Origin of the sequence: Mesorhizobium sp. KR1-2 (assembly GCF_040045035.1) — a bacterium.
Lineage (GTDB): Bacteria > Pseudomonadota > Alphaproteobacteria > Rhizobiales > Rhizobiaceae > Pseudaminobacter.
On the sequence record NZ_JBDZDS010000010.1, the window covers coordinates 54,622 to 166,889 of the forward strand.

Sequence of the window (112,268 nt, forward strand, 5' to 3'; positions counted from 1 at the left end):
GCAGGTATATTATGAAACGGCCGGCATCTCCTTCCAGGCCACAGACAATATTCGAATCGCCCACAACCTGATCGAAAATGCCGCGCAGTTCGGTATCGGCGGTGGCTCTGTGTGGGGACCACAAGACGCAGTCCATGACGCGGTAATCGAACATAATGTGATCCGCAATGCCAATCAGCGTACGGCAGATGGCGGTGCCATCAAGCTGATGGGCGAGCAGGCCTCCCCTCTGAATAGCACCGTCCGCGAAAACCTCATTACCGGAACGGGGCAGCTGATGAACAGGGCCGACGGAACGTTCTTTCCCCCTGGATACGAGAATATCGATGAATGGCCGTCTCCCATCAGTTGGGCGATCTATACCGACGGTAAGGCGAGTGGGGTGCACATCGAAGGAAATGCTCTTTTCGGCAACATATCGGCGATCGGCATCAATGGCGGCTGGAGCAACCTCGTGACACGGAATATCATCGCGCACGGATCGGGTGTGGTTTTTCGCGTCGACGATGGCACGGGCAAGGGATGGCGCCCTGAATGGGCGCGCCCCAATCGCATTGAGGAAAATGTCGTATCGGTCGACAGTGACAGGGGCATTGTCGCCTACGTCAACGCTCCCGATCATGGGCTTGGATACGTCCATTTTGCGCACAATCGCTACAGCGGCAACCTGAACGACAGGAGCTTCCGATTAAATCCGGGGATTGTGCCGTGGAACAGCGATGGTAGCCTGAGCGATCTTCAGAATGCCGGCGTCGACACAGATAGCATCATCGTCGTCCCGAACGGCGAAAGATAATGCTGGTGGCCACAAGGTCTGTCGCGGTAAGGGTTTTGAACGCGTTCTAACCTGACCCTGTCAAATGCCAGATTGTCAGGCCAAAATAGCCCATGAAAGCGATGAGCATGAGAGCATCATGACGGGGGCTGTTCTGCCGCAATCGCGCCATTCCGAGGCACAAGAGAAGCAGGACCGGTATTTCCGCGTAGCGCTGCCAACTGAACTTTTGTGCTGCTTGAGCTGCAAAGTAGCAGGCGAACAAAGACAGTTCCGGGCTTAGTCCGTATCCATCTCTCCATCCGCGCCGCCAATAGGCAAAGGCCACGACCATTCCCAATGACAGACATGGCAGAGTCAACAGGGGGCGACCATAGATTGTCGGCAGGTGTTCGGCCGCTCTCCAGACGACTGAATAAGGCCTGGGGCCACCAGACTCCGGGACAAGCAGCCATAGGATGAGAGCAATCGCTCCGATGATCAGGATCTCGCGTGCCCGGGCGCGTATGTCGCCTGCGAGATCTTCCTTTCGGAGGAATAGCCAGCCGAAGGCGCCGAGAAGCGCCATTCCATGCAAGAGCGGTCCAAGCGAGAATCCGGTGTGCATCTCTTGCCACTCCGGAGGCGCCAGTCCGCCCCAATGTAGCACGAGTGCAGAGGCAACCAACAAGGACGGTCCCAACGTCAGCAAGCCCTGACCGACCATCCGCCAGGTGAAAATTCGAGGCCAATGCTGGATCACGTCCATGAGTCCGAAAGCGCCGGCCGCACTCAGGAAGCTTTGCCGCGCGATTGTGGAGGCTGCGGCGGCAAGACCGAATGCTATCGGCTTTCGCGGAGAGACGGCGAGTGAATAGGCCATTGCGAAAAGTCCGAGCATGGAGAGGCTTTCGGTCACCGGATGCAAAGCGGGAGTCCAGAAGTAACTCGACGAGACAAGGGGGCAGCCGATCACTAGAGTCCGCAACGCAGAAGCGCCGCTGGATCGCAATGCCCCATAAAAAAAAAGAAGTGCAATTGCCGCCAGGAAGGCGGGGCCGCACGTGGACTGCCAGCTGCTCTGATCGAGCGCTTCGGCCCCGGTTAGCTGTGCAAGGATTGCCATCAACCAGTGAAATCCAGGACCGGTCGCCGACCAAGCGGGATAGGTCCACTGAACACCCCACTCTATGAACCAGTTGACCTGGGGTAAGTGATACAGTTCTGCGTCGAGGGCGCCCCATTGTCTCGGGTTGAGATCGGACGATAGTCCAGCTACCAGTGCCGCATAGGCAACGAGGAGAGCTGGAACGACATATCTGTCACGGTTCAGCCAGAAGGTTCTCATGGCGCACCCAGGTCTAGCGCCACACGGAAGCCGACGTCGGGCCTGCGTGCGCCAGGCGTCAGCCTATAACGTGCGCTCGCCCGAGCAAACCCTGGAGGAAGCAAGTAGGACCCGCCTCGCAACACGCGCACCCTGCAATCCGCCGGTTCTTGCGCGGAGCCGTCCCGCGGCGCATGATCATAGTTGCCGTAGCAATCCTGAGTCCACTCCCACACATTGCCGTAGAGGTCGTAGAAGCCTTCGGGTGTCGGTTTGAACCTGCGCACGGGCGCGACAAATTCGAATGTATCTGGACCTTTGACCGCGGGGCGGCAGCAGTCCTCGTCGCCAAAGTTGCCAAAAGCGCGATCGGGATCATTGCCCCACCAGAAACGCGATTGCGTGCCCGCGCGGGCAATCCGCTCCCACTCTGCTTCGGAGAGCAAACGGTAGTGGCGGCCGGTCTGCACGCTCAACCATGCGGCATAGGACTGCGCGTCGCGCCATGACACACCAGTCACCGGATAGTCATCGCCTTGCGCCTTGATAAGCGGAGCCCGACAGGCCCCCGAGCGAACACATGCATCATATTGTTGGGCCGTGACCTCGGTTTGCGCGGCAGAGAACGATCTCATGTCAATACTGCGGTCGCTTCGCTCGTCGGGGACCGCCTCGTCATCGTGATCGCCGCCCATTTCGAAGGTGCCAGCCGGCACTGTGATCATATCCGGAAACGGCTCAAATGAACCAGCCGTCGAATGGCTGGGCGCAAGCGTTAAAAGCCCCAATAAAAGCCATCCCGCTGAGCACAAAGTATTACTCCGTCGCCAACAAAAACAAAGTTCACTGTCGCTAGATTGTAGAACGCTCCGCCTTTGCTATGCGAATGCTACAATAGGGGGCTTCAGATCACCTCTTTTTGGCGGGGACTAGTCCTAAATGACGGATTTACGTATGCGCAACCGCTTATGACAGCACTGGGCGCGATCGCGTGCTGGAGCGTCTGGCAACGGATGCATGGCTGGACGATCCGAACACCGGCGGCAGCGCTACCGAAGAACGGCGCATCGCGTTTTTCCAGACCCAGTTCGATGCGGGCAGCCGGGTTATCGCGCCATGGTATCCATGGTCGGTTCGTCCAGATGACGTATCGAGCGCCGCACGGGAACTGGTCGAGGCGGATGCCCGGCAAATGAACCGTGCGCTGATCGAGGAGGAGATCGGGCGCGAGAACGCCATGATCCGGTTCATGCTGCGCTGCCTGCGCCGGGCGACGACACTTGTGCTGACCGCGCATGAGATGAGCGTGGAAATCTGCAGGCACGGTCGCATGACCAGAAGCCACCAGGCCGTTCTTGCCGGCGCCGCGGCAGATCGGCCGACGCTTTATGAAGCGGTGCGCGCGGCGCGCGATGGTGACTTCAATCCTTCCGTTCTGTTTCCAAGCCTCTTGAGCTATCACGACATGCTGGAGCTTGCCCGGCTGGTCGGGAGGCGCAGTTGCGGCCATGACGTCTGGCTCGATGGGGGCCTGGTCAAGGAGATGAAGCGGGTGATTGCGATCCGCGACGAATTCGACGCATGCTTCTGCGTGAGCCCGAGGCGTTCCCGTTCGATGAGCAGGGAGCTGCGCTGGTCATCACGCAGACGGCCTAGCAACTGCATTCGAAAGCCGGCAATCGGCGGCGCGATTGCCGCAGGCAGCGCCATCACCGTGACAGGAAGAGCCGGCAGCGCAGCTGCGTAGCTAAATCCTGGCGCTGCGGTGCTACGTGACGGAAGCCGATCGAGCCATGCCCGGGTTTCGGTATTTGTTCCCGAACCTTTCTGGCCATCACGCATGGATCGAGCCGCTTCTGGGGGAAGGAATTGGCCGCTTTTCTTGGAGTGTAGATACGCCCGATGCTTCCGATCCGGAAAAGCTTGATCAGCGGCGTCAGGACCGATACCGGCTTCCGGGTCGGGTGAAGCGTGTTTCGCTCGTAGCGCCAGTCGATGACGTCCGCGATCGGCAACAGCGGCATCTGGACTTGGCCCTTTGCCAGAAGGTAGGCTTGTTCGTGGTGATAGCTGAGGAAGCGTTTCGCCGACGGGTAGCGTTTCCTGAACACCACATGCCCGACCGGGCGGAAGCCCGCGGCCCTCCAGGCCACGAGGAATTTGTCGGCCTGGTTCCAGCCGTAGAAGCTGACACAGAAGCCGCCGCTCTTGAGGATGCGGTACGCTTCGGCGAAGGCCAGCGCCAGCCAGCGGGCGTTGTCGTCGTTCCTCACGGTCTGCCCGTCCCGCGAGCGGTAGCCGGTAATGTATGGGGGGGCGGTCAGGATCATGTCGACCGAGCCGGTTTCCATCCGGCCCATCACGTCGATCCAGTCGCCGTGGATAACGGTGTCGGCGGTAACAGGGTGGATGCTGGTGTTGGTGGCGGTGGTCATTTTTCTCTCCTGTTGTTCGGGTTCGTCCCTCGGGACGCGCAGGAGAAGGGCCGGACGCAAAAGGCGCCCTGTCACCGATAAGGGGTACGGCTTGCCCGTTGACCGGGCGGCGCGTTCGGCCAGACACGACAAAGAGACCGGGGGCGAAGCCAGAGACAGGACGGGAAAAGACCTCGATCACCGACATGCTACGTTGCCGATATTCGTCACTGGATGAACATGCGAAAATAGAGGCTTGCGGCTGCTGGAAATCGGCGTCTGCATTTTGGTGTCCGCTCCTGTTTTCTCGTTTCGCCACAGGAACGCGGGCCGCTCGGGGACGGTGAGGAAAACGTCCGCACCGGTCGGCGGCTGCTCCCGAAAGCGTAGGTCGCTGGCTGGTGCGGGCAGATTTCTGTCATGTCAAAACGGGTGTCGGCCGGCGACTCTTCAAGCCGCAGCGGTCGCAGGACTTCATGCGCGGTAGCCGGCGCACGAGAAAGCAGCGGAAAAAAAACGGGCGGCAGCGCGTGCCGTCGACGTATCCGCATGCCAGAAACCACACCGCTGGGGCCATGCTCGCCGTGCCGGTCAGCAGCGCCGGCGCCAGCGTGACGAGCGTCAATCCGGCAGACAGGCCGAAAGCGATCTGTCATTGCCCGACCAGCGAAAGCAGCTCGATATGCTGGTCGTCGATCACCTCTCCCGCGACCTGTTCACCACCGAGCGGCTGAGCGAAATGCGCGCCTCGTTGTCCAAGCGGCGTGCCAGCCGCGCCGCCGAGGTCGGCTGGCGTATCGCCACATTGCAACGCGAAGCTGCCGACGCCGAAGACAAGCTGAAGCGGCTCTACAAAATGGTCGAGGACGGTGTTGCCGATATGGACGATCTGCTGAAGGAGCGCATCGGCGCCCTCAAGCTCGAACGTGAACGAGCGCAGGCGGCGCTGGACCGCATCGGGGCGACGAATGTTCCCGCGTCCACAATACCGGCGGAAGTCATCGAACGGTTCGGCCGCGCGATGCGCGAAAATATCGCCACGGGCGAGGTTCCGTTCCGCAAGGCCTATCTGCGTTCGGTCGTCGATTGCATCGCAGTGGACGACGATGTCATCCGGATCACGGGCGACAAGACGAGGCTCGAACAGGCAATCGGCGGCAAAAGCTTTGCCACGTCCGGTGTTCGCAATTTTGCACAGAAGTGGTACGCCCAAGGGGAATCGAACCCCTGTTACCGCCGTGAAAGGGCGGTGTCCTGACCGCTAGACGATGGGCGCGCGGTGGAGATGGGCGCCTTATAGTCGGGCAATCGGTGGGGGGCAACCCGTCAAATCCCATTTACGCGACTGCCTGCAGGAAAGGACTTTCTTTCTCAGTATAGCGGCATGCTTGGGATGGAATTGGAAGTATAAGCTGGGGGATGGTCTGGTACGCCCAAGGGGAATCGAACCCCTGTTACCGCCGTGAAAGGGCGGTGTCCTGACCGCTAGACGATGGGCGCGGGAGACGAGGCGGGTTATAGTCAGGCAGTTCGCCTTGGGCAACCCATCAAAACCCATTTATGCAAATTTTTTTCGACCCTATTTCCGACGGCTGCAGCGCCAGTTCCAGTCGCGCTCGGGGCCGACGTCCACATGTACGGAATCCGTATGGCAATAGGTGCCTACACCGCCGCGGCCGGGCATGGAGCGGACGTAATTGGCCAATTCCCACTTGCTCACGCCAGTGATCTGGATGTCGGCGGCGGCGCAATACATGTGCAGGGAGTTCTTGGCGCCCCGCGAGCGAGCGTTGTGACTCGGGCTGCGATAGCCGGAGGTCACGACGATCTTGCCGCCGTAGTGCTGCTCGATGGCCTTGAGAACACGCACCAGCGAAGGCTTCAGGCAGGCGACGTCCACATTCTCGGTCTGGCGCAGGAGGCCATTCGGGGCGAGTCGGGCCATGCCGGCGGCCGACGCGAGCTGCACCGGCCCGCCGTCCTCCTCTTCGTGGAGGTCGACGTCGCTGTCGTCGTCGATGCCTGATTTGCGGGTGATTTCGAAAAGCGCGGTCTGGCGCACGCCGGGAAGAGCCGATTCGCCGGTTACGGACGCGAGCGATACAGGCTTTTGACCTGATTCGGCCGAAGCGATCTGGATGATCGGCTTCGCGTCCTGCTCTTCGGCAGTGTCGATGAGGGGTTTCGCGGCCGGCGCCGCAGCCGCTACGAGCGGCTTGACGGGGCCGGATGGAGCCCCTCGTCCCGACGTCGCCGGCGCTGCCGGCGAGCGGGCAGAGGAGGAGCCGAAGAGGGAAGCGAAGAAGCCCTTCTTTGGAGGAGGTGCTTTGGCCGGTTCGACCGCAATCGTCTCGGCAGGCGTTTCGACTGCGGCGGCCACCTGTTCGGGCTCGGCTTCGGGTTGCACGGGAGCGGCGGCGATGTCGGTCTGCGGCTCGGCAGGTTTGGCGAGCGGCACGGACGCCTGCGCCGCTGCTTGTTCGGCTGCCTGGGCGGCAGCGGCCGCCGCGGCAAGCCGTTCGGCTTCCGCCTCGGCTTCGACGGCCTGCTGCAAGGAGATGGTGCCGGTCGCCGGCTTCGCCGTCGGCAGATAGGCCACGACGACAGGCAGTTCCTTGTCGTTCTCGTCCATCACCGTGGCCGGCAGAGCGGCCGCAACCGCTGTTGCCTCTGCGCCGGCTGGCATGGCGTTTTCGGCGATCTGCGGCGCGTTGATCTCGACGGCGGTCGTGCCTTCCGCGACCGCGTCGGCGGCCTGGGCCTGAGCCGTTGCGGGCGCGTTGAAGCCGGGTGCGCTGAAGTCGAGATTCGGATCGGTGGTCGAGGTGCAGGAGGCGAGGAGAGCAGAACAGAGCGCCGCCAAAACTGCACGGCCTTCTCGTTTCGCGAAACGCGTGCCTGCTGCAGTCAAACCGGTCCCCTTTTTATCCTTTTTGGCGCCGCTACGCTTGGGCAAGGCATTCAAATTCAATGCGGGGCGACCACATTTTGGGTCGCCGGAATTCAAAAACCGACGAATCTGCAGCCCCGAAGTGAAATCGGCTAGGGCTGAAATGAGGCAAGAAGGTGTTTGCCTGCCATCATTTCGCCCGCTTTTGGGTCACGGTCAATTCACCGCGCATTACAATATGTTACACGCGTACCCTGACATAGGTCCCCGGCGCGTCGCCGAGAATCTGGGTGTTCGTGCCGGGCACTCGCGCCGGCACCTGCCGGTCGTCCTTCTCGGTCACCCACTTTTGCCAGTGCGGCCACCAGGAACCGCGGTTTTCCGCGGCTTTGGCGACCCACTCGTCGAAGTCTCCGACCGGTTTTCCGTTGGTCCAATATTGGTATTTGTTCTGCGCTGGCGGGTTTACGACGCCGGCGATGTGGCCCGATCCGGCCATCACGTAATCGACCGGCCCGCCGAAGTACTGGCAGCCCAGAAACACCGATCGAGCCGGCGCGATGTGATCCTCGCGGGCCGCGAGATTGTAGACGGGAATGGTAATGTCGCTCAGCGAGATGGTGTGGCCGGCCAGTTCCATGCGGCCCTGGGAGAGGTTGTTCTCCAGATAGCAGTTGCGCAGATAGAACGAGTGGTTGGCCGCGCTCATGCGCGTCGAATCCGCGTTCCAGTAGAGCAGGTCGAAGGGCAGGGGCTCCTTGCCGCGTATGTAGTTGTTGATGACATAAGGCCAGATCAGGTCGCCCGACCGCAGCATATTGAAGGCGGTGGCCATCTTGTTGCCTTCCAGATAGCCCTTTCCGCGCATCGCGTGCTCGAGCGCGGCGACCTGGTCCTCGTCGACGAAGACCTTCAGGTCGCCCGCATAGGTGAAGTCGACCTGGGTGGTGAAGAAGGTCACCGACCTGATGCGCTCGTCGCCTTCCTGCGCCAGTAGCGACAGCGCCGCCGCCAGCAGCGTGCCGCCGACGCAATAGCCGATCGCGTTGACCTCGCGCTCGCCCGTTGCGGCCTCCACCGTGTCGAGGCCGTATTGCAGGCCCTCGCGGATATAGGCTTCCCAGCCCTTCAGCCCGTGCCGTTCGTCCGGATTGATCCAGGAGATGACGAACACGGTGTGGCCCTGCTCGACGGCCCAGCGGATGAAGGATTTCTGCGGGTTGAGGTCGAGGATGTAGAACTTGTTGATCCAGGGCGGGCAGATCAGCAGCGGCCGCTTCAGCACCGTATCGGTCGAAGGCTCGTACTGGATGATCTCGGCGACGTCGCTGCGCCCGACCACCTTGCCCGGCGTCATCGCCAGGTTACGGCCGATCTCGAATTGCGAATGGTCGGACTGCCGCAGCTTCAGGTGGCCGCGGCCGGCCTGGATGTCCTCGGCCAGCATTTTCATGCCGCGCACTAGGTTCTCGCCGTTGCTGGCCACGGTTTCGCGGAACAGTTCCGGGTTGGTGAGGATGAAGTTGGATGGCGAAATCGCGGCGGAGATTTGCTTTACGTAGAATTCGGCCTTGTGGCGCGTGCGCTCATCCAGCCCGTCGGCGTGCTCGACCAGGTCGTTCGCCCAGCGCGTGGTGACCAGATAGACCTGCTTCAGGAAGTCGAAGAAGGCATTGCGGCCCCATTCGGGATCCAGGAAGCGTTTGTCGCTCTTGTCGGCTGCGACGACGCTTTCGTCTGCGGCCTGTTCACCGGCGTTCATGCGCTGGATCGCGTTCGACCACACATTCATGTATCCCGAAAACAGCCGGGTCTGCGCCTCCAGCGCCCGCGAGGGGTCGGAGAGCCAGTATTCGGTGAGCCTGGAGAACGTCTTGACCATGTCGGCCATGGGTTCGGCGACGCTGTCGCGGATTTCGCCGCGCTCGCGTGGCTCGGCCCATGCGGAGGCGGCCTTGCCGGCCTGCTCCACCATGCGGGCGAGATTGAGCGCGAAGCGTTCCGGATCCTTGACGAGGTATTGCTCGATGGATGAGGTGTGGTCGCTATCTGTCTTGCCCGAATCGGCCGTCTTCGACATGGTTCGCGCTTGTCCTCCCGTGGCTTTATATTACCATAATATAGTGTGATGCCCGAACGGGTCCAACAACACCGATGTCGACCTGTAGTAGAGCCGCAGAGGAAATAATATGACAGGGCATGCTTGCGTAGGCATTTTTTCCCGTTTGCGGCCGGGGCTTTTCGGCGCGGCCCTGGGCATGTCGCTGATCCAGCTTTCCGGATGCACCACCGCCAACGTGGAAGAAGTGGTGCCGACGGCCCCGCCGTCCGGCCTGCCTTCGGGACAGGCCAGGGTAACCGGGACGTTTCCCAATCTGAACATCGCACCGACGGTGGCGGCTCCCCAGCTCAGCGATGCGGAAAAGGACGCCAAGCTGACCGAACTGAGGGCGGCGCAATCGTCGCAAACCGCTGTCGGCGAGGCCATAGCGGCTCCCGATGACCAGGCGCTCCTCAAGAAGCTCGCCACCACCCACGACAAGAAGACTTTGTCCGAGATCGAGGGCAAATGACACCCTCGACCGGCTCCCGGATTGGGTATATATCGCGGCTCACGAATTGATCGCCACTCGCTGGAACCGACATGGAAGAGTTTCACAAGGTTCGTCGACTTCCACCTTACGTCTTCGAACAGGTTAACCGGCTGAAGGCCAGCGCCCGCGCCAGCGGGGCTGACATTATTGATCTGGGCATGGGCAATCCCGATTTGCCGACGCCGCAATCCATCGTCGACAAGCTGTGCGAAGTGGTGCGCGATCCGCGTACGCATCGTTATTCCTCGTCGCGCGGCATTCCCGGCCTGCGCCGCGCCCAGGCCAGTTACTATGCCCGCCGCTTTGGCGTGAAGCTCGACCCTGACACTCAGGTCATCGCCACGCTTGGCTCGAAGGAAGGCTTCGCCAACATGGCGCAGGCCATCACCGCGCCGGGCGACGTGGTGCTGTGCCCGAACCCGACCTATCCGATCCACGCCTTCGGTTTCATCATGTCGGGGGGCGTCATCCGCTCGCTGCAGGCCGAGCCCGACGACCGCTTCATCCCGGCGCTGGAGCGGGGCATGCGCCACTCCATTCCCAAGCCGCTGGCGCTGATCCTCAACTATCCGTCGAACCCGACTGCGCTGGTCGCCTCGCTCGACTTCTACAAGGACGTGGTCGCCTTCGCCCGGAAGCACGAGATCATCATCCTTTCCGACCTCGCCTATGCGGAGATCTATTTCGACGGGCCGCCGCCGCCTTCTGTGCTGGAAGTGCCGGGCGCGATGGACGTGACGGTCGAGTTCACCTCCATGTCGAAGACCTTCTCCATGCCGGGCTGGCGCATGGGCTTTGCCGTGGGCAACGAACGCCTGATCGCGGCGCTGACGCGGGTGAAGTCCTATCTCGACTACGGCGCCTTCACGCCGATCCAGGTGGCGGCAACCGCCGCCCTCAACGGCGATGGCTCCGACATCGCCGAGGTGCGCGAGATCTACCACAAGCGCCGCGACGTGATGGTCGAGACCTTCGGCCGCGCCGGATGGAACATTCCGGCCCCGGCCGCGACGATGTTCGCCTGGGCGCCGATCCCGGAGCCGTACCGGCACCTCGGCTCGCTGGAATTCTCCAAGCTTCTGATCGAGAAGGCGGATGTGGCCGTCGCGCCGGGCATCGGCTTCGGCGAATATGGCGACGACCATGTGCGCATCGCGCTGGTCGAGAACGAACACCGCATCCGGCAGGCGGCGCGCAACATCAAGCGCTTCCTCGGCTCGGACGGCGACAAGGCGGGCAATGTGGTGCCTTTAACGGCGCGGCGCTGAACGACTTCCAAATACATACCAAACATTCAAGGGGACGTAGCGGGACATGGCCGAAGCTTTGCGTATTGGAATAGCCGGGCTCGGCACTGTCGGCGCGTCCGTGGTGCGCGTACTGGCCGATAAGGCCGCCGAACTCACCCGCCAGTGCGGGCGCCCGATTGTCGTTTCGGCCGTGTCGGCGCGCAACAAGGCGCGCGATCGCGGCGTGGATCTCGGTTCGGCCACCTGGTTCGACGACCCGGTCGAACTGGCCAAGACGGCCGACATCGACGTCTTCGTCGAACTGATCGGTGGCGATGATGGCCCGGCACTGGCCTGCGTAAAGGCGGCACTCGAGGCCGGTCGCCACGTGGTGACCGCCAACAAGGCGCTGCTGTCGAAGCACGGCGTGGCGCTGGCCGAGATCGCCGAGAAGAAGGGCGTACTGCTCAACTACGAGGCGGCGGTTGCCGGCGGCATACCGATCATCAAGACCATGCGCGAGGCCATGGCCGGTAACAGCGTTTCGCGCGTGTTCGGCATCCTCAACGGCACCTGCAATTACATCCTTACCCGCATGGAGGCCGAGGGCCTGTCCTTCGACGACTGCCTGAAGGAGGCCCAGCGCCTCGGTTACGCCGAAGCCGACCCGACCTTCGACATCGAAGGCCATGACACCGCCCACAAGCTGTCGATCCTGACCAGCCTTGCATTCGGCTGCAAGATTTCGGCCGACAGCATCTATCTGGAAGGCATCAGCAACATCACCCAGGCCGACATCCGCGCGGCCGGTGAGCTCGGCTATCGCATCAAGCTGCTCGGCGTGGCCGTGCAGACCGAGAGCGGCATCGAGCAGCGCGTTCACCCGACCATGGTGCCGACCTCCTCGGTCATCGCGCAGGTACATGGCGTGACCAATGCGGTCGCCGTCGAGACTGACATTCTGGGCGAGCTGCTTCTGTCCGGCCCCGGCGCCGGCGGCAATGCCACGGCCTCGGCCGTCGTGGGCGACATCGCCGACATCGCCAAGAGCCGGCCGGGCTTCCAGCACGGCCCGGTCTTCGGCCGCCCGGCCAAGGAGCTGAAGCCCTACAAGAAGGCGCAGATGCGCAGCCACGCCGGCGGCTATTTCATCCGGCTCACCGTGCACGATCGCGTCGGCGTGTTCGCCGCGGTGGCCAAGCGCATGGCCGACAACGACATTTCGCTGGAATCGATCGTCCAGCATGGTTCGAGCGCCGAGGGCGACAGCAGCAAGACCGTCATCCTCGTCACCCATGAGACGACCGAGGCGGCGGTGCGCAAGGCCGTGGAAGGCATCACCAAGGACGGCCATCTGATCGACAAGCCGCAGGTCATCCGCATCGAGCGCGCTGACTAAGGCCGGCGGTCAGGGCCAGTTTTTCCGATTCCAAAGCGGCGTGGCCCCATCGGTCCGCGCCGCTTTTCTCGTTTGACCTATGCTCCTGCGCCGGCCCTTACTCACTTCGGCCAAGGATCGGCTTCGCTGCCCACACCTTAATCGATTGAGGTTTCGCCAGGTTGCAACAAGTGCGCTTGGCGGGTCTTGCTGTTGTCATGTCACTTTGACACAAGGGTCGCAGGAGCCGTCGATGACGGCGTAACCATCAGAATTCACGGGAATACTCAGCAATGGCGAAAAGAGACGCAGCCGGCCTCGACCGTATCCTCACCATGGAACTCGTGCGCGTGACAGAGCGCGCTGCCGTGGCAGCTGCAAGGCTGCGCGGGCGCGGTGACGAGAAGGCGGCGGACCAGGTCGCGGTCGACGCCATGCGCGCCGAGCTGAACCGCCTCGCCATCAAGGGCACCGTCGTCATCGGCGAGGGTGAGCGCGACGAAGCCCCGATGCTGTACATCGGCGAGGAGGTCGGTCTCGGCGAGGGCCCCGAGGTCGACATCGCGCTCGACCCGCTGGAAGGCACCACCATCTGCGCCAAGAACCTGCCCAACGCGCTCGCCGTCATCGCGATCGCCGAGAAGGGCAGCCTGCTGTTCGCGCCCGACGTCTACATGGACAAGATCGCGGTCGGCCCCGGCTATGCCGATGGCGTCATCGACATCGACGCCTCGCCGGAAGACAACATCCGCAGCCTCGCCAAGGCCAAGGGCGTGCCGGTGACCGAAGTCACTGCTTGCATCCTCGACCGCCCGCGCCACGCCAAGCTGATCGATGCCGTGCGCGGCACCGGTGCCGCCATCCGCCTCATCGGCGACGGCGACGTTGCCGGCGTCATCCACACCACCGATCCCGATGAAACCGGCATCGACATCTATATGGGTACCGGCGGCGCGCCGGAGGGCGTTCTGGCTGCGGCGGCGCTTCGCTGCACCGGCGGCCAGATGCAGGGCCGCCTGCTGCTCGACACGCCCGAGAAGGTCGCGCGCGCGGCCAAGATGGGCATCTCCGACCCCAACAAGGTCTATCGTATCGAGGAAATGGCGCGTGGCGACGTGCTGTTTGCCGCCACCGGCGTCACCGACGGCAACATGCTGGCCGGCGTGAAGTTCGGCCGCAACTTCATCACCACCGACACGATCGTGCTGCGCTCGTCCTCGCGCACCGTGCGCTCGATCAAGGCCCGCCACCAGGATCTGGAGAAGTTCCAGTAATTCCCGGCGGACTTTCCACGGCTTCGATGCCGCAGCCTGTTTGGCTTTGCCGCGCGATCCCTTATCCTGCATTCAGTGATGAGGGATCGGCGGGGGCATGACGACCGAAAAGCGTTTCTTTCTGGGCGTCAGGCGCTCCGCGACCGGGCTTTCCTGGGAGCACAGGCTCAACGAGCGCCAGGAGATGACGGCGCTCGCCATCGCCCAGGGGCACGGCGTGCCCGACATCGTGGCGCGCGTGCTGGCCGGACGGGGCGTCGGGGCCGAGGAAACCGCACGCTTTCTGGACCCGACCATCCGCGACCTGCTACCGGACCCGGCAACCTTCACCGACATGGAAAAGGCCGCCGAGCGTATCGCCGCCGCCATCGCGCGCCGCGAGCGCGTAGCGATCTTTGGCGACTATGACGTCGACGGTGCTTCATCCTCCGCGCTGCTGAAGCGCTTTCTGACGCATTATGGCGTCGAGTCTGAAATCTACATTCCCGACCGCATCTTCGAGGGCTACGGCCCGAACCCGGATGCCATGCGCGAACTGGTGTCGCGCGGCGCGCGCCTGATTGTCACCGTCGATTGCGGCACCAACAGCGCGGCGGCAATCGAGGCTGCGCGCGAAGCCGGTGCCGATGTCGTCGTGCTCGACCACCATCAGGTCGGCGGGGCGCTGCCAGACACAGCCGTCGCCATCGTCAACCCTAACCGCGAGGACGACCTGTCGGGCCAGGGGCATCTGTGTGCTGCCGGCGTGGTCTTCCTGGCGCTGGTGCAGACGGCCAAGGTGCTGCGCAAACAGCGCCCGGACCTACCGCAGGCCGACCTTCTGTCGATGCTCGACCTGGTGGCGCTCGCCACGGTCTGCGACGTGGTGCCGCTCATCGGCGTCAATCGCGCCTTCGTGGTGAAAGGCCTCGTTGCCATCCGCCAGCAGCGCAATGTCGGGCTTGGTGCGCTGGCGCGCGTCTCGCGCATCGGCGAGCCGATCAATAGTTTTCACCTGGCGTTCCTCATCGGTCCACGCATCAATGCCGGCGGCCGCATCGGCGATGCCGCGCTCGGCAGCAAGCTGCTTGCCACTGACGATCCCGTCGAGGCCGGCAAGATAGCCGAAACGCTCGACCGGCTGAACCAGGAGCGGCAGGCGATGGAGCAGGAGATGCTGGCCGAGGCGCGCGCCGAGGCCGATGCGGAACTCCTTGGCGGGCAGGGGCCCGCTGTCATCGTCACCGCCAGCCCGAAATGGCATCCGGGCATCGTGGGCCTGCTCGCTTCGCGATTGAAGGACCATGCGCGGCGGCCGGCTTTCGCTATCGCCTTCAACCCCAACGGTGTCGGCACCGGCTCAGGCCGTTCCGTGCCGGGCTTCGACCTCGGGCGGCTGGTGCGCGAGGCGCATGAGCGCGGCCTGATCGTCAAGGGCGGTGGCCACGCCATGGCAGCCGGCATCACCGTCGAGCGCGAAAAGCTTGGCGCGCTGCGAGCCTTCTTCGAGGAGCGCGCCGCAGCCGACGTCTTCCGCCTGCAAAGCGAGGAAAGCCTGCCCATCGACGCCGCGCTCGCAGCCGACGGCGCCACCACCAATCTGCTCGACACGCTCGAGCGCGCCGGCCCCTTCGGCTCGGGCCATGTCGCGCCGGTCTTCGTGCTGCCGCGCCACAAGCTCGTCGATGCGCGGCTGGTGGGCACGTCCCACATCCGAGCGGATTTGCGCTCGGACGGCGGCGGGCGCATTCAGGCCATCGCCTTCCGCGCAGCGGATACGGCCTTGGGGGATTTCCTGTTCAAGAGCCGCGGCGGCACGGTGCACCTCGCCGGCTCGCTGTCGTCGAACTATTGGAACGGGAACAGAAGCGTGCAATTCCGCATCATCGATGCAGCACTAGCCTGATCAGGCGAGAACCGTCTGCAACCGCGCCAGTTCGCCGAGTTGCGCCTGTGTGGCTTCATAGCCCAACCGGATCGCCTCGTCGGCGCGATGGAATTCCGACAGGCCGATATGGCCGAGCTTCGGCTGCAACGAAAGGTCCGGCGGATCGCCCGCAAGCCGAGCCCGCGAGATGCGGTCCTGGATGATGTTGAAGGCCTCGACCATCACGCCGGTGATGCCGAGCCGGCTCTCGCGCGAATAGGCATTGAGCTGGCGGGAGCCGCCGGCGGGCGCGTCGTTTTCGACCACAAGTTCGCCGGCGCTGTGCTTGATCACGGCTGCGCGGCCGAACAGGTCGTAATGAAGGTTCACCGCCACCACCAGCCGCTGCTCATAGGCGCGGCAGACCGAAACCGGCACGGGATTGACCAGCGCGCCATCGACCAGGATGCGCTTGTTGGCAAGCACCGGCTCGAACACGCCGGGCAGGGCGTATGAGGCGCGCATCGCCGTGATCAGCGAGCCGCTCGACAGCCAGATCTCATGGCCTGTGCGGATCTCGGAAGCAACACAGACGAAGGGTTTCGGCAGGTCCTCGAAGCGCAGGCCGGAAAGATGTTCCTGCATGCGCGCAGTCAGCTTCATGCCGCCCAGCAGCCCGCTGCCGCCGAGGCGGAAGTCGAGCAGGCCGAAGATTCGCCGCTTGGTCAGATTGCGGGCAAAATCCTCCAGCTCGTCCATCTTGCCGGCCAGATAGCACCCGCCGACCAGCGCGCCGATGGAGGTGCCCGCGATCATGTCGATCTCGATGCCGGCCTCGTCCAGCGCGCGCAGCACGCCGATATGAGCCCAGCCGCGCGCCGCGCCGCCGCCAAGAGCGAGTGAAATTCCGGATTTCTTTGCTGGTTGCGCGTCCGACAGGCCGCCGGAAGAGGCGGGACCGTTGGCTTCCCCTACATCAGGCCTGCTGCGCAATGACGCCCATTCGAGCATCGCGACAATCTCCATGTCCCCGCGTCATGTTAGGTGCGGGTCGTATCGAAAGAATGAATCTTTCCCGGCCGTCAGACCAACGCTCATTATGTGGCGCCAGGATATGTCCTTTTCACGTCGAAAAGCGGTTCGCTGCCGTCGCCGGCCAGGACGGCCATGCCGTCCCTGCGTTCCACTTTCCGATAAAAGCAAGAACGCCGGCCGGTGTGGCAAGTTGCATCGTGGCCGGACACATTTACGCGCAGCCACACGGCATCCTGGTCGCAATCGGTGCGCATCTCGACCACGTGCTGGAAATTGCCCGAGGTCTCGCCTTTCTTCCAGAGCGATTTGCGCGAGCGCGACCAGTAATGCGCAATGCCGGTCTCGATGGTGAGCGCCAGCGCCTCGGCGTTCATATGCGCCACCATCAAGAGGATGCCGTCGCTAGCGTCCGTCACCACGGCCGTCACGAGGCCGTTGGCATCGAAGCGCGGCGTAAAGGCGGCGCCCTCTTCGAGCGCCTTCTTGTCGGTGGAAGTTTTGTGGAATTCAAGCGCGGTCATCGCCGGCTCCCTGTCTCGCGAAGCCGGCGGTAAGCCGCCCGGCTTACTTGCTGCCGTGGCGCACCATGGTCATGAAGCGCAGCTGTTCTTCGGGGCTGTCCTTGAACACCCCGGTGAAGGTCGAGGTCAGCGTGGTGGAACCCTGCTTGCGGATGCCGCGCATGGCCATGCACATATGCTCGGCCTCGATCATCACGGCCACGCCGCGCGGATTGAGCACGTCCTGGATGACGTTGGCGATCTGCGCCGTCATGGCCTCCTGCGTCTGCAGGCGGTGGGCGAAGATGTCGACCACGCGGGCGATCTTGGAGAGACCCACCACCCTGCCGTCCGGCAAGTAGCCGACATGGGCACGGCCGATGATCGGCACCATGTGGTGTTCGCAGTGCGAGTGGAACTCGATATCCCGGACCAGCACGAGGTCGTCGTAGCCGGCCACTTCCTCGAAGGTGCGGCCGAGCTCTTCGGCCGGGCACATGTCGTAGCCGTTGAACATCTCGAGAAACGACTTGGCGACGCGTTTAGGCGTGTCGACCAGGCCTTCGCGATCCGGATTGTCGCCAGTCCAGCGCAGCAGTGTTCGCACCGCCGCCTCGACTTCGGCCTGGTCTGGCCTGTCAGTCGCCGGCTTTTCGAGGTATTCGGATTTCGGCATCAATTTCTTGATCACGGCGTCCATGAAAGGTGTCTCCCGTAGTCCCACTCAGAGGAGGGACGAGTTGAACGGACCACAGCCTTTAACGGGATGTCGGAGAGTCCGGCCCGAAAGCGGCGTGACGGATGACCGACGGAGCAGGGCGCTGCCTTGCCGTTGTCGGATCACAAGCATTATATAAGGGCTTGGGCCGTGAATGAAAGATGCCGAAACGGCACAGGCTGTTTCCGAAACGGCGACGGGTTGGAAAATCATGATCGATGACGTCTACAATGCGAAAATTCTTGGCTTTGCCGGGAATATCGCACGAATCGGCCGGCTTGAGCACCCCGATGCGACCGCAACCGCGCATTCAAAATTGTGCGGCTCGACGGTGACCGTCGATCTCAAGATGGAGGATGGCATCGTCACCGACTTCGCCCATGACGTGAAGGCCTGCGCGCTTGGCCAGGCATCGTCCTCGATCATGGCTGCCAATGTGGTGGGCGCCAGCGCCGACGAGCTGCGCGATGTGCGCGAGACCATGCTGAAGATGCTCAAGGAAAACGGGCCGCCGCCGCAAGGCCGATTCGCCGACCTGAAATATCTGGAGCCGGTGCGCGACTACAAGGCGCGCCACGCCTCGACCATGCTGACCTTCGACGCTGTCGTCGACTGCATCGGCCAGATCGAGAGGAAGCACGCTGAGGCGGCTGCCTGAAGGCGATCCCGCGTTTGGATAGACATGCGCCGGCCCATTTCGAGCCGGCGCTTTCGTTTCAGGCAATCAGCTCGCGCACCATTGGCACCACCTTGGTGCCGTAGAGCTCGATCGAGCGCATCATCTTCTCGTGCGGCAGCGGGCCGGACGAATATTTCATCTGGAAGCGCGAGATCCCGAGCGCCTTGATCGTCGCGGCGATCTTACGCGCCACCGTCTCCGGCGAGCCGACATAGAGCGAGCCGAGATCGGCTTCGGAGTTGAACACGGTCTGCGTGGTCGGCGGCCAGCCGCGCTCGGCGCCGATGCGGTCGTGCATCTTCTTGTAGTGCGGCCACAATTCCTCGCGCGCCTGCTCGTCGGTGTCCGCGACATAGCCCGGCGAATGCACGCCGATCGGCTGCCTTTCGCCGCCGAGCTGGTCGATAGCCCGGTAATAGAGGTCGACAAAGGGGCGGAAACGCTTCGGATCGCCGCCGATGATGGCAAGCATCAGTGGCAGGTTGTAGCGCGCCGCGCGCACCACCGATTCGGGGCTGCCGCCCACGCCGATCCAGGTCCTGAGCGATCCGGATTCCGTCGGCGGGTAGACGCGCTGGTCGTGCAGCGGAGGCCGCGTAGAGCCCTGCCAGCTGACAGGGCCGCCCTTCAGCAGTCCCGCGAACAGGTCGAGCTTCTCGGTGAACAGCGTCTCGTAGTCGTTGAGCCGGAAGCCGAACAACGGGAAGGATTCGGTGAAGGAGCCGCGCCCCAGGATCACCTCGGCCCGCCCGTTAGACAGGGCGTCGACCGTCGAAAAGCGCTGGAAGACGCGGATCGGATCGTCCGAACTCAGCACCGTGACGGCCGAGCCGAGCTTGATGCGCTCCGTGCGCGCGGCGATCGCCGCCAGCACGGTTTCGGGCGTCGATACGGCGAAATCGTCGCGGTGATGTTCGCCCACGCCGATGAAGTCGATGCCAAGCTGGTCCGCTAGCACAGCCTCGTCCACGACGTTGCGGATGACCTTGGCTTGCGGCAGCAACTGTCCGTCGGTGCCGGCGGTGACGTCGCCGAACGTATCGAGGCCGAATTCCATTCTGTCCGACATGATGTCCCTCTGGATTGGGTGCCGATGATTGACCGGCAACGAGGATTATCGCAATCGCCCGACAGTCCGCAGGGGCAGCAGATTGCCCGGAGATTATGGCGATTGGTTTCGATGAACCAGATAAGCAGCTTGGTGCACGCTTCACATTCGCCGGACCGAGCACGGACTGTTCACGCTAGGTTGACGACCTTGCGGAAACGCTCGGCCGGCAGCGACATATTCACCAAACCGTTGCGAAATCACGCAACGCGAGCCATGTACAAGTGCATGGTTTTTTTATTGGGGCAAAGCGGACAATGAGCAGCGGTCTGGGCGAAGATCGCTCCTGCGGTCATCGGCACGATGAGCAGGTTGGCCGCAGAATCGCGGCCGTCTCCCGAGGGCGCAACTGGTCCGGCCCCTGGCGCAAGACGCCGGGGCGCTTGCTAGGGGTGTCGCTGGTACGGTTTTACCAGCTCACGCTGTCCGGCTTTGTCGGCAATTCGTGTCGGCATCTGCCGACCTGCTCGGAATACGCCTATGAGGCCATCGCCCGCCACGGGCTGTGGGCCGGAGGCTGGATGGGGCTTTTCAGGGTCATGCGCTGCGGCCCGTGGGGCACCCACGGCATCGACCGGGTGCCCGAGACGTTGCAGCGGCGCTATCGCTGGTACACGCCCTGGCGCTACTGGCACATCGGGAAAATGCCGCGGCAGCAGCATTCCTGAAGCATTGCGCTTTACGGTTCGGAAAACTCACCCTAAAAGACGCCTGCTGCCGGACGCATCCGGCTTTCAACCACCCGCGCTCGTTTGCGGGACTGGATAGGAGAAGAGCTTTGCTGAATTCCATTTCCCTTACATTTCCCGATGGTTCCGTCCGCGAATACGACGCGGCGATGACCGGCATGGGCCTGGCCGAGTCGATCTCGAAGTCGCTCGCCAAGAAGGCCGTGGCCTACAGCATCGACGGCGTGCTGCGCGATCTTTCCGACCCGCTCGGCAAGTCCGGCAAGATCGAGATCGTCACCCGTGACAGTCCGCATGCGCTGGAGCTGATCCGCCACGACGCCGCCCACGTGCTGGCCGAGGCCGTGCAGGAACTTTGGCCCGGAACCCAGGTCACCATCGGCCCGGTGATCGAGAACGGTTTCTATTACGACTTTGCGCGCAACGAACCCTTCACCCCGGAGGATTTTCCCGCCATCGAAAAGAAGATGCGCGAGATCATCGCCCGCAACAAGCCCTTCACCAAGGAGGTCTGGGACCGTGAGAAGGCCAGGCAGGTGTTCCGCGACAAGGGCGAGGCCTACAAGGTCGAGCTGATCGACGCGATCCCCGAGGATCAGGACCTCAAGATCTACTCGCAGGGCGAGTGGTTCGACCTGTGCCGCGGCCCGCACATGGCCTCCACCGGCCAGGTCGGCAACGCCTTCAAGCTGATGAAGGTGGCCGGCGCGTATTGGCGCGGCGACGCCAACAACCCGATGCTGACGCGCATCTACGGCACCGCCTGGGCAGACCAGGCGCAGCTCGACCAGTATCTCCACATGCTGGAAGAGGCCGAAAAGCGCGATCACCGTCGCCTCGGCCGCGAAATGGATCTCTTCCACTTCCAGGAAGAAGGTCCGGGCGTGGTCTTCTGGCACGCCAAGGGCTGGAAGATGTTCCAGAACCTCGTGTCCTACATGCGCCGCCGGCTCGACCAGCAGGGCTACCAGGAAGTCAACGCACCGCAGGTGCTCGACAAGAGCCTGTGGGAGACTTCGGGCCACTGGGGCTGGTATCGCGACGCCATGTTCAAGGTCACGGTCGCCGGTGATGACACCGACGACGACCGCGTCTTCGCGCTCAAGCCCATGAACTGCCCCGGCCACGTGCAGATCTTCAAGCATGGATTGAAGTCCTACCGCGATCTGCCGATCAAGCTTGCCGAATTCGGCAACGTCCATCGCTACGAGCCGTCCGGCGCGCTGCATGGGCTGATGCGCGTGCGCGGCTTCACGCAGGACGATGCGCACATCTTCTGCACCGAGGAACAACTCGCCGCCGAGTGCCTGCGCATCAACGACCTGATCCTGTCGACCTATGCCGATTTCGGCTTCGACGAGATCAGCGTGAAGCTCTCGACGCGACCGGACAAGCGCGTTGGCTCCGACGAGGCGTGGGATCATGCCGAGGAGATCATGGGCAATGTGCTGAAAACCATCGAGGCGCAGTCTGGCAACCGCATCAAGACGTCGATCAATCCGGGCGAGGGCGCCTTCTACGGACCCAAGTTCGAATACGTACTGCGCGATGCCATCGGCCGCGAATGGCAGTGCGGCACCACGCAGGTCGACTTCAATCTGCCGGAACGCTTCGGCGCCTTCTACATCGGCAACGATTCGGAGAAGAAGCAGCCGGTGATGATCCACCGCGCCATCTGCGGCTCGATGGAACGCTTCCTCGGCATCCTGATCGAGAACTATGCGGGCCACTTCCCGCTGTGGTTCGCGCCGCTGCAGGTGGTGGTGGCGACGATCACTTCGGACGCCGACGAATATGCGCAATCCGTGGTGAAGCGCCTCAAGGCGGCCGGCCTGTCGGCCGAGGCCGACCTGCGCAACGAGAAGATCAACTACAAGGTCCGCGAGCATTCGCTGGCCAAGGTTCCGGTCATTCTCGTCTGCGGCAAGCGCGAGGCGGAGGAGGCGACGGTCAACGTTCGCCGGCTCGGCTCGCGCGACCAGCACTCGATGACCCTCGACGAGGCGATCGAATCGCTCGCCTTCGAGGCCATCACGCCGGATCGCAAGCGCGCCATGCAGAGCTGACGCTCTCGCGCCATTTGGCCTAAGGCCTTGGCGGAAAGTTGAAAGGGCGGGGCGCTGGGCGCCCCGCCCTTTCATTTGCGTGTCACACGCCGCGGATATCGCTGGCGCATGTTGGCCAGACGCAAAAAACACCCCCTGTTTCCTGAGCTCTCCTATGCGAATGCGGGGCAGCCGCGTCTGACGCGGTGGTTTATCCGCTCGGTCGAGGGCCTTTCGGGCCGCGACCGCTATGCGGCGCTCTATGACATCTGGCGGCGCGAAATCGCGCCGAGCCACGACCGGATCTTCGGGCGCATGCTCGACCTCATCAAGGTCGAGGTGCGCAGCCGGGATTGCTGGCCGCCGCAGCAACTGCCCCAGACGCCGCTGGTCATAGTCTCCAATCATCCCTTCGGCATCGGCGATGGCATCGCGGTGCTGTCGCTTGCCGAACAACTCGGCCGGCCGTTCCGGGTCATGATCCATGCCGATCTCCTGAAGATCTCGGAAATGGAGCCCTACGCGCTGCCGATCGATTTTTCCGAGGCGAAAGAGGCGGTGAAGCACAACATGGCGGTCCGCCATGAGGCGCTGCGCCTGCTGAAGGAAGGCGTCACTATCGTGATCTTCCCGGCAGGCGGCGTCGCTACGGCGCCGAAGGGTTTCGGCAAGGCCGAGGACCTGCCCTGGAAGGTCTTTGCTGCGCGGCTTGTGCAGGAGGCGAAGGCCTCGGTCATCCCGCTGTATTTTTCAGGGCAGAACGGGCGACTGTTTCAGCTCGTCAGCCGTCCGATGAACCTGCTGGACAGCGAAAAGCGCGTCGCCCGTTTCGTCGGCAGGCTGTCGCTGACGCTGCGTACTTCGCTGCTGATCCGCGAATTCGCCCGGCTGTCTGGCAAGGCGATCGATGTCCGCATCGGCCGCGCGATGTCCTGGGAAGAGCTGGAACCGCTTCGCGACCGCAAGGCGCTGATCCAGAACCTGCACAAGACCGTGTTCGACATGGCGCCGCCGAAACCGCAACAGCGCGGCATCCGGCCGAAATTGCAGCGCCCGCAAAAGCAGGCTGCGGCCTAGATTATCCCCTAATCCGCGCCGTCGTTCGGATCGGTGGCGCTCGCCTCGTTGGCGAGTACTTCGACGTCCTGATTGCGGCCGCCGACGACGGTGAAGTCGCGCTGGTAGATGCGGTCGCGGTTCTTGGCGACGATGGTGTAGTCGCCCTCCGACAGCACCATGGAGGCGAAGGCGCCGACGCTTTCGCGCACCGGGTCGCCGGAATTGGTCAGCACCGACCATGAGGTGTCGGCCAGCGCCTCGCCGCCTTCCTCGCGCACCAGCTTCAGCGTCACTTCGGCAGCGTGGTGCTCCACGGTGGCCTCCGTCAGCTTGCCGGCCTCCACGCGAATGTCGGAGCGGATCACGGCGTTGACCGAGCCGTAGGTGGACACGACGTGATAGACGCCCGCGTTGAGCCGCACGATGGTGTTGGGGCTGACATCGGGAATGATCAGCGCGCGGTCGCCGTCTGCGCCCGCCTGCGCCTCGTAGATCGAGAACCGAAGCTTGTCGGAGGGGATGCGCACGCCGCCGGCCAGCACCGCGTCGAGCTTCAGGCCGCCCGCGTCCAGCACCACGTTCTCGTGCTTGGGCTGGGCGCCGACGGTGATTCGCTTGGTCGCACCGGCCCGGCCGAAGGAGGCGTGGACCAGATAGCTGCCCGGCGCGAGATGAAACAGGCTGGTGCCGCCTTCTGCAGAGGCCACCAGCGGCAGCTTGCCGTCGGGGCCGGGTTCGGGCCGGAACACGCGCCAGACCAGGCCGCGATTGATCTCGGCGCTGTGATCGGTCAGCTTCGCGGCCAGCGTCACCTCGCCGCCCGTCTGCTGGGCAGGTTGTCTGCTGCTATGAGGCATCGAATAGCCGGAAATGTCCGGCAATCTCAGGTCGCGCAATGGGATCCGATCTTCGGCCGAACTCGCCAGCGGCCACAGTGCGAACACTGAGGCACCGGCAATGAAAGCCAAATGTTTGAAGAATCCCGCCAACATGCCTTGTTTGAACCGGAATGCGGTGGCAATTTCAAGGCACTTTCTAGGGCCATCCCAGCGCTCGTCCCACAGCAGCCAGAGCCGCCGGCGCCTTCGCCAGGCCGCGCTTCAGCCAGAGACAATCAGGAGAATACCCGTCGTGAGCTCACCGATCATTGAATTCATGCTGGCCAGAAGCTCTGCCCCCATCCCGGAGCTGCGCGAGCCCGCGCCCAGCGACGCCGAGATCGAGACCATGATCACCATCGCCTCGCGCGTGCCAGACCACGGGCGGCTGGAGCCGTGGCGCTTCATCCTCTATCGCGGCGAGGCGCGCCATCGCATCGGCGAACAGCTCGCCGCCCTTGCCGAGCAGCGCGAGGGCCCGCTGACCGAGGGACGTCGCAACCAGGAACTGGCGCGATTCTCCCGCGCCCCGCTGGTCATCGGCGTCGTCTCGAGCCCCAAGGAAAACATCAAGATCCCGCAGTGGGAGATGTTCTTGTCCGGCGGCGCGGCGGCCATGAACCTGATCGTCGCCGCCAACGGTCTCGGCTACAAGACCAACTGGATCACCAACTGGTACTCCGATGTCGAGGACGGTCGCCGCATCCTCGGGCTCGCCCCGCATGAGCGCGTCGTCGGCTTCGTCCACATCGGCTCGTTCGAGGGCAGCGTGCCCGAACGCCCGCGCCCGGAGGTCGGCAAGCTCTACAGCGAGTACTCCGGTCCGTGGGAGGGGTAAGGGCAGACTGACGATCGAACGGACTGTCGTCACAGCTTCGAGCCCCGTTGCCGCCATTGGACGGGGTAGGTATCCAGACGCTTGTCCGCGCAAGCGTCTGCCGTCGCTAGACGGGAGGATTCGCATGCGCATGTTTCAGGTTGATGCTTTTACAGATCGTCTATTCGCTGGAAATCCTGCCGCGGTCCTCGTGCTGGATGATTGGCTCCCGGACGATTTGATGCTGTCCATCGCGCAGGAGAACAATCTTGCCGAAACCGCTTTCGTCAAGGCCAGAGCGGACGGAGCCTGGGATCTACGGTGGTTCGCCCCTGCGCATGAGGTCGATTTCTGCGGACATGCCACTCTTGCAACAGCGCATGTGCTGTTGACGCAGACCGAGGCCGAAGCGCCGCTCGTGTTTCATACGCGCGTGGGGGAGTTGAGGGTTTCGAAGGTTGCACATGGCTATCGGCTGGATCTGCCCCGCCTGGCACCGGAGCCACTGGAGGCGCTTCCGGCGGAAGTCGCAGGTATTTTCCACGAGCCACCCGTTCACATCTTCTGTAACTTCGAGAATATCTTTGTCGATCTCGGCAGTGCGGATGCGGTGCGCCGGTTCATCCCCGAACTAGCCGCGATTGCCCGCCTCGGGCATGTCGGACTTGTCGTGACAGGACAGGAGGCCAGTGGTCAACGAGCGGACTTCGTATCACGCTACTTTGCGCCCGGTGCCGGGATTCCCGAGGATCCTGTCACAGGCTCGATCCATGCCACGCTGGTCCCCTACTGGTCCGAGCGGTTGAGGCGAAGCAAGCTGATGGCGTTTCAGGCATCCTCCCGGGGAGGATGGCTTGAGTGCGAACTGACTGAAGAGCGAGTCTTCCTGATTGGAAATGCCGTAACCTTCATGGAAGCTGCGATTTTTCTCCCCGACAACGCAGCGGGGATAGAAACGTCCTAGCAACGTCCGCTCTGTCCGCCTGTTTCCGGGCAAGCCGCGGTCAAGTGCGGGCAAGAATCCCCGCCGACTTTGCGCGTGCCAGCAGCCGCTCCGCGCGGCGCAGATGCGGCCGGTCGTACATCTGGCCCTCCAGCGCTACGACGCCCGGATTTCCGGCCTCGTGAAAAGCTTCGACCACGGCCTTCGCATGCGCGACCGCCTCGGGCGAGGGTGTGAAGGCCTCGTTGATGACCGGCACCTGCGCGGGATGGATCGCCATCTTGCCGGTGAAGCCGTCGCGCTCGGCCTCCTCGCATTCTCGGCGAAACCCCTCCATGTCGCGGAAGTTCGGGAACACCGTGTCGATCGCCGCGACTTCCGCGGCGGCCGCCGCCAGGAGCGTCATGGTGCGGGCGAGGCGGAAGACGTCCGTGTAGACGCCGCGTTCGTCCCGCGTCGCGCGCGCGCCGATTGCCGCCGAAAGGTCTTCCGCGCCCCAGGTCAGGCCGGCGAGGCGTGGGCTGGCGCCCGCATAGCTCGCCGCCGCCAGAACGCCCGCCGCGGTCTCGGTGATGATGGGCAGGATCGCGATGCTGCCATCCGGCAACCCGTTCTCAGCCTCGTGCACGCGCAGCTTCACCGCCAGACGCTGCACGTCCGCGCCGCCGTTCGACTTCGGCAGCATGATGCCGGCGGGCATTGCCGGAACCAGGGCGGCAAGATCGTCGTCGGTGAGGCCGGTCGACAGGTCGTTGACGCGGACATAGACGGCCGGACCGTCCCGTCCCAGCCGGGCGCGCAGGAAATCTGCGGCCGTGGCGCGCGCGGCCGCCTTGTTCTGCGCCGAAACCGAGTCCTCGAGGTCTACGATCACCACGTCGGCTTCGGACGAAAATCCCTTCTCCAGCTTCCTTTCCGAATCGCCGGGAACGAAAAGCAGCGAGCGCATCAGGCGGAAACCGTCTTCTTCTTCATCATCGCCTGGCGAATGCACTTGGCCACCAGAACCCCGTTCTGGTTGTAGGCGCGGTGCTCGAACTCGACGATGCCGCGGTCGGGCTTGGACTTCGAGTCGCGCACCGAAAGAACCTCCGTCTCGACGCGAATCGTATCGCCATGGAAAACCGGGTTGGGAAACACCGTCTCGGTCATTCCGAGATTGGCGATGGTGGTGCCGAGCGTCATGTCGTGGACGGAGATGCCGATCATCAGCCCCAGCGTGAACAGCGAGTTGACCAGGGGCTTGCCCCACTCGCTCTTGGCGGCAAAGTCGAAATCGATGTGCAGGGGCTGCGGATTGAGAGTCATCACCGAGAACAGCATGTTGTCGCTCTCGGTAACGGTCTTGGTCAGGGCATGATGCACGACCTGGCCGACGACGAATTCTTCCAAATACAGCCCGGCCATGACCTTCTCCCTTGTTTTCGTTGCTATTTGATAGTCGCGGCCACCGAAGCCGGCAAGCAGGTTAACAGGTATGGTTAACTGTTCGTAAGCCATTTTTCCCTAGCGTTCGGACTCAGGGGGCGCCGGAATTGCCGGCGAGAAATGGATCGTCGGATGGTTGTCGGGCACTTCCTGAAATGGTTGGACACGGCTCGAGTCGCCGAGCGTGCTGCTGCCGCGGCCGCACTGGCAAGGGCCTACGTGCAGAACGAGTTGCCGTTCGAGGACCGCTGCGCGGCCGAAGCGGCGCTGACGCTTCTGCTTGACGATCCTTCTGCCAAGGTGCGGCTTGCCATGGCCGAGGCGCTCTCGATGAGCCGACATGCGCCGATGCAGGTGGTGAGCGTGCTGGCCAGCGATCAGCCGGAAGTGGCGGGCGTGGTGCTTGCCCGTTCGCCGCTGCTGACGGATGCCGACCTGATCGACCGAGTCGCCTGCGGCCTCCCGGCCACGCAGAAGCTGATCGCCGACCGGCCGCTGGTATCCATGGCGGTTTCCGCCGCGATCGCGGAAGTCGGCGAACCCGAGGCCTGTGCGGCGCTACTCGCCAACAGCGGTGCCGACATAGCGTCCCTCAGTTTCCGTCGCATGGCCGAGCGCCACGGCGACCTTGCGCTGGTGCGCGAGGCGCTGATCGCCGATCCGCGCCTGCCGTCCGACTGCCGCCACGTGCTGCTGGTCAAGGTCGGCGAGGCTCTGAAGCGTGCGCCGCTGGTGGCCGCGCTGATGGGGGCCTCGCGTGCCGAGCGCGTCATGCGCGAAGCCTGCATCAAGGCCTCCTTGACGCTCATCGACGGCACGCGCGCCGAGGAGCACGCGGCGCTGGTAGAGCATCTGCGCCTGCGCGGCGATCTAACTTCGGGTTTCCTGGTCCGCACCATCGCCTACGGCAAGGTCGATTTCTTCGGCGCGGCGCTGGTTGCGCTGACCGGCCAGGCCGAATCGAGGGTGCGTTCGCTGCTCGCAGGCGGCAAGGACGTGGCGCTCACGGCGCTGTTCCGCAGTGCCGGGCTGTCGGCGGCCACGCATGGCGTCATTCTTACCGCGCTGAAGGTCTGGCGCGAGGTTGCCAATGGCAAGCGCCTCGCCGGCGCGCAGGAGGTGAGCTGGCTGATGCTGCAGCAGCTTGGCGACACGTCCGCCGAGCGCGATCTGGCTGGCCTGCTCAAGTCCCTCCATGTCGAGGCGCTGCGCGACAATGCGCGACGACACGCCCTGGCCATCGCCGCGGCCTGAGCGGGGTTCAGGTCGGCATTTTCCCGAAAAACACCGGATAGTCGTCCAGGGCTGCCGCGATCACGCGCAGCGACGCGGCGGCTTGCAGGGTTTCCGCGTCGGCGCGGCGCGCAGCCATGTCGGCCGCGTTCTGGCGGATGGTTTCGGCCAGCGCGGTCATCGATTTCTTGCCCGTCGGGGACAGCAGGACGTCCCGCGCGAACCGCCGCAGGAATGCCGAAATGTAGTCGCTGTCGGCTTGCGACAGCTTTCCGCCGCGCTGCAGCGTGCGCAGGCGCAGGATTTCCAGGCCGGCCGTCACGCTGGCCACGCTGCCGCCGAGCAGCGCCTTGCCGGTTTCGCCCAGGCGTTGGGCATAGGGCAGCAGCTGGTTGATCCGGTCGTAAGCCAGGCTTTCGAAAGCCGAGCGGCGCGGGATGCGCTCATGCAGGCAGACACGGGCGAGGTCTTCGTGCATCGCCTTCACCAGGCGTGCCGCGAAGACATGCGGGCGCGCGGGCAGCACCACCGCGAACACGCCCATCGCAAGCAGGATGCCGACCAGTATGGAGGCCGTGCTGCCGAGGAAGGCGTGAGGCGCGTAGACCATGGTCTGCTGCGGGTTGAGGAAGGCGAGGAAATTGATGGCGAAGGCGGTGGCGATGCCCACGAAGTGCTTGTTGGCCATGGCCAGCGCGCCCACCACCAGCACCGGCACCACGAACAGCATGAACCAGCCGAAGCCGGGCAGGGCGGGCAGCGCCATCTGGCCAACCACGAAAGCGAAGGGGACGGCGAGAAGCGTGCCCTTGAAGAACTCCCATGAGGTCTCCAGCGGCGCGGGCCGGGAGGCGAACAGGCTGGATACGACCGCCACGATGATGGCCACGCCGGCGACGTCGGACCACTGCGTGGCCATCCAGAAGGCGATCACCAGCGTGGTCGCCACGGCAGCGCGAACGGCGTTGCGCCAAGCCGCCTCGTAGTCGCGGTGCACCACGAGTGCGGGCTGCTGTGCGTCACGGTGCCGGCGGGCGGCAGCCGTCGGTTCGCGTACGGCGTCGAGGCCGTGCAGCGTCTCCTTCAGAGAATCGGCGAACTCTGCCGCCAGCGTCAGCCGCGCGGCGGTGCCGACCTTGTCGTCGCCTTCCGCCACTCCGGCTACTGGCCGTCGCGCCTGCTCGGCGATCGTGTCGAGCCGCGCGACCCACGGCGACGTATCGTCCAGCGCTTCCACGCCAGCGGCGGAGAGGTCTGCCAACGCCGACTTCAGTTCGTTGCGCACCGGCATCAGGGCCACGTTCTGAGGGGCTGCGTGGCCGTGCAGCATGCGAGTCGTCGACAGCGCTGACAGGAAGTGACCGATCGTGCGGCGCACCGGATGGCCGCGGGTGGCCAGGCTCGGCGCCTCCAGCCGCGCATAGGCGCGCATCTCGGCAAGTATCTGCGTCTCGGCCACCAGCTTGCGGTGCAGCGTTTCCAGCCTGCGCTCGTCGCCGCCAGTGAAGGCGGCGTGGGCATAGGCGGCGAGATCGATGATGCCGCGCGAGAGCCGCTGGATGATGGCGTCGCGCGCAAGCTGCGGCAGGATGAGGCGGCTGGCGATGCCGGCGCAGACGATGCCGAGCATGATTTCCGAGCAGCGCGCGACCGTGAGCTCGACGGCGAGGTGGGCGTGGCCGAAGGCCGGCATGGCGATGATCGCCGCCGTGTAGCCCGCAAGGGCCGCGCCATACGCCTCCGGATTGCGCAGCAGCGAGGCGGCGAAAGTGCACAGCCCGATCCAGATCGCCAGCACGGCAACGAACAGCCACGGGCTGGCGCCGACGGCAGCGGTGATCGCCAGCGCGGCAAGCGCGCCGACAAGGGTGCCGAGAAGGCGGAAAAAGCCCTTCGCCAGCACCATGCCGGCAACCGGCTGCGAGACGATGAACACCGTCATCACCGCCCATTGCGGCTGCTCGAGCCGCAATGCGTAGGCGATGGACAGCGCGATCAACCCGGCCGCGGTGGTGCGGATGGCGAAGACCCAGTCGGCGCGCGTCGGCCGGGCAAGACCCCTGTAGGGTCTCAGAAGGCGCCGCAGGCCGGGCCTGTTCATGCTCTTGCCCGCCTAGAAGCCGCTCGCGTCAGATGTCCAGTTCCTGCGCGTATTCGGCGCGGTCCTGGATGAAGCGGAAGCGCGCTTCCGGCTTGGTGCCCATCAGCGCTTCGACCGAGGATTTCGTCGTTTCCTCGTCTTCCACGATGTCGACGCGCAGCAGCGTGCGCTTCTTCGGGTCCATCGTGGTTTCCTTGAGCTGCGAGGCCATCATCTCGCCCAGGCCCTTGAAGCGGCCGATCTCGATCTTGCCGCGGCCGGTGAACTCGGTGCGCAGCAGCTCGTCCTTGTGGGCGTCGTCGCGCGCATAGGCGGTCTTTCCGCCCTGGCTGATGCGGTAGAGCGGCGGCACGGCCATGTAGAGATGCCCGCCGCGGATGAGCTGCGGCATCTCCTGGTAGAAGAAGGTGATGAGCAGCGAGGCGATGTGCGCCCCATCCACGTCCGCGTCGGTCATGATGATCACGCGGTCGTAGCGCAGGTCTTCCTCGCGGTATTTCGAGCGCGTGCCGCAGCCCAGCGCCTGGATCAGGTCGCCGATCAGCTGGTTGGAAGCCAGCTTGTCGTTGCCCGCGCTGGCGACGTTGAGGATCTTTCCGCGTAGCGGCAGGATCGCCTGCATGGAGCGGTCGCGCGCCTGCTTGGCCGAGCCGCCGGCCGAGTCACCCTCGACGATGAAGATTTCCGCCCCCGCCGCCGCGTTCTGCGTGCAGTCGGCCAGCTTGCCCGGCAGGCGCAGCTTGCGCACCGCACTCTTGCGCGACACTTCCTTTTCCTGGCGGCGGCGCAGGCGCTCGTCGGCGCGCGCGATCACCCATTCCAGAAGCTTGGTGGCTTCCTGCGGGTTGTCGGCCAGCCAATGGTCGAACGGGTCGCGCACGGCGGTTTCGACCAGCCGCTGGGCCTCGATGGTGGCCAGCTTGTCCTTGGTCTGGCCGACGAATTCCGGCTCGCGGATGAACACCGACAGCATGCCGGCGGCCGAGATCATCACGTCTTCGCTGGTGATGGCCGAGCCGCGCTTGTTGCCGACCAGTTCGGCATAGGCCTTGAGGCCGCGCGTCAGCACGTTGCGAAAGCCGGTCTCATGCGTGCCGCCATCGCCGGTCGGGATGGTGTTGCAGTAGGAGTTGAGGAAGCCGTCGCCACCAAACCAGGTGACTGCCCATTCCATCGAGCCGTGACCGCTCTGGCGCTCGCTCTTGCCGGCGAAGATTTCGCGTGTGACCTGCATCTCCCCGTTGAGTGAGGCGGCGAGATAGTCTTTCAGGCCGCCGGGGAAGTGCAAGGTCGCCTTGGCCGGCGTCTCGTCGTTCTCCTTGATCAGAAGCGGATCGCAGCTCCAGCGGATCTCGACGCCGCCGAACAGATAGGCCTTCGAGCGCGTCATGCGGTAGAGCCGCGCCGGCTCGAACTTGGCGTTCCCGAAGATCTCGGCATCCGGATGGAAACGGGTCCTGGTGCCGCGGCGATTGTGCACGTCGCCGAGGTGCTCCAATTCGCCAAGCGGCTTGCCGCGCGAAAAACGCTGCCGGTAAAGCTGCCGGCCGCGCGCCACCTCGACCTCGAGATGGTCGGAAAGCGCGTTGACCACGGAGACGCCGACGCCGTGCAGGCCGCCCGAGGTCTCATAGACCTTGGAGTCGAACTTGCCGCCGGAATGCAGCGTCGTGAGAATGACTTCGAGTGCCGGCTTCTTGAATTTCGGATGCGGGTCGACAGGGATGCCGCGCCCGTTGTCGGTCACGGTCAGGAAGCCGTCAGCGCCGAGTTCCACCTCGATGAAAGTGGCGTGGCCAGCCACTGCTTCGTCCATCGAGTTGTCGATGACTTCTGCAAAGAGGTGGTGCAGCGCCTTTTCGTCGGTGCCGCCAATATACATGCCCGGCCGCCGGCGCACCGGCTCCAGTCCTTCCAGGACCTCGATGTCGGCTGCGCTATAGCTTTCGCAGCCGTCCTTGGGCGGCTGCGGCGCACGCTTGGCGGCGGCCTGCACCAGCGGATCCGCCGGGCGCGAGGTGGGGAGCGGAGACTGCGGCTGCTTGCCGAGATTGCCGAAAAGGTCGTTGCTGTCGTCCATAGGGCGTACGGATTTCCAGTGATTCGAATTGGTTGCGATACTGCCACGCTTTGTGCCGCGTGCGACAGGGTTCCCGTTCCGTTCGTAGGGAAATCGCCGCTTTTCTATAGGGCGCTGGCCCGGCCGGCTCAATAGCCGGCGCGGATTTCTTAGCGGAAAAGCTTGATCGGCTTCCGCCGCTGCCGTCACGCAGCCTTTTCGACACCGTTGCGGAAATCCGCGACCATGCCCAGGATGAAAAGCGCGAGCGCCGGAAGCCACAGGCCCTGCAGGCCGATGATCGGATAACTCAGCGCACCGCAGATCGCGCCTGCCATCAGGCCGAGCCAGAGCAGCAGATAGGGGGTCCATCCCCACCGGTCTCCGCCGGCCAGTGCCGTGCCAAGCCGCTGCCCGAATTTCACGAGGGTTCCGGTCATGTAGGTTACGCCGACGCTGACCTCTCCATCACGCACGAAGCACGTGTTCATGGCACCCATGGCGATCGGCGTGAGTAGAATCGCGACGCGGCCGAAACCGAGCAAGGAAAGCAAGGCCGCGGCCGCCAGAAGTACCGCAATGCCGAAGGCCACGTGATTGCTGCTGAGCCAGCCGAAGCGGTGCCTGAACACGGTGCTCAGCACCACTCCGCCCACGAACAGGATGACCAGGCCCAAAGGGATGAGCGCATCCGGCAGGCGGTCGGACAATCCAACCGCCAGGCGGGTCGAATTGCCGGTCATGAACGAGACGAAGAAGCCGCCGAGGTGGATGAAACCCAGCGCGTCCACGAACCCCGCGACGAAGGCCATGGAAGTGGCGACAACACGAAATCGGTTGGAAAGCCTGATCATATGGCAAAAAGAAAAGCGGCGATGCGTATCCGCACCGCCGCCGTTCGGATGCGTCTACTCAGCTGCGTTGATGTAGTCCGTCACCGGCGGGCAGGAGCACACCAGATTGCGGTCGCCGCCGACATTGTCAATGCGGGAAACCGGCGGCCAGTACTTTGCCGCGGTTTCGGCATTGCCGGCCGGGTAGGCGGCATCGAGCCGCGAGTAGGGGTGCTTCCACTCGCCTGCCAGCGCTTCGGCCGCCGTGTGCGGGGCGTTGACCAACGGGTTGTCCTCGCGCGGCCACTCGCCCTTCGCCACCTTCTCGGCCTCGCCGGCAATCGCGATCATCGCTTCGCAGAAGCGGTCGACCTCGTGCTTGGGCTCGGACTCGGTCGGCTCGACCATCAGCGTCCCGGCCACCGGCCACGACATGGTCGGGGCATGGAAGCCGTAGTCGATCAGGCGCTTGGCCACGTCCTCGACGCTGATGCCGGCGCTGTCCTTCAGCACGCGGGTGTCGAGGATGCACTCATGCGCCACGCGGCCGTTGCGGCCCTTGAACAGCACCGGGAAGTGCGGCTCGAGCCTTGCGGCGATGTAGTTGGCGCTGAGGATCGCCGTCTCGGTCGCGTGCTTCAGGCCCGCCGCACCCATCATGCGGATATACATCCAGGTGATGGGCAGGATCGACGCGCTTCCGAAGGGTGCTGCCGAAACCGCATGCACCGAACCTTCGGCGACATGGCCGGGCAGGTAGGGTTTCAGGTGAGCCTTGACGCCGATCGGGCCGACGCCGGGGCCGCCGCCGCCATGCGGGATGCAGAAGGTCTTGTGCAGGTTCATGTGGCAGACGTCTGCGCCGATGTCGCCCGGGCGTGCCAGCCCGACCAGCGCGTTGAGGTTGGCGCCGTCGAGATAGACCTGCCCGCCATTGTCATGGATGACCGCGCAGATGTCGCGGATGCCTTCCTCGAACACGCCATGCGTCGAGGGGTAGGTGATCATCAGCGCCGCAAGGTTTTGGGCGTGCTGGGCAGCCTTGGCCTTGAGGTCGTCCACGTCGACATTGCCGTCCTCGTTGCAGCGCACCACAACCACGTTCATGCCGGCCATGGCCGCGCTGGCGGGGTTGGTGCCGTGCGCCGAAGACGGGATGAGGCAGATGTTGCGGTGATGGTCACCGCGCGACTGGTGATAGTGGCGGATTGCCAAGAGGCCGGCATATTCGCCCTGGCTGCCGGCATTCGGCTGCAGCGACACGGCGTCGAAGCCGGTGATCTCGGAAAGCCACTTGTCGAGATCGTCGATCATCTCGCGATAGCCGGTGGAGTGCGCGGCCGGCGCGAAGGGATGCAGATTGGCGACCGACGGCCAGCTCACCGGCATCATCTCGGCGGCGGCGTTGAGCTTCATGGTGCAGGAGCCGAGCGGGATCATCGCGCGGTCGAGCGCCAGGTCCTTGTCGGCGAGCCGGCGCAGGAAGCGCATCATGTCCGTCTCGGAGCGGTTCTCATGGAAGACCGGCTGGGTGAGGAAACCGTTGCCGCGCGGATTGGCCGGCACGGCCACCTTGTCGGCGGCGGCGGGCGTTGCGCCGAATAGCGCGGCGAGCGCCGCAAGGTCGGCTTCCGTCGAGGTTTCGTCGAAGGTCGCGGAGACGCGGTTGTCGTCGATGACGCGCAGCAGGCGGCCATCCTTCTCGGCAGCCGCGGCGATGTCCTTCGCCTTGCCCTTGGTCACGACCGTCACCGTGTCGAAGCGGCGAGCGCCCGCAACCTCGACGCCAGCAGCCTTCAGGCCCTGCGCCAGTCGTTCGGCCAGTGCCTGCACCTGCGACGCAATGAACTGCAGGCCCTGCGGGCCGTGCCAGATGGCATAGGAAGCAGCCATGTTGGCTAGCAGCGCCTGCGCCGTGCAGATGTTGGAGGTCGCCTTGTCGCGGCGGATATGCTGCTCGCGCGTCTGCAGCGCCAGGCGGTAGGCAGGGCGACCGTCGGCATCGACCGACTGGCCGACGAGGCGGCCCGGCATCAGGCGGGTGAGAGCGTCGGAAACGGCGCAATAGGCGGCGTGCGGACCGCCGAAGCCCATCGGAACGCCGAAGCGCTGCATGGGACCGCAAGCGATGTCGGCGCCGAGCTTGGCCGGAGCTTCCGAAATGGTGAGCGCCAGCGGATCGGCGACGAAGATGACGATCGCGCCGGCCGCCTTGGCCTTTGCGATGGTCTCGGCATGGAAGCCATAGACGCCCAGCGTGTCGGGCCAGGAGACGATGAGAGCGGCGGTGTTTTCGCCGATCTCGCTTGCGCCGATGGTGATGCCGAGCGGCTCGGCGCGCGTCTTCACCACGTCGAGCGTCTGCGGGTGCAGTTCACCCGCCAGAACGACTTCGGTGCGCTTTTCGCGGTGATGGCGGAAGGCGATGCCCATCGCCTCGGCCACGGCGGTGGCCTCGTCCAGCAGCGAAGCGGAAGCGACCGGCAGGCCGGTCAGCTCCGTCACCAGCGTCTGGAAGTGGAACAGCAGCTCCAGGCGGCCCTGGCTGATCTCGGACTGGTAGGGCGTATAAGCCGTGTACCAGGCCGGGTTCTCGAAAAGATTTCGCTGAATGACCGGGGGCACCCGACACCCGTGATAACCGGCGCCGATAAAGCTCTTCAGCACCGTGTTCTTCGCCATCTTGGCCGATAGTTCTGCCAGCGCGTCCGCCTCGCTGGCGGGGGCGGGCAGGTTCAGCGCGCGGTCGAGCCGGATTGACTTCGGCACGGCCTGCGAGATCAGCGTCTCGACCGAGGGTACGCCGAGCACGGCCAACATGGCGCGCGCATCGGCCGTGTTCGGCCCGACATGGCGCGTCTCAAAGGGGTAGGGGGCGGTGGTCATTCAGTCACCTCTTCCTTATCCAATAAGGGCTTTATAGCCTGCCTCGTCGAGCAGGCCGGCGAGCTGGCCTTCGTCGGCCAGCTTCATCTTCCACAGCCAGCCGTCGCCGGTGGCCGCCGAGTTGACCAGCGCCGGGTCGGACGACAGCGCTGCATTGGCTTCAATGATCTCGCCGTCGACCGGCGCATAGACGTCGGAAGCCGCTTTCACGGATTCGACGACCACGGCCACGTCGCCCTTGGCGATCTTGCGGCCGCTCTCCGGCAGTTCCACGAACACGAGGTCGCCGAGCTGTTCCTGTGCATAGTCGGTAATGCCGACGGTCGCGACGCCGCCCTCGACGCGGATCCATTCGTGGTCGTCGGTGAAGTAGGTGGTTGCCATGAGGAATTTATCCTTTGCGATAGCGATGCTGCGTGAAAGGTAGTGGGTGGATATCGACGGGCACCTTGGTGCCGCGAACGTCGGCGAAAAATCTTGTCTCCGACTTGGCCAGCGCCGCCGACACGTAGCCCATGGCCACCGGCGCGCCGACCGAAGGCCCGAAGCCACCGGAGGTGATGCGCCCGGCCGGGTTGCCGGCCTCGTCGAAGAGGTTTGCGCCGGCGCGCACCGGCTGGCGGCCCTGCGGCTTCAGGCCGACGCGCTTTTCGGCCGCGCCCTTCTCGATCGCCGCGCGCAGCGCCTCGGCGCCGACGAACTGGCCGTTGGCGCGAACGTCCTTGGAAACGGCCCACATCAGCCCGGCGTCGACCGGATTGGTCTCGGGCGTGATGTCCTGGCCGTGCAGGCACAGGCCGGCCTCCAGCCGCAGGCTGTCGCGGGCGGCGAGGCCCACCCACATGACGCGGTCGTCGGAAAGAAGCGTCTCAAGCAGCTTGCGCGCGTCGGCTTCCGGCAGGCCGATCTCAAACCCGTCCTCGCCGGTGTAGCCCGAGCGGCTCATGAACCAGTCCTTGCGCGGCTCGAAGCCGTGCATAAACACGAGTTCGCCGGTTTCGACGCCGGCGCGCGAAAGGGCGGCCCAGGCCTCCGGGCCCTGGATCGCGAGGAATATTCGGTCGAGCGGGTTGATGGTGCAGTCGAGGCCCTTGGCCAGTTCGCGCAGATGCGCCTCGTCGAGGGCCGCGTTGCCGGCGTTGGCCACGACCATGAAGCGGTCGGCGCCGAGCCGGGTAATGATCAGGTCGTCGATGATGCCGGCCTGATCGTTGAGCAGGAAGGTGTATTTCGACTGGCGCTCTGCGAGCGCCGCGGCGTCGAGCGGGCAGGCCTTGGACAGAAGCGCGGCCGCATCCGATCCGGAAACCTCGATGAGCTTCATGTGCGAGATGTCGAACAGGCCGACATGCTCGCGCGTGTGCTGGTGCTCGGCCATCACGCCGGGCGTATAGGTAAGGGGCATCGACCAGCCGGCGAAGGCGCCAAAGCGCGCTCCGGCAGCTCGATGCAAATCCTCGAGGGGAAGGTTTTTGGTGTTGGCGCCCGTCATGACATCTCCAGAGTCGCACGTATGCAGCCGCTGCGGCGGCCAATCCGTGCCCCTCTGTCTGAAGCCTGAGAGACTCGCGCAACCGGAACTCTGTCGGCGACGCTTACACCTTCGGCGCGGGAGCTTAGTCCCGACTTTCCAGAGTGTCTTTCCCGTTGACGGTTCTTTTGCCTGAGAGATTTCGGGCGATTTCCCCTTCGGCGACAGCTTTCGCTGTTCTCTCCCGCAAACAGGTAGGGTCCGTTTCCGAACCCTCGACGACTCATAGCTAGACCATGGCGGACAGTTTGTCACGTCCCGGCACGCGATTTTGATCTCGCGGGACAGGCGGCCCGAGAAAAAATGATGTCGTCGAGGGCGCGGCCTCTAGTGCGCGGCGAGGCGTTCCATGTCGTTCTGCAGCCGGCGGATCAGATGGCCAGTCTGGGCATGGAGATTGCGAAGCTTGTCGAGCTGGGCGCCAAGCGCTTCCAGCGTTTCGTCGTCGCCGTCATCGTCCTTGTCGGCCGGCGCGGCGCCGATGCCATGCAGCACCCAGCAGGGGCTGACGCCGAGAAGGCCGGCAAGCATGTTGAGACGATGGGCACCTGGCTGTGCGCGGTCGCATTCCCAGGCGTTGATGGTGGATGTTCTTACGCCGAGCCGCTGTGCGAGTTGCTTGATGCTCATTCCGCTGGCTTCGCGTGCCCTGGAAAGGCGGCCGCCAATCGTGTCGAAGTCCGGCGTTTCGTCGTAAATGTTCGTGGTGTCGGACACCCGATCTGCCTCCTGTGGTTTGCTGGTTTGTCCCGCTCGCAAAGCGGAGCGCGGGTCGCCAAGGATGGGGCAGGGAAGCGGGCGAGGCAAGCTTTTTTCCAGTAAAATCCTGTAAATGCCTGTATTTAGGGGGAGTTTCTCAGGCCTGTCAGATGCCGCCGTACCAGTCGTAGCCACGGTCTTCCCAATAGCCGCCACGACCGTCGCCTATATCCTCAAAACTGGAGACCAGCTCGATCCCGCGCAGATATTTGGGCATCTTGTAGCCCAGCTGGCGCTCGACCCTCACACGCAGCGGGGCGCCGTTCGCGACCGGCAGCGGGCCACCGTTCAAGCCATAGGCGAGGATCGTCTGCGGGTGCCGTGCGTCGATCATGTCGATCGAGCCGTAATATTTGATCGGCCCGTCCTCATCCTCTTCGATCGTGTCCAGGCAATAGAACATTGCGTAGCGTGCCTGCGGCTTCACCTTGGCCTCGTCCAGCACCAGCGACAGCGGTACGCCGGTCCATTTGGCGATGCAGCTCCAGCCCTCGACGCAGTCGTGCCGGGTGATCTGGGTGCGGGAGGGCATCGCCACCAACTGTTCGCGCGAGAGCGACAGCGGCTTCTCGACCAGGCCCGTCACCTCCAGCCGCCAATCGGCGAAATTGTTGGCGAGCAAGCCCTTGTAGGTGTCGTCGTTGGGCGACGTCACGCCGTTGGGACGCTGCGGCTGGCGGATATCGGCCTCGGTATATTCCTGCGCCAGGGAATCGCGGCCGCCCAGCAGGCGCTGCACGCGGTAGGTCAGGTCGTTGGCGCGCTCCAGCAAATGGCGCACCCTGTTGTCGGTGTCTGAAACCGAATCGAAGGCATCGCAGCCGGAAAGCGCGATCCCGGAGGCGCCGAGCGCGGCGGCGCTCAGGAAGCGGCGGCGGTTGATGCGAAAGCCTGCCATGTCAGACCTCCTTGTCGCCGGCGGGCGGGTCGGTCCTATACCACCCTGTAATCACCGATCTCAGCTCGTTGATGGGCCCTGCGAGCAGAATCATCAGCATGTGGACGATGAAGAAGAGAACCAGCAGCAGCATGACGGTGAAGTGGATGGTGCGCGCGGTCTGCCGCCCACCCAGCATGTCGGTCAGGAACGGAATCACCGTATCCATGCTCGGCGACATGGCGAGCCCGGTCAGGATCATCAGCGGCAAGAGGATGAATAGCACTATCGCATAGGTCAGCTTCTGCAGCGTGTTGTAGCGCGGGCTATGGTGGAACCGCAGCCGGGCGTGGGCGGCGATGTCGGTGGGCAGGTTCTTCAGGTCCGCGACCCGCGGCGCCAGGTCGCGTCGTATATGGCCGTTGACGATGCTGGCGAGGAGCCAGATCAGCAGCGTGCCGGAGAGCACCCAGGCGAAGAAGAAATGGATCACCCGGCCGGTGGCGAGATCCTGATAGGAGGGGATGGTTGCCCAGGCCGGGAAGGCGCGGGGCTGCGGGTCGTCCTTCGGGCCGGACAGTCCCAGCACCCCGGTCGTGTCGAGGCGGTGTCCGAAAATGTCGGTATAGCCCTTTGGCCCTTCCGGCGTGTTCTCGGCGGTAAATCTCAACACCGAGTTGTCGAAGCCGAAGCCGGACTGCTCGCCGATGTAGAGCGCCGGATGTGCGTTGAAGATCTGAAGGCCGCTAAGCACCAGGAAAAACAACGCAATGGCCCATAGCCAATGCGTGAGGCGGGTCCAGGCGGACATACGGTATATCAGGGTACCGGTACTGACCGGTGCCGGCTCCGCGCTCGGCGGCGAACCCGTGAATGCCGCGCTCTCCATCCGTCTGGACCTCTGGGCGCTCGGACCCCCGACACGCCATGGTACGGCTATGCTACTGCCAAGCAGCGGAGATGGACAGTCACGGGTTGCGTCGCGACAATGACAATGTCGCGACGGGGGCGTTACCCGGCGAGCCTTTCGGCGTGCCAGCGCAGGTGGTCGTCCATGAAGGTCGAGATGAAGAAATACGAATGGTCGTAGCCTTCGCGCATATTGAGCGTCAGCGGAATTTCCGCCGCCTTGCAAGCCTCGTCCAGCAGCCAGGGCCGCAGGCCGTCTTCGAGGAAGCCGTCGGCTGATCCCTGGTCGACCAGGAATTCTGGGAAGCGCTTGCCGTCTTCAATCAGGGCGACGGCGTCATAGGGGCGCCATGCGGTCTCGTCGGTGCCGAGGTACTTTTCAAGGGCCGGTTTGGACCAGCCGGCGACCATAGGCCGGGTGATCGGGGCATAGGCGGAGCAGCTCTTGAAGCGTTCCGGGTTTTTCAGCGCGATGGTGAGCGCGCCGTGGCCGCCCATGGAGTGGCCGAAGATCGCCTGGCGCGTCATATCGGCGGGAAATTCCTTCGCAATGAGGGCTGGCAACTCTTCGGTGATGTAGGAATACATGCGGTAGTTGGTCGAGAACGGCGCCTGCGTGGCGTCGAGATAGAATCCGGCGCCGCAGCCGAACTGCCAGTTGTCCTTCTCGTCCGGAACGCTTTCGCCGCGCGGGCTGGTGTCGGGGCACACCACGATCAGGCCGAGTCCGGCGGCGAGGCGACGGTATTCGCCCTTGTCCATGACGTTCTGGTGCGTGCAGGTCAGGCCGGACAGGTACCAGACCACCGGGCAGGGGCCGTCCTTGGCCTGCGGCGGCACGAAGACGGCGAAGGTCATGTCGCAGGCGCAGGCCTCGGACGCGTGTGAATAGACGCCCTGGACGCCGCCATGGGACTTCGCGGTGGAAATGGTTCTCATGAAATAGGCTCGATCAGTTCGGTTGGTATGTTGAGGGTGCCGGCAAGCGCCGCCAGGCGCCTGTCGGCGGTGATGAGCGTCTCGCGCCGTTCTTGCGCCAGGGCGAGATAGAGGCAGTCGTAGACCGAATGGCGTATTCTCAAAGCCAGGGTCATGGCTTGCGGAAGCAATCCGACGTCGGAAACAAGTTCGGTGAGGGATACCTGAAGGACGTCGATGCTTTCGAGGCATCTTTCAGCCGGCAGCTCACCGCCTCGAGCCCGTTTGCAGAGGACATTGGCGGTTTCTACCAGAAGGAACGTTGGTGCTATGAGGCCCGGCAGAGCCCGAAATGGATCCGCGGCCGCGCTGAACTCGGTATCTACGAACCAGTGGCTGGCAACGCTGGCATCAATGATCATTGCCCAGCCCAGGCAATTCTCTCCCGAGATTGTCTTCACGATCCGAACGGATTTCATCGATGATCTGCTGACCGGACACGCGCTTGGCACTCGCCCGAATTGCTTCCATTCGGCGAATGATCTCTTCCCGACTGGGCTTCGCCTTTTCGGCCAGCGCTTCTCGGGCGAGCTGCTCGGTCGACTTTCCGGCGATTTTCGCCCGCTCCTTCAGCCGCGAAAGCACCTCGTCGGGAATATTCCTGATAATCATGCTGCCCATGGACTTTCTCCCGTTGATATCACCATGATATCAACGTTACCCAGGCGCGCAAGGCGAGGCGTCAGCTCGCCAGCGACACGACGAGGTTGACGGCGGCCGCGACGATCACGGTGTTGTAGAAGAACGAGATGATCGAATGAACTATCGCGGTCGTGCGCATGATCGTCGTGGTGACGCCGGTATCGGAGGTCTGCGCTGTCATGCCGATCACGACGGAGAAGTAGAGAAAATCCCATCCGCAGGGGCGCTCGGTTCCTGGGAAATCGAGGCCTCCCACCGGCTTCCTGCCGCGCTTGTCGCTCGATTCTGTGGCCTTGTCGCCCTTCCAGTAGAGGTTGGCGTAGTGCAGCGCGGCCATGCAGTGGATGGTGAACCAGCCGAGCGGCAGTGAGAGCATGGAAAATGCGAGCCAGTATGGATGCGGAATCTGTTTCGCATTCATCAGCACGAAGAGCGAGCCGATTGCGACGCACACCACCGCGAAATTGACCAGGAAGATGATCCAGACCGGTTCGTCCGCTTCCTGGGCGCGGCGGCTCAGGAAATCGGGCGTCAGGCGGGGCATCTGTCGCAACACGAGGGCGATGTAGGAGATGAAATAGACATTCGCCCCGATCGAATAGGCGAGGGGATGCTTCAGCACCAGCGCGACGACAAACGCGATCACCCCGGCGGCAGCGCTGCACAAGAAGATTACGTGGCGGCCGAAAGGCTTCATGTCATGTCCCCCGCGCCGACTGGAGCGCTCGCCGCGCCATCTGGTCGAGCGCTCCAAGAAAGCGCGAGCGGTCCTGCGGCGTGAAAGACGCATTGTAGCCCTTGCTCTCGCCGGTTTCGCGCAGATGCTGCTTCAGGTCGCGCATGGCCACCGCCATGCCGATCGTCTCGGGCGTGAAGGGTTTGCCGGTTACGCCCAGCACATGCGCGCCCAGCGCCACGGCGCGCGCGGCCAATGGAATATCGGCCGTTACGACGATGTCGTTGGGGCGCGCATGCTCGACGATCCAGTCGTCGGCCGCATCCGCGCCCTTGGAAACGACGACATGGCGCACCATCGGGTCGCGCGAGGGCCGCAGGCCCCCGTTGGACACGAAGGTGACCACCAGCCCCAGCCGGTCCGCGACCTTCTCGGCTTCCGCCTTCACCGGGCAGGCGTCGGCGTCGACATAGATGATCGGGTCCGGCATGGCGCTGTTTCGGCTCAGTAGACCACCACCGAGCGGATCGACTTGCCCTGGTTCATCAGATCAAAACCCTTGTTGATGTCTTCCAGCGGCATGGTGTGGGTGATCATCGGATCGATCTGGATCTTGCCCTCCATGTACCAGTCGACGATCTTCGGCACGTCGGTGCGGCCGCGCGCGCCGCCGAAGGCGGTGCCCTTCCAAGTGCGGCCGGTGACCAGCTGGAACGGCCGCGTCGATATCTCCTGGCCGGCGCCGGCGACGCCGATGATGATCGATTCACCCCAGCCGCGATGCGCCGATTCGAGCGCCTGGCGCATGACCTTGACGTTGCCGGTGCAGTCGAAGGTGTAGTCGGCGCCGCCGATCTGGTCGGCGCCGCGCTTGGTCATGTTGACCAGATAGGGCACGATATCGCCGTCGACTTCGGTCGGGTTGACGAAATGGGTCATGCCGAAGCGCTCGCCCCACGCCTTCTTCTCGTTGTTGAGGTCGACGCCGATGATCATGTCGGCGCCGGCCAGGCGCAGGCCCTGGATGACGTTGAGGCCGATGCCACCGAGGCCGAAGACGATCGCCGTCGCGCCGATCTCGACCTTGGCGGTGTTGATGACGGCGCCGATGCCGGTGGTGACGCCGCAGCCGATGTAGCAGATCTTGTCGAATGGCGCGTCGGGGTTGACCTTGGCCAGCGCGATCTCGGGCAGCACGGTGAAGTTGGAGAAGGTCGAGCAACCCATGTAGTGGAAGATCTTGTCCTTGCCGATCGAGAAGCGGCTGCTGCCGTCGGGCATCAGGCCCTGGCCCTGGGTCGAGCGGATGGCGGTGCACAGGTTGGTCTTGCGGCTGAGGCAGGACGGGCAGGTGCGGCACTCCGGCGTGTAGAGCGGGATGACGTGGTCGCCCTTCTTGAGCGAGGTGACGCCCTTGCCGACGTCGACGACGACGCCGGCGCCCTCATGGCCGAGGATGGCCGGGAAGATGCCCTCCGGGTCGGCGCCCGAGAGGGTGAATTCGTCGGTGTGGCAGATGCCGGTCGCCTTGATCTCGACCAGAACCTCGCCCTCGCGCGGGCCCTCGAGATCAATCTCCATGATCTCCAGCGGCTTTCCGGCGGCAACGGCAACGGCGGCACGCGTCTTCATAATGATTGTAACTCCCTCGAAATGCGAAAAAAATTCGGCGCCAAACTTTCAGGTTTCGGCTGCCTTATCAAGCTCCCGGCGGGCGAGACGAATTGTCCGTCTCATTGCCATGGCAGGGCCACCATCTACATTATCAATTCGATAATGGTAGCTAACCTCCTCCTTGCCACGGTTTTCGACGTGGTCACCTTCCTGGTGCACGCGGCAGGATTGATCACGCTCACCCACATGGTTTCGTTTCTTCTGGCCCATCCGATACTGAACGGGAAGCAGGGCGAGACGGTCGTCGCCATGGCCTTGCTGGCCTTGGGGCTGTTCATTCTGGTGGCCGTGGAAATCGCGATATGGGCGGCTGGAATGCGCCTAGTCGGCGCGTTCCAGGATTTCGATACGGCCTTCTACTTTTCGGCATCCACCTTCGCGACCATCGGCTTCAACGATGTGGCGCCAGCCAAGGCATGGCGTCTGCTTTCCTCGCTTGAGGGGGTGACGGGCCTTCTGATCGTGGGCTGGACGGCGGCCTATCTCGTCACCTCCGGCGTGCGCTTCGGGCCCTTTGAGCGCGACAAGCACTTCTGACAACCTGCCGTTTGCGGCAACGGTCCCCCGCGACGATGAATCCGGCACTTGAGGCGTTGCCGGATAGCCCATAGAACTGGACCTTCCGGCAAGGGAAGACGTCTGCATGTTCAAGAAGATACTCATCGCCAATCGAGGCGAGATCGCCTGCCGCGTCATCAAGACCGCCCGCCGCATGGGCATCGCCACGGTCGCGGTCTATTCGGATGCCGACCGCGACGCGGTCCATGTCGAAATGGCCGACGAGGCGGTGCATATCGGCCCGGCGCCGGCGGCGCAGAGCTATCTGGTGGCGGAGAAGATCATCGAGGCCTGCAAGGCGACCGGCGCCGAGGCCGTGCATCCCGGCTACGGCTTCCTGTCCGAGCGCGCGTCCTTCTGCGAAGCGCTGGAAAAGGAAGGCATCGTCTTCATCGGCCCGAAACCCGAGGCCATCCGCGCCATGGGCGACAAGATCGAATCGAAGAAATTCGCCAATCACGCCAAGGTCAGCACCGTTCCGGGCTATCTGGGCGTGATCGAGAACGCCGACCATGCCGAGCGGATCGCCGGCGAGATCGGCTATCCGGTGATGATCAAGGCCTCCGCCGGCGGCGGCGGCAAGGGCATGCGCATCGCCTGGGACAAGACGGAGGTGCGCGACGGTTTTGAGCGCGCCCGCTCCGAGGCCAAAAGCTCCTTCGGTGACGACCGCCTCTTCATCGAAAAGTTCATCGTCGATCCGCGTCACATCGAAATCCAGGTGCTCGCCGACGCTCATGGCAACGCCATCTATCTTGGCGAGCGCGAATGCTCGATCCAGCGCCGCAACCAGAAGGTCGTCGAGGAGGCTCCGTCGCCCTTCCTGGACGAAAAGACGCGGCGCGCCATGGGCGAGCAGGCCGTCGCGCTGTCGAAGGCCGTGAACTACCAGAGCGCCGGCACGGTGGAGTTCATCGTAGACCGCGACCGCAATTTCTATTTCCTCGAAATGAACACCCGCCTGCAGGTGGAGCATCCGGTGACGGAACTCGTCACCGGCGTGGATCTCGTCGAGCAGATGATCCGCGTCGCCGCCGGCGAGAAGCTGGCGATCCGGCAGCAAGACGTCAAACTGAACGGCTGGGCCGTCGAAAGCCGGCTCTACGCCGAGGACCCGTATCGCAACTTCCTGCCGTCGATCGGCCGGCTCTCCCGCTACCTTCCACCGAAAGAAGGAAAGTTCGGCGACGTCGTCGTGCGCAACGACACGGGCGTGACGGAAGGCTCCGAGATCTCGATGTTTTACGACCCAATGATCGCAAAACTCTGCACCTGGGCGCCGACCCGGCTCGAAGCCATCGACGCCATGTCGGAAGCGCTGGACGAATTCGTGGTCGACGGCATTGAGCACAACATCCCGTTCCTCTCGGCTCTGATGCAGCATCCGCGGTGGCGTGAGGGCCGGCTTTCGACTGGCTTCATCGCCGAGGAATATCCGGACGGCTTTGCGCCGATGAAGCCGAACGACGACGAAAAGGCCGTGCTCGCCGCCGTCGCGACCGTGATCGAGCTTTTGCGGCGCGACCGTCTCGACCGGCTGACCGGCCGCCTGGCGCCGCATTCTGGCGTGTTGAAGCCCGACTGGGTGGTGCGTCTGGATGACGAGCATATCCCCGTTTCCATCGGCGAGGGCATGGTCTCGATCCCGATGGAAATCGACCTCTCTGTCGCCGGCGGCAAGCTGCTCACGGTCGTTTCCGCTTGGCGCCCCGGCGAGCCGGTATGGAGCGGAACCGTGGGCGGGCGTGTCGTCTCCGCCCAGATCAGGCCGCTCGTCAACGGCGTCCGAATAGACTGGCGGGGGCTGTCGGTGTCCGCGCACACCATGCTGCCGCGAACGGCCGCCCTCGACAAGCTGATGCCGGTCAAGGTCGCGCCCGACACGTCGAAGCTTCTGCTGTGCCCGATGCCGGGCCTTGTCGTCTCGATCGCCGTTTCAGAGGGTCAGGAGGTCAAGGCCGGCGAGACGCTGGCCGTGGTCGAGGCGATGAAGATGGAAAACGTGCTTCGCGCCGACCGCGACCTGACCGTGGACAAGATCAACGCCAAGCCGGGTGACAGCCTGGCGGTGGACGCGGTGATCATGGAGTTTGCATGAGGGAGCGCCGCGCCTGAGTTCGGCCCGGCGCGGAAAACCTCAACTCGACCGAACCGCGCTGACCTCGACATTGTCGATCAGCCGCGTGTCGCCGAGCCACGCTGCGACCAGCAGGCGGGCAGGGCGGTCGAGACGGTTCAGCGGGGACAGATCATCCGCGCCCCGCAATTCCAGATATTCGACCTCACGGAAGCCTGCGGCCAGAATGGCACCTTTCGCTTCTTCCAATGTCGGGGCAACCGGATCACCCGAACTCAGGCGCTCGGCGGTTGCGAACAGAATCTGCGGCAGCTTCGAGGCAACGACACGCTCCGCTTCTGACAGCCGGACATTGCGCGACGACATTGCCAGCCCGTCGGCCTCGCGCACGGTCGGGCAGCCGATGACCTCTATCGGGATGTCGAGATCGCGCGCCATGCGCTTGACGACGTGAAGCTGCTGATAGTCCTTCTCGCCGAACAGGGCGACATCGGCTCCGGTTTGGAGGAAAAGCTTTGCAACGACCGTAGCCATGCCATCGAAATGGCCCTGCCGGAATGCGCCGCACAAGCCTTCGCTGACGCCGCTTACCGAAACCGTGGTGGCAAAACCTTCGGAATAGATCTCTTCGGCATTGGGCGCGTAGAGCACATGCGCACCGACGGGACCGAGCTTCGCCGCATCCTCTCTTTCTGTGCGTGGATAGGCGGCAAGATCGGCCGCGCTGTTGAACTGTTTTGGGTTGACGAACAGGGTGACGATCACCCGATCCGCCTTGGCGAGCGCTGCGCGCACGAGGCTCAGATGCCCTTCGTGCAGCGCGCCCATGGTCGGCACGACCGCCACTTTCGCGCCTTCTCGGCGCCATCCGGCGACCGTCGCCCGAAGCTCGGCCAAGGTGCGGACGATCGGCACGCTCATTTGGTGTCTCCCTTGGGAGCCGCCTTCGGGGTCTCACCGAATACATGTTCCTCGGCTGGGAAGCGTCGTGCCCGCACATCCGCCGCATAAGCCTCGATTGCCGAAGACGCCTCCGCGCCCAGCTCGGCATAGCGCTTGACGAATTTCGGCCGGAAGTCGGTGAACATGCCCAGCATGTCGTCGGCCACGAGCACCTGTCCGTCGCAGGCGGCCGAGGCGCCGATACCGATCGTGGGGATGGCGATCTCTTCGGTGATCCGGCGTGCGAGCGCCTCCGGCACTTTTTCAAGCACGACCGCGAATGCACCGGCATCCGCAACCGCCCTGGCGTCGGCCAAAACCCTGTCGCGGTCCTTTCCGCGTCCTTGCACGGTGTAGCCGCCGAAGGTGTTGACGCCCTGAGGGGTCAGGCCGACATGGGCCATGACCGGAATGCCGCGCCCGGTCAGGAAACGGATCGTCTCCGCCATCGTCTCGCCGCCTTCGAGCTTGACCGCCCCGCAGCCGGTTTCTGCCATCATGCGGGAGGCATTGCGGAACGCCTGCTCGGGGCTTTCCTCATAGAAGCCGAAGGGCAGGTCCACGACCATAAGCGCATGTTCCAGCCCGCGCCGCACGGCCTTGCCGTGCATGATCATCATGTCGAGCGTCACGCCAAGGGTGGACGGCAGGCCGTGCAGAACCATGCCAACACTGTCGCCAACCAAGGCGATGTCGCAATGCGTATCGACGAGCCGCGCCATCGGCGTGGTATAGGCAGTCAGGCAGACCAGCGGCGTCCCGCCCTTGGCGGCAACCACCTGCCGGGGCGTCACCGCGCGTGCTTGTCCGGTTGCGCTCATGCCTTCTCCTTCCCTGGCCCAGTTCCGGGCGACCAGTGGCATATTTTTGTGCAATTGCGAAGGGAAATGGTGCGTCTGCGAACGACAGTCGGTCGCATGAATGCCACGGGAAAAAATTCAGGGCGGGAACAGATTCGATGCCGCATTGAACCACCTTCCTGTGATCGTTACCTATTCGGACTGGACCCGGCTATTCTCAATAGTGACAATGGTCCCGATCCGACTCTCGAAATGAAAAGCCGATGAACAGCGAACGACCGCCGCGCGACCCAATCCTGCGGAGCGCTCTCACTGCGCAAGCCAATGCAGCTGCGCCCAAGGCGCCTCAAGCGCCGACGCGCGCCTTCATCCACCTGCGCGTCCATTCGGCCTATTCGCTGCTGGAAGGCGCGCTGCCGCTCGGTAAGATCATCGGCCATGCGGTAAAGGACGAGTCGCCGGCCATCGCCGTCACCGACACCAACAATCTGTTCGGCGCGCTGGAGTTTGCCCAGAAGGCGACCAAGGACGGCGTGCAGCCGCTGGTGGGCTGCCTGCTCGCCGCCGATTTCAGTGACGGCACCGACGCAGGCCCCTCCCGCAAGCAGGGCGTGGAACTTTATTCGGTGGTTCTGATCGCCGCTACCGAAGTCGGCTATGCCAATTTGGTTCGCATCATCAGCCGCGCCTATCTGGAAACGCAGTCGGGCGAGCCGGTGCACGCCAAGCTCGACTGGATCGGCAATCTGTCCGAAGGCATCATTTGCCTTTCCGGCGGGCCGCGCGGACCGATCGGCGCGGCCATCAAGGCCGGCCATGCCGAACTCGCGGAAAGCCGGCTGCTTGCCCTGCAGGGAATGTTCGGCGACCGCCTCTATGTCGAGCTTGAGCGCCTGGTCGGCTACGACCGCGCGGTAGAAGCCGCCACCATCGATCTCGCCTACCGCCAACGGCTGCCACTGGTCGCCACCAACGAGTCGTTTTTCCCGAAACGCGACGACTACGAGGCGCATGACGCGCTGATCGCCATTGCCGAAGGTTCGGTCGTCGCCGAGGACAACCGGCGCCGCTTGACGCCGGACAATTATCTCAAGTCGCAGAAGGAGATGTCGCAGCTTTTTGCCGATCTGCCCGAGGCGATCGACAACACCATCGAGATCGCGCAGCGCTGCTCCTACTTCCCGCAGAACCGCAAGCCCATCCTACCGCGCTTCGCCGGCGCCGACGTCGCCGACGCTGAAGCCGCCGAAAGGGCCGAAGCCGAGGAGCTTGCACGCCAGGCGCGCGAGGGGCTTGCGCAGCGCATTGCGGAGCGCGGTCGCTACGCCGGATTCACGGAAGAGCAGTATCGCGAGCGGCTGGAGTTCGAGATCGGCATCATCGAGCGCATGAAGTTCCCCGGCTACTTCCTGATCGTCTCGGACTTCATCAAATGGGCCAAGACCCAAGGCATCCCGGTCGGGCCGGGCCGCGGCTCCGGCGCGGGCTCGCTGGTTGCCTATGCGCTCACCATCACCGACGTCGACCCGCTGCGCTTCTCGCTGCTGTTCGAGCGCTTCCTCAACCCGGACCGCGTCTCGATGCCCGACTTCGACATCGACTTCTGCCAGGACCGGCGCGAAGAGGTGATCCGCTACGTGCAGGGCAAGTATGGCCGCGACCAGGTCGGCCAGATCATCACCTTCGGTACGTTGCAAGCGCGCGCCGTGCTGCGCGACGTCGGCCGCGTGCTGCAGATGCCCTATGGCCAGGTCGACCGGCTGTGCAAGATGGTGCCGGCCAACCCGGCCAATCCGGTCAAGCTGAAGGATGCCATCGAGGCCGAGCCGCGCTTCGCAGAGGAGGCCGAGCGCGAACCCATCGTCCAGACCCTTCTCGACATGGCGCAAAAGCTGGAAGGCCTCTATCGCCACGCCTCCACGCACGCCGCCGGCATCGTCATCGGCGACCGTCCGCTGTCTGAACTGGTGCCGATGTACCGTGATCCGCGCTCGGACATGCCGGTCACCCAGTTCAACATGAAGAAGGTCGAGGACGCCGGGCTCGTAAAATTCGACTTCCTCGGCCTGAAGACGCTCTCGGTTCTACAAACCGCCGTCAAGCTGATCAGCCGGCGCGGCGTCGACATCGATCTTGCGCAGATCCCGCTCGACGACCCGCAAACCTATGCCATGCTGTCGCGCGGCGAAACGGTCGGCATCTTCCAGGTTGAAAGTGCGGGCATGCGCAAGGCGCTGATCGGCATGAAGCCCGACTGCATCGAGGACATCATCGCGCTGGTTGCGCTCTACCGCCCGGGCCCGATGGAGAACATCCCGATCTACAACGCCCGCAAGCATGGGGAGGAGGAGATCGCATCTATCCATCCCATGATCGACCATCTTGTGAAGGAGACCCAAGGGGTTATCGTCTACCAGGAGCAGGTCATGCAGATCGCGCAGGAGCTGGCCGGCTATTCGCTCGGCGAAGCCGACCTTCTGCGCCGCGCCATGGGTAAGAAGATCCGCGCCGAAATGGACAAGCAGCGCGAGCGTTTTGTCTCCGGTGCGGTGGAAAAGGGCGTCAGCAAGCAGCAGTCGGACTTCATCTTCGACCTGCTGGCGAAGTTCGCAGACTACGGCTTCAACAAGTCGCACGCGGCTGCCTATGCCATCGTTTCCTACCAGACGGCCTATCTGAAGGCGCATTACCCGGTCGAGTTTTTGGCCGCGTCGATGACCTACGATATGTCCAACACCGACAAGCTGTCGGACTTCCGGCAGGATGCGATGCGGCTGGGCATCGAGGTCTTGCCGCCGTCGGTCATGACCTCGTACCGTCCGTTCGAAGTGGGCGAAAACCGAATCTATTACGCGCTCGCGGCCATCAAGGGCGTGGGCGAGGCTGCGGTGGACCACATCGTCGCCAAGCGGGCCGAAAAGCCTTTTGCCGACCTCGAGGACTTCTGCGAGCGCATCGACCCGAAAGTCGTCGGCAAGCGCGTCTTCGAAAGCCTGATCAATGCCGGTGCGCTGGATTGCTTCGGCCACGACCGCGCCTCGCTGATGGCCGGCGTGGAGCGCATGATGGGCCTTGCCTCGCGCTCGCAGGCCGATGCCGCCGCCGGCATCACCGACATGTTCGGCGCGGCTTCGCCCGGGCGCCAGAAGCAGCTGCATCTGCCCGCCGCCGAGCCATGGCTGCCGGCCGACCGGCTGCACCGCGAGTTCCAAGTCGTCGGCTTCTACCTCTCCGCGCATCCGCTCGACGAATACAAGAAGGTGTTGGAAAAGATGCGCGTCCAGACCTGGACCGAATTTTCCGCAGCCGTGAAGCGCGGCGCCAGCGCGGGGCGCCTGGCCGGCACCGTCACCTCCAAGCAGGAGCGCAAGACCCGCACCGGCAACAAGATGGGCGTGGTGATGTTCTCCGACACCTCGGGCCAGTACGAGGCGGTGATGTTCTCCGAAGCTTTGGCGCAATATCGCGACCTTCTCGAGCCCGGCAAATCGGTCGTCATCACCGTCGCGGCGGAGAACAGGCCCGAAGGCGTCAATCTGCGCGTCCAGACCGTGCACTCGCTGGAGGACGAGGCCAGCCGCGTCCAGAAGGCGCTGCGCATCTATCTGCGCGATGCCTCGCCGCTCAACGTGCTCGCCAACCAGCTCAACACCAGAGGCGAGGGGCAGGTGAGTTTTGTCCTCATCAAGGACAACGCCCAGGGCGAGATCGAGGTCAGCCTTCCCGACCGCTACCGCATCACGCCGCAGATCGCCTCCGCCATGCGCGCGGTGCCCGGCGTGGTTGAGGTGGAACTGGTGTAGGGGGCGTTTGGCGGGACGGCCGGAAAGGCCGTTGCCGACCCGGACCTGCCGCGGGGTGCAGGTGGCGAGTCCGAGGCCTGGGTCCCCGGAACCTCCGCATCTTGCTTCGCTCTTGCTTCGGCCCGAGGACGACGGTTTTGACGTCGCTTTCGGCAACCTTAGATAATCTGCAGGAACCTTCAGCAAGTAGCGATTGAAGTATCCGGCGACTCTCAACGCTGGCGAGTTCGCGCACGCGTCTATCCCGCTGATTTGCGAACGTCGGGATGCGCTCGGCAGTGGACTTTCGCGCTTCCATCGAATCTCTATTATGTCGCAACTTTGAACGTGCGCCCTCGCCATACTCACGCGCCTGCACCAGCGGCACGCTCACAAGCCTACCCAACTGATTTCACGAAGCGTGCCGTCGCGCCTTCCGTGCGTTCAGTCAATTGATCTCGCGAGCCAATGCCAGAATCAATGGCGGCGCGATCGCACTCGGTCATCTGGTTGGCGCGACCGGCGCGATCCTGACAGTGAGAGCTCTCTATGAACCGAAGCGCCTCGGTGGTGGCTACGGCTTGATCACCATGTGCATTGGCGACGGGCAGGGCATCGCGTTGGTGGTAAGGGCAGAGTAGCTTGGCCCATCCAGCCTCCTTGATCGCTGCCCCCGGAGGTCGGGCAGCGGTCGCAATATCCCGGCCCCTGTCTCGCGGCCGAGACTCACGGTGATCACCCCAATCGTAACGCCCACCTCGCCAGCGCGCGACCCTCCCCTGTTGCCTTCTTCCGGCCACATTCGGTTAATCGAGCGCTAACAAATTCCCGCGTAATAGATGCATTGGAGCTTGGGAATGCGGGCGGATGTCCTCCGCATTCGGGTTTGTATTGCGTAGCTTGATGACATCTTCAGGGGGCAACCGAAAATGCTGATTTTGGCGCGCGTGCGTATTCGCCGCGCTTCCACCGTCGCTGTTTTAGCGCTGTCCTCTGCCTTTCTGGCCGCCTGCGCCTTCCAGGCGCCGACGTCGACGGGAAAGAAGCGTCCGAAGGAGTACTTCGCCGAGTCCGAATACGGGGTCAAGGCCAGTCCGCGCGTTACCAACAAGCTGTCGAACCTGCCGCGCGGCGGCGGGCGCGACCAGCTTGGCAATCCCTACAAGGTGCGCGGCAAGATGTATTATCCCAAGGAAGACAAGAACTACGTGTCCGTCGGTGGGGCTTCCTGGTACGGCGACGCCTTTCATGGCCGTCTCACCGCCAATGGTGAAATCTATGACATGACGCATCTGACGGCAGCGCATCCGACGATGCCGCTGCCCAGCTATGCCCGCGTCACCAACACGAAGAACGGCAGCTCGATCATCGTACGCGTCAATGATCGCGGGCCCTATTCGGACGACAACCGGGTGATCGATTTGTCGAGGCGTGCCGCCGAGATGCTGGACTACATGCATAGCGGCACCGCCGACGTGAAGGTCGAATATGTCGGCCGTGCACCCCTTGACGGCCAGGACGATCAATTCCTGCTGGCTTCCTATCGTCCGGGCAATGGCGCGCTGGATCCATCAGTCGGCCTGCCCAGCGGCGTAATGATCGCGATGAACGGCCCGACGCCGAGCGCAAGTGCCGGCACGTCGGCTCCGATGCCGACCTTTGCGCCGAGGCCGAGCGAAGCCATGCCGGCCGGATCGCCGTTCGGACAGGCCGTTGCATTCAGCGAGATCATACTGCCAGATTTTGCTCCGATCGCTCCCCGGCGACCGGCAGACGGCGGCATGCCCGGCCAGCTTGCCCTGGCCGGCTACACCGACGAACGCGTGAGTGGTGCGGCCGCCGCTTTCGCCAAACTTGATGGAAAAAGCATGTCGGCCGCCGACGTCACGCGTTCGTGGAAGCGCATGAACCCGGGCACTGCGCCCGTCGACCTCTCGGGCGCTTACGTCGCCGTAGGCACATTCGCCAACAAGGAAAAGGCTGCGCGCGTTGCCCGCTCGCTGTCGGCCGTTGGCTGGGCAACCATCGAGAATTCTGCTGTCCGCGGCTCCACGCTCTACACGGTCAATCTCTACGCCGACGGACGCGCGTCACTCGATGCAATGCTGGAAACAGCGTGGGCGAAAGGCGCTCCGGACGCGATGACCGTCCGCAACTAGACGCTTCGTATCGGCCAAAGGTCGACCGGGCACGGACTTGATCAATCTCCGAAAGGCCTGATACCCTGCGGGTAGTCAGGGGCGGCGTAGAGAACGAGGCTGGTCTATGATGTTCGTTCGACTGTCACCCGTTGCCGCATTATTGAGCTTTGTGCTTGCCGTAGCGCTTTTGGAACCCGCCAGGGCGCAAATGTTCGACACCAAGGCCCAGCAGGCTTACATGGTCGACGCGGATACGGGCTCGATCCTTTTCGCCAAGAACGCCGACATGCCATTTCCGCCAGCATCGCTCGCCAAGCTGATGACGATGGAGATGGTGTTCCACGCCATCAAGGAAGGGCGCTACAAGCTCGACGACACTTTCGTCGTTAGTGAGAATGCCTGGCGCAATGGCGGTGCGAAATCGGGCGGTTCCACGATGTTCGCCTCGCTGAAGTCGGAGATCCGGCTGGAGGATCTGATCCAGGGCATGGCCGTGCAGTCGGCAAATGATGGTTGCATCATCGTCGCAGAAGGCATGGCCGGCAGTGAAGACAGCTTCGCGGAGCAGATGAACGAGCGCGCCCATGAGCTTGGCCTTACCAAATCCGTGTTCAAGAATTCGACGGGCCTGCCGGTCGACGGACAGGTGGTCACGGCGCATGAGCTGGTCGATCTGGCCATGCATATATGGCGCGAGTATCCCGAGTTTTACAAATATTTCTCTGAGCCCCAGTTCACCTGGAACAAGATCACCCAGCGTAACCGGAACCCGCTGCTGGCAATGGACATCGGAGCTGACGGCCTGAAGACCGGCTACACCGAGGAATCCGGCTACGGAATCGTCGCCTCCGTCAGCCGCGACGGACGCCGCATCTTCGCCGCCCTGAGCGGCATGAGCAGTGACCGCGAGCGCTCCGAGGAATCCCGCAAGATGCTGGACTGGGGCATGCGTACGTTCCAGAAGTCCGTACTCTTTGGCGACGGCGAGGCGGTAGCGGACGCCGGCGTCTACGGCGGCGCGAAGTCAAGCGTCGAACTCAAGGCGCATGGCCCCATCTCGGTTCTCATCCCCGTTTCCAATCGTGACCGGTTGACCGCGCGCGTGGTCTATGAAGGTCCGATCGTCGCGCCGGTGGAGGAGGGGACCAGGATTGGAGTGCTGCGGGTATGGATAGGCGATACTCTAAGCCAGGAAACGCCGCTCTATGCCGCCGAAAGCGTAGGGCTGGGCCCGCTGCACCGACGCGCGTTCGACGCGGTCGGCGAACTGCTTGTCGGCTGGCTGCGCGCGCCGGCATCGTAAAAGTGGACCTTTTGTCCCCAGCGGCATAATACGTCTCTCAGCCGGCATCGCACCGGAATCTTTTGCCGGGCTGAACAAGGACAAACGGATTGAGGCGCGGACTTTTCATAAGTTTCGAAGGCGGCGAGGGCGCTGGCAAGTCGACACAGATCAAGCTGCTGGCGGCCAAGCTGCGCGCGAAGGGCTACAGCCTGACCGTCACGCGCGAGCCCGGCGGCTCGCCGGGCGCCGAGGCGATACGCCATGTCATCCTGTCCGGTGCCGCCGAAACCTTCGGCCCCAAGATGGAGGCTCTGCTGTTTGCTGCAGCTCGCTCCGATCACATCGAGCAGGTGATCCGCCCGGCGATCGAGCGTGGCGACATCGTTCTGTGCGACCGCTTCGTGGATTCCTGGCGGGTCTATCAGGGCAGTTCCGGCGAAATCGATCCCGTCTTCATGGATGTGCTCGAGAGGGTTTCGGTCAACGGCATGATGCCTGACCTGACGCTTATCATGGACATCGACCCGGTGGAGGGGCTGGAGCGCGCGACCGCCCGCCGCGGCGATGACGTCGCCGACCGCTTCGAGAAGGAAACGCTCGCGATCCACCGGAGCCGGCGCAAGGCCTATCTTGAAATCGCCCGTAAGGAGCCCGACCGCTGCGTGGTCATCGACGCCTCCATGCCCCCTGAGGCGGTCGAGAACTCCGTGACGGCGGCCGCTTTTGGCGTGATCCAGCGTAGGTTTGCCGCGCTTGGAAGTCAGGTGCAGGAGGCGTGATGTTCGAACGCATCGCTCCCGAGCAGCACGACACGTTGGAGGGCGTGCCGGAGCCGGCCGAAAATCCATTCCTGGTCGGCCATGAGAACGCGGCCGGCATGCTAGCCGCCGCCTATCGCGCAGGCAAGCTGCCGCACGCGCTGTTGCTGGCCGGGCCGCAGGGCATCGGCAAGGCCACGTTGGCCTTTCATTTCGCCCACCATCTGCTGAAAAACCCCGTGCCCGGCACTGCCCCGGCGGTACTGGCCACACCGGACCCCGGCTCTGCGCTGTTTCGACAGGTTGCGATGGGTGCGCACCCGGCGGTCTTGCACCTGACCCGGCCGCTGAACGACAAGACCAAGGCGTTCAAGACCGTTCTGACCGTGGACGAGATCCGCAAGGTCAACCGGTTCCTCTCGATGACGTCGCATGACGGGAGCTATCGCGTGGTCATCGTCGACCCGGCCGACGACATGAACACCAACGCGGCCAATGCGTTGCTGAAGAACCTCGAAGAGCCGCCGGCGAAGACGCTGTTCATCCTGATCTCGCATTCACCGGGCAGCCTCCTGCCGACGATCCGCTCGCGCTGCCAGATGGTTCGACTGTCGCCGCTGGATGACGGCAGCCTGATGCAGGCGCTGGATCATGCCGGATTTTCGTCGCCGGACGGCGCGGAAGCCCGCGCCGCGCTCGCGGAGCGGGCAGGAGGCAGCGCGCGCAGCGCGATCATCCTGACGCAGTATGGCGGGTTGGAGATTGCGGAAGCATTCGACGACCTCATCGCCGCGCCGCATCCCGATGTGGCAGCCGCGCACAAACTGGCGGAGGTGGTCGCTGCGCGTGACCAGGCCCTGCGCTTCGACATCTTCAACCGGCATGCGCTAGACCTGCTTTCGGATGCTGCCAGTACAGCGGCGCGCGCCAACGATATTACCCGCGCCAATCGCCTCTCGGAGGCGTGGCAGGAGGCCGTCGCCTCGATCAACGAGGCGGAAACCTACAACCTTGACAAGAAGCAGCACGCGCTCAACCTGATCATGCGGCTCAATTCAGCCATGCGAATGTGAAGCACCTTGCCGGCTCCGGGATAGCAATCGCTTTCCCGATGCGTTATCTCACCGCTCAATTCACCATTTGAAGTACGAACGGCATCTTCATGTCCCGCGAAAAATTCTATCTGACGACGGCCATATCCTACCCCAACGGCAAGCCGCATATCGGCCATGCCTATGAGCTGATCGCGACCGACGCTCTGGCGCGCTTTCAGCGCCTCGACGGCAAGGACGTGTTCTTCCTAACCGGCACCGACGAGCACGGCATCAAGATGCTGCAGACGGCGCGCAAGGAAGGCATCACGCCGCGCGAACTGGCCGACCGCAACACGGCCGAGTTCCAGCGCATGGCTGCTGCGCTGAACGCATCCAATGACGACTTCATCCGCACCTCGGAGAAGCGCCACTACGAGGCCTCCCAAGCCATCTGGAAGGCCATGGTCGCCAGCGGCGATATCTACAAAGGCGGCTATGCCGGCTGGTATTCGGTTCGCGACGAAGCCTATTACGGCGAGGAAGAAACCGAAGTCCGCGCCGACAACGTCCGCTATGGGCCGCAGGGCACGCCGGTGGAATGGGTGGAAGAGGAAAGCTACTTCTTCCGTCTGTCAGCCTATCAGGACCGGCTGTTGCAGCATTATGAGAAGCATCCGGAATTCGTCGGGCCGCCGGAGCGGCGCAACGAGATTGTCAGCTTTGTCAAATCGGGCCTGAAGGACCTTTCGGTCTCGCGCACCACCTTCGACTGGGGCATTCCGGTGCCCGGCGACGAAAAGCACGTGATGTATGTGTGGGTCGATGCGTTGACCAACTACATCACCGCGGCCGGCTATCCGGACACCAATGCCGAACGCTGGCGCTATTGGCCGGCTGACGTTCACGTCATCGGCAAGGACATCACGCGCTTCCACACGGTCTACTGGCCGGCGTTCCTGATGTCGGCCGGCCTCGAACTGCCTAAGCGCGTGTTCGGGCACGGCTTCGTGTTCAACCGCGGCGAGAAGATGTCGAAGTCGGTCGGCAATGTGATCGACCCGTTCGCACTGGTTTCGCACTACGGGCTCGACCAGGTGCGCTACTTCCTTCTGCGCGAAGTGCCCTTCGGCCAGGACGGCAACTACAGCCATGAGGCGATCGTCAACCGTACCAATGCCGACCTTGCCAACGACCTCGGCAACCTCGCTCAGCGCTCGCTGTCGATGATCGCCAAGAACTGCGGCGGCGTGGTGCCGCAGCGCGGAACCCTGGCCGACGCCGACAAGGCCATACTCGACCAGGCCAGCGCCGCGCTCGCTACCGCTCGCAAGGCGATGTCGGAGCAGGCGATCCATCAGGCGCTCGCCGCGATCTTTGCGGTGGTCGCCGAGGCGAACCGCTACTTTGCCGCGCAGGAACCCTGGGCGCTGAAGAAGACCGACCCGGCGCGCATGGAAACGGTGCTTTTCACGACGGCCGAGACCATCCGGCGGATCGGCTTGATGTGCCAGCCTTACATTCCGGCGTCGGCCGCCAAGCTGCTCGATCTTCTGGCCATTCCGGCCGAGGAACGCACCTTCGACCGGGTTGCGGATGAATACGCACTGGTGCCGGGGGTCGAACTGCCGGCTCCACAGGCGGTGTTCCCGCGTTATGTCGAGCCAGCTGCCGCCGAGGCGTGAGGCGTGAAAATGCTCGTTGACAGCCACTGCCACCTCGACTTTCCCGACTTCGCCCAGGAGCGCGCGGACATCGTCGCGCGCGCCCAGGCGGCCGGGGTCCAGCGCATGGTCACGATCTCGACGCGAGTGAAACGCTTTCCCGAGATTCTCGAGATCGCAGAGGCGTTTGATCCGGTGTACTGCTCGGTCGGCACGCATCCGCACAATGCGGGCGATGAAATCGACGTCACGGCCGACGATCTGGTGAGGCTGGCCGAGCATCCGAAGGTGGTCGCGATCGGCGAGGCCGGGCTCGACTATTTCTACGACAAGGCCCCGCGCGAAGCGCAGGCGCAGAGCTTTCGCGTCCACATCGACGCGGCCCGTCGGACCGGTCTGCCGCTGGTCATCCATTCGCGCGACGCCGACGACGACATGATTGCGATCCTGGAAGAGGAGAGCGGGAAGGGGGCTTTTCCCTTCATTCTCCACTGCTTCTCGTCGGGTCGTGCGCTTGCCGAGGCTGGCGCCAGGCTGGGCGGCTACGCGTCATTTTCCGGCATTCTGACCTTCAAGAAGTCCGAGGACATTCGCGCGATCGCGGCCAATGTGCCGCGCGACCGGTTGCTGGTCGAGACCGACGCTCCCTACCTGGCCCCGGTGCCGTTTCGTGGCAAGCGCAACGAGCCGGCCTATGTCGCCCACACCGCCAAAATCCTGGGCGAGACAGTGGGCATCGGCGCAGAGGAGATCGCGGCGATCACGACCGACAATTTCTTCCGGCTGTTCAAGAAGATGCCGCGGCCGGCCGCACAGGGCGCCTGACGCATGGCGGACCTGCTTCGCCTCACGATCCTTGGTTGCGGCTCGTCGCCGGGAACGCCACGGATTACGGGCGACTGGGGCGAATGCGACCCGCTGAACCCGCGAAACCGTCGCATGCGCGCCGCAGCCATGGTGGAACGCGTGTCGGCTGACGGCGGCACGACGCGGGTGGTGATCGACACCGGGCCCGATTTTCGCGAGCAGATGCTGATGGCGGGCGTGAAGCGGATCGACGCGGCCATCTACACCCATCCGCACGCCGACCACATCCACGGCATCGACGACCTGCGCGGCTTCGTGCTCGAGCGGCGGCAATTGATGGACGTCTATGCCGACCAGCCGACCCTGAACCGGCTGTTCGAAGCGTTTGGCTATTGCTTCGAGACGCCGCTCGGCAGTTCTTATCCGCCAATCCTGCGTGCCAATGAGATCGAGCATTCGGAGACGGTGGTGATCGAAGGAGAGGGGGGTGCCCTCACCTTTCTGCCGCTGCCGCAGATACACGGCGACATCATCTCGCTGGGGTTCCGCGTCGGCTCGCTGGCCTATTGCTCCGACGTGAGCCATTTTCCGCCGGCGACCGCGGAGTTGATGCAGGAGCTGGACGTGCTGGTGATCGATGCGCTGCAATATCGGCCGCATCCGAGCCATCTGTCGCTCAACGAGGCCCTTGAATGGATCGAACGCCTGCAGCCCGGGCGCGCCGTGCTGACGCATATGCACGTACCGCTGGACTATGCCACGGTTGCAGACCAGACGCCGGACCATGTGGAGCCGGCCTATGATGGAATGGTCATAGAAATCCCTTTGAAATCAATCTGAAAGAGGCGGAGGCTCATCATGGCTGGCAGTATCGATCGCGTCACGGAGGCAGCGGCGGCAGCCGGGCTGGAGATCGAGATCCGCCGCATGGGAGCCTCCACGCGCACCGCCGAAGAAGCTGCTGAGCAATGCGGCTGCTCGACCGCGCAGATCGTTAAATCGCTGGTTTTTCAAGGCGAAAGCAGCGGAAAGCTCTATCTGTTCCTGGTTTCCGGACCCAACCAGCTCGACCTTGCCAAGGCTGCGGAACTGGTCTCCGAGACGCTGAAGCGCGCCGATCCGCGCCATGTCCGCGAGCAGACGGGATTTGCCATCGGCGGCGTATCGCCACTGGGCCATCTGATCGACATTCCGGCGTTCGCCGACCAGACGTTGCTGTCGTTCGACCGGGTCTGGGCAGCAGCCGGCGCGCACGACGCCGTGTTCGCGGCCGAGCCAACGGCGCTGTTTGCCGCCGCACGCGCCACGGCCGCCGATCTTTCCGCGTAGGCCGATCTTGCAGCATGGATCGACAGCCAAACGGAGCCTTGCTCCTCCTGGCACATAGAGAAGTTCCATAATCTATCTTATGTGACTTTCTTATGTAGCCGCCATTCGAAGGCGATCACGCTTGCTGCACGACCTGTCTAGTTTTGGACCGTGACATGCAAGGCGTGACATCCTCCTCCGTCGAGCGATGAACTTGACGCTCGTTCTATCCTGCGCGAGTTTGCGCGCCAATGGACTCGCGCCTGCAGGTTCGGATGTGCTGCAGGATATATTTTTGAGATATTCCAGGCGGGACGCATCTACCACCATTCGGCTTCAGGGCCTGAAAGGCATCCTATGATCGTAAAGGCTTTGGTCATTCACCTTGCGCGCGCCGAGCAGCGAAAAGAGCATGTCAAAAAACTCGCGGCTGAGCTGCCTTTTCCGCTGGAGATCATCGAGGCTGTGGACGGGAAACTGCTGCCCGATGAAGCCATAGAGAAATTCTGTCGTCCTCGGCTGTATCGCCCCACCTACCCCTTTGCGCTCAACCGCAACGAGATTGCCTGCTTTCTTTCCCACCGTCGGGCCTGGCAGGCGATTGTGGATCAGAACCTCGACGCCGCACTGATCATGGAGGATGACGCGGCCCCCATCGCGCCTTTCTCCGATGGGCTCGAGCTGGCGCTGACGAATATCGAGCGCGAAGGATTCATCCGCTTTCCCTTCCGGGACGGCCGTGAGAGCGGCCGCCTCGTTGCCCGGTCGGGCGACGTCTCGCTGATCGAGCCGGTCTGCGCGGGGCTTGGCATGGTGACGCAACTCGTCAGCCGCGACGCGGCGGCCAGATTGCTAAAGGCAACCGAAACCGTGGATCGCCCGGTCGACGTCCTTCTCCAGATGCCGTGGGTGACTGGCGTCGTGGCCCGGTCTGTCGTACCAGGTGGAATTCGGGAAATTTCGCCCACCCTTGGCGGCAGTACGCTCAAGCCGAAGCGGCAGATCTCGAAGCTCAAGCGCGAGCTATTGCGCCCGATTTACAGAGCCAGAATTGCGATGAGAGCAAGACTGGCGGCAATGCGTCGTCAGTGACATCGAGCGGTGCCCACATGCCCATACCGATCTTCATGTATCACCAGGTCGACACCCCCGCCCCGCGCGGCAGCCGCTTCCGTGCGCTGACGGTCGATCCGCGCGATTTTCGCCGCCAGATGACATGGTTGAAGCGGCTGGGCTTCACCGGCCTCTCGATGCGTGACCTGCTGCCCTATCTGCGCGGCGAAAAGACCGGCAAGGTCGCGGGCATTACCTTCGACGACGGTTTTCGCAACGTCTATGTCAACGCCATGCCGGTGCTGCAAGAGTTCGGCTTCACGGCGACGAACTACTTCGTCAGCCGCCAAATCGACGGCTCCAACGAATGGGATGCTCCGGTTGGCGTTCCCTATGCGCCCTGCATGTCGAAGGCCGAGATGCGGGAATGGGCGGCGCTCGGCCATGAAGTCGGCTCGCATACGCTCGATCATGTCCGGCTGCCAACCGTTGCGCCAAGCGAGGCACGGCGCCAGATCACCGACGCCCGTCACGAGCTGGAAGACATGCTGGGCAGCGCCGTCGACGCTTTCTGCTACCCCTATGGCGGCGAGAATGGCGAGGTCCGGCAGATCGTCGAGGAAGCGGGCTACACAAACGCAACCACGGTAAAAAGGGGCCACGCCCGGCCGCAGGATGACATGCTGCTCCTGCCGCGCATGACTGTGCGGCGTCACGACACCTGGCTGCATTTCGTCAGGAAATGCCTGATGGGCTGATGTTCCGGCGGGGGAACGGAGGCGGCCTACCCCGCAGCGCGAAAACTCTGACGGTAGCTGCGCGGCGTCAGGCCTTTCAACGCCTTGAACTGACGGTTGAAATTGGCCAGCGTTTCATAGCCCACAGCTTCGGCGATATGCGCGATCGGCTTTGAGGTGCCTGAGAGCATGGCACAGGCTTCGCCGATCTTCAGTCGCATGATGTAGTCCGTGATCGACATATGCGTATGGCGGCGAAACAGCCGGTGCAGGCCCGACGGGCTGAGCGCGGCGACATCGGCCAGTTCCGCCAGCGAGAGGCCGGATGCGTAATTGAGATGGATGTGGTCGAGCACACGGTCGATCCGGGACCGGTCAGACCCCGCCGGCGCGGGTACGCTTCGCGGACTCGCCAACGGCTCGGCGCCAGCATCCTGCGCCAGCATGTTCAGCACCTGCATCAGGCATAGCAGACGCTCGTCGGCAGAGCGCGTGAACAGGTCCTCGATGACCGGGCGTGCCCGCGCCGCATAGGTGTCCGTGAATTTCAGCCCCGTCGCAGCGCGCTCCACCACGGCCGCCACCGATTTGAGCTCTACGAAAGTCTGCGAAAGTGTCTGCGCCCATTCCGGACGAAACCACATGACCAGCGCGACGTGCGGTTCGCCCTGCTCGACCTTTTCGGTCGAGCTCCAGCTATGCGGCAGGTTCGGACCGATCAGCACGAGATCGCCGTCGTCATAGCCACCGATGTGGTCGCCGATAAAGCGTTGGCCGCGCGAATTGAGCGTGAGCGTCAATTCCAGCTCGGGATGATGGTGCCACTGGAAGGGGATTTCATCATCGAGCCGGCGATTCAGCATGGCCCAGGACGTGCCGGGTGACGGCTGTAGCTTTTCGAGAAACGGCTTCATTTTGGCAGAAAATACATTGAGACGCCAGAATAGTATCAGAATGTGCGTTGGCAGTACAACTTCCCTGCCCCAATCCAACTAGGATCAATGCAGCGACGGACCACACGGCGAGGAATGGAGGAAACCATGGCGCACGCGACAGACCTTAAGAAAGACAGCCACCCAACTTCGAAGAACCTCACCACGCAGCTCAAGGACATCGACAAGCAGCTGCCGTTGCGGGTGCTCAGCGAGGACGATTGGCAGCACTGGATTACCAAGGGCTATGTGATCGTGCGCGGTGCCGTACCGCAGGAGAATGTGCAGCGTCTGACTGATCTCCTCTGGGAATTCGATGAGAAGGATCCGAAGGATCCGTCCACCTGGTATGCGCCGCAGCGCCGCGACCACCTGATGAAGGAGCTCAACGGCGCCGGCATGGTGGAAATCTACAATCACCAGTATCTGTGGGACAACCGCCAGATGAAGCGCGTCTACGACGCCTTCGTCGACATCTGGGACCGGGAAGAGCTCTGGGTCGCCATCGATCGCGCCAATCTCAACCCGCCCAAGAAAGTGCCGGGTAACCCGAACGGCTTCATTCACTGGGACAGCGATACCTCACTTCGTCCGCTGCCGATCGGCGTGCAGGGAGTGCTTTCGCTGGTCAAGCAGGACGGCGACATCGGCGGTTTTCAGTGCATTCCCGAACTGTTCTCGAAATTTGAGGAGTGGGTGAAGACGCAACCCGCCGACCGTGATCCGCACCACCCGGACCTCGCCGGTCTGACGATCACCAATATCGAGATGAACCCCGGCGACCTTTTGATCTTCAACACGCTTCTGGCGCACGGCGTGCGGCCAAACCACTCGAAGGACCGGGTGCGCATGGCGCAGTACATCTCGATGTTCCCGGCCGACGAAGACGACGTCGAGGAGCGTGGAGCGCGCATCCACTCCTGGCGCGAGCGCGAGGCCCCCAAGCGCGCCGCCTTCCCCGGCGATCCACGCGACTGGGAAAAGAAGAACGCCAAAACGGCCGAATTGAATGAGCTTGGTCGCAGGCTGCTTGGTCTCGACAGCTGGCATTGAAACCAAAAAGGCGGCGGCTTGCATGAATGCAAACCGCCGCCGCTCCCGCCGCACTGTGCAACAGATCCGATTAGGCCTTGCCGTCGATGAAACGGTCGTAGTCCGAAACCAGAAGATGAAGCGCTGCTTCATCCTCTTCTATGCTGGAAAAGCGCCCGATCGGATCGACGAAAACGTTGTCGGTCAGGTCGTCATTGACCGTCGAGACCTCGCCGATCAGCACGTCGGCGCCTTCCGCCCAGAAGGCGTGCCAGACGCCCGGCAGCAACGTGACGCTCTCGCCCGGATCAAGCTTCAACAGTCCGCCGGCCGGCAATTTGCGGATCACGCCGTCCGTCGGCACCTCAACCTCGCGATGCCGGTCGATATTGCCCGCTTCATCGGGCATGAAGAGCTCCAGGACCAGCTTTCCGCCGCCGCGGTTGATGATGTCCTCCGCCTTCACATTGTGCCGGTGCATCGGCGAAAGCTGGCGTTGGCGCGTGATCATGATCTTTTCGGCGTAGAGCATGCCGCGACCGCGCGAGAGGTCCGCTGCGCTGCCGTTGCGCACGGTGAACAGGAAAAGCCCGAGTTCGTCGAATTTGCCCTGGCCGTAGTCGGTGATGTCCCAGCCGAGGCGGGAATCGACGATACCCGCTGGGCGACGCGACTTGAGCTCTTCCGGCGTCCAATAAGCAAAGGGCGGCATGATGTAGCCGAAGGAGCGGATGAACGCGTCTCCCTCGCGGATGATTTCGTTGACGCGGGAGCGTTTCATTTTGCAGGTCCTTTGTGGTTGCCGGCATCCAGGCTGGATGCGGAAATCCGATATTGCGTCGTCCATCTCTCGCCGGCGCGGAATTTACGTCCCGGTGACACGGACTTAGGCCTTTGCGGTGCGAGCCTTGTGTCATCGAAAAAGCCGTTCACGGGTTCGATGCCGATGCCGCGAAAGCGGTTCGACCAGGGCGGCGCGCTGCGCCCGCGATCCGAGAGCCATATGACGAGCGACGGGAAGTCATCGGCATTCCAGTCGAGGCGCGCCTGATACCCGTCATCCGGATAGTCGAGGCGGATAGAACCGGCTGCGCCTGCAAGCTGAAGGATTTCTTCCCTCAGGCCGGTCGGCGGCCGGGTAAGATCAGCAGCACCGTCGGCGAGGGGCACCGCGTCGAGCGTCGAGAACTCTGCGCCCGGTCTCAAACGGGACACGCCGGGTTCGAACACCTTCGGAAACGTATAGCCCTGCGTGAAAGGTCCTGGATCGAGCCGCATGCGGCGCCCTTCCCCGGCAAGCTTGAAGATCGGGTGCAGGCCAATCGGCAGCACGCACTCGGCCCGGGCTTCGACCGTCAGCTCGATCGCAACCGTCGCCTCGCCCGACACGCCTTCAATGCGACGCTCCAGCCGCTTGATGGGATGATTTTCCGGATAGTCGATCGCCAGCGTGATGGCGTCCGCAGACCGCTCCACCACATGCCAGGCGTTGTCAGTGCCAAAGCCGTGGTGATGCGGATCGACTATTGTCGTCCCGAATGGCACGCAAGGCCACTCCCCGCCGAGCTGACGCAGATGCGGCGGGATCGATGCATCCGCCACGACGGAAGGCTCGCCGATCCAGGGCGCCTCCGCCAGCGGCTCGACGGTCGAACCATTCTCCAGCCGAAAAGCCAGATTGTGCAGAGCCGCGCCGATGGCCAGGACGTCGGCATGGCCGCGATCCCATGACAGGCGCCAGTGCGGTCCGGCAATCGCTGCGGCGGAGTCAGGCGCGTTCTCTTCCGCAACTAGAGCCGGGCTGCTGACGGCTGGCATAGCCCGCTCCTCAGACGATGCGCTGGCCGCTGGCAGGATCGAAGAACACTGCCTTGTCGAGATTGAATGCCAGCTTCATCCTCTTGCCGGCGGCGACATTTGCGTCGGCGCGCAGTCGCGCGGTCACATGCTTGCGGCCAAGCCGGGTCACGGCGAACGTATCGGAGCCAGCCGGCTCCACGACCTCGATCAGGCATTCGCTCTCGGCCACGTTCGTGGCATTGCGGTCGGCGCCGTCGCGGTCGGTCAGCGCCTCGGGGCGGATGCCGAAGATCACCTCCTTGCCGTTATGCGCGGCAAGCCCGGATGGAGCATTGGGCACGCCGAGGACGAGCGGTTCCTGTTCCTCGCGATGTGTCGAGAGGGAGACACCTGAACCGTTCTTGGCGATCGTCACCGGGATGAGGTTCATGGCCGGCGAGCCCATGAAGTCTGCGACGAACAGATTGGCCGGGTTGTTGTAGATTTCCGCCGGCGTGCCCGACTGCTGCAGCAGGCCGTCCTTCAGCACCGCGATCTTGGTTGCCAGCGTCATCGCCTCGATCTGATCATGCGTGACATAGACGATGGTCGTGCCCATGCGCTGGTGCAGGCGCTTGATCTCGGTGCGCATGTCGACACGCAGCTTAGCGTCGAGGTTGGAAAGCGGCTCGTCGAACAGGAACACCTGCGGATTGCGCACCAGCGCCCGGCCGATGGCGACACGCTGGCGCTGGCCGCCGGAAAGCTGGCTCGGCTTGCGGTCGAGCAGGTGACCGATCTGCAGCATGTCCGCAACGGAGGCGATGGCCTTTTCGCGCTCGGGCTTCGGCACGCCACGGATCTCCATGCCGAAGGCTATGTTTCCCGCCACCGTCATGTTCGGGTAAAGCGCGTAGGACTGGAACACCATCGCAATGTCGCGCTGCGAGGGATGCAGCCCGTCGATCACCTTTCCGCCGATGCTGATCGAGCCGCCAGTGATTGCCTCCAGCCCGGCGATGGAGTTGAGCAGGGTCGACTTGCCGCAGCCGGAAGGCCCGACGAGAACCAGGAAACCGCCCTCCTCCACGTCGAGATCGATGCCCTTCAGCACCTTCACATTGCCGAAGGTCTTTTCGAGATTGCGGATTTGCAGGAACGACATGCTCTAACCCTTCACCGCGCCGGCCATGAGGCCGCGCACGAAATACCGGCCGGACACGATGTAGACGACCAATGTCGGCAGTGCCGCCAGGATCGCGCCGGCAAAATGGACGTTGTATTCCTTCACGCCGCTCGAGGACGACACGAGGTTGTTGAGCGCGACCGTCATCGGTTGCGATTTGAAGTCTCCGAAGGAGGCGCCGAATAGAAAATCGTTCCAGATGTTGGTGAACTGCCAGATCACCGTCACCACGATGATCGGCGCCGAGGATGGCAGCAGGATGCGCCAGAAGATCTGGAAGAAGCTGGCGCCGTCGATCTGCGCGGCCTTCACCAGTTCGGTCGGAAACGCAGCATAATAGTTGCGGAAGAACAGCGTGGTGAAGCCGAGGCCATAGGCCACGTGGATCAGGATCAGTCCGCGCGTGGTGCCGGCAAGGCCGAGCATGCCGAGGATGCGCGCGGCCGGGATGAGCGCGATCTGGAACGGGATGAAGCAGGCCAGCAGCATCAGCCCGAACACAAGATTGTCCCCGCGAAAGCGCCATTTGGTCAGGACAAAACCGTTCAGCGCGCCGAGCAGTGTCGAGATCGCCACCGCCGGAACTGCCATGAGGATCGAGTTGATGAAGTACGGTTTCAGGCCGGTCGCCTGAACGCCGATCTGCGCTGTCGACCAGGCGGTGAACCACGGGTCGAGCGTGAATTCCTTCGGCAGGGCAAGCATGTTGCCTTCCCGGATCTCGGAAAGCGGCTTCACCGAGTTCACGATCATCACATAGAGCGGCAGCAGGTAGTAGATCGCGAACAGCACGAGCACGATGTAGATCAGCCCGCGCGTAAGCCGGTTGACCTGCGTGGCGTTGTCGGATGAAGGCTGGCTCATTGGCGCGGCCCTCCCCGCAGTTCCGAATAGAGATACGGGACGATGATGGAGAAGATCATGATCAGCATGATCACCGCAGACGATGCGCCGATGCCCATCTGGTTGCGGGTGAAAGTGTAGGAATACATGAAGGTGGCGGGCAACTCGGTCGCCTGCCCCGGCCCGCCGCCAGTCAGCGCCACGACAAGGTCGTAGGACTTGATGGCGAGGTGGGCGAGCACGACGAAGGCCGACAGGAACACCGGCCGCATCAGCGGGATGATGATGCGACGGTAGATGGTCGTGGTCGAGGCGCCGTCGATCTGGGCGGCCTTGATGATCTCGTTGTCGACGCCGCGCAGGCCTGCCAGGAACATGGCCATGACGAAGCCCGACGACTGCCAGACCGCGGCCATCACCACCGTGTAGATCGCCAGATTGCGATCCTTGATCCAGGTGAAGGAAAAATTCTCCCAGCCCCACATCTGCATGGTGTGCTCCAGGCCGATGCCGGGGTCGAGAAACCATTTCCATGCGGTGCCGGTCACGATGAAGGACAGCGCCATCGGGTAGAGATAGATCGGGCGCAGAAAACCCTCGGCCCGGATCTTCTGGTCGAGCAGGATGGCCAGGAACAGGCCCAGCACCGAGCAGACCGCGATGTAGAGCACACCGAAGATCGCCAGGTTGGTCAGCGCCCGCCACCAGTGCGGGAGCTGCCAAAGCTTGGAATAGTTTTCGAAGCCCACCAGCCCGTAGGACGGCAGCATCTTCGAATCCGTCAGCGACAGATAGCCGGTGTAGAGAATGAAGGCATAGACGAAGAGCAGGATCATGGCGAAGCTGGGCGCCAGCACCAGCTTGGGCACGATGGACTGCAACTGATTGCGTGTCGGCATTATCCGTCCCCCCGCAAACGGCAGCATCGCCACCGTATTTGCGTTGGAAAAACAGGAGCATCCGGACGGTTGTTCAAACGCTCCCAAAGTCACCGGCGGCGCGCGAACCGCGCCCCGCCGGCAGGCTCATGCGCTTACTTCGCGGCCGCGACAGCGGCGGCGAGTTCGGCAGGCGCCTCGTCGGTCGACAGGTCGCCGTTGAAGTGGCGCGTGATGACGTCATACATCGCGTTCTTGATCGAGGCCGGAACGGCATGGCCGTGAGCCATGGAGCCGAACAGCGTGCCCTTCTCATTGGCTTCGGCGAGATCGGCCATGCCCTTCTTGCCGCAGTCGTCGAAGTCGGTGTTCGGCACGTCGGTGCGGGCCGGCACCGAGCCCTTGACCACGTTGAAGGCCGACTGGAACTTCGGGTCCTCGATAGCCGAGGCCATCAGGAGCTGCGCCTTCTGCTTGTCCTCGCCCACCTTGAACATCATGAACTGGTCGGAGTTGAAGGTGACGGCGCCCTGCGTGCCCGGGAAGCGGATGCAGACGAAGTCGGTGCCGGGCTTCTGGCCAGCCTTGAGGAACTCGCCCTTGGCCCAGTCGCCCATCATCTGCGCACCGGCCTTGCCTTCGATGACCATCGCCGAGGCGAGGTTCCAGTCACGGCCGGAGAAGTTGTCGTCGACATAGGAGCGCAGCTTCTCCATGCGGCTGAAGGCTTCCTTCATCTTGTCGCCGCTCAGCGCCGCCGGATCGTTGTCGATCATGGATGCCTTGTAGAAGTCGGTGCCGAGCGACAGCACGACCGCGTCGAAGAGGGTCGCGTCCTGCCACGGCTGACCGCCATGGGCGAGCGGCGTGATGCCGTTTGCCTTCATCTTGTCGAGCATGGCGACGAACTCGTCCCAGTTCTGGGGCTCCGCACCGCCAGCGGCGTCGAGCGCCTTCTTGGAGATCCAGACCCAGTTGGTCGAGTGCACGTTCACAGGTGCTGCGATCCACTTGCCGTCATATTTCGAGAAGTTCTGCAGCGCGGTCGGGATCACCTTGTCCCAGCCCTCGGCATTGGCGACTTCGCCGAGATCGCCGACGACGCCCTGCTTGGCCCAGTCGGTGATGTCGAAGCCCAGCGCCTGCACGGCCGTGGGCGGGTTGCCTGCGGTGACGCGGGCGCGCAGCGCAGTCATGGCTGCTTCGCCGCCGCCGCCGGCAACCGGCATGTCGGACCAGGTAACACCCTTGGATTCAAGGTCCTTCTTGAGCACTTCCAGCGCCGCGGCTTCTCCGCCCGACGTCCACCAGTGCAGAACCTCGACATTGTCGGCGGCCTTGGCGGCGCCCGACGTCAGGGCAATGAGCGCCACACTGGCGGCAAGCTTTGTGATCGTACGCAGTGACATGGAATCCTCCCCAGATGGCTTGGCGGCAATTTGCGCCAGCTGTGAATTTATAACGATATAAATCAGGGTGATGTCAAGACGTTGGGCCGTTTCTGCCCGATCCGCTCGATATCGCCTTGAACAATATGACTTTAATCATGATAAAGCGCCTGTCGACGCCGCCTTTTCAGGCAACGGGTTTCAATTTATAACGTTATAAATGCGCAAGAGGCGCGCAGCATTACACAAGGCAGGGCCGATGGACGGTGGCGAAAGAGGCGGAAAGCGCGAGGCAAGCGAGGACACGACAGCCAAGCCGACGCTTCGCACGATTGCCGAACTGACCGGCCTTGCCGTGACGACCGTGTCGCGGGCGCTGGGCGGCGCGCCGCAGATTGCGCTAGAGACTCGCCAGAAAGTACGGCAGGTGGCGGAGGAAATCGGCTATCTGCCAGACCGTGCGGCACAGAGGCTACGCACCGGGCGCACCAACGTCATCACCCTCGTTTTGGACCCGCACGAGGAAATACTCGGCTTCAGCACGTCGCTGATCCGCGGCCTTACAGAGGCGCTCCGGGATACGCCCTATCACCTCGTCGTCACGCCGCATTTCGCCAATGTGCCGAGCCTCGATCCGGTGCGCCACATCATGCGCAACAAGATGGCCGATGGCATCGTTTTCTCGCGCACCGAGCCGTTCGATGAGCGGGTGAAGTTGCTGCTCGAGCACGAGTTTCCTTTCGTCTGCCACGGCCGCACGGAACTCGGTGCCCCTCACCCCTATGTCGACTTCGACAATTTCAGCTTTGCCTACGAAGCGACGAAGCGCCTGATCGCCGGCGGCCGCAAGCGACTGTCCATCATACTGCCGCCGCGCCGTTTCACCTTCTTCCAGCACATCCAGTACGGCTTCATGAGCGCCGTGCGGGAGGCCGGCGTCACCTTCGAATTGGTGGAAGGCGTGGATCTCGACAGTCCGGCAGCGGATATTCAGGCGTATGTGTTTCGGCGCGCGGGCGAACCCAATCCGCCCGACGGCTATGTCTGCGGCGGCGAAGTTTCCGCGCTTGCTGTCATGGCCGCACTAAGCGACCGCGGGCTGAGGCCGGGCGACGATGTCGGTATCGTCGCCAAACAGACGTCCGGCCTGTTCGACCTCATCCGTCCCCAGGTCGACACGATCTACGAGGACATCGCTGACGCCGGACTGCAGATGGGCCGGCTCCTGCTGGCGGCGATCGGCGGACGTGAGCCGAGCGAGCTTCAGATATTGCAGAAACCCAAGCTCAATTTTATTGCGGCGACATGAGCGATCGGCTTTAACGCCTCCATCATTGATGACGGCCGGTGCCTGTGGTTGTTCCCTCGCCCGCCGGCCATGTCCGCTGCAAGATCACGGGGCTAGCATAGAGCCATGCAACCATCCAAAGACATTTCCCGCCTGATCGAAATCATGGCCGCCCTGCGCGCGCCGGTTACCGGCTGCCCCTGGGACATCGAGCAGAACTTCGAGACGATCGCGCCCTATACGATCGAAGAGGCCTATGAGGTTGCCGATGCGATCGCGCGTGGCGACTTCGATGACCTTCGCCAGGAACTGGGCGATCTGCTGCTTCAGGTGGTCTACCACGCGCAGATGGCCAAAGAAGCCGGCGAGTTCGATTTCGGCGACGTGGTCGATGCCGTCACGACCAAGATGATCCGCCGCCATCCGCATGTTTTCGGCGACGAGGAAGCTCGCGGCGCTGGCATGGCCAAGGGCATGTGGGAAGCGATCAAGGCCGAGGAGAAGGCCGAAAAACGTGAGGCGCGCCTGGCCCGCGGCCTCCACCCGGAGGACCACGGCAGCGGCTTCCTTGACGGCGTACCCCTGGCCTTCCCGGCCCTCACTCGTGCACTGAAGCTTCAGGAAAAGGCGGCGCGCGTCGGCTTCGACTGGAAGGAAGCAGCACCGATCCTCGACAAGATCGAGGAAGAGATTGGGGAACTGCGCGAGGCGATGGGCAAGGCCGACCAGGCCGCGATCCAGGACGAATTCGGCGACGTACTGTTCGCGCTGGTCAACTTCGGCCGACACCTGAAGATCGACTCGGAGGCCGCGCTGAGCGGCACGAACGAAAAGTTCCGCACGCGGTTCCACCATGTGGAGCGCGCGCTGGAAAAGTCCGGAAGGAGCCTTGAGCAGGCTAGCCTGGAGGAAATGGAAGCACTCTGGCAGGAGGCAAAGGGCGCAGAATAGGCCGCTAGCCCTTCCCCTTACGCCGCAATCTGGAATCAATTTCCTCGCACGCAGCGGCCGTCGCCAGCATCGAGATCGTGACGCTGCCGTCCTCGTTGTCCACCCGCTCGGTGACGTCGCCATTTCGGTAGAGCCAGTCGACCATGCCGAACTGGTCTGGTGCAAGCTGCACCGTCACCGGCTTTAGCTCTCCCGAGACCCGCTCCTCGATCAACGCCGTCAGTGCGTCGATGCCTTCTCCGGTTATGGCGGAGATGGCAATGGGCGGCGCAGGCTTGCCACTGGCGCTCTCGGCGAGAAGCCTTGCGCGATTGCCCTCGTCGAGGCGGTCGACCTTGTTCCACACCTCGACGATTCGCTTGTCATCCGCCGGGTCGACTCCGAGATCGGCAAGGATGCGTTCGACATCCTCGGCTTGAGCCGCCGTATCGGGATCGGAAATGTCGCGCAGATGGATGATGAGATCGGCTTCCACGACCTCTTCCAGCGTGGCGCGGAAAGCGGCGATCAGATGCGTCGGAAGGTCGGAGATGAAGCCGACCGTGTCGGACAGGATTATCGGCGTGCCGTGCGGCAGGCGCACCCGCCGCAAAGTCGGGTCGAGGGTGGCAAACAGCATGTCCTCGGCCAGAACCCCTGCTCCGGTCAGGCGGTTGAACAGCGTGGATTTGCCGGCATTGGTGTAGCCGACGATCGCGACGACGGGAAACGGCACCTTGCGACGCTTGGCCCGGTGCAGGTCGCGGGTGCGGCGCACCGTTTCCAGTTCGCGCTTGAGCTTGATGATCTTTTCCTGAAGCGCGCGACGGTCCGCCTCGATCTGCGTCTCGCCGGGGCCGCCAAGGAAGCCGGCGCCGCCGCGCTGGCGCTCAAGGTGGGTCCAGCTGCGCACGAGTCGGCCCTTCTGGTAGTTGAGATGGGCCAGGTCGACCTGCAGCGTACCTTCCTTGGTGCGCGCACGCCGGCCGAAAATCTCCAGAATCAGTCCGGTACGGTCGAGGACCTTGGCGTTGGTGGCCTTTTCCAGGTTGCGCTGCTGCACTGGCGTAAGCGGATGATCGACGATCACCAACTCCGCATGGGCGTCCTTGACCACCTCGGCAAGCTCGTCGACCTTGCCACTGCCCAATAGCGTCGCCGGACGTGGGTCGTTCACGGTCACCACAGCAGTATAAACAGGATCAAGGTCGATGGCGCTGGCCAGGCCAACCGCCTCGTCGAGACGGGCTTCGGACGAGCGTGTCATACGCGGACGATTCGCGTCGTCCTCGCCGCGCTGTGGGCGCGTCAGAACGGGCACGATAACGACAGCGCTTGTCAATTTTTCACCAGGCGTGCGACCCGAACCGTTCGGTCCGGGTCCGCGCTCGCCGTTTCCGGCGTGTCTGTCTTGGGCCAATCAGGCTCCCTGGCTGTTTTCCTCACCATCGAACATTTGAACCGGCTGGCTCGGCATGATGGTGGAGATTGCATGTTTGTAGACGAGCTGGGAGTGCCCGTCGCGGCGCAGCAGCACACAGAAATTGTCGAACGACGTCACCACGCCGGTCAACTTGACGCCGTTAATAAGGAAGATCGTGAGTGGGTTCTTACTTTTACGAACCGAGTTCAGGAAGAGATCCTGAAGATTTTGCGTACGTTCCGCCATTTTTCTTATCTTTCGTCGAGCCCCGTCGATTTGCAGGCTACTGCGCCAAAATTATCGGCCCCTGTCAACCATGCAAACCACTCTCTTGTCATAGTCATGACAAGCAGAACGAGTTGTTTTTGAAGCAGTTCCACTTAAGCGGTTATCAGGCTGGCGTTTCTTCCGCAACGCCAAAAAGCCGTGGTGCGACAAAAGTCCGACTCTGGCAGAGTCGCAGCCGCCCCGCTGAACTGTATTTCGTGCCGAATTCGCCGCGCGATATCCCCCTAGAAGAACTCCAAACTGACGCGAAACATCTGCTCGACATGACGTACAGCGTCGGCCAGCGCGAAAATGACCACCCGATCCCTTGGCTGAATCCTCGATCCACCGCTCGGCTTGAGAACCTGCCCACCGCGGTAGATCGCGCCGATGCGCGTACCCTCGGGCAGGTTGAGATCGCGCAGATAGGCGCCCACCAGCGGCGATGTCTCCAGCGCCTCGGCCTCAATAATCTCAGCCGCGCCGCGCTGAACGCTATGGACGGCGCGAATGCGCCCGCGGCGAACGTGTTGCAGCACGCGCGAAATGGTGACCGAGCCAGGATTCACATGTGCGTCGATACCGAGCGACTTGCTCAGATCCTGATAGGTGGGGTTGTTGATCAGCGCCAGATTGGCCTTGCAACCAAGTCGCTTGGCCATGACGCTGGAAAGCACGTTCACCTGGTCATTGTTGGTAAGCGCAACCATCAGATCCGCATTCTGGATATCGGCTTCCAACAGCAGCTTCTGGTCCAGCGCGCTGCCGTTGAGAACCACGCTGCGGCGAAGCTTGTCAGCGACGGCGACCGCACGCTCGCGAGACGATTCAACGATCTTGATCTTGGTGCGCGGCTGCCGCTGCTCGATGATGCTGGCGACATAGAGCCCGATATTGCCACCACCGGCGATGACGATTCGCGTGGCTTCCGTCTCCTCATGGCCGAAAAGGCCCAGGGTCCGGCGCACCTGCTCCCTGCTCGTTACGACATAGGCTATGTCGCCCGGCTCAAGCCGGTCGGCGGAGTGCGGGATGAACAGGTTGCCGGCGCGGGTGATGCCGACAACCGTCGACGGCAGGTCTGGAAACAGATCGGAAAGCTGCTCCAGCGGCGTATGCACGACCGGGCAATCCTCCAGACACTCGATCGCGACCATCGCTATGTTATTGTCGGCGAAGCGCACGACATCGGTGGCGCCGGGCAGAGCAATGCGCCGCAGCACCATTTCGCCCACCTCCATCTCCGGAGAGATGATGACGTCGATCGGCATGTGCTCGCGCGAGAACAGGTCCTGGTAGTGCGGCCGCAGATAGGATTGGGCACGGATGCGCGCGATCTTCATGGGCACGTTGAAAAGCGCGTGCGCCACCTCGCAGGCGACGATGTTCACCTCGTCGTAGAGAGTGACGGCGATGATCATGTCGGCGTTCTGCGCCCCGGCTGCCTCCAGCACCTCTGGATGCGAGCCGTGCCCGACGAAGCCGCGCACGTCGAGTGCATCGCGCACGGCATGGATCAGCTCCGGCGAAGTGTCGATGACGGAAACGTCGTTTTTCTCGGCGGCCAGACGCTCGGCGATGCCGTAGCCGACCTGTCCCGCGCCGCAAATGATGACGCGCATCTCTAGGCTGCCGGCCGGTTATGCGGATGATACAATCTCAAACTCCGAGCGATTTGAGTTTTCGGTGAAGTGCCGACCGCTCCATACCAATGAATTCCGCCGTGCGCGAGATGTTGCCGCCGAAGCGGTTGATCTGCGCGATCAGATATTCCTTTTCGAACATCTCCCGCGCTTCCCGCAGCGGCAATGCCATGATGTGCTGGTCGGACTGGTTGGGCGCGCGCGGCATGACGTCGCCGATCTCCGAAGGCAGCAGGTCGGCGGTGATCGGCGCCTCAACATCGTCGCCGCGCACCAGGATCATCAAGCGCTCGATGTTGTTGCGCAACTGGCGCACATTGCCCGGCCAGTTGTGCGCTTGCAGCACGGCCATGGCATCGTCCCCGATGCGGCGCGGCTTGATCCCTGCCTGGCGTGCAACCTGCTTCACAAAGCCGTCGACGAGATAGGGAATGTCCTCGCGTCGCTCGGCGAGCCCCGGCACCGTCACCGGCACCACGGCCAGGCGATGATAGAGGTCTTCGCGGAAACGCCCTTCGGCGATCATGGCTTCCAGGTTCTGCGCGGTGGAGGAGATGATCCGAACATCCACTTTCACCCGCTTTGTGCCGCCTACTCGCTCGAACTGCTGGTCGACGAGCACCCGCAGGATCTTGCTCTGGGTCTCGCGCGGCATGTCGGCCACCTCGTCGAGATAGAGGATGCCGCGGTGCGCCTCCTCCAGCGCGCCGACCTTGCGCTCGCCGCCGTTGGATTCGGTTCCGAAAAGCTCGATCTCCATACGCTCGGGCGTGATTGTCGCGGCGTTGAGGGAAACAAAGGGGCCGTTCTTGCGCGACGACAGGGCATGGATGGCCCGCGCTACCTGCTCCTTGCCGGAGCCGGATGGGCCAACGATCATGATGCGGCTGTTGGTCGGCGAGACGCGCTCGATGGTCTGCCGCAGATGCGTCATGGCCGACGACATCCCGATCAGCTCGAACGAATCGCCGTTGCGCATCTTCAGGTCCGACACCTCGCGCTTGAGCTTGGAGGTCTCCAAAGCCCGTTCGGCGATGAGGATCAGCCGGTCGGCCTTGAATGGCTTCTCGATGAAGTCATAGGCCCCACGCCGAATCGCCGAAACCGCCGTTTCGATATTGCCGTGACCGGAGATCATGACGACCGGAAGGTTGGGATGCATGACCTTGATCTCGTCCAGCAACGCCAGTCCGTCGAGGCGCGATCCCTGCAGCCAGATATCAAGGAAAACCAGCCTCGGGACACGATCGGCGATTGCAGCCAGAGCGCTGTCGGCGTCGTGGGCCGTCCGCGTTTCATGACCTTCGTCGCTCAGAATACCGGCGACGAGCTCTCGGATATCTTCTTCGTCATCGACGATAAGAATGTCAGATGCCATTACCGACCTTTTCAGTTTTCAGTTCGTTTTCAGCACGTTCTTCATCTCGCTTCGGCGTCGGGGCCTCGGCGGTCGCGGGAAGCAGGATGCTGACCATTGCACCCCGCCCCTCGTGAAAATTTGCCGGCGCGTCGTGGAGCTCCAACCGGCCGCCGTGGTCTTCGACAATCTTTTTGACAATCGCGAGGCCGAGGCCGGTCCCTTTTTCGCGCGTCGTCATATAAGGCTCGAGGAGCCGCTGGCGGTTTTCACGCGGCAACCCCTTGCCGTTGTCCATCACATCGACCCGGATCATCGAGCCATCGCGCCGAGCCTGGATCCGGATGGCTCCCTTTTCGCCGTTCCCGCGTTCGGCCGCATCGATCGCCTCCGAGGCGTTCTTGATGATGTTGCCGAAGGCTTGCGAAAGGAGACGGCTGTCGAAGGTCCCTTTGAGCGGCTCGCTTCCGAAATCACGTTCAAAGGCGACGTCCGCACGGCTGACTTCGACCAGGAACGAGGCCTCCCGCAACGGCTCGCGCAGGTCGATGTTCTTCATCTCCGGCTTGGGCATGCGCGCGAAGGCCGAGAACTCGTCGACCATGCGCCCGATGTCCTCGACCTGGCGGATGATAGTGTCCGTGCACTGATCGAACACTTCGCGATCCTCGGTGATCACCTTGCCGTAGCGCCGGCGGATGCGCTCGGCGGAAAGCTGGATCGGGGTCAGCGGGTTTTTGATCTCATGGGCGATGCGGCGGGCTACGTCGGCCCAGGCGGACGACCGCTGCGCCTGCATCAAATCGGTGATGTCGTCGACCGTCACGACGTAGGACTTGTCCTGTTCCTCGCCGTCGCCCTCTTCGATCGTCACCTGCACGTTGAACGTGCGCTCTGCCCCGGCGCGGTAGAAGGTGACCTGCTCGCGGTAGACCCGGCGTCGCGAGGTTCGTGCGATCTCGAATACGCGACCGACATGCGGCAGGATCACCGACAGGTTCTGTCCGACCGAAGCCTCGGCCGAAATCGCCAGCATGCTTTCGGCGGAGCTGTTGACGATGGTGAGCGTACCGAACGGGTCGACGCCGATAATGCCGGCGGTCACGCCCTCCAGAACGGCCTCCGAGAAGCGTCGCCGCTCGTCAGCAAGATCCTTGGCCCCCAGAATCTCGTCGCGCTGCGACTTCAGCTGCAAAAGCATCTTGTTGAACGTGTCGCCCAGCGACGCGACGTCTCCGTCGGAAGGGCGCACTGGAACAGAGACGTCGAGGTTGCCGGTGGCGACCTCGTCGGCCGCGCCAATCAGCTGCCGGATCGGCCGGACGAGCCTATCGGCCACGGCAATGCCGGTCCAGATCGCAGAAAGAATCACGATCAGGGTGAGCGATAGATAAGGCAGCGCAATGGCCACCTGCGATGTACGCCGGTTGGCCTCCAGCCCCCTGTATTCGTCCGCGTTGGCGCGCACGATCTCACGCGCCTTGATGACCTCGGGGTCGACCAGGCGCATCGTGTACAGATAGAGCCCGTCGAGCTCGCGCAGCTTGACGATGGCGCCGACGATGTTGCGGGTTCGCGGCTCGATCAGGACGACCTTGCCTTCGGCGGCTTCCGCCGCGGCCCCGGCCGGCGGCTCGGGCATGGCGAAATCGGCCGGCGTCTGCGCCGTCATTACGAAGGAGCCGTCCGCATTGATGAGTGCCGCATGGGCCAGCGCGCGGCCCACCGCCTGCTGGCTCATAAAGTTGCGGAAGCCGGTGCGGTCGAGATTGTAGAGCGTGCGCGCATTGTCCAGGTCGTAAGCCATGGACAGCGTCGTGCCCTGCAGGTTGCGCGCGTTTTCCTGGACGTAGGCGTCGGCGATGGAGAGCGAGTAGTTGACGATGGTTTTCGTCCGCATCTCGAACCAGCGATCGAGGCCGATGTTGAGCGTGATCGAGGCAATGACCGCGACCGTGATGGCGGGGATGGCCGCCACCAGCGCAAACATGGTGACGATGCGCACATGCAGCCGCGACGCGGCCTTGCCGACCCGTCGCGCCGACAAAATGCGATGCACCTCGCGCACGATCAGCGCGACCAGGAACAGAATGAAAGCAGCATTCACGCCGATAACGGTCAGCGTGATCGTCTCATTGGGTGTGAGCGGCGTCGCGCCGACCAATATGGCGAAGGAGACACCGGCCGTCAGCAGCGCGCCAACCACGGCGACAATGCCAGGCAAGGCGAGAAGCCGGCGGCCATCGCCGCCGGCCGCCGTCGGAAAAGTGGATCGCCTGAATTTGCCCGCCTGATTCGCCATGCCGCCTACTGGACCGTGATTGCGTCGACCTATGCAACGCATTGTGGCGATTATGCAACAAGACCGTCGGCTACGGAAATGTTTGGCGCAGTTTCAGCAGATATCCCCCAAGGAAATCAGCTTTGTTTGGAATTCCGATAGACGTTGACGCCCAGCTCGCGGATTTTCTTGCGTAGCGTGTTGCGATTTAGTCCGAGCAACTCGGCTGCCTTGATCTGATTGCCGCGCGTCGCCGTCATCGACGCCAGCACCAGCGGATACTCGACCTCCGCGAGAATACGGTCATAAAGGCCCGGCGGCGGCAGATCGCCTCCAAATGACGCGAAATAGCGCTGCAGAAACATCTCCACGGCCTGACCGATCGACAGGTCGTCCGGCATCGTGCCGCCTTCCGGCGCAGGTTCCGGGCTCGTGCGCAGTTCGGCTTCGATGATCTCGGTGGAGATTTCATCCTGTGGATAAAGTGCGGCGAGGCGCCGTATCAGGTTTTCCAGCTCGCGCACATTGCCGGGCCATGGATAGCGCTTCATCAGTTCGAGGCCGCCGCTGGAAATCCGCTTGGCCTGCAGGCCCTCACTCTCGGCCCGCTTGAAGAAGTGGCGGGCCAGGTCGGCAATATCCTCGGAGCGTTCGCGCAGGGGCGGCAGACGCAGTGGCACGACATTCAGGCGATAAAACAAGTCCTCGCGGAACAGCCCCTGGGCGATGCCGGCGCGCAGATCCTTGTTGGTGGCGGCAACGATGCGAACGTCGGTCTTGATCGGCGTGCGGCCGCCGACGGTCGTGTACTCGCCCTGCTGCAGCACGCGCAGGAGGCGCGTCTGCGCCTCCATCGGCATGTCGCCGATCTCGTCGAGGAACAGCGTGCCGCCTTCGGCCTGTTCGAAGCGGCCGGTGGAGCGGTTCTGCGCCCCGGTGAAGGCGCCTTTCTCATGACCGAACAGCTCCGACTCGATGAGATCGCGCGGGATGGCCGCCATATTGATGGCGACGAAGGGGCCGTTGCGCCTGCGGCCATATTCATGCAGCGCGCGGGCGACCAACTCCTTGCCGGTACCGGACTCGCCCGAGATCATCACCGTCAGGTCGGTCTGCATCATGCGGGCCAGCATGCGATAAATGTCCTGCATGGCAGCCGAGCGCCCGATCAGCGGCATCGCCTCCGGCTGATCGTCCTGGCGTTGCTCGAGCTTCGGCCGCTTCGGTTCCGACAGGGCGCGCGTGACGATGTTCAGCAGTTCGGTGAGATCGAAGGGCTTCGGCAGATATTCGTAGGCCCCGGCCTCGGATGCGCGGATGGCGGTCATGAAGGTGTTTTGCGCACTCATCACGATCACCGGCAATTCGGGCCGAGCCTTCTTGATGCGCGGCAACATGTCGAAGGCGTTTTCGTCCGGCATGACGACGTCGGTGATCACCAGATCGCCCTCGCCCGCCGCGACCCAGCGCCATAGCGTGGCTGCATTGGAGGTAACCCGCACCTCATGGCCCGAGCGGGACAGAGCCTGGTTGAGCACGGTGCGGATCGCGGCGTCGTCGTCCGCCACTAGAATGTTGCCGCGAGGCGTCATGCCGGGTTTCCTCCCTTGTGGTCATCCTGGGGCAAGGACGTGTCCTTCCAGGCCGGCATCAGCACGCGAAAGGTCGTGCCGCGCGGGGTGGACTCGCATTCGATCACCCCGCCGTGCTCGCCGACGATCTTGGCGACCAGCGCAAGCCCAAGTCCCGACCCGTTGGGCTTGGTGGTGATGAAGGGATCGAACAGGATCGGCAGGATGTCTTCGGATACCCCGGACCCGTTGTCGTGCACGCAAAACTCGAGGGGCAGCGAAACGCGATCCTGCGATCCCGGCACCGACACCCGCATGCCCGGCCGGAACGCCGTCGAGAGCGTGATCTCGCCGTCAGTGCGCGAGCCGATCGCTTCGGCCGCATTCTTGATCAGGTTCAGGAACACTTGAACCAGTTGGTCCCGGTTGGCGAAGACCGGAGGAAGCGACGGGTCGTAGTCCTCCAATATGTTGATCTTGCGCGCAAAACCATTGCTGGCGATGGCCTTCACGCGATCCAGGACAACGTGGATGTTGACCGGATAGCGTTCGATCGGGCGCTCATCGGAAAACACCTCCATGCGGTCAACGAGCGACACGATGCGGTCAGTCTCGTCGGTGATCAGCCGGGTCAGCGCACGGTCCTCGTCCGACACGGCCGTTTCCAGAAGCTGGGCGGCACCGCGAATGCCGGAGAGCGGGTTCTTGATCTCGTGCGCCAGCATTGCCGCAAGCCCGGTGACCGAGCGGGCCGCGCCGCGATGGGTCATCTGACGGTCGATCTTGTCGGCCATCGAGCGTTCCTGGAACATCACGACGACCGAGCCCGCCAATTCCGGCACCGGCGCGACATAGATGTCGACGATCTTCTCCACGCCCAGTCGTGGCGACGAAATGTCGACGCGATATTCGTTGACCGGAGCAAGCCGCTCGCGCACCTGTTCGATCAGCGCCAGGATCGGGCTGCCGAAGGGTACGAAGCGCTCCAGGGTCGCACGGGCGAGCATGGCCGCGCTCACACGGAAAAAGTCTTCGGCGTCGGCATTGGCGTAGGTGATGTGATCGTCGGCGTCGACCATGATCACCGGCCTTCGGATCGTGTTGAGGACGATCTGGGCGGCGTCCGCCGGACCTGGCGCCGGGACATCGTTCGCGCTCATGCGGCATCCCTCGCATCGAGCTCTGACACAGCTAAGGCCTCCCGTAAGCCTCGGATCACCACCGCCGGATCGAGTGAGGTCATCACTGCCTTGCGGAGTTCCTGTGAGGTCGCGGCCGCATGGCGGTCGAGGTACCAGCCGAGATGCTTGCGCGCCTGCCGCAGGCCGCTTTCCACCCCATAGAGCGCCAGCATGTCCTCGTAGTGCGCAATGACGTAGTTGGTAAGTTCTTCCGCCGAACGCGGTACATCAGCGGCGGCACCCGTAGCTATATAGCCGGCAGCCCACGGCGCGCCGTAGCTTGCACGGCCGACCATCACGGCGTCCGCCCCGGATTGAGCCAGGATTTCGGCGGCATCGGCAGGACTGCACACATCCCCATTGGCCACGACTGGAATGGACACCGCCTCCTTGACGCGCGCGATGGCGCGCCAGTCGGCCCTGCCCTGATAGAACTGGCAACGCGTGCGGCCATGCACCGTGACCATTCGCACGCCGGATTCTTCGGCACGACGCGCCAGCACGGGCGCATTGAGAGCCGCCTCGTCCCAGCCAAGACGCATTTTCACGGTCACCGGCACGTCCACCGCCCCGACGACAGCGTCGATGAGGGACACGGCATGATCGAGATCACGCATCAGCGCCGACCCCGCGTAGCAGCCCGTCACCTTCTTGGCGGGGCAGCCCATGTTAATGTCGATGATATCGGCGCCTTCGCCTGCGGCGATGCGCGCACCCTCGGCCATATGCTTGGCTTCCCGACCGGCAAGCTGGACCATGTGCACCGGCAAGCCGGAATGTCGGATGCGTCGCCCGGATTCGGAATGGCCTTTCGCAAGCTCGCCACTGGCGACCATTTCCGACACAACGAGCCCGGCGCCATGCGCATAGGCACGCTTCCGGAAGGCGTCATCGGTGATGCCGGACATGGGCGCCAGAAAAACCCGATTGCGGATTTTGACGCTGCCGATTTCGAGCGGCTCTGCGTGGGCCGGGGGATTTGGCATGCACAAATACCAAGCAATTTGTCTGACTGCTTATTCTGTAACCAGAGCGCATCTATTGTGCAATGCAGAAAAATGGCGCGGACATGGCGCTGGCGGGAAAAGTCTGGCCTTCCACGCAGGCTGCGACTAAGCCTCAGCCATGGAAAAACGCGAACCTGAATCGTCAAACATGTCGACCGCCGTGGTGATTGTTGCTGCCGGCCGCGGGGAGCGCGCCGGCCAAGGAGACGGGCCCAAGCAATATCGCAAGATCGGCGGCCGGGCTGTCCTCAGCCATACGGTTGCGACCTTCCTCAATCATCCGGGCATCGGCGCGATAGCCGTGGTGATCCATCCCGACGACTGCGAACTGTTGAATGCAGCCTTGGGCGACCTCGCCGAGCGCGTCCTCGTGGTCAATGGCGGAGCAACGCGGCAAGATTCGACACGGCTCGGTCTTCTGGCCCTGGAGCAGTACCGTCCCGCAAAGGTGCTCATTCACGATGGCGTCCGGCCCTTCGTCGACGCCCCGCTCATAGACCGCGTCGTTACCGCCATCGACGGAGGCCACGGCGCGCTGCCTGCCCTGCCCGTTTCGGACACGCTGAAGCGTGAGGCCGCCAATGGCACCATAGCGGAAACCATCGCCAGGGCCGGGCTTCATGCCGCGCAGACGCCGCAGGGCTTTCCATACGAGGCGATCCTGGCGGCGCACGAAAAGGCCTTTGCGCAAGGCCGCAGCGACTTCACCGACGACGCGGCAATCGCCGAATGGGTTGGCATGCCGGTTCGCATTGTGCCCGGCCTGCCCGACAATGTGAAACTGACCTGGGCAAGGGATATCGCCATGGCCGACCAACGTCTTTCCGCATCGAATGGAAGCTTTCCGGATGTCCGCACCGGCAACGGCTACGACGTGCACTCCTTTGAGCCGGGCGATCACGTGACGCTGTGCGGCGTCGACATTCCCCATAGCAAGAAACTCTCCGGCCATTCCGACGCCGACGTGTGCCTGCACGCGCTGACGGATGCACTGCTGGCCACTTGCGGCGCCGGGGACATCGGCACCCATTTCCCGCCTTCAGACCCGCAGTGGAAGGGCGCGGCCTCGCGCATCTTCGTGGAACACGCGGTCAAGCTGGTTCGTTCGAGGGGCGGCCGCATCGCCAATGCCGACATCACGCTCATCTGCGAGGCGCCTCGCGTCGGGCCGCATCGCGAGGCCATGACGGCGGCGCTTTCCGACATGCTCGGCATCGACCAGGGCCGCGTTTCGGTCAAGGCAACGACGAACGAGCGGCTTGGCTTCGTCGGCCGCGAGGAAGGTATCGCGGCGATCGCGACCGCGAGCGTGGTCTATCCCGGGGAGTTGCCTGAATGAACGAACTGCACGAACTCGCCGACAGTTTCCTAAAAGCCTGCGCCGCGCGCGGCATCATGGCGGCAACGGCGGAATCCTGCACAGGCGGCATGATCATCGCCGCCCTGACCGATATTCCTGGCTCGTCTGCGGTGGTGGACCGCGGCTTCATCACCTATTCCAATGAAGCCAAGATGGACATGGTCGGTGTCTCGCCGGCGACGCTGCGAGCCCACGGCGCAGTATCGCGCGAAACAGCTCTGGAGATGGCCGCGGGCGCAATCCAAAACTCTCGCGCCAGCATCGCGCTTGCCGTCACCGGCATCGCCGGGCCGGATGGCGGTTCGGCGGAAAAGCCGGTCGGGCTGGTCTGGTTCGGTCTGGCTCAACGCGGCCAGCCAACGATTGCGGAAAGCCGCCTGTTTCCGAATGAGGGGCGCGACTTCATCCGCCGCGAGACGGTGCGGACCGCCCTTACGCTGGGCCTGAAAGCGCTCGGCTGATCAGGCCACCTTGGCCGGGCCGTAGATTTCCGTCGCGCGCTTTTCGAAGGCGTCCACGAACATGCGGAAGGCGCGATCGAACATCGCCCCCATCAGCGCACCGAGTACGCGGCTCTTGAACTCGTAATCGATGAAGAAATGGATATCGGTGGCGCCGCCATCCGTGGCATCGAACCGCCAGATATTGCTGAGATAGCGGAACGGTCCGTCGAGGTATTTCACGTCGATGGCGTGTTCGTCCGGCTTCAGGTGAACCTGGCTGGTAAAAGTCTCGCGGATCGCCTTGTAGCCGACAGTCATGTCGGCCACGAGTATCGTGCGGCCGTCGCGTTCCTTGCGCGTGCGCACGCTCAGCGCCTCGCACAGAGGCAGGAACTGTGGGTATTTTTCCACGTCCGCAACCAGCGCAAACATCTGGTCCGGCGCATGGGTTACGCGGCGTATGGTCTCGAACTTTGGCATCAGGCTGAAGCTTGAGCGGCCTTCCTGAGCTGCTCTTCGCGGGCGGCGCGCAGCTTCGCGAAATCGTCGCCGGCATGGTGCGAAGAGCGCGTCAGCGGGCTCGAGGCGACCAGCAGGAAGCCCTTGCTCAGGCCGACCGTCTCGTAGGACTTGAATTCCTCAGGCGTGACGAACTTCTTCACCGAATGGTGCTTCTTGGTCGGCTGCAGATACTGGCCGATGGTCATGAAGTCGACGTCGGCGCTGCGCAGGTCGTCCATGAGCTGCAGCACTTCGTTACGCTCCTCGCCGAGGCCGACCATGATGCCCGACTTGGTGAAGATCGAAGGGTCGAGTTCCTTCACCCGCTGCAGCAGGCGAATGGAGTGGAAATAGCGCGCGCCGGGCCGAACGGTCAGATAGTTCGACGGCACGGTTTCGAGATTGTGGTTGAAGACGTCTGGCTTGGCCGCGACTACGATCTCCAGCGCGCCGTCCTTACGCAGGAAGTCCGGCGTGAGGATCTCGATCGTCGTATCGGGGGTCAGCGCGCGGATCGCAAGGATCACATCGGCGAAATGCTGCGCACCGCCGTCCGCCAAGTCATCGCGGTCGACCGAGGTGATGACGACATGGGAGAGCCCCATCTGGGCCACTGCCTTCGCCACGCTCTCGGGCTCGTTCGGGTCGAGCGGCAGCGGCTTGCCCGTCGCCACGTTGCAGAAGGCGCAGGCGCGGGTGCAGATCTCGCCCATGATCATGAAGGTGGCGTGCTTCTTTTCCCAGCACTCGCCGATGTTGGGGCAGCCAGCCTCCTCGCACACCGTCACCAGCTTGTGCGACTTCACGATCTCGCGCGTTTCCATGTAGCCCTTGGACACCGGCGCCTTGACGCGGATCCAATCCGGCTTGCGCAGCACTTCCTGGTCGGGCCGATGGGCCTTTTCGGGATGCCGAACGCGCGGAGCGGTGGAGAGATCGAGCACAGTGACCATGTCAGTTCCTAGCGCGGCCGCGCCGATTGTGTGCGGCCGAATATCCAGAGAATAATGATCGCCCCGGCTATGGCGACCAGCAGATTGCCGAAGAAGCCGTAGTAATGGACCTGGAGAAGGCCTGCGAGGGTTCCACCGACAAACGAACCGGCGATGCCGACCAGGACGTTGGTGAAGAACCCGTGTTCACGGTTCATCGTCCTCTCGGCGACATGGCCGGCCAGAAAGCCGATGACGAGCATGCCAAAGAAGCCGACGCCCGGCATGCTCATGATCCCAACGCTCTGGTCCATCACAGTCTCCTAGCGACCGCTGCCAAGCCCCATATAAGCCACAAGCCGCCGAAACAACAGCCCGGCGGGGTGCCTGCGGCTATGCGTTCAGCGCACGGCCATAGGCGTCGAGCACGCTCTCCTTCATCATCTCCGACAAGGTCGGGTGCGGGAAGATCGTGTGCATCAGTTCTTCCTCGGTGGTTTCGAGGTTCATCGCCACGACAAAGCCCTGGATCAGCTCGGTCACTTCCGCGCCGATCATGTGGGCGCCGAGGAGCTGGCCGGTCTTCTTGTCGAATATGGTCTTCACGAAGCCCTGATCCTCGCCAAGCGCAATGGCCTTGCCATTGGCGACGAACTGGAAGCGGCCGACGCGGATGTCGTAGCCCTGCTCCTTGGCCTTGGCTTCGGTGAGACCGACGGAGGCGACCTGCGGGTTGCAATAGGTGCAGCCCGGGATCTTCAGCTTGTCCATCGGGTGCACGTTCGGCAGGCCGGCGATCTTCTCGACGCAGACGACGCCCTCATGCTCGGCCTTGTGGGCCAGCATGGGCGGTCCGGCAACGTCGCCGATGGCGTAGATGCCCGGCACATTGGTGCGGCCGTAGCCATCAATTACAACGCAACCGCGATCGGTTTTCACGCCGAGCGCTTCCAGGCCAAGGTTTTCGATGTTGCCCTGCACACCGACAGCCGAGATCATGCGGTCGGCAGTGATCTTCTCGACCTTGCCGTCCTTGAGTTCGACATGGGCGGTAACGGAGTTGGCACCCTTCTCGACCTTGGTCACCTTGGCCTCGAGCAGGATCTTCATGCCCTGCTTTTCGAACTGCTTCTTGGCGAAGTTGGAAACCTCTGCGTCCTCCACCGGCATCACGGCCGGCATGACCTCGACAACGGTCACGTCCACGCCGAGCGTGCGGTAGAAGCTTGCAAATTCGATGCCGATTGCGCCCGAGCCCATGACGAGCAGCGATTTCGGCAGTTCCTGCGGAACCATGGCCTCAAAGTAGGTCCAGATCAGCTTGCCGTCGGGCTCGATGCCCGGCAGCGCGCGCGGCCGCGCACCGGTGGCGAGGATGATGTGCTTGGCCGTATACGTGCCCTCGCCCTTGACGTTCTTGGGCACCGGATGCTGCGGCTCCATCGGCTTCTTCGAAGACTTCGAGACGACGATCTCGCCGGGCTTGGTCAGCTTCGCCTCACCCCAGATCACGTCGACCTTGTTCTTCTTCATCAGGAAGCCGACGCCGCTATTCAGTCGCGCTGACACGCCGCGCGAGCGATCCACCACGGCCTTGACGTCGGCGCTGACCGTGCCGTCGATCTTGAGGCCATAGTTCTTGGCGTGCTCGGCATAGTGCATGATCTCGGCCGAGCGCAGCAGCGCCTTGGTCGGGATGCAGCCCCAGTTCAAACAAATGCCGCCAAGATGCTCACGCTCGACGATGGCCGTCTTGAAACCGAGCTGCGCCGAGCGCACGGCGGTGACATAGCCGCCAGGCCCCGAGCCGATGATGATCACGTCGTAATTTTCGGCCACAGCCATCTCCTCAAGTCAAAGCGCGAGCATCACCCGCACCAGCGGCGCGAGCGCTTCGCCAATTTTGCGTGTGTTGGCGGCATCCAGATGCACGCCGTCGAGCGGCGTGGTTTCGGCAACAGAGCCCGCATCGAAAAAGCCGCAGCCGGCATCGTCGGCCAGCGCAGAATACAGGTCGGCCAGCTTGCGCGACGCACTGTCGCCACCGGCGAACATCTGCGCAAACTCCACATTCTCGGTCCTGCGGATGGAGGGCGGCGAAATCAGCAGGATCTCCGGAGCCTCGGCCTCCAGCGGGTAGGCGTGGCCGCGTACGATCTTCACCAGCCGGCCCATGCCGTGTTTCGCGGCAAGCGGATTGCCATGGACCCAGGGCTTCATGTCGTTGGAGCCGAGCATGATGACGATCAGGTCCAGCGGCGAATGCGTGCCGAGCAAGGTCGGCAGCACGCGCGTGCCATTGCGATCTTCCGGCGCGGAGTGGTCGTCGAAAGCAGTGGTGCGGCCGTTCAGGCCTTCTGCTATGACCCGCACCTCGTCTCCCAGCGCCGCCTGGAGCACGCTGGGCCAGCGGTCCTCCAGCGCATGGCGCGAAGGACCGGCCGCATTGTAACCCCAAGTCAGCGAGTCGCCGTAGCAGAGGACGGTTTTCACCAAAGCCACCTCTTATACGAGCATACCCATCGGGTTCTCGATGTGCCGCTTGAACGCCGCGAGAAGCTCGGCGCCCAGGGCGCCGTCAACCGCGCGATGGTCCGTCGACAGCGTCACCGACATCATGTTGGCGATCTTGATCTCGCCGTTCTTCACCACGGGGCGCTCTTCGCCCGCACCCACGGCCAGGATGGTCGCGTGCGGCGGGTTGATCACGGCCGAAAAGTCCTTGATGCCGAACATGCCCAGATTCGACACCGCCGTGGTGCCGCCCTGGTATTCCTCGGGCTTCAGCTTGCGCTCGCGGGCACGCTTGGCGAAATCCTTCATCTCGTTGGAGATGGTGGACAGGCTCTTTTCCTCGGCCCGGCGCACGATCGGCGTGATTAGCCCGCCAGGGATCGACACGGCAACGCCGACGTCGGAGTGCTTGTGCTGGATCATGGCCGAGTCCGTCCACGACACGTTGGCGGTCGGGACGTCACGCAGAGCCAGCGCCATAGCCTTGATGATCAGGTCGTTGACCGACAGCTTGTAGGCCGGCACATCGCCCTTCTCGGTCTTGCGCGTCGGGGCGGCGGCGTTGAGCTGGGCACGTAGCGCCAGCAAGGCGTCCAGTTCGCAATCGAGCGTCAGGTAGAAATGAGGGATGGTGGTCTTGGCCTCGACCAGACGCCGCGCGATGACCTTCCGCATGTTGTCGTGCGGGATCAGTTCGTAGCTGCCCGGTTCGAACAGCTTTAGCACCTGCTCGTCCGACATGGCCTTGGCCGCAGCAGGAGCCGGAGCGCCCGCGACCGGTGCGGCTGCCGGGGCAGCCTTGGCGCCGCCGGTGGAGATCGCCGTCTCGACGTCTGCCCTCACCACGCGGCCATGCGGGCCCGTGCCCTTTACGGCCGAGATATCGACGCCAGCATCCTTGGCGATGCGCCGCGCGAGCGGGGACGCAAAGACGCGGCCTTCCTGGGCGACCGCCTTGCCATTCGCCACGGCTACCGGTGCTGGCTGGACAGCCGGCGCTGGCTGCGGCTTGGCTTCTTCAACCTTTGCCGGGGCAGGTGCAGCGGCCTCCGCCTTCTGTGCCGCCGGCTTGGCGCCGCCGTCGGCCTTGGCGGCAGCACCCGCATCCTCGCCCTCGCCCGCCAGAATGGCGATCACGGCGTTGACCTTCACGCCTTCGGTGCCGGCCGGAACGACCAGCTTGGCGACAGTGCCTTCATCGACGGCTTCGACTTCCATCGTCGCCTTGTCGGTCTCGATCTCGGCAATGACATCGCCCGGAGCGACCTTGTCGCCTTCCTTGACCAGCCACTTGGCGAGGTTGCCCTCTTCCATGGTCGGCGAAAGGGCGGGCATGGTGATGTTGATCGGCATTTTCCGCGCCCTCCCTCAGCCGCGATAAGTGACGGCCTTAACCGCCTCGACGACCTCGCCGACATTCGGCAACGCCAGCTTCTCAAGGTTGGCCGCGTAGGGCATAGGCACGTCCTTGCCGGCGATGGTGATCACCGGCGCGTCGAGATGGTCGAAGGCGCGCTGCGAAACCTGGTTGGCAATGTAGTCGCCGACCGAGCTCTGCGGGAAGCCTTCCTCGACCACGACCAGACGATTGGTCTTCTTCACCGAGGCGATGATGGTGTCGAAGTCGAGCGGGCGAATGCTGCGCAGATCGATGATCTCGGCGTCGATGCCCATCTCGCGCAGCTCGGCCTCGGCCTTCACCGCATAGGTCATGCCGATGCCGAAGGAGACGATGGTTACGTCCTTGCCCGTCTTGTGGACGCGCGCCTTGCCGATCGGGAGGACAAAATCGTCGAGCTTCGGCACGTCGAACGACTGGCCGTAGAGGATCTCGTTCTCGAGGAAGATGACCGGGTTCGGATCGCGGATGGCCGCCTTGAGCAGACCCTTCGCGTCGGCCGCCGTATAGGGCATCACGACCTTCAGGCCAGGAATATGGCTGTACCAGGCCGCGTAGCACTGCGAGTGCTGGGCGGCGACGCGGGCAGCCGCGCCGTTCGGACCACGGAAGACGATCGGGGCGCCCATCTGGCCACCGGACATGTAGAGCGTCTTGGCGGCCGAGTTGACGATCTGGTCGATCGCCTGCATGGCGAAGTTGAAGGTCATGAACTCGACGATCGGCTTCAGGCCGGCCATCGCCGCGCCGACGCCCACGCCGGCAAAGCCGTGCTCGGTGATCGGGGTGTCGACGACGCGACGCGGACCAAACTCCTGCAGCAAGCCCTGCGTGATCTTGTAGGCGCCCTGATATTCGGCGACTTCCTCGCCCATAACGAAGACGTCTGCATCGCGGCGCATTTCCTCGGCCATCGCGTCGCGCAGCGCTTCGCGGACGGTCATGGAAACCATCTCGGTGCCAGCGGGAATGTCCGGGTCGGCGGCGACTTCGATTTTCGGCGCGGCAGGAACCTTGTCCGCAGCCTTCGCCTCCTGAGCTGCCTCCCCAGTGACTGCAGGGGCAGCCTGAGGTGCGACTTCCTGCGCAGCAGGCGCTGCCTTCGCCTGGCCGATATCGGCAGCGCTTTCGCCATCAGCCAGCAGAACAGCGATCGGCGTATTCACCTTGACGCCTTCGGTACCGGCCGGGACAAGAATCTTTCCGAGCGTGCCTTCGTCGACGGCTTCGACTTCCATGGTCGCCTTGTCGGTCTCGATCTCGGCGATCACGTCGCCAGCGACAACCTTGTCACCTTCGTTCTTGAGCCATTTGGACAGGTTGCCCTCTTCCATCGTCGGGGAGAGCGCGGGCATGAGGATTTCGATCGGCATGTCTCAGCCCTCCCTTACAGCGTGATGTCGGTATAGAGCTCGGAAGCATCCGGCTCCGGATCGGTCTGCGCGAACTCGGCCGCATCGGCAACGATGTCGCGAACCTCCTTGTCGATCGCCTTCAGGTCGTCTTCGCTCGCCCACGTCTTCTCAAGCAGCCGCGCCTTCACCTGCTCGATGGGGTCGTGCTCGGAGCGCATCTTCTGCACTTCTTCCTTCGAGCGGTATTTCGCCGGATCCGACATCGAGTGGCCGCGATAGCGGTAGGTCAGCATCTCGAGGATGATCGGGCCCTTGCCCGAGCGGCACCATTCAACCGCCAGATCGGCAGCCGATTTGACTGCGCGCACGTCCATGCCATCGACCTGGATGCCGGGAATCTTGAACGAAGCGCCGCGATGCGAAAAATCGGTCTCCGCCGAAGAGCGGTTCACCGACGTACCCATGGCGTAGCGGTTGTTCTCGATGATGTAGATCACCGGCAGCTTCCACAGCGAGGCCATGTTGAAGCTTTCGTAGACCTGGCCCTGGTTGGCGGCACCATCGCCGAAATAGGTCAAGGCGACGTTCTTATTCTCGCGATAGCGGTTGGCGAAGGCCAGTCCGGTGCCCAGCGACACCTGAGCGCCGACGATGCCGTGGCCGCCATAGAAATTCTTCTCCTTGGAGAACATGTGCATGGAGCCGCCCTTGCCCTTGGAGTAACCTCCACGGCGGCCGGTCAGCTCGGCCATGACCCCACGCGGCGACATGTCCATGGCAAGCATATGGCCATGGTCACGGTAGGCGGTGATCATCTGATCGCCATCGGTCAGCGCCATCTGCATGCCGGTGACGACAGCTTCCTGGCCGATATAGAGGTGGCAGAAGCCGCCGATGAAGCCCATGCCGTACAGCTGTCCCGCCTTCTCTTCGAAGCGCCGAATCAGCAACATGTCGCGATAGGCCTTGAGCTCTTGCTCCTTTGTGAAATCCGTGGGCTTGGGCGCCACGAGCACGGAATTCGATTTGCCGTCCGCTTTCTGTTTAGCGGACGCCTTCCTGGCGGCAGAGGCCATACATCACTCCCTGGTAATGTCTCTTTCCGGACATTGGAGGGAGCAGACTTCTCCCTCCGGTTGGGACTGAAGCTAGCATGCAACGCCACCTTTCGCCATGCGGAAAAATGCATGGCAGGCATGCAGCTAAGCACCTGCAATCATTGAGGATAAGTACAGTTAACCGTTATTCGGTTAATTCGACCAGTCAGAGGAACGGATGATGGTGATCTCGTCCGAATGCGACAGGTTAAGCGCCTTGCGCGCCTGCTCGTCGAGCATGTCCTTCTCAAGGGTTCCGTCGTGCAGCAGCTGCACGCGACGCTCCAGATCGACGCGCTTGGTTCTTATCGCATCCAGTTGCGCCTGCAGTTCGACCGCACGAGCACGCAGCTGGTACTTGGAATAGATGCCCAGTTCGCCGTGATAGGCATGGAAGCCGAAATAGGAAAGGAACAGCACGGTCAGGCCTGGCACGATGAACCGGCCGGTGTTTCTTTCTCTGTGCTGACGTGTCCACATGGCGCATTTCCCTGATGGCTACATCTGGCTCCATCATGCTTAACGCCCGGTTACGCTGGATAAAAATTCCGCGCCACAAATGAAAAAGGGCGAGGTTGCCCTCGCCCTTTCGATCAGGTTAGCGCCGTGAAATCCGGCTCCCTTCAACCCTTCAGGATCGAGCGGCCGGCATAGCGGGCCTGCTTGCCGAGCTCTTCCTCGATGCGGATGAGCTGGTTGTACTTCGCCAACCGGTCGGAGCGGGCGAGCGAGCCGGTCTTGATCTGCCCGCAATTGGTCGCGACCGCGAGATCGGCAATGGTGTAGTCCTCGGTCTCGCCCGAGCGGTGCGACATGACTGCGGTGTAGCCCGCGCGGTGAGCGGTCTCGACCGCGTCCAGCGTCTCGGTGAGCGAGCCGATCTGATTGACCTTGACCAGGATGGAGTTGGCCACGCCCATGCGGATGCCATCGCGCAGGCGAGCGGTGTTGGTGACGAAGAGATCGTCGCCGACGAGCTGGGCCTTGTTGCCAACGAGGTCGGTCAGGATTTTCCAGCCTTCCCAGTCGTCCTCGGCCATGCCGTCCTCGACCGAGATGATCGGATAGTCGCCGACGAGCTTGGCCAGATACTTGGCCTGGGTCTTCGGGTCGCGGGTCTTCTTCTCGCCTTCATAGACGTAGTTGCCGCCCTTGAAGAACTCGGTTGCTGCGCAGTCGAGGGCGATCGCCACTTCCTCGCCCGGCTTGTAGCCGGCCTGTTCGATCGACTCCATGATGAAGTCGAGAGCCGCCTGGGCGCTCTTCAGGTTCGGCGCGAAGCCACCTTCGTCGCCGACATTGGTGTTGTGGCCGGCATCCTTCAGGCGCTTCTTCAGCGTGTGGAAGATCTCCGAGCCCCAGCGCACGGCGTCGCGCAGCGACGATGCGCCGATCGGCATGATCATGAATTCCTGGAAGTCGATCGGATTGTCGGCATGGGCGCCGCCATTGATGATGTTCATCATCGGCACCGGCAGCACGCGGGCGTTGGGGCCGCCGAGATAGCGGTAGAGCGGCAGGTTCGAGGCCACGGCCGCAGCCTTGGCGACGGCGAGCGAGACGCCGAGGATGGCGTTGGCGCCCAACCGGCTCTTGTTGGCGGTGCCATCCAGCTCGATCATGGCCTGGTCGATCTCGGCCTGGTGCTCGGCTTCCATGCCGCCGAGCGCTTCAAATATCTCGCCATTCACGGCTTCGACCGCGCGCTCCACACCCTTGCCGAGATAGCGCGGACCGCCGTCACGCAGTTCTACGGCCTCATGCGCGCCGGTCGAGGCACCGGAGGGCACCGCGGCGCGGCCCATCGAGCCGTCTTCCAGAACCACGTCCACTTCCACGGTCGGATTGCCGCGGCTGTCGAGAATTTCACGGCCGATGATGTCGATGATGGCGGTCATTGGGATGTCCCTCGGATATGGCGGAAATATTCGTGCCTCTTAGCGAAAGCCGGAAAAAAGGCAATGTAGAACGCTCCGGCAAGGCAGGAATGCACCGCTCAATTGCCCTTTGCCACCCGGTCGAACGCCATCAGCTTCTCCAGCAGGGCCGGCATGTCCTTCAGCGGAACCATGTTCGGGCCGTCCGACGAAGTCGAATTGTCGGGATCGTGATGGGTTTCGATGAACACGCCAGCGACGCCGACAGCCACGGCGGCGGACGCCAGGGTCTTCACGAAGCGCCGTTCGCCACCCGAAGAACCGCCCTGCCCGCCCGGCTGCTGCACGGAATGCGTGGCGTCGAAGATCACCGGCGCGCCCATGTCGGCCATGATCGGCAGGGCGCGCATGTCCGACACCAGCGTATTGTAGCCGAAGGAAGCGCCGCGCTCGGTGACCAGCACATTGGCGTTGCCCGAGCCGGTGACTTTGGAGATCACGTTCTTCATGTCCCAGGGAGCGAGGAACTGGCCCTTCTTCACGTTCACGATCTTGCCCGTCTTCGCCGCGGCGACGAGCAGGTCGGTCTGGCGGCTGAGAAAGGCCGGGATCTGCAGCACGTCGACCACTTCGGCCACGAGCACGCACTGCTCTTCGTTATGAATGTCGGTCAGGATCGGAAGGTCGAATTCCTTGCGCAGATCCGCAAATACCGGGAGGGCCGCATCAAGACCGGCACCGCGCGTGGCGCCGAGCGAAGTCCGGTTCGCCTTGTCGAAGCTGGATTTGTAGACCAGGCCGATACCGAGCTTCTGGGTCAGTTCCTTCAGCGCGCCGGCCATGTCGAAGGCGTGCTGACGCGACTCCAGCTGGCAAGGACCGGCGATCAGCGCCAGCGGCGCCTTGTTGTCGAAAACGACATTGCCAACGGTAACGGTCGGGTTCGGCGCGTTCATCAGAGCTCCTCGAATACGAAAACGGCGCCCTGGCCGGGTGCCGGAGGTACGATCAGCCGATTGTCACGATGGTCGAACTCGATGACATTGGCGCGAAGAAGATTTTCGGTCTGCGTCAGGCTCGCAACGCCAAACACGACAGCGGCAAGCCACAGCGGCGAGCTGGACGGAACATCAAGGCCGAATTCGGCAGCGAAACCGGCGCCGTCCTCGACCGTGATCGCGGCATTGGGCAGGCTAACCTCAAGCCGGCCGGGCGACTGCGCCGCAACCGGAGCGCCGGCGACCGTCTCGAAGAATTTCCGATGGCTGCCGGACTCGTCCGCGCAGGCTACCACCGCCGCGATGCGCCGTGCGCCGTTGGCATGGGCCTGAAGCGCCGAACGGTCGACTTTTGGGGCGTTCGCGCGCTCGCAGGTGAAGAAGAAGGTGCCCGGCACCGCTGCCTCGGCGGCGAAAGCCAGCCGGAAGGATGCGGTGTCCGCCTTGCCGGAGGCGTCGACGAAGGGCCGCGAGAAATCCAGCCGAGGGCCGGCCGACACCCCGGCGCGCACAAAGGCGTCGTGGTCGGCATCGGCGTCGCGCGTGGAAAACACCACTGCCGAAAGCCCTTCGGCGCCATTCAGTTCGCGAAAGGCGCGGTCGCGGGCGACGAACACGTTGCCGGCAGCGACCGCCTCGGCGGCCTTGGCCGTGTCTCCCACCACCAGGGGTTCGAGAAAGGTGCCGTCGGCCAGGTAGACGCAGGCGTTCTCGGTGCCGAAAGGATGCACGCCGACAGGCGATACGGTGAAGCCCAGCGCCTCATACCGGGTGCGCGCCGTGCCGAGAGCGGCGGTCGGCAGCACGAGGTGGTCGAGTTCGCGGGGACTGGCGGTGATGCTCATCGTGCTGCCATGTGCCCGAATTTTTGCGCGCGTTCAAGCGGGGCGCTGCTCTCCCTCCCCCTTGAGGAGAGGCAGCATCAATTCAGCACGAGCCAGCCGGACAAAATGATGATCGCGGCACCGGCCAGGGTGTGAAGCTCGACAGGGGTCGAAAAAACAAACAGCCCGAACAGGCAGCCCCAGATGATCTGACTGTACTGGAAGGGCGCGACCACGGAAGCCTCGCCGATGCGGAAGGCGCGAACGAGAAGCACGTGGCCGCCGAGCATCATCGCTCCGCCGGCAAGCGCAAGCGCCAGATCTTCGAAGCTGACTGGCGAGACCCCGCCGCTGACAGCCGCAACTGCAAGTGCGACCGGCGCGAGCACGACCAGCAGGCTCGAGACAAGCGCCTCATCGGTCTCGGCCATCTTGGTCCTGCGCAGCAGAACGAGCGAGAGCGCAAAGAAGACAGCGGACCCGACCGCCGCCGCGTGCCCCAGATTGAGCGGGGCGGCACCCGGCTTGAGGGCGAGCGCCACGCCGCCGAAACCGATCAGAACGCCCGCCCAGCCAATTGCCGAAAGCCGCTCACCCAACAGCGCAAACCCGAGCACGGCCACGAGGATCGGCGTCAGGAAAGCGAGCAGATATGCCTCGGCGAGCGGCAAGACCGCAAAAGCATAGTGGATGAGCAAGGTATCGCCGGCGAGCAGCAGTGCCCGCAGCAGCGCCGTGCGCGGATGGCGCGGGACGAGGCGTGGCCCTCGGCCGGTCGAAAAGGAGTGAGCAAACAGGAGAAGCAGCGCCGCCGCGGTGACGAGAAAGGTCACCTGCGGCGCCGGCATACCTTCCGCAAGCAGCTTTACGATTACATCGGTGCCCGAGAACACGGCGAAGGCGGAAAGAACGAATAGGGCAGCGCGATTGTTCGACGGCTGGGCAACCGCGCCCTCGGCATCTGCCGAAGGCGTTTCAGCGGACATTGGAGCGGCCGAAGCGTTCTTCGATGAGCGACTGGCCGTATTCGAGGCAGATCGACAGGATCCAGTAGATCATGGACGCCGTGATCAGCATCTCGATGTGCCGGAATTCCGTCTGGCCCTGCGTGCGAGCGAGATACATGATTTCCCAGACGCCAACGACCGACACCAGCGACGAATCCTTCAGCATGGCGATGAACTGGTTGCCCGTCGGCGGGATGATGACACGCATCGCCTGCGGCAGGATCACGAGGGCCATGGTCTGGGAAGGATTGAGGCCAAGCGCCGCTGCGCCCTCCGACTGTCCACGCGGGATGCTCTCGATGCCGGCGCGGAATATCTCGGTCATGTAGGCGCCGTAGCAGAGCGAAAGCGCGAGAATGCCGGCCGGGACGGCGCCGATGACATAGCCCACCTGCGGCAGCCCGAGATAAATGATGTAAATCTGCATGAGCAGCGGCAGGCCGCGAAACAGCGAGGTGTAGAACGTTGCAAGCCCATAGATGACGCCGTTGTTCGACAATTTGCCGATGGCGCCGACGAGCGCAATTGCCGTGGCGATCGCGATGGAGATCGCGGAAATGTAGAGCGTCGTGACCACGCCCTGCGTGACCAGGAAGCCGATCTTCTTGGCGATGAAGGCGAAGGAGAGATCGAACGAATAGAAGAACAGCATCAGGAGCACGAAAAGCTCCACCCACACCGCGACGATCTGCTGGGTGCGCGAAAGCTGGCGCAGCGCCTTCCAGTTGGCGGCTACGATGAGCGCAATCAAGAGGGCGGAGACGAGCCGGCTCGTGGCGGGGTTTTCGCCTAGCCAGGCTTCGGCCGAGGGCAACAACCGGCTGATCCAAGCGGAGCTGATGTCGAGCTGGTAGAGCGCAAACGTCACCAAGGCCAGAATTAACAGGCCGGCGGCCCGCCGCGATGCTTCCGGATAGCTGAGTATCAGTCGGCCGAGCATGGTCTCGATCTTTCGCCTTTCACGCAGCGCGCTCGCGCCACCAGTCCTGAACCTGGAGCTTCCAATAGGTGAGCTGCGCGACCGCAAGCCCGGCCAGACCTCCGGCCCAGACGAGGCCGAAGGGCTCGAACAGCTTGTAGCGATCAGACTCTCCAAGGATACCTTCGGCGACGACTTTGCCGCCGATTGCAGTGGTATTGAGCCCGTGCCCTCCGAAGGCAGTGCAATACCAGACGCCGGGGCTCATGCGCCCGATCTGGGGCATGAGATGGCGGGCATAAGACATGAGGCCCGACCAGGCGAGCTCGGTCTTGAGGCCGGCCAGCTGCGGATAAGTGCCAACCATTTCGGCCCGTAGCTCACTCACGAGCGCCTGCGTGGAGGCGGCGCGCGTCGTGATGCGCCCGCCCCAGAGCAGACGCTTGCCGTCGTCGACGACGCGGTAGTAATCGCCGGCGCGGCGGTTGTCGCCGATGGCATCCGTAGTCTGGATCGCGGAGGCAATGAGTTCCGGCGCTTCTTCGCTGACCATCACATAGGTCGCAATCGGGAGGAAGGACCGCTTGAGCCTGCCATGCAGCGAACCCGTGTAGCCGCCGGTGGTGAAGACGACGTTGCACGCCCTCACCTCGCCATTCGCGGTGGTCACGCGCTTTTGCGCGCCGGTCAGGTCAATGCCTTTCGCCGGTGACGATTCGAAAATGCGGCCGTCGTGGCGCTCGATTTCGCGCGCGACGCCCCGCAGATAGTTGAGCGGATGGATGTGAAACGACTGTCCGTCGCGCACCGCCTGGAAGTAGCGATCCGACTTCAGTACGGACCGCACCTGGTCGCGATCCAAGAATTCGAGCTCGTAGCCATGGAGCCGTCGGGCTTCCTCGACATACGCCTTCAGGCTGGCGCCATCGTCATAGCGCAGCACGCTCATCAGACCCGTCTTCGGCTTCGCGTCGTCGATGCCAAGGACCTGGATGGTCTGGCGGACGAAATCCACGCCCTCTATCGACATTTGGTGCAGACGCCTGGCTGCTTCCTGTCCAGCAATCCGGGCGATTTGGTCGGTGCCGGTGGCATAGCCCGGACCGACGAACCCACCATTGCGGCCCGAGGCGCCGAACCCGACGCTTTCGGCTTCGAGAACCATCACGGTCTGCCCTGCCCTTGCGAGCTGCAGCGCGGTCGTCAGCCCGGCGAGACCGCCGCCGACGATCAGGGTGTCGCACTCTTCCTTACCGGAGAGCGGCGGACGCTTCTTCGGATCGGACATGGTCCGCTTGTAATAGGTATCGGGATAGGTCATCGCGCGCCTGGGTCTTTCAGGAAAGGGAAAGGCACGGGCCGCAAATCAGCCCGTGCCGGTCGACTCAGTCTGCGCTGTAGTCTTTGCCGTACCACTTGGTGGTGAGTTGGGCGAGCGTGCCGTCCTTCTTCATCTCCTCGATGAGGCCGCCGACCTTGGCCGTCCACTCCGCATCGCCCTTTTCGGCAATCACGACGAGAGGCTCACGGAAGGCGTATTCACCTTCGATGACGCGGATCGGGTAGCCGTTCTTCATCGCATTGAGCGCCGTCTGCTCGGGCGCGATCACCGCATTGATGCGAACGCCGTCGCCGAGGCGCAGATCATCGAAGGGAAGCATCGAGTCGGCATAAGTGCGGACCTCGCCGGGCTCCAGCTTGTATTCGACCGGAGGCAGGCCCGGCGCGTCGATCTCGAGCCGGCGGTTGATGAAATCTTCCGACGTAGTCGCCGTTTCGACGGCGATGACCTTGCCGTTGAGGTCGGCCACGGACTGCGCCTTGCTGTCATTGTGGACCGCGTAGACGTAAGGGCTGTAGTAATAGATGCCGGCGAAATCGATCACCTGGGCGCGGGCTTTGGTCGGCGTCACCGAACCGACGCCGAGGTCGTAGCGCCCCTGCCAGTGGCCGCCGGTCAGCGTCGCCCATTCAGGCGTCTCGAAGCTCACCTCGACCCCGAGCCGCTTTGCGATCTCGTGCGAAACGTCGATATCGAAGCCGACCATCTGGTTGTTGTCGTCCAGATAGCTCTGCGGCGGCCAACCGCTGTTGGTGGCGACAACCATTGCCTTCTTTCCCATGACGCGGTCGAGCGTCTGCCCGGCATGGGCCGAGACCGCGAAGGCGACAAAGGCAGCCCCAATGGCCAGTCGTGCGATGAGCTTTTTCACGTGGTCCTCCCGTTCACTCCCGTCAGCATCCCCCGATTTATGTAAGTTGTCTGACAACCAAATCTCTAGGTGGGCTTCCTTCGGAGTCAAGAGCACGGCGGCGGCTGACCGGGGAAACGATTGGATCAATCCCGCGCATCCGTAGTGACAGATTCCTGACGGCTGGGTTCGTCAGACTCCTACCCCTTCCGCTCCTGCAGGATGTTGCCGCCATCCACCACGAGAACGGATCCGTTGACATAACTCGCTCCATCAGATGCGAGGAAAACCACCGTCGCGGCAACCTCGTCCGGCGTTCCGGGGCGTCCGGGCGGGGTGCGGCGTGCGGCCTCAATCTCTTCCGGCGTCGAAGCGCCGGTTTCGATCCATCCCGGTGCGACCGCGTTCACGGTGATACCGTGGCGCGCGACCTCCAGCGCCAGCGCATGGGTCATTCCCACCATTCCGGCCTTGGCCGCGGAATAGGCCGACTCGCCTTCGTTGGATACATAGGGACCGGTGACCGACGCGATGTTGACCACGCGGCCATGCCCGTTCTCGACCATCGGCGGCAGAAACGCCCTCGTGACGAGAAAAGCCGTCTTTAGGCTGACCTCGATTCCCCGGTTCCAATCGCTCTCAGTCAACTCAGTGAAACGTTTCTGGAGGGCCGGCTGCGCGGCGGTTCCCATGCCGGCATTGTTGACGAGCACGTCGACGTCGCCGATCTCGGCATGCAGGCGTTCAACCTGCGCCGCGTCCGTCAGATCCGCGAGGGCTGCCTTGACCACGATGCCTTCCGCGCGAAGCTCCGCTGCGCGCTCGAAGATGCGCTCGGAGGACGACGTGATGGCCACCGACAGCCCTGCCCCGGCAAGTGCGCGCGCTATCGCCATGCCGATGCCGTCGGGCGCTCCGGCGCCGGTCACCAGCGCAGTCACGGATTTCGATTGCATGTCCCCTCCCGTTTGCTCCGGATCCCAAGCTCCGCTCAATAGCCTGCGGTCACTCCGAAATCGATCGGAAGCGCCGCGCCGGTAAGCGGAGCACTGCCGGGCTCGCACAGGAAGTGAATGAGCTCGGCCACCTCCTCCGCCTTGATGAAACGGGCGCGATCGCCTTGCGGGTAGTGCGACAGAAGCCGGCGCTTGTAGCCTTCCGGATCGCCGTCGCCATACGCCGTGGCCTGATATTCGATCATCGGTGTGGCGACATCTGCCGGACAAACCGCATTGACCCGGACGCCATGGGGCGCCAGTTCCAGCGCAAGCGCCTTCGACAGCAGCACCAACCCGCCCTTTGAAGCGCAATAGACCGCTGCTCCGTTGTTGCCGACGAGGCCGGCATCGGATGCGATGTTGATGACCGCACCCCGCGAGGCGATGAGATGTGGCGTCGCGGCGGCGGTCAGGAAGAACGCGCCCTTGAGATTGATATCGAGCACACGGTCCCAGTCCTGCTCGCTGACTTGCACGGACGGCCCCTCGAGCCAGACGCCCGCCGCGTTCACCAACACGTCGATCCCGCCGCCCCAGGCGACAGCGGCCTCCACCGCCTCCCGGCACGCCGGAACCGATCGGATGTCGAAGCCGACCCCTAGAACCTCGGTGCCGACCGCCGCGATGCGCCCCTTTGCCTCGTCAAGCCGGGGCCCTTCGAGGTCTGCGACCACGATGCGATCACCACCGGCTGCAAACCGCAACGCGGTTGCGATGCCCATGCCGCCAGCACCGCCTGCGATCATGACCGTTCTAGCTGACATCAGGCACTCCTCCCGGTCTTCGGGTCAGCCTAGCCTCTCCCGAAACTGCCGTTGGTGTGGCTACAAGAACCGCTTTCACTTCTCAAGACACACAGTTGGGCCATTGGCGTCTCGGAAATGCTGCCAGAGTCCCGGGGTAGGACGGCGGACGTTGTCTTAAGAACGTCAGACGACAAGCTTTGGGGAGTTGGGCGTCTCGTTCGTATATTTTTCCGAATGGCCGATTTTAGGAATTCCATTCCTGTCAAATCCCATCGGTTCAGGGCAATTGTGCGCCCACTGGAACCCTGACCGTCGAGATCGAGTCCGCTTGCATGCTACGGATTGTCACCCGTCCCGGAACGTACAGCGTCTTCGCATGAGGCGGCGGCGATGCTATTCGCCATGGTGACCCGACTGAAACCGTGAACTGAAAAATGATACTCCCAACTGTCGCCGCCGATGCCGTCCGGCACGAGCCCGCGAAAGCCACCCCTATGGTCACGTTCGAACGCGTGACCAAACGCTTCGGCAATGACGCGAAATCCTTCACTGCGCTCGATGGCGTCGACATGGCCGTCGGCCGCGGCGAGATCACCAGCATCATCGGTCGCTCCGGCGCCGGCAAGTCCACGCTCATCCGGCTCGTCAATGGCCTCGAGAGGGCGACTTCGGGAAAGGTGATCGTCGACGGCACCGAGGTGGGCGGGCTGAACGACGCGGGCCTGCGCGGACTGCGGCGGGAGGTCGGGATGATCTTCCAGCATTTCAACCTGCTGTCCTCGCGCACCGCATTCGACAATGTCGCGCTGCCGCTGGAGATTGCCGGCTTTAGCCGAACCGAGATCAAGGGCAAGGTCGAGCCGCTTCTCGACCTGGTCGGCCTCGGCGACAAGGCGGCGAGCTATCCGTCCGAATTGTCGGGCGGGCAGAAGCAGCGCGTCGGCATCGCCCGGGCGCTGGCCACGTCGCCGAAGCTGCTGCTCTCCGACGAGGCCACCTCGGCGCTCGATCCGGAAACGACGCAGTCGATCCTGGCCCTGTTGAAGCAGATCAATGCCGAACTTGGCCTGACGGTCCTGCTGATCACGCATGAGATGGAGGTGGTGAAGGCCATCGCCTCGCATGTCGCCGTCATCGACCGGGGGCGCATCGTCGAGCAGGGGCGCACCTTCGACGTCTTCACCGCCCCGCAGCACGAGACGACGCGGATCCTGCTGGCGTCTACGCTGGGCACCAGCCTGCCGGAATGGTTGCGCTCCGGCCTTAAGCCCGAGCTTTCCGCCGGCGACCGCATTCTGGTGCGGCTCACCTTCTTCGGCGCGACGGCCTTCCAGCCGTTGATGGCGCGACTGGTCACCGAAATCGGCAGCGACATCAACATTCTCGCCGGCGCCATCGAGGAGATCGCCGGCGAGCCCTTCGGCACCCTCGTCGTGGCCTACCCGGCCGCACCCGAAACTCTCGAGCGCGCCAACCGCTTCTATGCGGCAACCGGCCTTTCCACGGAGGTGCTCGGCTATGTCGCCTGAGATGCTTTTCGGACTGCTCTGGAAGTCGCTGCTGCAGACGCTACACATGGTGGCCGTGTCCGGCCTGGTCGGATCGTTGATCGGCCTGCCGATCGGCGTTTTCCTAGCCACCAGCGGCAAGGACGAGCTTTTCCCCGCACCGAAGCTCAACTATGCGATCGGGCTTATCGTCAATGCCGCCCGCTCCACGCCGTTCATCATCCTGGTCGTGGCGATCATCCCGTTCACCCGTCTTCTGACCGGCACCTCGATCGGCACCACGGCGGCCATCGTGCCCTTGACCATCGCTACCGTTCCCTTTTTCGCCCGCCTGGTGGAGGCTGCGATCCGGGAGATCGACAAAGGTTTGATCGAGGCCGCCCGCGCCATGGGCGCGACGCCGATGCAGATCGTCTTCAAGGTGCTTCTCGCCGAGGCTCGGCCGGCCATCCTGCTCGCCTTCACCATGACCATTGTCAGCCTCATCGGCTATTCGGCGATGGTCGGCGCTGTCGGCGGCGGCGGCCTCGGCGATCTGGGCATCCGCTACGGTTATCAGCGCTTCATGCCGGAGGTGATGCTGGCCGTGGTGATTGTGCTGATCGTTCTCGTCCAGCTCGTCCAGAGCGCCGGCGACGCGCTGGCCCGCCACTTCGACAAGCGCAACCGCAAGAGCTGATTTCCATCCTCCCTCCCAAGTCGTGTAACATCAAGGAGATACACATGATGAAGTTCCTCGTCTCTGCGGCCCTTGCCGCCCTCGTCAGCTTCCCGGCGCTGGCCGAAGACATCAAGGTCGGCGTCACACCCGGCGAGCACGCGCAGATCATGGAAAAGGTCAAGGAGATCGCCGCCAAGAAGGGCCTCAACATCGAGATCCTGGAATTCTCCGACTATGTGGTGCCGAACCAGGCCGTCGCCGACGGCGACCTCAACGCCAACTCCTTCCAGCACCAGCCCTATCTCGACAACCAGATCGCCGATCGCGGCTTCGATCTCGTCAGCATCGGCAAGACCATCACCACGCCGATGGGCGTCTATTCGAAGAAGGTGAAGAACCTCGGCGAGCTCGCTGAAGGCGCGACTGTCGCCATCCCGAACGACCCGACCAATGGCGGCCGCGCGCTGCTGGTCCTGGCCAAGGAAGGCCTCATCAAGGTCAATCCGGAAGCTGGCCTGAAGGCGGGCCCGGCCGACGTCACCGAGAACCCGAAGAACATCCAGTTCTCCGAGCTCGACGCCGCCCAGCTTCCCCGCTCGCTCGACGACGTCGATGCGGCCGTCATCAACACCAACTACGCACTGGAAGCCGGCTTGCATCCGAAGACCGACGCCATCGCCATCGAAGGCCAGGAGTCGCCCTATGCCAACCTGATCGTCGTGCGCAGCGCCGACAAGGATGCACCGTGGGCCAAGACGCTTGTCGAGGCCTACCATGACGACAGCATCAAGGCGTTTATCAACGACGAGTTCAAGGGCGCGCTGATCCCGTCCTGGTAAGCTGCGCCCAGCGCTCCGGCGCGACGCAGCAAACTGTCGAGCTACGACGCCCGGCTGGCCCAGCGCCTGCCGGGCGTTTTCGTATCGTCGGGCTTGTGAGACTCCGGCAATGCCACATTGGTTCATTGCAATCGACTGGAACGCAGCTGAGGCCGAAGGCTTGGCGCGACAGGCCGGATTTATCGCAGCATCGCCGCTCCCGCGACAACGATGATCGCGAGCAGGACAAGAGCGGCAATGACAATGAGCGTACTGTTTCGTCCGGGCTTCGGCACACTGTCCATGGGGCGCATTGCGTCGGCGAATGTCGCAGCATTTCTAGAATGCGGCGCAACCTCCGCCTCCGAATCCGCCGCGGGGTCGGTGTGAATATCGGCGGCCTCGGCGTCCGTTTCCATTGGGGCCGCAGGGGGATCAAAACCAAGTGTTTTGTCAGCTTTTCGGCCTGCATCTATGTCCGAGCTATGTCCGAGCGCTCCTGCTTAGGAGTTCCCTCATCTTGTGATCCGGCCATTGGCGAACCTCCGGATGGATACCAACCGTCGCAATGAAATGATGTTCCCGCAAAGTTTCAACTCGTGAGGGAACGGCGTGGCGGGGCCGCCGATACTCGCGATCCGAAATAGAGTGCTCATTGTGAGTGGACTTTCTCGTCGCATCGGCTGGATTCCGAACGGGATCCTTGTTCTCCTAGGGCCATGCCAACGCCGCGTCTTTTCCACTGCCTCCGATTTGCCGCGCCTGTTCGCCATCGACGTCGAGACCGGCAAACCCTGCACAACGTTCGGCGACAACGGATTGGTCGCCCTGCGCCAGGACATGGGGCCGGTTCCACCCGGCGTCCACTTCATTTCCTCGCCCCCGCTGTTGGCAAAGGACAGGATCGTGCCGAGCGGATGGGTGCGCGCAAGATGGTGTACATCAGCATCACCTTCATGCCCTTCAAGCTCAGGATGCTGCCCTACGAAGAGGGTATAAAGGAGGGGCTTTACAAGCCGTGGAGCGGCTGGAACGAGCCCAACCCGCAGACGCGGTTAAGAACAACCCGCAGCACGGCACCCTCATCGCGATCATAGTGAAGCCTTGGCTCAACATCCCCGGCGTTCCCTGCGTGCGGCCGCTCGGTCCAGATGCCGGAAGCAGGATCGCGCTCCGTGCACCAAGAGCTTTCTCACATAGCGGTTGCCACGTCTGCCGATACCCAGCAGCGTCTGTTTCCCGCCGGTCGAGTATTGCCTGGGCACCAAACCCAGCCATGCCGCCAGATCGCGAGCTTGCGAAACTGCAGCCCGCTGCCGACAGCGGCGAGCACAGCGGTCGCACCCAAGGCGCCGATAGCAGGGATTGTCATCAGTCGGCGTGTGACGTCCTCTGGATCGGCGATCGCTTCGAGAAGCGGCAGGGCCGTTGTAGATGCGGTCCAGAGCGATCCGCGGCGTGCGGCCGAGTGCGCCTAGCTATCGCGCGCGCGTGCTGCCGGGGGAACTCTAGCAATGGGACGTTTGCCGACTGGCAGCTTTCATGTCGGGTGGTATTCTGATTCACGCTCAACATGAGCCTATATGAACTGACCGACCTCGAGTGGCGCTTGATCCGGCGAAGCGTGCCGCACGTCAATGACCGGCGCATGCTCAACGGCACCTTCTTGATAGTGCGAGTGGGAACTCCATGGCGGCACCTGCCGGAGCGCTCCGATCCACACACTACCTGCTACGCCACTCCTTGGCACATCATCCGTCGCAGAGGTATTGCCGGCGCCGCCGAGTGACGATTTCCTACAAATCATGACGCGCCGATTTGGCCGATACGATCCGGTGACGTGCTCAATCGTCCCTCATTCGTGAGCGCCAAAAATGGCAATCCGCCAATTGGTGAGTCGGATATGGGAGTCAAAACCACGAAATCCAGCATTTCCAGGGGTTTCAGGGGCTGACTGGCGGAGGGAGTGTCTAAATAGGTAATCTTCCCAACCAACTGAATAATATCGCTTATTTTACGCGGAATTCCAGAAAATACCCGGGAAAATACCCGGCATCGCCAAGGCTAAGCTCTTATTCATGCCGCTCCAGACACCGGCAAACCGAGCATCCACTGCATGATATCCGATTCTCTCCATCTGACGCACGCAGGGCTCAGGGCAAGTGGCCGCGGAAAGGCCTCCGCATCCATCTTTCGATAGATAGTTGAACTACCGAGGCTGGTCATTGTCATTACGTCCCTGAGCCGCAGTAGACGGTCGGGGAAGTTATCGTTTGCGGCGCGCATCATCGCCCTCCTCGTGTTGAACGCCATTGGCGCATGCGAAAGCCGCCGGCCGAAACCGGTGACAGATGAATCGAAATTTCAGGTGATGCTTAATTGGTGACGACTCTGATGGTGGTGTCAACACCAATGTTTGCCGTCGGTTGTGGCCCGCCGCCCTTGCGAGCGACGGGCAAAGTCCGGCTGGTGAGACCGGGCCGCTGTGGTGTGTGGTGGTGATGCTTAGATGTTTACCGACTTGCCTGCAGCAGCCGCTGCGGCATCACGCTCGCCGCGTTCGCGGTTGATCCGCTCCAGATTAGCAATCGACGAGACTCGCTTACTTCCACTGAACCCAGCCAGCAGATCGCGGAAAGCGCCTTCGGCTTCCTCGATCACAATGCGCGCGGCATCGACCTTGCTGTCATCTGGTCCGACATTGGCCTACAATGCAGCCTCAGCGGCATCAAGGAATGCCTTAACATGGCGAACATCGAGCAAAAGCTGTTCAACATTGGTCATTACAGTTCTCCTCATCGCCGGCACGCAGCCGGACGGTTCAACAAGCCCGCACAAGGCGAGCGACTAGATTCACCCACAAGGGTGCATGCGTTGCGTTGAAAGGCCGCTCAATGGGTTACGATGCGGCGATGTCCTGAAGGACTGAGCTACCAGATAATGGAGCAGTGCCTAAAGAGAGAATTTCGGGAGCCATTGTCAAGCAGTCTCCTCGACGCGATCGAACATGCCCTGGGTCTCCCACGTGCCATCCGGCCACATGATCTCGTGGCGCCAGAGCGGACGCTTGCCGTTTTTCCATTCTTGGAGTTGCTCCTCCGTCGCCGGCTCGAACCTGACCGTGCGGCGCTGGCTGGCGGTGTTTAGCATGCTGCGGGTTCCTCGGTTGAAAGCAATTGTTAGCAAATGTATAGCAATGATTGGAAACCGCAGTCAACTATCAATTGCTAACATTTGCTAACATTTCACGGGGAGCCATATGGCAAAGACCGCTAGCCTAGGAATTCGTATTGAACCAACTGTCAAAGACGCATTAGAGAATGCCGCAAAGGCCGATCGCCGTACGGTCGCTTCATATGTCGAAAAGCTGATCGTCGACGACCTGGAGGCCAAAGGCTTCTTGCCAAAGGGTGCGGCCGAATAGCCTTGACGCTTCGCTCCACTCCGCCACTTTGATGGTCATAGGGGCGTATCTCGACCAGCTATTCACAGGAAGATGTGCGGCAACGCTGGCGTAAGATCTGCGGGCGACCTGTGGAGACGTCTGATGAGCAAAGCAGTTGAAACACAACGCAAGGTTTTGTTGTTCGCAGCAAAAATCCTCGTGCGCTTTGGCGACGTATACCTACCCATCTTTGAGAGGGCCGAGCGCGAATACAAAGAGGCCCTTAACCGAAAATCTGCAATTGAACGTGCGCGCAGGATTGTCCGCGAAGGCGTTCCGGAAGACTATCGGGATTGATCACTCACCTCGATGGGCTCCGTGCGCCCCGCGTCGCAGAATGAAATGGACGAACCTGGCTCATACTCAATTCCACACCGCAAGCGGATGCTGTCTATTGCGGCTCGGCTTGTTGTAGAGCACGGGGACGTTGCGCTTCCGATCTTCGATCGGTGTGAGGCCGAACTTGAAGTCGCCCGCCAGCGGCGCGCAGCAGTCAACCGAGCGCACCAGATTGTCACCAGGGCGTTCCGAAAGACCCTCGGGATTGACCTCTTCGCTGCACCTTGCTCCGCAAGGCCATTGGTGGTGAGCATCTCGGCAGCGACTCCAGAAACACCGACCGCGATTGACGCGACGTCGCACATCAGATAGCCAGCGCACGCTGCTTCACCACCAGCAAAACACCACACGAGGAGAGACGGGATCGTCCTTGGGGCTCTGCCTCAAGGGTAATGTGTTTTGTTGCCGGGGGTTGGATTGCCGTTGAAAATCGTTCGCCGAAGTGACTCGGACTATTTTTATTTGCGTTGCAGCTTGTTCGGAAAGACGGTCTGCAAATCGACCGGATTGACCGACAGGAATCTGGCTGAAGCGGTTCGCATTCAAACCGAGGCCAGCATGCTTCATGAGCACGTCTTCGGACCCAAGGCGACCAAGACGTTTTCCGAGGCCGCTGCCTCCTACGTCAAGTCTGGCGGTTCCAACCGGTTTCTCGATCGGCTTATTCGGCACATGGGGTCCGCCCTGCTCCACACAATTGGTCAGGCTGAACTTGATGAAGCCGCCCGCGAACTCTACCCCACTTCGGCACCGGAGACCCGCAACCGCCAGTGCTACACACCATTTATTGCCGTCTGGAACCATGCCATCGGGAATGGCTGGGCTGACGTCCGTCAATGGCGGCGGCCGCGCAAGCCAAAAGGCACCAACGTCGTTCAGTCGGCCACGCAGCGGAGCGGCACAGCGCCAGTGGACTACGAGCGCGCTGCCGAGTTCGTTGCCGCAATGTCGCCCGCCCCCGCAATGGTGATGACATTCCTCTTCTATACAGGCCTTCGCCCCATCGAGGCGTTCGCTCTAGACGCCACGGACGTCGATATCTCTAAGCGGTGGTTGGCAGTGCGCACTAGCAAGACTGGCGAGCCGCGAGGCGTGCCGCTGCACTCGTTCTTGTGCGAGTGGCTTGGCCCACTGGTCGAGCGTGGAGGTGAATTATTCAGGACGCCACGCGGTGAACCATACGGCGCGGTTCAGAATGGTGGTGGTGGTCTGAAGTCTGCGATCCAGGGCGCGCGCCGTAGGTCCGGAATCAAAGACGTGTCGCCCTACACCGCTCGCCATACCGTCTCGACAGGCCTAGTTATTGCCGGCATTCACCCGCACATCAAGGATCAGATACTCGGCCACGCGACCGACAGCATGTCGCGGCGTTAAACGAACGTACCGCAGCAGCCGTTGATCGAGGCTATCGACACGCTGCCGGTGCCTGACTCATGGCGAAAGCTGGAATGGTGGAACGACCCGCTGGCCTGGAGCCGCCGTCTGGTTGAGGGGACTGGCGCTAGGAATGATTTGAAGCGAGAATCGTGGAGCACCCAATAGAAGGATCGCGCATGGACGATGTCTCGCTGAAAGACGATCTGCTGTTCGGGGCAAACTCGATAGCCAGCTTTCTCGGCGTCGAAAGGCGCCAAGTGTACCAC

Annotated in this window: 104 protein-coding genes, 2 tRNA genes, 3 pseudogenes and 1 riboswitch (1 of these 110 running past the window's edge); of the genes and pseudogenes, 40 read left to right on the forward strand and 69 right to left on the reverse strand. The window is 63.3% G+C overall.

Translation table 11 applies throughout. From position 1 onward, the window contains the following. Nucleotides 1–796: the 3' portion of a right-handed parallel beta-helix repeat-containing protein gene (locus tag ABLE85_RS18955; protein WP_348794270.1), read on the forward strand. The gene continues 1,343 nt to the left of window position 1, outside the view; the window shows 796 of its 2,139 coding nt (coding positions 1,344–2,139); the start codon falls outside the window, past its left edge; its stop codon occupies nucleotides 794–796. 46 nt (nucleotides 797–842) lie between these two features. On the opposite strand, the gene ABLE85_RS18960 is transcribed toward ABLE85_RS18955, so the two are convergent. Together ABLE85_RS18960 and ABLE85_RS18965 are read right to left on the reverse strand one after the other, a co-directional pair. Further along, on the reverse strand, nucleotides 843–2,102 hold the full coding sequence (locus ABLE85_RS18960; protein WP_348794271.1) for a hypothetical protein: 1,260 nt from the start codon (nucleotides 2,100–2,102) through the stop codon (nucleotides 843–845). Further along, a complete protein-coding gene (locus tag ABLE85_RS18965; RefSeq protein ID WP_348794272.1) occupies nucleotides 2,099–2,869 on the reverse strand; it encodes an SUMF1/EgtB/PvdO family nonheme iron enzyme in 771 nt (256 codons plus the stop codon). The genes ABLE85_RS18960 and ABLE85_RS18965 overlap by 4 nt, the downstream gene beginning before the upstream one ends. Nucleotides 2,870–3,072: 203 nt before the next feature. Between ABLE85_RS18965 and ABLE85_RS18970 the strand changes: the two genes are divergently transcribed. Next, entirely contained in the window at nucleotides 3,073–3,828 is a 756-nt protein-coding gene (locus tag ABLE85_RS18970) for a hypothetical protein (protein ID WP_348794273.1), read from the forward strand. On the opposite strand, the gene ABLE85_RS18975 is transcribed toward ABLE85_RS18970, so the two are convergent. The 6 genes from ABLE85_RS18975 to phaC all read right to left on the reverse strand — a co-directional run bounded on the left by ABLE85_RS18975 (nucleotide 3,791) and on the right by phaC (nucleotide 9,465). Then, on the reverse strand, nucleotides 3,791–4,516 hold the full coding sequence (locus ABLE85_RS18975; RefSeq protein WP_348794274.1) for a DNA methyltransferase: 726 nt from the start codon (nucleotides 4,514–4,516) through the stop codon (nucleotides 3,791–3,793). The genes ABLE85_RS18970 and ABLE85_RS18975 overlap by 38 nt on opposite strands. Before the next feature lie 631 nt (nucleotides 4,517–5,147). After that, complete coding sequence (locus ABLE85_RS18980) at nucleotides 5,148–5,708, reverse strand: hypothetical protein (protein ID WP_348794275.1); 561 nt, start codon at nucleotides 5,706–5,708, stop codon at nucleotides 5,148–5,150. Then, nucleotides 5,697–5,771: transfer RNA gene (locus ABLE85_RS18985), tRNA-Glu, on the reverse strand. The genes ABLE85_RS18980 and ABLE85_RS18985 overlap by 12 nt, the downstream gene beginning before the upstream one ends. A 149-nt stretch (nucleotides 5,772–5,920) precedes the next feature. Continuing rightward, nucleotides 5,921–5,995: transfer RNA gene (locus tag ABLE85_RS18990), tRNA-Glu, on the reverse strand. Nucleotides 5,996–6,074: 79 nt separating this feature from the next. Then, complete coding sequence (locus ABLE85_RS18995) at nucleotides 6,075–7,406, reverse strand: YcbK family protein (protein ID WP_348794276.1); 1,332 nt, start codon at nucleotides 7,404–7,406, stop codon at nucleotides 6,075–6,077. Between the two features lie 220 nt (nucleotides 7,407–7,626). Next, nucleotides 7,627–9,465, reverse strand: coding sequence for a class I poly(R)-hydroxyalkanoic acid synthase (gene phaC / locus ABLE85_RS19000; protein ID WP_348794277.1), 1,839 nt, complete (start codon nucleotides 9,463–9,465; stop codon nucleotides 7,627–7,629). Nucleotides 9,466–9,574: 109 nt separating this feature from the next. Between phaC and ABLE85_RS19005 the strand changes: the two genes are divergently transcribed. The 5 genes from ABLE85_RS19005 to recJ all read left to right on the forward strand — a co-directional run bounded on the left by ABLE85_RS19005 (nucleotide 9,575) and on the right by recJ (nucleotide 15,745). Beyond that, nucleotides 9,575–9,958, forward strand: a complete 384-nt coding sequence (locus ABLE85_RS19005; protein ID WP_348794278.1) for a hypothetical protein — start codon at nucleotides 9,575–9,577, stop codon at nucleotides 9,956–9,958. A gap of 71 nt (nucleotides 9,959–10,029) precedes the next feature. Beyond that, the gene (locus ABLE85_RS19010; protein WP_348794279.1) at nucleotides 10,030–11,247 is read left to right on the forward strand and encodes an LL-diaminopimelate aminotransferase; all 1,218 of its coding nucleotides are present in this window, start codon (nucleotides 10,030–10,032) and stop codon (nucleotides 11,245–11,247) included. A 46-nt stretch (nucleotides 11,248–11,293) separates the two neighbouring features. Beyond that, nucleotides 11,294–12,607, forward strand: a complete 1,314-nt coding sequence (locus tag ABLE85_RS19015; RefSeq protein WP_348794280.1) for a homoserine dehydrogenase — start codon at nucleotides 11,294–11,296, stop codon at nucleotides 12,605–12,607. 272 nt (nucleotides 12,608–12,879) lie between these two features. Continuing rightward, on the forward strand, nucleotides 12,880–13,860 hold the full coding sequence (gene glpX / locus ABLE85_RS19020; protein ID WP_348794281.1) for a class II fructose-bisphosphatase: 981 nt from the start codon (nucleotides 12,880–12,882) through the stop codon (nucleotides 13,858–13,860). Between the two features lie 97 nt (nucleotides 13,861–13,957). Then, a complete protein-coding gene (gene recJ, locus ABLE85_RS19025; protein WP_348794282.1) occupies nucleotides 13,958–15,745 on the forward strand; it encodes a single-stranded-DNA-specific exonuclease RecJ in 1,788 nt (595 codons plus the stop codon). Here the strand turns inward: recJ and ABLE85_RS19030 are convergent, their stop codons facing one another. The 3 genes from ABLE85_RS19030 to folE all read right to left on the reverse strand — a co-directional run bounded on the left by ABLE85_RS19030 (nucleotide 15,746) and on the right by folE (nucleotide 17,941). Continuing rightward, on the reverse strand, nucleotides 15,746–16,717 hold the full coding sequence (locus tag ABLE85_RS19030; RefSeq protein WP_348794414.1) for a patatin-like phospholipase family protein: 972 nt from the start codon (nucleotides 16,715–16,717) through the stop codon (nucleotides 15,746–15,748). 86 nt (nucleotides 16,718–16,803) lie between these two features. Next, on the reverse strand, nucleotides 16,804–17,262 hold the full coding sequence (gene hisI / locus ABLE85_RS19035) for a phosphoribosyl-AMP cyclohydrolase (protein WP_348794283.1): 459 nt from the start codon (nucleotides 17,260–17,262) through the stop codon (nucleotides 16,804–16,806). A 43-nt stretch (nucleotides 17,263–17,305) separates the two neighbouring features. Beyond that, nucleotides 17,306–17,941, reverse strand: coding sequence for a GTP cyclohydrolase I FolE (gene folE / locus ABLE85_RS19040; protein ID WP_348794284.1), 636 nt, complete (start codon nucleotides 17,939–17,941; stop codon nucleotides 17,306–17,308). Between the two features lie 229 nt (nucleotides 17,942–18,170). Between folE and ABLE85_RS19045 the strand changes: the two genes are divergently transcribed. Beyond that, nucleotides 18,171–18,617, forward strand: a complete 447-nt coding sequence (locus ABLE85_RS19045; RefSeq protein WP_348794285.1) for an iron-sulfur cluster assembly scaffold protein — start codon at nucleotides 18,171–18,173, stop codon at nucleotides 18,615–18,617. 58 nt (nucleotides 18,618–18,675) lie between these two features. Here the strand turns inward: ABLE85_RS19045 and ABLE85_RS19050 are convergent, their stop codons facing one another. Continuing rightward, on the reverse strand, nucleotides 18,676–19,707 hold the full coding sequence (locus ABLE85_RS19050) for an LLM class flavin-dependent oxidoreductase (RefSeq protein WP_348794286.1): 1,032 nt from the start codon (nucleotides 19,705–19,707) through the stop codon (nucleotides 18,676–18,678). Nucleotides 19,708–20,003: 296 nt separating this feature from the next. Here ABLE85_RS19050 and yidD point away from each other — a divergent pair, with 296 nt between their 5' ends. The 3 genes from yidD to ABLE85_RS19065 all read left to right on the forward strand — a co-directional run bounded on the left by yidD (nucleotide 20,004) and on the right by ABLE85_RS19065 (nucleotide 23,557). Next, nucleotides 20,004–20,414 (forward strand): membrane protein insertion efficiency factor YidD, encoded by a 411-nt coding sequence (yidD, locus tag ABLE85_RS19055; RefSeq protein WP_348794287.1) that lies wholly within the window; start codon nucleotides 20,004–20,006, stop codon nucleotides 20,412–20,414. Nucleotides 20,415–20,524: 110 nt separating this feature from the next. Further along, nucleotides 20,525–22,501 carry a threonine--tRNA ligase gene (gene thrS / locus ABLE85_RS19060; protein WP_348794288.1) on the forward strand — a complete coding sequence of 659 codons (1,977 nt, stop codon included), beginning with the start codon at nucleotides 20,525–20,527 and terminating at the stop codon, nucleotides 22,499–22,501. A gap of 108 nt (nucleotides 22,502–22,609) precedes the next feature. After that, on the forward strand, nucleotides 22,610–23,557 hold the full coding sequence (locus ABLE85_RS19065; RefSeq protein WP_348794289.1) for a lysophospholipid acyltransferase family protein: 948 nt from the start codon (nucleotides 22,610–22,612) through the stop codon (nucleotides 23,555–23,557). 8 nt (nucleotides 23,558–23,565) lie between these two features. Here ABLE85_RS19065 and ABLE85_RS19070 read toward each other — a convergent pair whose 3' ends face one another. Continuing rightward, on the reverse strand, nucleotides 23,566–24,531 hold the full coding sequence (locus ABLE85_RS19070) for a hypothetical protein (protein WP_348794290.1): 966 nt from the start codon (nucleotides 24,529–24,531) through the stop codon (nucleotides 23,566–23,568). A 139-nt stretch (nucleotides 24,532–24,670) separates the two neighbouring features. On the opposite strand from ABLE85_RS19070, the gene ABLE85_RS19075 reads away from it, so the two are divergent. Continuing rightward, a complete protein-coding gene (locus ABLE85_RS19075) occupies nucleotides 24,671–25,255 on the forward strand; it encodes a nitroreductase (RefSeq protein WP_348794291.1) in 585 nt (194 codons plus the stop codon). Nucleotides 25,256–25,379: 124 nt separating this feature from the next. Then, nucleotides 25,380–26,198 (forward strand): PhzF family phenazine biosynthesis protein, encoded by an 819-nt coding sequence (locus ABLE85_RS19080; protein WP_348794292.1) that lies wholly within the window; start codon nucleotides 25,380–25,382, stop codon nucleotides 26,196–26,198. 40 nt (nucleotides 26,199–26,238) lie between these two features. On the opposite strand, the gene ABLE85_RS19085 is transcribed toward ABLE85_RS19080, so the two are convergent. Both ABLE85_RS19085 and ABLE85_RS19090 read right to left on the reverse strand, forming a co-directional pair. Continuing rightward, complete coding sequence (locus ABLE85_RS19085) at nucleotides 26,239–27,126, reverse strand: CoA ester lyase (RefSeq protein ID WP_348794293.1); 888 nt, start codon at nucleotides 27,124–27,126, stop codon at nucleotides 26,239–26,241. Then, complete coding sequence (locus ABLE85_RS19090; protein ID WP_348794294.1) at nucleotides 27,126–27,677, reverse strand: MaoC family dehydratase; 552 nt, start codon at nucleotides 27,675–27,677, stop codon at nucleotides 27,126–27,128. Before ABLE85_RS19090 ends, ABLE85_RS19085 begins: the two co-directional genes overlap by 1 nt. A 60-nt stretch (nucleotides 27,678–27,737) precedes the next feature. Between ABLE85_RS19090 and ABLE85_RS19095 the strand changes: the two genes are divergently transcribed. Next, entirely contained in the window at nucleotides 27,738–28,859 is a 1,122-nt protein-coding gene (locus ABLE85_RS19095) for a DUF2336 domain-containing protein (protein ID WP_348794295.1), read from the forward strand. A gap of 7 nt (nucleotides 28,860–28,866) precedes the next feature. On the opposite strand, the gene ABLE85_RS19100 is transcribed toward ABLE85_RS19095, so the two are convergent. From ABLE85_RS19100 to ABLE85_RS19170, 15 genes are all read right to left on the reverse strand, one after another. Further along, nucleotides 28,867–30,939, reverse strand: coding sequence for an FUSC family protein (locus ABLE85_RS19100; protein WP_348794296.1), 2,073 nt, complete (start codon nucleotides 30,937–30,939; stop codon nucleotides 28,867–28,869). Between the two features lie 28 nt (nucleotides 30,940–30,967). After that, entirely contained in the window at nucleotides 30,968–33,019 is a 2,052-nt protein-coding gene (gene parE, locus ABLE85_RS19105; protein WP_348794297.1) for a DNA topoisomerase IV subunit B, read from the reverse strand. Between the two features lie 185 nt (nucleotides 33,020–33,204). Continuing rightward, a complete protein-coding gene (locus tag ABLE85_RS19110; RefSeq protein WP_348794298.1) occupies nucleotides 33,205–33,810 on the reverse strand; it encodes a YoaK family protein in 606 nt (201 codons plus the stop codon). Nucleotides 33,811–33,906: 96 nt separating this feature from the next. Next, nucleotides 33,907–36,717, reverse strand: a complete 2,811-nt coding sequence (gene gcvP / locus ABLE85_RS19115) for an aminomethyl-transferring glycine dehydrogenase (protein ID WP_348794299.1) — start codon at nucleotides 36,715–36,717, stop codon at nucleotides 33,907–33,909. A gap of 15 nt (nucleotides 36,718–36,732) precedes the next feature. Continuing rightward, complete coding sequence (gcvH, locus tag ABLE85_RS19120; RefSeq protein WP_348794300.1) at nucleotides 36,733–37,101, reverse strand: glycine cleavage system protein GcvH; 369 nt, start codon at nucleotides 37,099–37,101, stop codon at nucleotides 36,733–36,735. A 7-nt stretch (nucleotides 37,102–37,108) separates the two neighbouring features. Then, entirely contained in the window at nucleotides 37,109–38,209 is a 1,101-nt protein-coding gene (gene gcvT / locus ABLE85_RS19125) for a glycine cleavage system aminomethyltransferase GcvT (protein ID WP_348794301.1), read from the reverse strand. A 149-nt stretch (nucleotides 38,210–38,358) separates the two neighbouring features. Further along, nucleotides 38,359–38,445, reverse strand: a riboswitch (glycine riboswitch). Between the two features lie 130 nt (nucleotides 38,446–38,575). Then, complete coding sequence (locus ABLE85_RS19130) at nucleotides 38,576–38,965, reverse strand: helix-turn-helix transcriptional regulator (RefSeq protein WP_348794302.1); 390 nt, start codon at nucleotides 38,963–38,965, stop codon at nucleotides 38,576–38,578. Nucleotides 38,966–39,113: 148 nt separating this feature from the next. Continuing rightward, nucleotides 39,114–39,905 carry a molybdopterin-binding protein gene (locus tag ABLE85_RS19135; RefSeq protein WP_348794303.1) on the reverse strand — a complete coding sequence of 264 codons (792 nt, stop codon included), beginning with the start codon at nucleotides 39,903–39,905 and terminating at the stop codon, nucleotides 39,114–39,116. Between the two features lies 1 nt (nucleotide 39,906). Continuing rightward, nucleotides 39,907–40,695 carry a cytochrome b/b6 domain-containing protein gene (locus tag ABLE85_RS19140; protein ID WP_348794304.1) on the reverse strand — a complete coding sequence of 263 codons (789 nt, stop codon included), beginning with the start codon at nucleotides 40,693–40,695 and terminating at the stop codon, nucleotides 39,907–39,909. A gap of 200 nt (nucleotides 40,696–40,895) precedes the next feature. Further along, complete coding sequence (gene fghA, locus ABLE85_RS19145; protein WP_348794305.1) at nucleotides 40,896–41,732, reverse strand: S-formylglutathione hydrolase; 837 nt, start codon at nucleotides 41,730–41,732, stop codon at nucleotides 40,896–40,898. Next, nucleotides 41,729–42,133, reverse strand: a complete 405-nt coding sequence (locus tag ABLE85_RS19150; RefSeq protein WP_348794306.1) for a type II toxin-antitoxin system VapC family toxin — start codon at nucleotides 42,131–42,133, stop codon at nucleotides 41,729–41,731. The genes fghA and ABLE85_RS19150 overlap by 4 nt, the downstream gene beginning before the upstream one ends. Next, nucleotides 42,123–42,392 (reverse strand): hypothetical protein, encoded by a 270-nt coding sequence (locus tag ABLE85_RS19155; protein ID WP_348794307.1) that lies wholly within the window; start codon nucleotides 42,390–42,392, stop codon nucleotides 42,123–42,125. The genes ABLE85_RS19150 and ABLE85_RS19155 overlap by 11 nt, the downstream gene beginning before the upstream one ends. 61 nt (nucleotides 42,393–42,453) lie before the next feature. Further along, nucleotides 42,454–43,110 (reverse strand): DUF1345 domain-containing protein, encoded by a 657-nt coding sequence (locus tag ABLE85_RS19160; protein ID WP_348794308.1) that lies wholly within the window; start codon nucleotides 43,108–43,110, stop codon nucleotides 42,454–42,456. Between the two features lies 1 nt (nucleotide 43,111). Beyond that, nucleotides 43,112–43,579: a YaiI/YqxD family protein gene (locus ABLE85_RS19165; protein WP_348794309.1), complete on the reverse strand. Its 468-nt coding sequence runs from the start codon at nucleotides 43,577–43,579 to the stop codon at nucleotides 43,112–43,114. Nucleotides 43,580–43,593: 14 nt separating this feature from the next. Continuing rightward, complete coding sequence (locus ABLE85_RS19170; protein WP_348794310.1) at nucleotides 43,594–44,721, reverse strand: S-(hydroxymethyl)glutathione dehydrogenase/class III alcohol dehydrogenase; 1,128 nt, start codon at nucleotides 44,719–44,721, stop codon at nucleotides 43,594–43,596. A gap of 144 nt (nucleotides 44,722–44,865) precedes the next feature. Here ABLE85_RS19170 and ABLE85_RS19175 point away from each other — a divergent pair, with 144 nt between their 5' ends. Next, nucleotides 44,866–45,300: an ion channel gene (locus tag ABLE85_RS19175; RefSeq protein ID WP_348794311.1), complete on the forward strand. Its 435-nt coding sequence runs from the start codon at nucleotides 44,866–44,868 to the stop codon at nucleotides 45,298–45,300. Between the two features lie 106 nt (nucleotides 45,301–45,406). After that, nucleotides 45,407–47,419 carry an acetyl/propionyl/methylcrotonyl-CoA carboxylase subunit alpha gene (locus tag ABLE85_RS19180; RefSeq protein WP_348794312.1) on the forward strand — a complete coding sequence of 671 codons (2,013 nt, stop codon included), beginning with the start codon at nucleotides 45,407–45,409 and terminating at the stop codon, nucleotides 47,417–47,419. A gap of 39 nt (nucleotides 47,420–47,458) precedes the next feature. On the opposite strand, the gene panC is transcribed toward ABLE85_RS19180, so the two are convergent. Continuing rightward, nucleotides 47,459–48,319: a pantoate--beta-alanine ligase gene (panC, locus tag ABLE85_RS19185; RefSeq protein WP_348794313.1), complete on the reverse strand. Its 861-nt coding sequence runs from the start codon at nucleotides 48,317–48,319 to the stop codon at nucleotides 47,459–47,461. Beyond that, on the reverse strand, nucleotides 48,316–49,161 hold the full coding sequence (gene panB / locus ABLE85_RS19190; protein WP_348794314.1) for a 3-methyl-2-oxobutanoate hydroxymethyltransferase: 846 nt from the start codon (nucleotides 49,159–49,161) through the stop codon (nucleotides 48,316–48,318). The genes panC and panB overlap by 4 nt, the downstream gene beginning before the upstream one ends. Before the next feature lie 242 nt (nucleotides 49,162–49,403). Here panB and dnaE point away from each other — a divergent pair, with 242 nt between their 5' ends. The 12 genes and pseudogenes from dnaE to ABLE85_RS19250 all read left to right on the forward strand — a co-directional run bounded on the left by dnaE (nucleotide 49,404) and on the right by ABLE85_RS19250 (nucleotide 63,727). Further along, nucleotides 49,404–52,943, forward strand: a complete 3,540-nt coding sequence (dnaE, locus tag ABLE85_RS19195; RefSeq protein ID WP_348794315.1) for a DNA polymerase III subunit alpha — start codon at nucleotides 49,404–49,406, stop codon at nucleotides 52,941–52,943. A gap of 452 nt (nucleotides 52,944–53,395) precedes the next feature. Then, nucleotides 53,396–53,563 (forward strand): annotated as a pseudogene (locus ABLE85_RS19200) (acetyl-CoA C-acyltransferase); the annotation flags it as partial. 288 nt (nucleotides 53,564–53,851) lie between these two features. Then, nucleotides 53,852–55,081 (forward strand): septal ring lytic transglycosylase RlpA family protein, encoded by a 1,230-nt coding sequence (locus ABLE85_RS19205; RefSeq protein WP_348794316.1) that lies wholly within the window; start codon nucleotides 53,852–53,854, stop codon nucleotides 55,079–55,081. Between the two features lie 106 nt (nucleotides 55,082–55,187). Then, nucleotides 55,188–56,366: a D-alanyl-D-alanine carboxypeptidase family protein gene (locus ABLE85_RS19210; protein ID WP_348794317.1), complete on the forward strand. Its 1,179-nt coding sequence runs from the start codon at nucleotides 55,188–55,190 to the stop codon at nucleotides 56,364–56,366. Between the two features lie 89 nt (nucleotides 56,367–56,455). Then, a complete protein-coding gene (tmk, locus tag ABLE85_RS19215) occupies nucleotides 56,456–57,127 on the forward strand; it encodes a dTMP kinase (protein WP_348794318.1) in 672 nt (223 codons plus the stop codon). Continuing rightward, nucleotides 57,124–58,179, forward strand: coding sequence for a DNA polymerase III subunit delta' (locus ABLE85_RS19220; RefSeq protein ID WP_348794319.1), 1,056 nt, complete (start codon nucleotides 57,124–57,126; stop codon nucleotides 58,177–58,179). The genes tmk and ABLE85_RS19220 overlap by 4 nt, the downstream gene beginning before the upstream one ends. An 89-nt stretch (nucleotides 58,180–58,268) precedes the next feature. Beyond that, the gene (gene metG / locus ABLE85_RS19225) at nucleotides 58,269–59,822 is read left to right on the forward strand and encodes a methionine--tRNA ligase (RefSeq protein WP_348794320.1); all 1,554 of its coding nucleotides are present in this window, start codon (nucleotides 58,269–58,271) and stop codon (nucleotides 59,820–59,822) included. Nucleotides 59,823–59,831: 9 nt separating this feature from the next. Continuing rightward, a complete protein-coding gene (locus ABLE85_RS19230; protein WP_348794415.1) occupies nucleotides 59,832–60,626 on the forward strand; it encodes a TatD family hydrolase in 795 nt (264 codons plus the stop codon). A gap of 3 nt (nucleotides 60,627–60,629) precedes the next feature. Further along, entirely contained in the window at nucleotides 60,630–61,448 is an 819-nt protein-coding gene (locus ABLE85_RS19235; RefSeq protein WP_348794321.1) for an MBL fold metallo-hydrolase, read from the forward strand. Nucleotides 61,449–61,466: 18 nt separating this feature from the next. After that, the gene (locus tag ABLE85_RS19240) at nucleotides 61,467–61,937 is read left to right on the forward strand and encodes a YbaK/EbsC family protein (RefSeq protein ID WP_348794322.1); all 471 of its coding nucleotides are present in this window, start codon (nucleotides 61,467–61,469) and stop codon (nucleotides 61,935–61,937) included. A gap of 336 nt (nucleotides 61,938–62,273) precedes the next feature. After that, entirely contained in the window at nucleotides 62,274–63,008 is a 735-nt protein-coding gene (locus tag ABLE85_RS19245) for a glycosyltransferase family 25 protein (RefSeq protein WP_348794323.1), read from the forward strand. Nucleotides 63,009–63,025: 17 nt separating this feature from the next. After that, nucleotides 63,026–63,727 carry a polysaccharide deacetylase family protein gene (locus ABLE85_RS19250; protein WP_348794324.1) on the forward strand — a complete coding sequence of 234 codons (702 nt, stop codon included), beginning with the start codon at nucleotides 63,026–63,028 and terminating at the stop codon, nucleotides 63,725–63,727. Nucleotides 63,728–63,753: 26 nt separating this feature from the next. Here the strand turns inward: ABLE85_RS19250 and ABLE85_RS19255 are convergent, their stop codons facing one another. Continuing rightward, nucleotides 63,754–64,620 (reverse strand): AraC family transcriptional regulator, encoded by an 867-nt coding sequence (locus tag ABLE85_RS19255; protein WP_348794325.1) that lies wholly within the window; start codon nucleotides 64,618–64,620, stop codon nucleotides 63,754–63,756. 126 nt (nucleotides 64,621–64,746) lie between these two features. Here ABLE85_RS19255 and ABLE85_RS19260 point away from each other — a divergent pair, with 126 nt between their 5' ends. Beyond that, on the forward strand, nucleotides 64,747–65,691 hold the full coding sequence (locus ABLE85_RS19260) for a phytanoyl-CoA dioxygenase family protein (RefSeq protein ID WP_348794326.1): 945 nt from the start codon (nucleotides 64,747–64,749) through the stop codon (nucleotides 65,689–65,691). Nucleotides 65,692–65,761: 70 nt separating this feature from the next. Here the strand turns inward: ABLE85_RS19260 and ABLE85_RS19265 are convergent, their stop codons facing one another. The 6 genes from ABLE85_RS19265 to ABLE85_RS19290 all read right to left on the reverse strand — a co-directional run bounded on the left by ABLE85_RS19265 (nucleotide 65,762) and on the right by ABLE85_RS19290 (nucleotide 71,765). Continuing rightward, complete coding sequence (locus tag ABLE85_RS19265) at nucleotides 65,762–66,451, reverse strand: D-lyxose/D-mannose family sugar isomerase (protein WP_348794327.1); 690 nt, start codon at nucleotides 66,449–66,451, stop codon at nucleotides 65,762–65,764. Continuing rightward, entirely contained in the window at nucleotides 66,448–67,488 is a 1,041-nt protein-coding gene (locus tag ABLE85_RS19270) for a hypothetical protein (protein ID WP_348794328.1), read from the reverse strand. Before ABLE85_RS19270 ends, ABLE85_RS19265 begins: the two co-directional genes overlap by 4 nt. A gap of 10 nt (nucleotides 67,489–67,498) precedes the next feature. Further along, complete coding sequence (gene ugpC / locus ABLE85_RS19275; RefSeq protein ID WP_348794329.1) at nucleotides 67,499–68,614, reverse strand: sn-glycerol-3-phosphate ABC transporter ATP-binding protein UgpC; 1,116 nt, start codon at nucleotides 68,612–68,614, stop codon at nucleotides 67,499–67,501. A gap of 3 nt (nucleotides 68,615–68,617) precedes the next feature. Continuing rightward, complete coding sequence (locus tag ABLE85_RS19280) at nucleotides 68,618–69,499, reverse strand: carbohydrate ABC transporter permease (protein ID WP_348794330.1); 882 nt, start codon at nucleotides 69,497–69,499, stop codon at nucleotides 68,618–68,620. Further along, the gene (locus tag ABLE85_RS19285) at nucleotides 69,496–70,377 is read right to left on the reverse strand and encodes a sugar ABC transporter permease (RefSeq protein WP_348794331.1); all 882 of its coding nucleotides are present in this window, start codon (nucleotides 70,375–70,377) and stop codon (nucleotides 69,496–69,498) included. Before ABLE85_RS19285 ends, ABLE85_RS19280 begins: the two co-directional genes overlap by 4 nt. A 134-nt stretch (nucleotides 70,378–70,511) precedes the next feature. Further along, nucleotides 70,512–71,765, reverse strand: a complete 1,254-nt coding sequence (locus ABLE85_RS19290) for an ABC transporter substrate-binding protein (RefSeq protein WP_348794332.1) — start codon at nucleotides 71,763–71,765, stop codon at nucleotides 70,512–70,514. Nucleotides 71,766–72,003: 238 nt separating this feature from the next. Here ABLE85_RS19290 and ABLE85_RS19295 point away from each other — a divergent pair, with 238 nt between their 5' ends. Together ABLE85_RS19295 and mazG are read left to right on the forward strand one after the other, a co-directional pair. Next, nucleotides 72,004–73,053: a LacI family transcriptional regulator gene (locus ABLE85_RS19295; protein WP_348794333.1), complete on the forward strand. Its 1,050-nt coding sequence runs from the start codon at nucleotides 72,004–72,006 to the stop codon at nucleotides 73,051–73,053. Between the two features lie 105 nt (nucleotides 73,054–73,158). Beyond that, entirely contained in the window at nucleotides 73,159–73,983 is an 825-nt protein-coding gene (gene mazG / locus ABLE85_RS19300) for a nucleoside triphosphate pyrophosphohydrolase (RefSeq protein WP_348794334.1), read from the forward strand. Nucleotides 73,984–73,987: 4 nt separating this feature from the next. Here the strand turns inward: mazG and hflX are convergent, their stop codons facing one another. From hflX to dusB, 8 genes are all read right to left on the reverse strand, one after another. Then, the gene (hflX, locus tag ABLE85_RS19305) at nucleotides 73,988–75,274 is read right to left on the reverse strand and encodes a GTPase HflX (protein ID WP_348794416.1); all 1,287 of its coding nucleotides are present in this window, start codon (nucleotides 75,272–75,274) and stop codon (nucleotides 73,988–73,990) included. 108 nt (nucleotides 75,275–75,382) lie between these two features. Then, a complete protein-coding gene (gene hfq, locus ABLE85_RS19310; protein WP_348779593.1) occupies nucleotides 75,383–75,631 on the reverse strand; it encodes an RNA chaperone Hfq in 249 nt (82 codons plus the stop codon). Between the two features lie 266 nt (nucleotides 75,632–75,897). Next, the gene (gene trkA, locus ABLE85_RS19315) at nucleotides 75,898–77,274 is read right to left on the reverse strand and encodes a Trk system potassium transporter TrkA (protein ID WP_348794335.1); all 1,377 of its coding nucleotides are present in this window, start codon (nucleotides 77,272–77,274) and stop codon (nucleotides 75,898–75,900) included. Between the two features lie 37 nt (nucleotides 77,275–77,311). Beyond that, entirely contained in the window at nucleotides 77,312–78,673 is a 1,362-nt protein-coding gene (locus tag ABLE85_RS19320; RefSeq protein ID WP_348794336.1) for a sigma-54 dependent transcriptional regulator, read from the reverse strand. Continuing rightward, nucleotides 78,663–80,954: a PAS domain-containing sensor histidine kinase gene (locus ABLE85_RS19325; protein WP_348794337.1), complete on the reverse strand. Its 2,292-nt coding sequence runs from the start codon at nucleotides 80,952–80,954 to the stop codon at nucleotides 78,663–78,665. The genes ABLE85_RS19320 and ABLE85_RS19325 overlap by 11 nt, the downstream gene beginning before the upstream one ends. Nucleotides 80,955–81,070: 116 nt before the next feature. Further along, on the reverse strand, nucleotides 81,071–82,525 hold the full coding sequence (ntrC, locus tag ABLE85_RS19330) for a nitrogen regulation protein NR(I) (RefSeq protein WP_348794338.1): 1,455 nt from the start codon (nucleotides 82,523–82,525) through the stop codon (nucleotides 81,071–81,073). Then, nucleotides 82,522–83,664 carry a nitrogen regulation protein NR(II) gene (locus tag ABLE85_RS19335; protein ID WP_348794339.1) on the reverse strand — a complete coding sequence of 381 codons (1,143 nt, stop codon included), beginning with the start codon at nucleotides 83,662–83,664 and terminating at the stop codon, nucleotides 82,522–82,524. Before ABLE85_RS19335 ends, ntrC begins: the two co-directional genes overlap by 4 nt. After that, the gene (gene dusB / locus ABLE85_RS19340; RefSeq protein WP_348794340.1) at nucleotides 83,661–84,671 is read right to left on the reverse strand and encodes a tRNA dihydrouridine synthase DusB; all 1,011 of its coding nucleotides are present in this window, start codon (nucleotides 84,669–84,671) and stop codon (nucleotides 83,661–83,663) included. Before dusB ends, ABLE85_RS19335 begins: the two co-directional genes overlap by 4 nt. A gap of 169 nt (nucleotides 84,672–84,840) precedes the next feature. On the opposite strand from dusB, the gene ABLE85_RS19345 reads away from it, so the two are divergent. Both ABLE85_RS19345 and ABLE85_RS19350 read left to right on the forward strand, forming a co-directional pair. Beyond that, nucleotides 84,841–86,031, forward strand: a complete 1,191-nt coding sequence (locus tag ABLE85_RS19345) for a bifunctional 2-C-methyl-D-erythritol 4-phosphate cytidylyltransferase/2-C-methyl-D-erythritol 2,4-cyclodiphosphate synthase (protein ID WP_348794341.1) — start codon at nucleotides 84,841–84,843, stop codon at nucleotides 86,029–86,031. Then, nucleotides 86,028–86,513 (forward strand): CinA family protein, encoded by a 486-nt coding sequence (locus ABLE85_RS19350; RefSeq protein ID WP_348794342.1) that lies wholly within the window; start codon nucleotides 86,028–86,030, stop codon nucleotides 86,511–86,513. The genes ABLE85_RS19345 and ABLE85_RS19350 overlap by 4 nt, the downstream gene beginning before the upstream one ends. Here ABLE85_RS19350 and ABLE85_RS19355 read toward each other — a convergent pair whose 3' ends face one another. The 18 genes from ABLE85_RS19355 to ABLE85_RS19440 form a co-directional block, all read right to left on the reverse strand. Then, entirely contained in the window at nucleotides 86,514–86,975 is a 462-nt protein-coding gene (locus ABLE85_RS19355; protein ID WP_348794343.1) for a type II toxin-antitoxin system RatA family toxin, read from the reverse strand. It lies immediately after the preceding gene. Further along, nucleotides 86,975–87,949 carry a lipoyl synthase gene (gene lipA, locus ABLE85_RS19360; RefSeq protein WP_348794344.1) on the reverse strand — a complete coding sequence of 325 codons (975 nt, stop codon included), beginning with the start codon at nucleotides 87,947–87,949 and terminating at the stop codon, nucleotides 86,975–86,977. Before lipA ends, ABLE85_RS19355 begins: the two co-directional genes overlap by 1 nt. Before the next feature lie 8 nt (nucleotides 87,950–87,957). Next, nucleotides 87,958–88,242 carry a GlsB/YeaQ/YmgE family stress response membrane protein gene (locus tag ABLE85_RS19365; protein ID WP_348794345.1) on the reverse strand — a complete coding sequence of 95 codons (285 nt, stop codon included), beginning with the start codon at nucleotides 88,240–88,242 and terminating at the stop codon, nucleotides 87,958–87,960. A 79-nt stretch (nucleotides 88,243–88,321) separates the two neighbouring features. Beyond that, complete coding sequence (lpdA, locus tag ABLE85_RS19370) at nucleotides 88,322–89,767, reverse strand: dihydrolipoyl dehydrogenase (RefSeq protein ID WP_348794346.1); 1,446 nt, start codon at nucleotides 89,765–89,767, stop codon at nucleotides 88,322–88,324. Between the two features lie 15 nt (nucleotides 89,768–89,782). After that, a complete protein-coding gene (locus ABLE85_RS19375) occupies nucleotides 89,783–90,424 on the reverse strand; it encodes an SGNH/GDSL hydrolase family protein (RefSeq protein WP_348794347.1) in 642 nt (213 codons plus the stop codon). Nucleotides 90,425–90,433: 9 nt separating this feature from the next. Beyond that, nucleotides 90,434–91,795, reverse strand: coding sequence for a pyruvate dehydrogenase complex dihydrolipoamide acetyltransferase (locus tag ABLE85_RS19380; protein WP_348794348.1), 1,362 nt, complete (start codon nucleotides 91,793–91,795; stop codon nucleotides 90,434–90,436). 15 nt (nucleotides 91,796–91,810) lie between these two features. Continuing rightward, nucleotides 91,811–93,214, reverse strand: a complete 1,404-nt coding sequence (locus ABLE85_RS19385; RefSeq protein ID WP_348794349.1) for a pyruvate dehydrogenase complex E1 component subunit beta — start codon at nucleotides 93,212–93,214, stop codon at nucleotides 91,811–91,813. A gap of 14 nt (nucleotides 93,215–93,228) precedes the next feature. Continuing rightward, nucleotides 93,229–94,272: a pyruvate dehydrogenase (acetyl-transferring) E1 component subunit alpha gene (gene pdhA / locus ABLE85_RS19390; protein ID WP_348794350.1), complete on the reverse strand. Its 1,044-nt coding sequence runs from the start codon at nucleotides 94,270–94,272 to the stop codon at nucleotides 93,229–93,231. Nucleotides 94,273–94,446: 174 nt separating this feature from the next. Continuing rightward, entirely contained in the window at nucleotides 94,447–94,773 is a 327-nt protein-coding gene (locus ABLE85_RS19395; protein WP_348794351.1) for a septum formation initiator family protein, read from the reverse strand. 143 nt (nucleotides 94,774–94,916) lie between these two features. Further along, entirely contained in the window at nucleotides 94,917–96,191 is a 1,275-nt protein-coding gene (eno, locus tag ABLE85_RS19400; RefSeq protein ID WP_348794352.1) for a phosphopyruvate hydratase, read from the reverse strand. A 98-nt stretch (nucleotides 96,192–96,289) separates the two neighbouring features. Continuing rightward, nucleotides 96,290–97,126 (reverse strand): 3-deoxy-8-phosphooctulonate synthase, encoded by an 837-nt coding sequence (kdsA, locus tag ABLE85_RS19405; protein WP_348794353.1) that lies wholly within the window; start codon nucleotides 97,124–97,126, stop codon nucleotides 96,290–96,292. Next, on the reverse strand, nucleotides 97,126–98,013 hold the full coding sequence (locus ABLE85_RS19410; RefSeq protein WP_348794354.1) for a VOC family protein: 888 nt from the start codon (nucleotides 98,011–98,013) through the stop codon (nucleotides 97,126–97,128). Before ABLE85_RS19410 ends, kdsA begins: the two co-directional genes overlap by 1 nt. A 77-nt stretch (nucleotides 98,014–98,090) precedes the next feature. After that, nucleotides 98,091–98,978 (reverse strand): DMT family transporter, encoded by an 888-nt coding sequence (locus tag ABLE85_RS19415; RefSeq protein ID WP_348794355.1) that lies wholly within the window; start codon nucleotides 98,976–98,978, stop codon nucleotides 98,091–98,093. Next, nucleotides 98,968–99,939, reverse strand: a complete 972-nt coding sequence (locus tag ABLE85_RS19420) for an amino acid ABC transporter permease (protein ID WP_348794356.1) — start codon at nucleotides 99,937–99,939, stop codon at nucleotides 98,968–98,970. Before ABLE85_RS19420 ends, ABLE85_RS19415 begins: the two co-directional genes overlap by 11 nt. A 19-nt stretch (nucleotides 99,940–99,958) precedes the next feature. After that, the gene (locus ABLE85_RS19425; RefSeq protein WP_348794357.1) at nucleotides 99,959–101,239 is read right to left on the reverse strand and encodes an FAD-binding oxidoreductase; all 1,281 of its coding nucleotides are present in this window, start codon (nucleotides 101,237–101,239) and stop codon (nucleotides 99,959–99,961) included. 64 nt (nucleotides 101,240–101,303) lie between these two features. Continuing rightward, nucleotides 101,304–102,131 carry a transporter substrate-binding domain-containing protein gene (locus tag ABLE85_RS19430; RefSeq protein WP_348794358.1) on the reverse strand — a complete coding sequence of 276 codons (828 nt, stop codon included), beginning with the start codon at nucleotides 102,129–102,131 and terminating at the stop codon, nucleotides 101,304–101,306. 179 nt (nucleotides 102,132–102,310) lie between these two features. Beyond that, nucleotides 102,311–103,066 carry an SDR family NAD(P)-dependent oxidoreductase gene (locus ABLE85_RS19435; RefSeq protein ID WP_348794359.1) on the reverse strand — a complete coding sequence of 252 codons (756 nt, stop codon included), beginning with the start codon at nucleotides 103,064–103,066 and terminating at the stop codon, nucleotides 102,311–102,313. A 35-nt stretch (nucleotides 103,067–103,101) separates the two neighbouring features. Then, entirely contained in the window at nucleotides 103,102–103,872 is a 771-nt protein-coding gene (locus tag ABLE85_RS19440) for an SDR family NAD(P)-dependent oxidoreductase (RefSeq protein ID WP_348794360.1), read from the reverse strand. A 476-nt stretch (nucleotides 103,873–104,348) separates the two neighbouring features. Between ABLE85_RS19440 and ABLE85_RS19445 the strand changes: the two genes are divergently transcribed. The 3 genes from ABLE85_RS19445 to ABLE85_RS19455 are packed head-to-tail and all read left to right on the forward strand — an operon-like array spanning nucleotide 104,349 to nucleotide 106,862. Next, the gene (locus ABLE85_RS19445) at nucleotides 104,349–105,383 is read left to right on the forward strand and encodes a methionine ABC transporter ATP-binding protein (protein WP_348794361.1); all 1,035 of its coding nucleotides are present in this window, start codon (nucleotides 104,349–104,351) and stop codon (nucleotides 105,381–105,383) included. Continuing rightward, nucleotides 105,373–106,041: a methionine ABC transporter permease gene (locus ABLE85_RS19450; RefSeq protein WP_348794362.1), complete on the forward strand. Its 669-nt coding sequence runs from the start codon at nucleotides 105,373–105,375 to the stop codon at nucleotides 106,039–106,041. The genes ABLE85_RS19445 and ABLE85_RS19450 overlap by 11 nt, the downstream gene beginning before the upstream one ends. Nucleotides 106,042–106,085: 44 nt before the next feature. Further along, entirely contained in the window at nucleotides 106,086–106,862 is a 777-nt protein-coding gene (locus ABLE85_RS19455; RefSeq protein WP_348794363.1) for a MetQ/NlpA family ABC transporter substrate-binding protein, read from the forward strand. Between the two features lie 179 nt (nucleotides 106,863–107,041). Here ABLE85_RS19455 and ABLE85_RS19460 read toward each other — a convergent pair whose 3' ends face one another. Continuing rightward, entirely contained in the window at nucleotides 107,042–107,260 is a 219-nt protein-coding gene (locus ABLE85_RS19460; RefSeq protein ID WP_348794364.1) for a hypothetical protein, read from the reverse strand. A gap of 744 nt (nucleotides 107,261–108,004) precedes the next feature. Then, nucleotides 108,005–108,234, reverse strand: a pseudogene (locus ABLE85_RS19465) (transposase); the annotation flags it as partial. 180 nt (nucleotides 108,235–108,414) lie between these two features. Here ABLE85_RS19465 and ABLE85_RS19470 point away from each other — a divergent pair. Then, a pseudogene (locus tag ABLE85_RS19470) lies at nucleotides 108,415–108,576 on the forward strand (transposase); the annotation flags it as partial. 770 nt (nucleotides 108,577–109,346) lie between these two features. Here the strand turns inward: ABLE85_RS19470 and ABLE85_RS19475 are convergent. Together ABLE85_RS19475 and ABLE85_RS19480 are read right to left on the reverse strand one after the other, a co-directional pair. Then, a complete protein-coding gene (locus tag ABLE85_RS19475) occupies nucleotides 109,347–109,502 on the reverse strand; it encodes a hypothetical protein (protein ID WP_348794365.1) in 156 nt (51 codons plus the stop codon). Nucleotides 109,503–109,820: 318 nt separating this feature from the next. Then, nucleotides 109,821–109,991: a hypothetical protein gene (locus ABLE85_RS19480; RefSeq protein WP_348794366.1), complete on the reverse strand. Its 171-nt coding sequence runs from the start codon at nucleotides 109,989–109,991 to the stop codon at nucleotides 109,821–109,823. 109 nt (nucleotides 109,992–110,100) lie between these two features. Here ABLE85_RS19480 and ABLE85_RS19485 point away from each other — a divergent pair, with 109 nt between their 5' ends. From ABLE85_RS19485 to ABLE85_RS19495, 3 genes are all read left to right on the forward strand, one after another. Beyond that, complete coding sequence (locus ABLE85_RS19485) at nucleotides 110,101–110,265, forward strand: hypothetical protein (protein WP_348794367.1); 165 nt, start codon at nucleotides 110,101–110,103, stop codon at nucleotides 110,263–110,265. 123 nt (nucleotides 110,266–110,388) lie between these two features. Beyond that, entirely contained in the window at nucleotides 110,389–110,583 is a 195-nt protein-coding gene (locus ABLE85_RS19490; RefSeq protein ID WP_348794368.1) for a hypothetical protein, read from the forward strand. 465 nt (nucleotides 110,584–111,048) lie between these two features. Next, entirely contained in the window at nucleotides 111,049–111,999 is a 951-nt protein-coding gene (locus tag ABLE85_RS19495; protein WP_348794369.1) for a tyrosine-type recombinase/integrase, read from the forward strand. Nucleotides 112,000–112,268 lie beyond the last annotated feature (269 nt).

What these genes read in the sequence shown, in the direction of transcription:
- ABLE85_RS18960 (WP_348794271.1), bottom strand. Translation starts at nt 2,102, where the DNA reads ATGAGAACCTTCTGGCTGAACCGTGACAGATATGTCGTTCCAGCTCTC.
- ABLE85_RS18975 (WP_348794274.1), bottom strand. Translation starts at nt 4,516, where the DNA reads ATGACCACCGCCACCAACACCAGCATCCACCCTGTTACCGCCGACACC.
- phaC (WP_348794277.1), bottom strand. Translation starts at nt 9,465, where the DNA reads ATGTCGAAGACGGCCGATTCGGGCAAGACAGATAGCGACCACACCTCA.
- ABLE85_RS19005 (WP_348794278.1), top strand. Translation starts at nt 9,575, where the DNA reads ATGACAGGGCATGCTTGCGTAGGCATTTTTTCCCGTTTGCGGCCGGGG.
- ABLE85_RS19010 (WP_348794279.1), top strand. Translation starts at nt 10,030, where the DNA reads ATGGAAGAGTTTCACAAGGTTCGTCGACTTCCACCTTACGTCTTCGAA.
- ABLE85_RS19015 (WP_348794280.1), top strand. Translation starts at nt 11,294, where the DNA reads ATGGCCGAAGCTTTGCGTATTGGAATAGCCGGGCTCGGCACTGTCGGC.
- glpX (WP_348794281.1), top strand. Translation starts at nt 12,880, where the DNA reads ATGGCGAAAAGAGACGCAGCCGGCCTCGACCGTATCCTCACCATGGAA.
- recJ (WP_348794282.1), top strand. Translation starts at nt 13,958, where the DNA reads ATGACGACCGAAAAGCGTTTCTTTCTGGGCGTCAGGCGCTCCGCGACC.
- ABLE85_RS19030 (WP_348794414.1), bottom strand. Translation starts at nt 16,717, where the DNA reads ATGCTCGAATGGGCGTCATTGCGCAGCAGGCCTGATGTAGGGGAAGCC.
- hisI (WP_348794283.1), bottom strand. Translation starts at nt 17,262, where the DNA reads ATGACCGCGCTTGAATTCCACAAAACTTCCACCGACAAGAAGGCGCTC.
- folE (WP_348794284.1), bottom strand. Translation starts at nt 17,941, where the DNA reads ATGGACGCCGTGATCAAGAAATTGATGCCGAAATCCGAATACCTCGAA.
- ABLE85_RS19045 (WP_348794285.1), top strand. Translation starts at nt 18,171, where the DNA reads ATGATCGATGACGTCTACAATGCGAAAATTCTTGGCTTTGCCGGGAAT.
- ABLE85_RS19050 (WP_348794286.1), bottom strand. Translation starts at nt 19,707, where the DNA reads ATGTCGGACAGAATGGAATTCGGCCTCGATACGTTCGGCGACGTCACC.
- yidD (WP_348794287.1), top strand. Translation starts at nt 20,004, where the DNA reads ATGAGCAGCGGTCTGGGCGAAGATCGCTCCTGCGGTCATCGGCACGAT.
- ABLE85_RS19065 (WP_348794289.1), top strand. Translation starts at nt 22,610, where the DNA reads ATGTTGGCCAGACGCAAAAAACACCCCCTGTTTCCTGAGCTCTCCTAT.
- ABLE85_RS19070 (WP_348794290.1), bottom strand. Translation starts at nt 24,531, where the DNA reads ATGTTGGCGGGATTCTTCAAACATTTGGCTTTCATTGCCGGTGCCTCA.
- ABLE85_RS19080 (WP_348794292.1), top strand. Translation starts at nt 25,380, where the DNA reads ATGCGCATGTTTCAGGTTGATGCTTTTACAGATCGTCTATTCGCTGGA.
- ABLE85_RS19085 (WP_348794293.1), bottom strand. Translation starts at nt 27,126, where the DNA reads ATGCGCTCGCTGCTTTTCGTTCCCGGCGATTCGGAAAGGAAGCTGGAG.
- ABLE85_RS19090 (WP_348794294.1), bottom strand. Translation starts at nt 27,677, where the DNA reads ATGGCTTACGAACAGTTAACCATACCTGTTAACCTGCTTGCCGGCTTC.
- ABLE85_RS19095 (WP_348794295.1), top strand. Translation starts at nt 27,738, where the DNA reads ATGGTTGTCGGGCACTTCCTGAAATGGTTGGACACGGCTCGAGTCGCC.
- ABLE85_RS19100 (WP_348794296.1), bottom strand. Translation starts at nt 30,939, where the DNA reads ATGAACAGGCCCGGCCTGCGGCGCCTTCTGAGACCCTACAGGGGTCTT.
- parE (WP_348794297.1), bottom strand. Translation starts at nt 33,019, where the DNA reads ATGGACGACAGCAACGACCTTTTCGGCAATCTCGGCAAGCAGCCGCAG.
- ABLE85_RS19110 (WP_348794298.1), bottom strand. Translation starts at nt 33,810, where the DNA reads ATGGCCTTCGTCGCGGGGTTCGTGGACGCGCTGGGTTTCATCCACCTC.
- gcvP (WP_348794299.1), bottom strand. Translation starts at nt 36,717, where the DNA reads ATGACCACCGCCCCCTACCCCTTTGAGACGCGCCATGTCGGGCCGAAC.
- gcvH (WP_348794300.1), bottom strand. Translation starts at nt 37,101, where the DNA reads ATGGCAACCACCTACTTCACCGACGACCACGAATGGATCCGCGTCGAG.
- gcvT (WP_348794301.1), bottom strand. Translation starts at nt 38,209, where the DNA reads ATGACGGGCGCCAACACCAAAAACCTTCCCCTCGAGGATTTGCATCGA.
- ABLE85_RS19135 (WP_348794303.1), bottom strand. Translation starts at nt 39,905, where the DNA reads ATGGCAGGCTTTCGCATCAACCGCCGCCGCTTCCTGAGCGCCGCCGCG.
- ABLE85_RS19140 (WP_348794304.1), bottom strand. Translation starts at nt 40,695, where the DNA reads ATGTCCGCCTGGACCCGCCTCACGCATTGGCTATGGGCCATTGCGTTG.
- fghA (WP_348794305.1), bottom strand. Translation starts at nt 41,732, where the DNA reads ATGAGAACCATTTCCACCGCGAAGTCCCATGGCGGCGTCCAGGGCGTC.
- ABLE85_RS19150 (WP_348794306.1), bottom strand. Translation starts at nt 42,133, where the DNA reads ATGATCATTGATGCCAGCGTTGCCAGCCACTGGTTCGTAGATACCGAG.
- ABLE85_RS19155 (WP_348794307.1), bottom strand. Translation starts at nt 42,392, where the DNA reads ATGGGCAGCATGATTATCAGGAATATTCCCGACGAGGTGCTTTCGCGG.
- ABLE85_RS19160 (WP_348794308.1), bottom strand. Translation starts at nt 43,110, where the DNA reads ATGAAGCCTTTCGGCCGCCACGTAATCTTCTTGTGCAGCGCTGCCGCC.
- ABLE85_RS19165 (WP_348794309.1), bottom strand. Translation starts at nt 43,579, where the DNA reads ATGCCGGACCCGATCATCTATGTCGACGCCGACGCCTGCCCGGTGAAG.
- ABLE85_RS19170 (WP_348794310.1), bottom strand. Translation starts at nt 44,721, where the DNA reads ATGAAGACGCGTGCCGCCGTTGCCGTTGCCGCCGGAAAGCCGCTGGAG.
- ABLE85_RS19175 (WP_348794311.1), top strand. Translation starts at nt 44,866, where the DNA reads ATGGTAGCTAACCTCCTCCTTGCCACGGTTTTCGACGTGGTCACCTTC.
- ABLE85_RS19180 (WP_348794312.1), top strand. Translation starts at nt 45,407, where the DNA reads ATGTTCAAGAAGATACTCATCGCCAATCGAGGCGAGATCGCCTGCCGC.
- panC (WP_348794313.1), bottom strand. Translation starts at nt 48,319, where the DNA reads ATGAGCGTGCCGATCGTCCGCACCTTGGCCGAGCTTCGGGCGACGGTC.
- panB (WP_348794314.1), bottom strand. Translation starts at nt 49,161, where the DNA reads ATGAGCGCAACCGGACAAGCACGCGCGGTGACGCCCCGGCAGGTGGTT.
- dnaE (WP_348794315.1), top strand. Translation starts at nt 49,404, where the DNA reads ATGAACAGCGAACGACCGCCGCGCGACCCAATCCTGCGGAGCGCTCTC.
- ABLE85_RS19205 (WP_348794316.1), top strand. Translation starts at nt 53,852, where the DNA reads ATGCTGATTTTGGCGCGCGTGCGTATTCGCCGCGCTTCCACCGTCGCT.
- ABLE85_RS19210 (WP_348794317.1), top strand. Translation starts at nt 55,188, where the DNA reads ATGATGTTCGTTCGACTGTCACCCGTTGCCGCATTATTGAGCTTTGTG.
- metG (WP_348794320.1), top strand. Translation starts at nt 58,269, where the DNA reads ATGTCCCGCGAAAAATTCTATCTGACGACGGCCATATCCTACCCCAAC.
- ABLE85_RS19230 (WP_348794415.1), top strand. Translation starts at nt 59,832, where the DNA reads ATGCTCGTTGACAGCCACTGCCACCTCGACTTTCCCGACTTCGCCCAG.
- ABLE85_RS19235 (WP_348794321.1), top strand. Translation starts at nt 60,630, where the DNA reads ATGGCGGACCTGCTTCGCCTCACGATCCTTGGTTGCGGCTCGTCGCCG.
- ABLE85_RS19240 (WP_348794322.1), top strand. Translation starts at nt 61,467, where the DNA reads ATGGCTGGCAGTATCGATCGCGTCACGGAGGCAGCGGCGGCAGCCGGG.
- ABLE85_RS19245 (WP_348794323.1), top strand. Translation starts at nt 62,274, where the DNA reads ATGATCGTAAAGGCTTTGGTCATTCACCTTGCGCGCGCCGAGCAGCGA.
- ABLE85_RS19250 (WP_348794324.1), top strand. Translation starts at nt 63,026, where the DNA reads ATGCCCATACCGATCTTCATGTATCACCAGGTCGACACCCCCGCCCCG.
- ABLE85_RS19255 (WP_348794325.1), bottom strand. Translation starts at nt 64,620, where the DNA reads ATGAAGCCGTTTCTCGAAAAGCTACAGCCGTCACCCGGCACGTCCTGG.
- ABLE85_RS19260 (WP_348794326.1), top strand. Translation starts at nt 64,747, where the DNA reads ATGGCGCACGCGACAGACCTTAAGAAAGACAGCCACCCAACTTCGAAG.
- ABLE85_RS19265 (WP_348794327.1), bottom strand. Translation starts at nt 66,451, where the DNA reads ATGAAACGCTCCCGCGTCAACGAAATCATCCGCGAGGGAGACGCGTTC.
- ABLE85_RS19270 (WP_348794328.1), bottom strand. Translation starts at nt 67,488, where the DNA reads ATGCCAGCCGTCAGCAGCCCGGCTCTAGTTGCGGAAGAGAACGCGCCT.
- ugpC (WP_348794329.1), bottom strand. Translation starts at nt 68,614, where the DNA reads ATGTCGTTCCTGCAAATCCGCAATCTCGAAAAGACCTTCGGCAATGTG.
- ABLE85_RS19280 (WP_348794330.1), bottom strand. Translation starts at nt 69,499, where the DNA reads ATGAGCCAGCCTTCATCCGACAACGCCACGCAGGTCAACCGGCTTACG.
- ABLE85_RS19285 (WP_348794331.1), bottom strand. Translation starts at nt 70,377, where the DNA reads ATGCCGACACGCAATCAGTTGCAGTCCATCGTGCCCAAGCTGGTGCTG.
- ABLE85_RS19290 (WP_348794332.1), bottom strand. Translation starts at nt 71,765, where the DNA reads ATGTCACTGCGTACGATCACAAAGCTTGCCGCCAGTGTGGCGCTCATT.
- ABLE85_RS19295 (WP_348794333.1), top strand. Translation starts at nt 72,004, where the DNA reads ATGGACGGTGGCGAAAGAGGCGGAAAGCGCGAGGCAAGCGAGGACACG.
- mazG (WP_348794334.1), top strand. Translation starts at nt 73,159, where the DNA reads ATGCAACCATCCAAAGACATTTCCCGCCTGATCGAAATCATGGCCGCC.
- hfq (WP_348779593.1), bottom strand. Translation starts at nt 75,631, where the DNA reads ATGGCGGAACGTACGCAAAATCTTCAGGATCTCTTCCTGAACTCGGTT.
- trkA (WP_348794335.1), bottom strand. Translation starts at nt 77,274, where the DNA reads ATGCGCGTCATCATTTGCGGCGCGGGACAGGTCGGCTACGGCATCGCC.
- ABLE85_RS19320 (WP_348794336.1), bottom strand. Translation starts at nt 78,673, where the DNA reads ATGGCATCTGACATTCTTATCGTCGATGACGAAGAAGATATCCGAGAG.
- ABLE85_RS19325 (WP_348794337.1), bottom strand. Translation starts at nt 80,954, where the DNA reads ATGGCGAATCAGGCGGGCAAATTCAGGCGATCCACTTTTCCGACGGCG.
- ntrC (WP_348794338.1), bottom strand. Translation starts at nt 82,525, where the DNA reads ATGACGCCTCGCGGCAACATTCTAGTGGCGGACGACGACGCCGCGATC.
- ABLE85_RS19335 (WP_348794339.1), bottom strand. Translation starts at nt 83,664, where the DNA reads ATGAGCGCGAACGATGTCCCGGCGCCAGGTCCGGCGGACGCCGCCCAG.
- dusB (WP_348794340.1), bottom strand. Translation starts at nt 84,671, where the DNA reads ATGCCAAATCCCCCGGCCCACGCAGAGCCGCTCGAAATCGGCAGCGTC.
- ABLE85_RS19345 (WP_348794341.1), top strand. Translation starts at nt 84,841, where the DNA reads ATGTCGACCGCCGTGGTGATTGTTGCTGCCGGCCGCGGGGAGCGCGCC.
- ABLE85_RS19350 (WP_348794342.1), top strand. Translation starts at nt 86,028, where the DNA reads ATGAACGAACTGCACGAACTCGCCGACAGTTTCCTAAAAGCCTGCGCC.
- ABLE85_RS19355 (WP_348794343.1), bottom strand. Translation starts at nt 86,975, where the DNA reads ATGCCAAAGTTCGAGACCATACGCCGCGTAACCCATGCGCCGGACCAG.
- lipA (WP_348794344.1), bottom strand. Translation starts at nt 87,949, where the DNA reads ATGGTCACTGTGCTCGATCTCTCCACCGCTCCGCGCGTTCGGCATCCC.
- ABLE85_RS19365 (WP_348794345.1), bottom strand. Translation starts at nt 88,242, where the DNA reads ATGGACCAGAGCGTTGGGATCATGAGCATGCCGGGCGTCGGCTTCTTT.
- ABLE85_RS19380 (WP_348794348.1), bottom strand. Translation starts at nt 91,795, where the DNA reads ATGCCGATCAACATCACCATGCCCGCCCTTTCGCCGACCATGGAAGAG.
- ABLE85_RS19385 (WP_348794349.1), bottom strand. Translation starts at nt 93,214, where the DNA reads ATGCCGATCGAAATCCTCATGCCCGCGCTCTCCCCGACGATGGAAGAG.
- pdhA (WP_348794350.1), bottom strand. Translation starts at nt 94,272, where the DNA reads ATGGCCTCTGCCGCCAGGAAGGCGTCCGCTAAACAGAAAGCGGACGGC.
- ABLE85_RS19395 (WP_348794351.1), bottom strand. Translation starts at nt 94,773, where the DNA reads ATGTGGACACGTCAGCACAGAGAAAGAAACACCGGCCGGTTCATCGTG.
- eno (WP_348794352.1), bottom strand. Translation starts at nt 96,191, where the DNA reads ATGACCGCCATCATCGACATCATCGGCCGTGAAATTCTCGACAGCCGC.
- kdsA (WP_348794353.1), bottom strand. Translation starts at nt 97,126, where the DNA reads ATGAACGCGCCGAACCCGACCGTTACCGTTGGCAATGTCGTTTTCGAC.
- ABLE85_RS19410 (WP_348794354.1), bottom strand. Translation starts at nt 98,013, where the DNA reads ATGAGCATCACCGCCAGTCCCCGCGAACTCGACCACCTCGTGCTGCCG.
- ABLE85_RS19415 (WP_348794355.1), bottom strand. Translation starts at nt 98,978, where the DNA reads ATGTCCGCTGAAACGCCTTCGGCAGATGCCGAGGGCGCGGTTGCCCAG.
- ABLE85_RS19420 (WP_348794356.1), bottom strand. Translation starts at nt 99,939, where the DNA reads ATGCTCGGCCGACTGATACTCAGCTATCCGGAAGCATCGCGGCGGGCC.
- ABLE85_RS19425 (WP_348794357.1), bottom strand. Translation starts at nt 101,239, where the DNA reads ATGACCTATCCCGATACCTATTACAAGCGGACCATGTCCGATCCGAAG.
- ABLE85_RS19435 (WP_348794359.1), bottom strand. Translation starts at nt 103,066, where the DNA reads ATGCAATCGAAATCCGTGACTGCGCTGGTGACCGGCGCCGGAGCGCCC.
- ABLE85_RS19440 (WP_348794360.1), bottom strand. Translation starts at nt 103,872, where the DNA reads ATGTCAGCTAGAACGGTCATGATCGCAGGCGGTGCTGGCGGCATGGGC.
- ABLE85_RS19445 (WP_348794361.1), top strand. Translation starts at nt 104,349, where the DNA reads ATGGTCACGTTCGAACGCGTGACCAAACGCTTCGGCAATGACGCGAAA.
- ABLE85_RS19450 (WP_348794362.1), top strand. Translation starts at nt 105,373, where the DNA reads ATGTCGCCTGAGATGCTTTTCGGACTGCTCTGGAAGTCGCTGCTGCAG.
- ABLE85_RS19455 (WP_348794363.1), top strand. Translation starts at nt 106,086, where the DNA reads ATGATGAAGTTCCTCGTCTCTGCGGCCCTTGCCGCCCTCGTCAGCTTC.
- ABLE85_RS19460 (WP_348794364.1), bottom strand. Translation starts at nt 107,260, where the DNA reads ATGGAAACGGACGCCGAGGCCGCCGATATTCACACCGACCCCGCGGCG.
- ABLE85_RS19480 (WP_348794366.1), bottom strand. Translation starts at nt 109,991, where the DNA reads ATGCTAAACACCGCCAGCCAGCGCCGCACGGTCAGGTTCGAGCCGGCG.
- ABLE85_RS19485 (WP_348794367.1), top strand. Translation starts at nt 110,101, where the DNA reads ATGGCAAAGACCGCTAGCCTAGGAATTCGTATTGAACCAACTGTCAAA.
- ABLE85_RS19490 (WP_348794368.1), top strand. Translation starts at nt 110,389, where the DNA reads ATGAGCAAAGCAGTTGAAACACAACGCAAGGTTTTGTTGTTCGCAGCA.